Annotated in this window: 97 protein-coding genes and 1 pseudogene; 68 read left to right on the forward strand and 30 right to left on the reverse strand. The window is 68.1% G+C overall.

Annotation, left to right across the window (positions count from 1 at the left end):
• The 30 genes from G582_RS0108960 to G582_RS0109105 form a co-directional block, all read left to right on the forward strand.
• On the forward strand, positions 1-388 hold a 388-nt coding region (locus G582_RS0108960; protein ID WP_028839549.1), incomplete at its 5' end, for an EF-Tu C-terminal domain-related protein.
• 459 nt (positions 389-847) lie between these two features.
• Complete coding sequence (gene rpsJ / locus G582_RS0108965; protein ID WP_024891232.1) at positions 848-1,159, forward strand: 30S ribosomal protein S10; 312 nt, start codon at positions 848-850, stop codon at positions 1,157-1,159.
• An 11-nt stretch (positions 1,160-1,170) separates the two neighbouring features.
• Positions 1,171-1,827, forward strand: coding sequence for a 50S ribosomal protein L3 (rplC, locus tag G582_RS0108970; RefSeq protein WP_028839550.1), 657 nt, complete (start codon positions 1,171-1,173; stop codon positions 1,825-1,827).
• A 2-nt stretch (positions 1,828-1,829) separates the two neighbouring features.
• A complete protein-coding gene (gene rplD / locus G582_RS0108975) occupies positions 1,830-2,432 on the forward strand; it encodes a 50S ribosomal protein L4 (RefSeq protein ID WP_028839551.1) in 603 nt (200 codons plus the stop codon).
• Positions 2,429-2,728 carry a 50S ribosomal protein L23 gene (rplW, locus tag G582_RS0108980; RefSeq protein ID WP_028839552.1) on the forward strand — a complete coding sequence of 100 codons (300 nt, stop codon included), beginning with the start codon at positions 2,429-2,431 and terminating at the stop codon, positions 2,726-2,728. The genes rplD and rplW overlap by 4 nt, the downstream gene beginning before the upstream one ends.
• Positions 2,729-2,739: 11 nt before the next feature.
• Positions 2,740-3,567, forward strand: a complete 828-nt coding sequence (gene rplB, locus G582_RS0108985; RefSeq protein WP_028839553.1) for a 50S ribosomal protein L2 — start codon at positions 2,740-2,742, stop codon at positions 3,565-3,567.
• A gap of 6 nt (positions 3,568-3,573) precedes the next feature.
• A complete protein-coding gene (gene rpsS / locus G582_RS0108990) occupies positions 3,574-3,840 on the forward strand; it encodes a 30S ribosomal protein S19 (RefSeq protein WP_028839554.1) in 267 nt (88 codons plus the stop codon).
• 10 nt (positions 3,841-3,850) lie between these two features.
• Positions 3,851-4,186 (forward strand): 50S ribosomal protein L22, encoded by a 336-nt coding sequence (rplV, locus tag G582_RS0108995; protein WP_028839555.1) that lies wholly within the window; start codon positions 3,851-3,853, stop codon positions 4,184-4,186.
• Between the two features lie 2 nt (positions 4,187-4,188).
• Positions 4,189-4,941 carry a 30S ribosomal protein S3 gene (gene rpsC, locus G582_RS0109000; protein ID WP_028839556.1) on the forward strand — a complete coding sequence of 251 codons (753 nt, stop codon included), beginning with the start codon at positions 4,189-4,191 and terminating at the stop codon, positions 4,939-4,941.
• A gap of 2 nt (positions 4,942-4,943) precedes the next feature.
• Positions 4,944-5,357, forward strand: coding sequence for a 50S ribosomal protein L16 (rplP, locus tag G582_RS0109005; RefSeq protein WP_028839557.1), 414 nt, complete (start codon positions 4,944-4,946; stop codon positions 5,355-5,357).
• Positions 5,357-5,563, forward strand: coding sequence for a 50S ribosomal protein L29 (gene rpmC / locus G582_RS0109010; RefSeq protein WP_028839558.1), 207 nt, complete (start codon positions 5,357-5,359; stop codon positions 5,561-5,563). Before rplP ends, rpmC begins: the two co-directional genes overlap by 1 nt.
• A 12-nt stretch (positions 5,564-5,575) precedes the next feature.
• Complete coding sequence (gene rpsQ, locus G582_RS0109015; protein ID WP_028839559.1) at positions 5,576-5,839, forward strand: 30S ribosomal protein S17; 264 nt, start codon at positions 5,576-5,578, stop codon at positions 5,837-5,839.
• Positions 5,840-5,854: 15 nt separating this feature from the next.
• Positions 5,855-6,223 carry a 50S ribosomal protein L14 gene (gene rplN / locus G582_RS0109020; RefSeq protein WP_028839560.1) on the forward strand — a complete coding sequence of 123 codons (369 nt, stop codon included), beginning with the start codon at positions 5,855-5,857 and terminating at the stop codon, positions 6,221-6,223.
• Between the two features lie 17 nt (positions 6,224-6,240).
• Complete coding sequence (gene rplX, locus G582_RS0109025; RefSeq protein ID WP_028839561.1) at positions 6,241-6,555, forward strand: 50S ribosomal protein L24; 315 nt, start codon at positions 6,241-6,243, stop codon at positions 6,553-6,555.
• A gap of 1 nt (position 6,556) precedes the next feature.
• Positions 6,557-7,099: a 50S ribosomal protein L5 gene (rplE, locus tag G582_RS0109030; RefSeq protein ID WP_028839562.1), complete on the forward strand. Its 543-nt coding sequence runs from the start codon at positions 6,557-6,559 to the stop codon at positions 7,097-7,099.
• A gap of 10 nt (positions 7,100-7,109) precedes the next feature.
• Positions 7,110-7,415, forward strand: a complete 306-nt coding sequence (gene rpsN, locus G582_RS0109035; RefSeq protein WP_028839563.1) for a 30S ribosomal protein S14 — start codon at positions 7,110-7,112, stop codon at positions 7,413-7,415.
• Between the two features lie 178 nt (positions 7,416-7,593).
• Positions 7,594-7,989 carry a 30S ribosomal protein S8 gene (rpsH, locus tag G582_RS0109040; RefSeq protein ID WP_028839564.1) on the forward strand — a complete coding sequence of 132 codons (396 nt, stop codon included), beginning with the start codon at positions 7,594-7,596 and terminating at the stop codon, positions 7,987-7,989.
• Between the two features lie 13 nt (positions 7,990-8,002).
• Entirely contained in the window at positions 8,003-8,530 is a 528-nt protein-coding gene (gene rplF, locus G582_RS0109045; RefSeq protein ID WP_028839565.1) for a 50S ribosomal protein L6, read from the forward strand.
• 84 nt (positions 8,531-8,614) lie between these two features.
• Complete coding sequence (gene rplR, locus G582_RS0109050; protein ID WP_028839566.1) at positions 8,615-8,968, forward strand: 50S ribosomal protein L18; 354 nt, start codon at positions 8,615-8,617, stop codon at positions 8,966-8,968.
• A gap of 163 nt (positions 8,969-9,131) precedes the next feature.
• Entirely contained in the window at positions 9,132-9,671 is a 540-nt protein-coding gene (gene rpsE / locus G582_RS0109055) for a 30S ribosomal protein S5 (RefSeq protein ID WP_038053588.1), read from the forward strand.
• Entirely contained in the window at positions 9,664-9,849 is a 186-nt protein-coding gene (gene rpmD, locus G582_RS0109060) for a 50S ribosomal protein L30 (protein ID WP_028839568.1), read from the forward strand. Before rpsE ends, rpmD begins: the two co-directional genes overlap by 8 nt.
• Positions 9,850-9,853: 4 nt before the next feature.
• Positions 9,854-10,291, forward strand: coding sequence for a 50S ribosomal protein L15 (rplO, locus tag G582_RS0109065; RefSeq protein WP_028839569.1), 438 nt, complete (start codon positions 9,854-9,856; stop codon positions 10,289-10,291).
• 7 nt (positions 10,292-10,298) lie between these two features.
• Positions 10,299-11,648, forward strand: coding sequence for a preprotein translocase subunit SecY (secY, locus tag G582_RS0109070; protein WP_028839570.1), 1,350 nt, complete (start codon positions 10,299-10,301; stop codon positions 11,646-11,648).
• 333 nt (positions 11,649-11,981) lie between these two features.
• On the forward strand, positions 11,982-12,338 hold the full coding sequence (rpsM, locus tag G582_RS0109075; protein ID WP_028839571.1) for a 30S ribosomal protein S13: 357 nt from the start codon (positions 11,982-11,984) through the stop codon (positions 12,336-12,338).
• A gap of 12 nt (positions 12,339-12,350) precedes the next feature.
• Positions 12,351-12,743, forward strand: coding sequence for a 30S ribosomal protein S11 (rpsK, locus tag G582_RS0109080; protein WP_028839572.1), 393 nt, complete (start codon positions 12,351-12,353; stop codon positions 12,741-12,743).
• A gap of 19 nt (positions 12,744-12,762) precedes the next feature.
• Positions 12,763-13,392, forward strand: a complete 630-nt coding sequence (gene rpsD / locus G582_RS0109085) for a 30S ribosomal protein S4 (RefSeq protein ID WP_028839573.1) — start codon at positions 12,763-12,765, stop codon at positions 13,390-13,392.
• Between the two features lie 52 nt (positions 13,393-13,444).
• Positions 13,445-14,443 carry a DNA-directed RNA polymerase subunit alpha gene (locus G582_RS0109090; RefSeq protein WP_028839574.1) on the forward strand — a complete coding sequence of 333 codons (999 nt, stop codon included), beginning with the start codon at positions 13,445-13,447 and terminating at the stop codon, positions 14,441-14,443.
• Positions 14,444-14,714: 271 nt separating this feature from the next.
• Positions 14,715-15,086, forward strand: coding sequence for a 50S ribosomal protein L17 (rplQ, locus tag G582_RS0109095; protein WP_028839575.1), 372 nt, complete (start codon positions 14,715-14,717; stop codon positions 15,084-15,086).
• A 107-nt stretch (positions 15,087-15,193) separates the two neighbouring features.
• The gene (locus G582_RS0109100; RefSeq protein WP_028839576.1) at positions 15,194-15,712 is read left to right on the forward strand and encodes a disulfide bond formation protein B; all 519 of its coding nucleotides are present in this window, start codon (positions 15,194-15,196) and stop codon (positions 15,710-15,712) included.
• A gap of 61 nt (positions 15,713-15,773) precedes the next feature.
• Entirely contained in the window at positions 15,774-17,162 is a 1,389-nt protein-coding gene (locus tag G582_RS0109105) for a class II 3-deoxy-7-phosphoheptulonate synthase (protein WP_028839577.1), read from the forward strand.
• A gap of 56 nt (positions 17,163-17,218) precedes the next feature.
• Here G582_RS0109105 and G582_RS16130 read toward each other — a convergent pair whose 3' ends face one another.
• The 4 genes from G582_RS16130 to typA form a co-directional block, all read right to left on the reverse strand.
• On the reverse strand, positions 17,219-18,826 hold the full coding sequence (locus G582_RS16130; RefSeq protein WP_051247075.1) for an amidase: 1,608 nt from the start codon (positions 18,824-18,826) through the stop codon (positions 17,219-17,221).
• Positions 18,827-18,887: 61 nt separating this feature from the next.
• Positions 18,888-19,352 (reverse strand): DUF2127 domain-containing protein, encoded by a 465-nt coding sequence (locus G582_RS0109115; RefSeq protein ID WP_028839578.1) that lies wholly within the window; start codon positions 19,350-19,352, stop codon positions 18,888-18,890.
• A complete protein-coding gene (locus G582_RS0109120) occupies positions 19,349-19,891 on the reverse strand; it encodes a 2'-5' RNA ligase family protein (RefSeq protein WP_028839579.1) in 543 nt (180 codons plus the stop codon). The genes G582_RS0109115 and G582_RS0109120 overlap by 4 nt, the downstream gene beginning before the upstream one ends.
• 18 nt (positions 19,892-19,909) lie before the next feature.
• The gene (gene typA / locus G582_RS0109125; RefSeq protein WP_028839580.1) at positions 19,910-21,739 is read right to left on the reverse strand and encodes a translational GTPase TypA; all 1,830 of its coding nucleotides are present in this window, start codon (positions 21,737-21,739) and stop codon (positions 19,910-19,912) included.
• 127 nt (positions 21,740-21,866) lie between these two features.
• Here typA and G582_RS0109130 point away from each other — a divergent pair, with 127 nt between their 5' ends.
• The 5 genes from G582_RS0109130 (at position 21,867) to prpC (ending at position 27,058) form a co-directional block, all read left to right on the forward strand.
• Positions 21,867-22,361, forward strand: a complete 495-nt coding sequence (locus G582_RS0109130) for a peptidylprolyl isomerase (RefSeq protein WP_028839581.1) — start codon at positions 21,867-21,869, stop codon at positions 22,359-22,361.
• A gap of 310 nt (positions 22,362-22,671) precedes the next feature.
• A complete protein-coding gene (locus G582_RS0109135) occupies positions 22,672-23,856 on the forward strand; it encodes a pyridoxal phosphate-dependent aminotransferase (protein ID WP_248642749.1) in 1,185 nt (394 codons plus the stop codon).
• A gap of 60 nt (positions 23,857-23,916) precedes the next feature.
• Positions 23,917-24,900 (forward strand): malate dehydrogenase, encoded by a 984-nt coding sequence (locus G582_RS0109140; protein ID WP_028839583.1) that lies wholly within the window; start codon positions 23,917-23,919, stop codon positions 24,898-24,900.
• A gap of 105 nt (positions 24,901-25,005) precedes the next feature.
• Positions 25,006-25,887: a methylisocitrate lyase gene (prpB, locus tag G582_RS0109145; RefSeq protein WP_028839584.1), complete on the forward strand. Its 882-nt coding sequence runs from the start codon at positions 25,006-25,008 to the stop codon at positions 25,885-25,887.
• Positions 25,888-25,903: 16 nt separating this feature from the next.
• Entirely contained in the window at positions 25,904-27,058 is a 1,155-nt protein-coding gene (gene prpC, locus G582_RS0109150) for a bifunctional 2-methylcitrate synthase/citrate synthase (RefSeq protein ID WP_028839585.1), read from the forward strand.
• A gap of 67 nt (positions 27,059-27,125) precedes the next feature.
• Here the strand turns inward: prpC and G582_RS0109155 are convergent, their stop codons facing one another.
• The 3 genes from G582_RS0109155 to G582_RS0109165 form a co-directional block, all read right to left on the reverse strand.
• Positions 27,126-27,737, reverse strand: coding sequence for a glutathione S-transferase family protein (locus tag G582_RS0109155; protein WP_028839586.1), 612 nt, complete (start codon positions 27,735-27,737; stop codon positions 27,126-27,128).
• Between the two features lie 94 nt (positions 27,738-27,831).
• Entirely contained in the window at positions 27,832-28,293 is a 462-nt protein-coding gene (locus G582_RS0109160) for a cell wall hydrolase (protein ID WP_028839587.1), read from the reverse strand.
• A gap of 297 nt (positions 28,294-28,590) precedes the next feature.
• Complete coding sequence (locus G582_RS0109165) at positions 28,591-30,609, reverse strand: NADPH-dependent 2,4-dienoyl-CoA reductase (RefSeq protein WP_028839588.1); 2,019 nt, start codon at positions 30,607-30,609, stop codon at positions 28,591-28,593.
• Positions 30,610-30,824: 215 nt separating this feature from the next.
• Here G582_RS0109165 and G582_RS0109170 point away from each other — a divergent pair, with 215 nt between their 5' ends.
• From G582_RS0109170 to G582_RS0109180, 3 genes are all read left to right on the forward strand, one after another.
• Positions 30,825-31,904 carry an OmpA family protein gene (locus tag G582_RS0109170; RefSeq protein ID WP_028839589.1) on the forward strand — a complete coding sequence of 360 codons (1,080 nt, stop codon included), beginning with the start codon at positions 30,825-30,827 and terminating at the stop codon, positions 31,902-31,904.
• 148 nt (positions 31,905-32,052) lie between these two features.
• Positions 32,053-32,541, forward strand: a complete 489-nt coding sequence (locus tag G582_RS0109175; RefSeq protein ID WP_028839590.1) for a hypothetical protein — start codon at positions 32,053-32,055, stop codon at positions 32,539-32,541.
• Between the two features lie 15 nt (positions 32,542-32,556).
• Entirely contained in the window at positions 32,557-33,276 is a 720-nt protein-coding gene (locus G582_RS0109180) for a pseudouridine synthase (RefSeq protein WP_028839591.1), read from the forward strand.
• 3 nt (positions 33,277-33,279) lie between these two features.
• On the opposite strand, the gene kbl is transcribed toward G582_RS0109180, so the two are convergent.
• Together kbl and tdh are read right to left on the reverse strand one after the other, a co-directional pair.
• Positions 33,280-34,473: a glycine C-acetyltransferase gene (gene kbl / locus G582_RS0109185; protein WP_028839592.1), complete on the reverse strand. Its 1,194-nt coding sequence runs from the start codon at positions 34,471-34,473 to the stop codon at positions 33,280-33,282.
• Between the two features lie 144 nt (positions 34,474-34,617).
• Positions 34,618-35,640, reverse strand: a complete 1,023-nt coding sequence (tdh, locus tag G582_RS0109190) for an L-threonine 3-dehydrogenase (protein ID WP_028839593.1) — start codon at positions 35,638-35,640, stop codon at positions 34,618-34,620.
• Positions 35,641-35,788: 148 nt separating this feature from the next.
• On the opposite strand from tdh, the gene G582_RS0109195 reads away from it, so the two are divergent.
• Together G582_RS0109195 and G582_RS0109200 are read left to right on the forward strand one after the other, a co-directional pair.
• The gene (locus G582_RS0109195) at positions 35,789-37,939 is read left to right on the forward strand and encodes a S46 family peptidase (protein WP_028839594.1); all 2,151 of its coding nucleotides are present in this window, start codon (positions 35,789-35,791) and stop codon (positions 37,937-37,939) included.
• 46 nt (positions 37,940-37,985) lie between these two features.
• A complete protein-coding gene (locus G582_RS0109200) occupies positions 37,986-40,157 on the forward strand; it encodes a S46 family peptidase (protein WP_038053608.1) in 2,172 nt (723 codons plus the stop codon).
• 60 nt (positions 40,158-40,217) lie between these two features.
• Here G582_RS0109200 and G582_RS0109205 read toward each other — a convergent pair whose 3' ends face one another.
• Positions 40,218-40,613 (reverse strand): DUF3224 domain-containing protein, encoded by a 396-nt coding sequence (locus G582_RS0109205; protein WP_028839596.1) that lies wholly within the window; start codon positions 40,611-40,613, stop codon positions 40,218-40,220.
• A 104-nt stretch (positions 40,614-40,717) separates the two neighbouring features.
• Between G582_RS0109205 and G582_RS0109210 the strand changes: the two genes are divergently transcribed.
• The 6 genes from G582_RS0109210 to G582_RS17245 all read left to right on the forward strand — a co-directional run bounded on the left by G582_RS0109210 (position 40,718) and on the right by G582_RS17245 (position 46,679).
• Positions 40,718-41,368, forward strand: coding sequence for a histidine phosphatase family protein (locus tag G582_RS0109210; RefSeq protein ID WP_028839597.1), 651 nt, complete (start codon positions 40,718-40,720; stop codon positions 41,366-41,368).
• A gap of 43 nt (positions 41,369-41,411) precedes the next feature.
• A complete protein-coding gene (gene folC / locus G582_RS0109215; protein ID WP_028839598.1) occupies positions 41,412-42,680 on the forward strand; it encodes a bifunctional tetrahydrofolate synthase/dihydrofolate synthase in 1,269 nt (422 codons plus the stop codon).
• 61 nt (positions 42,681-42,741) lie between these two features.
• Positions 42,742-43,686, forward strand: coding sequence for an SPOR domain-containing protein (locus G582_RS0109220; RefSeq protein ID WP_028839599.1), 945 nt, complete (start codon positions 42,742-42,744; stop codon positions 43,684-43,686).
• A gap of 25 nt (positions 43,687-43,711) precedes the next feature.
• A complete protein-coding gene (gene purF / locus G582_RS0109225; protein WP_028839600.1) occupies positions 43,712-45,181 on the forward strand; it encodes an amidophosphoribosyltransferase in 1,470 nt (489 codons plus the stop codon).
• A 175-nt stretch (positions 45,182-45,356) separates the two neighbouring features.
• Positions 45,357-46,160: a ferritin-like domain-containing protein gene (locus G582_RS0109230; protein WP_028839601.1), complete on the forward strand. Its 804-nt coding sequence runs from the start codon at positions 45,357-45,359 to the stop codon at positions 46,158-46,160.
• 63 nt (positions 46,161-46,223) lie between these two features.
• Entirely contained in the window at positions 46,224-46,679 is a 456-nt protein-coding gene (locus G582_RS17245; protein WP_051247076.1) for a COG3650 family protein, read from the forward strand.
• Positions 46,680-46,683: 4 nt separating this feature from the next.
• On the opposite strand, the gene lpxH is transcribed toward G582_RS17245, so the two are convergent.
• On the reverse strand, positions 46,684-47,406 hold the full coding sequence (gene lpxH, locus G582_RS0109240) for a UDP-2,3-diacylglucosamine diphosphatase (RefSeq protein ID WP_028839602.1): 723 nt from the start codon (positions 47,404-47,406) through the stop codon (positions 46,684-46,686).
• 129 nt (positions 47,407-47,535) lie between these two features.
• Between lpxH and gltX the strand changes: the two genes are divergently transcribed.
• On the forward strand, positions 47,536-48,933 hold the full coding sequence (gene gltX, locus G582_RS0109245; protein ID WP_028839603.1) for a glutamate--tRNA ligase: 1,398 nt from the start codon (positions 47,536-47,538) through the stop codon (positions 48,931-48,933).
• A 91-nt stretch (positions 48,934-49,024) separates the two neighbouring features.
• Positions 49,025-49,522, forward strand: coding sequence for a transcriptional repressor (locus G582_RS0109250; protein WP_028839604.1), 498 nt, complete (start codon positions 49,025-49,027; stop codon positions 49,520-49,522).
• Between the two features lie 39 nt (positions 49,523-49,561).
• Here the strand turns inward: G582_RS0109250 and G582_RS0109255 are convergent, their stop codons facing one another.
• Positions 49,562-51,736: a TonB-dependent receptor gene (locus G582_RS0109255; RefSeq protein ID WP_028839605.1), complete on the reverse strand. Its 2,175-nt coding sequence runs from the start codon at positions 51,734-51,736 to the stop codon at positions 49,562-49,564.
• A gap of 87 nt (positions 51,737-51,823) precedes the next feature.
• Between G582_RS0109255 and G582_RS0109260 the strand changes: the two genes are divergently transcribed.
• Positions 51,824-52,237, forward strand: a complete 414-nt coding sequence (locus G582_RS0109260) for a MerC domain-containing protein (RefSeq protein ID WP_028839606.1) — start codon at positions 51,824-51,826, stop codon at positions 52,235-52,237.
• A gap of 109 nt (positions 52,238-52,346) precedes the next feature.
• Complete coding sequence (locus G582_RS17540) at positions 52,347-52,517, forward strand: 30S ribosomal protein THX (RefSeq protein WP_083961121.1); 171 nt, start codon at positions 52,347-52,349, stop codon at positions 52,515-52,517.
• A gap of 96 nt (positions 52,518-52,613) precedes the next feature.
• Here the strand turns inward: G582_RS17540 and G582_RS0109270 are convergent, their stop codons facing one another.
• Both G582_RS0109270 and hutI read right to left on the reverse strand, forming a co-directional pair.
• Positions 52,614-53,813: a dipeptidase gene (locus tag G582_RS0109270; protein ID WP_038053594.1), complete on the reverse strand. Its 1,200-nt coding sequence runs from the start codon at positions 53,811-53,813 to the stop codon at positions 52,614-52,616.
• A gap of 13 nt (positions 53,814-53,826) precedes the next feature.
• Positions 53,827-55,044 (reverse strand): imidazolonepropionase, encoded by a 1,218-nt coding sequence (gene hutI / locus G582_RS0109275; RefSeq protein WP_028839608.1) that lies wholly within the window; start codon positions 55,042-55,044, stop codon positions 53,827-53,829.
• Positions 55,045-55,207: 163 nt separating this feature from the next.
• Between hutI and hutG the strand changes: the two genes are divergently transcribed.
• The gene (gene hutG, locus G582_RS0109285) at positions 55,208-56,158 is read left to right on the forward strand and encodes a formimidoylglutamase (protein WP_028839609.1); all 951 of its coding nucleotides are present in this window, start codon (positions 55,208-55,210) and stop codon (positions 56,156-56,158) included.
• 39 nt (positions 56,159-56,197) lie between these two features.
• On the opposite strand, the gene G582_RS17925 is transcribed toward hutG, so the two are convergent.
• Genes G582_RS17925 through G582_RS0109300 form a run of 3 tightly spaced genes read right to left on the reverse strand, consistent with a single transcriptional unit; the run spans position 56,198 to position 58,591 of the window.
• Positions 56,198-56,722: a methylated-DNA--[protein]-cysteine S-methyltransferase gene (locus G582_RS17925; RefSeq protein ID WP_028839610.1), complete on the reverse strand. Its 525-nt coding sequence runs from the start codon at positions 56,720-56,722 to the stop codon at positions 56,198-56,200.
• A complete protein-coding gene (locus G582_RS17930; RefSeq protein WP_028839611.1) occupies positions 56,719-57,966 on the reverse strand; it encodes an alkaline phosphatase family protein in 1,248 nt (415 codons plus the stop codon). The genes G582_RS17925 and G582_RS17930 overlap by 4 nt, the downstream gene beginning before the upstream one ends.
• Positions 57,967-58,009: 43 nt before the next feature.
• Positions 58,010-58,591, reverse strand: a complete 582-nt coding sequence (locus tag G582_RS0109300; protein ID WP_028839612.1) for a TetR/AcrR family transcriptional regulator — start codon at positions 58,589-58,591, stop codon at positions 58,010-58,012.
• Between the two features lie 136 nt (positions 58,592-58,727).
• On the opposite strand from G582_RS0109300, the gene hutU reads away from it, so the two are divergent.
• The 4 genes from hutU (at position 58,728) to G582_RS0109320 (ending at position 62,312) form a co-directional block, all read left to right on the forward strand.
• Positions 58,728-60,398, forward strand: a complete 1,671-nt coding sequence (gene hutU, locus G582_RS0109305; RefSeq protein ID WP_028839613.1) for a urocanate hydratase — start codon at positions 58,728-58,730, stop codon at positions 60,396-60,398.
• 75 nt (positions 60,399-60,473) lie between these two features.
• Positions 60,474-60,692, forward strand: coding sequence for a hypothetical protein (locus G582_RS0109310; RefSeq protein WP_028839614.1), 219 nt, complete (start codon positions 60,474-60,476; stop codon positions 60,690-60,692).
• 4 nt (positions 60,693-60,696) lie between these two features.
• Positions 60,697-61,578 (forward strand): ATP-grasp domain-containing protein, encoded by an 882-nt coding sequence (locus G582_RS0109315; RefSeq protein WP_028839615.1) that lies wholly within the window; start codon positions 60,697-60,699, stop codon positions 61,576-61,578.
• Between the two features lie 80 nt (positions 61,579-61,658).
• A complete protein-coding gene (locus G582_RS0109320; RefSeq protein ID WP_028839616.1) occupies positions 61,659-62,312 on the forward strand; it encodes a DsbA family oxidoreductase in 654 nt (217 codons plus the stop codon).
• 60 nt (positions 62,313-62,372) lie between these two features.
• Here the strand turns inward: G582_RS0109320 and G582_RS0109325 are convergent, their stop codons facing one another.
• The gene (locus G582_RS0109325; RefSeq protein WP_211219335.1) at positions 62,373-63,674 is read right to left on the reverse strand and encodes a hypothetical protein; all 1,302 of its coding nucleotides are present in this window, start codon (positions 63,672-63,674) and stop codon (positions 62,373-62,375) included.
• 170 nt (positions 63,675-63,844) lie between these two features.
• Between G582_RS0109325 and G582_RS16140 the strand changes: the two genes are divergently transcribed.
• Genes G582_RS16140 through arsJ form a run of 5 tightly spaced genes read left to right on the forward strand, consistent with a single transcriptional unit; the run spans position 63,845 to position 67,732 of the window.
• Positions 63,845-64,207 carry an ArsR/SmtB family transcription factor gene (locus G582_RS16140; RefSeq protein WP_051247080.1) on the forward strand — a complete coding sequence of 121 codons (363 nt, stop codon included), beginning with the start codon at positions 63,845-63,847 and terminating at the stop codon, positions 64,205-64,207.
• The gene (locus G582_RS0109335) at positions 64,207-65,208 is read left to right on the forward strand and encodes a permease (protein ID WP_028839618.1); all 1,002 of its coding nucleotides are present in this window, start codon (positions 64,207-64,209) and stop codon (positions 65,206-65,208) included. Before G582_RS16140 ends, G582_RS0109335 begins: the two co-directional genes overlap by 1 nt.
• A 14-nt stretch (positions 65,209-65,222) precedes the next feature.
• A complete protein-coding gene (locus G582_RS16145; RefSeq protein ID WP_038053598.1) occupies positions 65,223-65,483 on the forward strand; it encodes a thioredoxin family protein in 261 nt (86 codons plus the stop codon).
• A gap of 10 nt (positions 65,484-65,493) precedes the next feature.
• Positions 65,494-66,498 carry an ArsJ-associated glyceraldehyde-3-phosphate dehydrogenase gene (locus G582_RS0109345; RefSeq protein WP_028839619.1) on the forward strand — a complete coding sequence of 335 codons (1,005 nt, stop codon included), beginning with the start codon at positions 65,494-65,496 and terminating at the stop codon, positions 66,496-66,498.
• A 4-nt stretch (positions 66,499-66,502) separates the two neighbouring features.
• Positions 66,503-67,732 (forward strand): organoarsenical effux MFS transporter ArsJ, encoded by a 1,230-nt coding sequence (gene arsJ / locus G582_RS0109350; protein ID WP_028839620.1) that lies wholly within the window; start codon positions 66,503-66,505, stop codon positions 67,730-67,732.
• A 26-nt stretch (positions 67,733-67,758) separates the two neighbouring features.
• Here the strand turns inward: arsJ and dbpA are convergent, their stop codons facing one another.
• Entirely contained in the window at positions 67,759-69,141 is a 1,383-nt protein-coding gene (gene dbpA / locus G582_RS0109355) for an ATP-dependent RNA helicase DbpA (protein ID WP_028839621.1), read from the reverse strand.
• A gap of 129 nt (positions 69,142-69,270) precedes the next feature.
• Between dbpA and G582_RS0109360 the strand changes: the two genes are divergently transcribed.
• A complete protein-coding gene (locus G582_RS0109360) occupies positions 69,271-70,359 on the forward strand; it encodes a DUF1615 domain-containing protein (RefSeq protein WP_028839622.1) in 1,089 nt (362 codons plus the stop codon).
• 72 nt (positions 70,360-70,431) lie between these two features.
• Here the strand turns inward: G582_RS0109360 and G582_RS0109365 are convergent, their stop codons facing one another.
• Entirely contained in the window at positions 70,432-71,178 is a 747-nt protein-coding gene (locus G582_RS0109365; protein WP_028839623.1) for a hypothetical protein, read from the reverse strand.
• A 23-nt stretch (positions 71,179-71,201) separates the two neighbouring features.
• On the opposite strand from G582_RS0109365, the gene G582_RS16150 reads away from it, so the two are divergent.
• The gene (locus G582_RS16150; RefSeq protein WP_156880393.1) at positions 71,202-72,437 is read left to right on the forward strand and encodes a hypothetical protein; all 1,236 of its coding nucleotides are present in this window, start codon (positions 71,202-71,204) and stop codon (positions 72,435-72,437) included.
• Positions 72,438-72,491: 54 nt separating this feature from the next.
• Here G582_RS16150 and G582_RS0109375 read toward each other — a convergent pair whose 3' ends face one another.
• From G582_RS0109375 to G582_RS0109395, 5 genes are all read right to left on the reverse strand, one after another.
• Positions 72,492-74,222 (reverse strand): DUF2207 domain-containing protein, encoded by a 1,731-nt coding sequence (locus G582_RS0109375; RefSeq protein WP_028839624.1) that lies wholly within the window; start codon positions 74,220-74,222, stop codon positions 72,492-72,494.
• A complete protein-coding gene (locus tag G582_RS0109380) occupies positions 74,219-74,770 on the reverse strand; it encodes a LemA family protein (protein ID WP_038053600.1) in 552 nt (183 codons plus the stop codon). The genes G582_RS0109375 and G582_RS0109380 overlap by 4 nt, the downstream gene beginning before the upstream one ends.
• Before the next feature lie 73 nt (positions 74,771-74,843).
• Positions 74,844-75,074, reverse strand: a complete 231-nt coding sequence (locus G582_RS0109385; protein ID WP_028839626.1) for an RNA-binding S4 domain-containing protein — start codon at positions 75,072-75,074, stop codon at positions 74,844-74,846.
• Positions 75,075-75,110: 36 nt separating this feature from the next.
• The gene (locus G582_RS0109390) at positions 75,111-76,058 is read right to left on the reverse strand and encodes a DMT family transporter (protein WP_028839627.1); all 948 of its coding nucleotides are present in this window, start codon (positions 76,056-76,058) and stop codon (positions 75,111-75,113) included.
• Between the two features lie 33 nt (positions 76,059-76,091).
• Positions 76,092-76,925, reverse strand: coding sequence for a DUF72 domain-containing protein (locus tag G582_RS0109395; RefSeq protein WP_028839628.1), 834 nt, complete (start codon positions 76,923-76,925; stop codon positions 76,092-76,094).
• A gap of 93 nt (positions 76,926-77,018) precedes the next feature.
• On the opposite strand from G582_RS0109395, the gene G582_RS0109400 reads away from it, so the two are divergent.
• Complete coding sequence (locus G582_RS0109400) at positions 77,019-78,677, forward strand: serine hydrolase (protein ID WP_038053602.1); 1,659 nt, start codon at positions 77,019-77,021, stop codon at positions 78,675-78,677.
• A gap of 98 nt (positions 78,678-78,775) precedes the next feature.
• Here G582_RS0109400 and G582_RS0109405 read toward each other — a convergent pair whose 3' ends face one another.
• From G582_RS0109405 to G582_RS0109420, 4 genes are all read right to left on the reverse strand, one after another.
• Positions 78,776-79,447, reverse strand: a complete 672-nt coding sequence (locus tag G582_RS0109405; protein WP_156880395.1) for a hypothetical protein — start codon at positions 79,445-79,447, stop codon at positions 78,776-78,778.
• Positions 79,448-79,456: 9 nt separating this feature from the next.
• Positions 79,457-79,984, reverse strand: coding sequence for an RNA polymerase sigma factor (locus tag G582_RS0109410; RefSeq protein WP_083961127.1), 528 nt, complete (start codon positions 79,982-79,984; stop codon positions 79,457-79,459).
• Positions 79,985-80,098: 114 nt separating this feature from the next.
• Positions 80,099-80,980 carry a PhzF family phenazine biosynthesis protein gene (locus G582_RS0109415; RefSeq protein WP_028839632.1) on the reverse strand — a complete coding sequence of 294 codons (882 nt, stop codon included), beginning with the start codon at positions 80,978-80,980 and terminating at the stop codon, positions 80,099-80,101.
• A gap of 30 nt (positions 80,981-81,010) precedes the next feature.
• Positions 81,011-81,877, reverse strand: a complete 867-nt coding sequence (locus G582_RS0109420; RefSeq protein WP_028839633.1) for a PhzF family phenazine biosynthesis protein — start codon at positions 81,875-81,877, stop codon at positions 81,011-81,013.
• 89 nt (positions 81,878-81,966) lie between these two features.
• Here G582_RS0109420 and G582_RS0109425 point away from each other — a divergent pair, with 89 nt between their 5' ends.
• The 4 genes from G582_RS0109425 to G582_RS0109440 all read left to right on the forward strand — a co-directional run bounded on the left by G582_RS0109425 (position 81,967) and on the right by G582_RS0109440 (position 88,301).
• Positions 81,967-84,585, forward strand: a complete 2,619-nt coding sequence (locus G582_RS0109425; protein ID WP_038053604.1) for a bifunctional aspartate kinase/diaminopimelate decarboxylase — start codon at positions 81,967-81,969, stop codon at positions 84,583-84,585.
• Between the two features lie 26 nt (positions 84,586-84,611).
• On the forward strand, positions 84,612-85,973 hold the full coding sequence (gene murL, locus G582_RS0109430; protein WP_028839635.1) for a UDP-N-acetyl-alpha-D-muramoyl-L-alanyl-L-glutamate epimerase: 1,362 nt from the start codon (positions 84,612-84,614) through the stop codon (positions 85,971-85,973).
• Between the two features lie 4 nt (positions 85,974-85,977).
• On the forward strand, positions 85,978-87,375 hold the full coding sequence (gene murD / locus G582_RS0109435) for a UDP-N-acetylmuramoyl-L-alanine--D-glutamate ligase (protein ID WP_028839636.1): 1,398 nt from the start codon (positions 85,978-85,980) through the stop codon (positions 87,373-87,375).
• Between the two features lie 131 nt (positions 87,376-87,506).
• Positions 87,507-88,301 carry a dienelactone hydrolase family protein gene (locus G582_RS0109440; RefSeq protein WP_028839637.1) on the forward strand — a complete coding sequence of 265 codons (795 nt, stop codon included), beginning with the start codon at positions 87,507-87,509 and terminating at the stop codon, positions 88,299-88,301.
• Positions 88,302-88,340: 39 nt separating this feature from the next.
• Here G582_RS0109440 and G582_RS0109445 read toward each other — a convergent pair whose 3' ends face one another.
• The gene (locus G582_RS0109445; RefSeq protein ID WP_028839638.1) at positions 88,341-89,339 is read right to left on the reverse strand and encodes a polyprenyl synthetase family protein; all 999 of its coding nucleotides are present in this window, start codon (positions 89,337-89,339) and stop codon (positions 88,341-88,343) included.
• 672 nt (positions 89,340-90,011) lie between these two features.
• On the opposite strand from G582_RS0109445, the pseudogene G582_RS0109450 reads away from it, so the two are divergent.
• Positions 90,012-90,296, forward strand: a pseudogene (locus tag G582_RS0109450) (transposase); the annotation flags it as partial.

A 90,296-nucleotide genomic window follows, 5' to 3' on the forward strand; every position in this document is an offset into this window, starting at 1 on the left:
GGACCAGGGTCAGGCGGGCGACAACGCGGGCCTGCTGCTGCGCGGCACCAAGCGTGACGACGTGGAGCGCGGCCAGGTGCTGTGCAAGCCGGGTTCGATCACCCCGCACACCGAGTTCGAGGCCGAGGTGTACGTGCTGTCGAAGGACGAGGGCGGCCGTCACACCCCGTTCTTCAAGGGCTACCGCCCGCAGTTCTACTTCCGCACCACCGACATCACCGGCGCTTGCCAGCTGCCGGAAGGCACCGAGATGGTGATGCCGGGCGACAACGTGAAGATGGTGGTCACGCTGATCAACCCGGTGGCGATGGACGAAGGCCTGCGCTTCGCGATCCGCGAAGGCGGCCGCACCGTCGGCGCCGGCGTGGTGGCGAAGATCATCAAGTGATGCGAGGCCCCGCGCGCTTCGGCGCGCGGTTGGCCAGAACATCACCCCGCGCAGGCGGGGGGTCCGGCTTCGAAGCGTCATTCCCGCCAGGCGGGAATGACGTGCGGAAACAAAAGGGAATCCGGACTTGCAAAGTCCAGCAAACCCCCGTTAGAATGCACGACCCCAGCGGAATTTGAGTTCCGGTCGGGGCGCGAAATGAAGCGCAGGATGCGCTTCGTGTTCGCCAGACAGGGAGATGTCGCGTGGCAAGGCCTCGTCCGTTCCGGAAGTTTCCGGGACACATCGGCGGGGCCTTTCGGCGCGTTCATGGAAACCTGTTCTGGCGGGCCGGGCATCCGGCTCGCCAATTCGCATGCAGGACGCAGCGAAAACCCGCAAGACCCGTTGTATTCACGGGGTGTGGCGCACCCAACGCCGTCGCACCTGTCGCTCTTTAGAACATGAGGCATTCCTCCCATGGCGGACCAGAAGATTCGCATCCGGCTGAAGGCGTTCGATCATCGTCTGATCGACCGTTCGGCCAGCGAGATCGTCGAGACGGCCAAGCGGACCGGCGCGCAAGTGCGCGGCCCGATCCCGCTGCCGACCAAGATCGAGCGTTACACCATCCTGACCTCGCCGCACGTCGACAAGGACGCGCGCGATCAGTATGAGACCCGCACGCACAAGCGCGTGCTCGACATCGTCGACCCCAACGACAAGACCGTGGACGCGCTGATGAAGCTCGAACTCGCGGCTGGCGTTGATGTCCAGATCAAGCTGACCTGAGGAGTACCGAGATGAGCGCGAAGAAGTATTCGCTCGGCATCGTCGGTCGCAAGGCCGGTATGAGCCGCATGTTCACCGAGGACGGCAAGGCCGTGCCGGTGACCCTGATCGAAGCCACGCCGAACCGCATCACCCAGATCAAGACCGTGGAAACCGACGGCTACAGCGCCGTGCAGGTCACCGCGGGCGTCAAGCGCGCCAGCCTGCTGACCAAGCCGGCCACCGGCCACCTGGCCAAGGCCAAGGTGGAAGCGGGTCGTGGCCTGTGGGAGCTGCGCGTCGAAGCGGACCAGATCGGTGGCTTTGAAGTGGGCGGCGAGATCAAGGCCGACATCTTCAGTGAGGGCCAGATCGTCGACGTCCAGGGCGTGACCAAGGGCAAGGGCTTCCAGGGCACGATCAAGCGCTGGAACTTCAAGATGGGTGATGCCACCCACGGTAACTCGCTGTCGCATCGCGCGCCGGGCTCGATCGGTCAGCGCCAGACGCCGGGCCGCGTGTTCCCGGGCAAGAAGATGGCCGGCCACATGGGCCACGTCACCCAGACCACGCAGAACCTGCAGGTCGTGAAGGTCGATGCCGAGCGCGGCTTGATCGCCGTGCGTGGCGCGATCCCGGGTGCGCCGGGCGGCGATGTGATCGTGCGCCCGACGAGCAAGGGAGTCTGATCATGGAACTGAATATCAATGGCGGCGCCAAGCTGGCGGTCTCCGAGGCGGTGTTCGATCGCGCCTTCAGTGAGGACCTGATCCATCAGGTCGTCGTGGCGTACCGCAACGCTGGTCGTGCCGGCACCAAGGCGCAGAAGACGCGTTCGGAAGTCAACGGCACCACCAAGAAGTCGAAGAAGCAGAAGGGCGGCGGCGCGCGTCATGGCGCCCTGACGGCCCCGATCTTCGTCGGCGGTGGCGTGACCTTCGCGGCCAAGCCGCGCAGCTTCGCGCAGAAGGTCAACCGCAAGATGTACCGCGCCGCGATCGCGTCGATCCTGTCCGAGCTGAATCGTCAGGGCCGGATCACCGTGATCGAGTCGTTCGACATCGATGCACCGAAGACCAAGGGTCTGGTGGCCAAGCTCGCCGAGCTGAAGGCCGGCAGGCGCCCGCTGATCGTCACCGAGGAAGCGACCGACAACCTGTACCTGTCCGCGCGCAATCTGCCCTACGTGCAGGTGCGTGACGTGCAGGGCCTGGATCCGGTCGCCCTGGTCGGCGCCGATACCGTGCTGGTGACAACCGACGCGGTGAAGAAGATCGAGGAGTGGCTGGCATGAGCGCCGCAAACCTGTACGAAGTGATCCGTGCGCCGCGTGTGTCCGAAAAGACCGCGCGCCTGCAGGAAGTCTCCAACCAATACGTCTTCGAAATCGCGAAGACCGCCACCAAGGCTGATGTCAAGGCGGCGGTCGAGAAGATCTTCGACGTCAAGGTCGAGGCGGTCAACGTGGTGAACGTGAAGGGCAAGACCAAGTCCTTCAAGTTTCGCCAGGGCCGCCGCGGCGATTGGCGGAAGGCGTACGTCACCCTGGCCGAAGGCCAGGCGATCGACGTGATGACGGCCTCGGCCTGAGGAACAAGTCCATGGCACTGATGACATTCAAGCCCACCTCTGCCGGCCGTCGCTCGATGGTCCGCGTGGTGACGCCGGATCTGCACAAGGGCGCACCCTACGCGCCGCTGGTCGAGAAGCAGAGCAAGACCGGTGGCCGCAACCACCACGGCCGCATCACCACCCGCCACATCGGCGGTGGGCACAAGCAGCATTACCGCATCATCGACTTCAAGCGCGACAAGGAGGGCATCCCGGCCCGCGTTGAGCGCATCGAGTACGATCCCAACCGCACCGCGCACATCGCGCTGCTGTGCTACGCCGACGGCGAGCGCCGCTACATCATCGCGCCGAAGGGCCTCAAGGCCGGCGACCAGGTGATCGCGGGTCGTGATGCCCCGATCAAGGCCGGCAACACCCTGCCGCTGCGCAACATCCCGGTGGGTTCCACGATCCACTGCATCGAGATGAAGCCCGGCAAGGGCGCGCAGCTCGCCCGTGCCGCCGGCGCTGGCGTCCAGCTGGTCGCCCGCGAAGGCGTCTACGCCACCCTGCGTTTGCGCTCCGGCGAAATGCGCAAGGTGCCGGCCGAATGCCGTGCCACCATCGGCGAAGTCAGCAATGACGAGCATGGCCTGCAGAAGCTCGGCAAGGCCGGTGCCGCCCGCTGGCGCGGCGTCAAGCCGACCGTGCGCGGCGCGGCCATGAACCCCGTCGATCACCCGCACGGTGGTGGCGAGGCGAAGGCTGGCCAGGGCAACCCGCATCCGGTCACCCCGTGGGGCGTGCCGACCAAGGGTTACAAGACCCGCAAGAACAAGCGCACCCAGCAGTTCATCGTGCGCGATCGCAGGAGCTAATCGGCAATGGCACGTTCACTCAAGAAGGGCCCGTTCATCGACCACCATCTGCAGAAGAAGGTGGAGACCGCGGGTAGCAGCAAGAAGCCGATCAAGACCTGGTCGCGTCGTTCGACGATCCTGCCGGAAATGATCGGGTTCACCATCGCCGTGCACAACGGCAAGAACCACGTCCCTGTGCTGATCAACGAAAACATGATTGGCCACAAGCTTGGCGAGTTCGCCGTGACCCGTACGTTCAAGGGTCATGGCGGCGACAAGAAGGGGAAGTAAGGAGATGACCATGGAAGCGAAAGCCGTCCTGCGCAGTGCGCGCATCTCCGCCCAGAAGGTTCGCCTGGTGGCAGACCAGGTGCGTGGGCTCCCCGTCGCCCGTGCGCTCGACCTGTTGAAGTTCTCGGACAAGAAGGCCGCGGGCATGATCTACAAGGTCGTGTTCTCGGCTGCCTCGAACGCCGAGAACAACAACGGCGCCGATGCGGACGAACTCAAGGTCAAGACCATCATGGTCGATGAGGGTCCCTCGCTGAAGCGCTTCATGGCGCGTGCGAAGGGCCGTGGCACGCGCATCACCAAGCGCACCAGCCACATCACCGTGATCGTCGGCGAGGGCAAGTAATCATGGGTCATAAAGTCAATCCGATCGGCATCCGCCTGGGCATCGCCAAGGACTGGAATTCCAAGTGGTATGCCGGCAAGAAGCAGTTCGCCGAGTTCCTGACGGCCGACCTCCGCGTCCGCGACATGCTGCGCAAGAAGCTGGCCCAGGCCGGCATCAGCAAGATCCTGATCGAGCGTCCGGCCAACAACGCCCGCGTGACCATCCACACCGCCCGTCCGGGCGTGGTGATCGGCAAGCGCGGCGAGGACATCGAGAAGCTGCGCAAGGAAGTGTCCGATGTGCTCGGCGTGCCGGCGCACATCAACGTCACCGAAGTCCGCAAGCCGGAACTCGACGCGCAGCTGGTGGCCGAGTCCATCGCCCAGCAGCTGGAGCGCCGCATCATGTTCCGTCGCGCCATGAAGCGCGCGGTCGGGAACGCGATCCGTCTCGGCGCGCTGGGCATCAAGGTCAACGTGGCTGGCCGCTTGAACGGTGCTGAAATCGCCCGTTCCGAGTGGTACCGCGAAGGCCGCGTGCCGCTGCACACCCTGCGTGCGGACATCGACTACGGCTTCGCGGAAGCGAAGACCACCTACGGCATCATCGGTATCAAGGTGTGGGTCTACAAGGGCGAGATCTTCGATTTCTCCCAGGTTGGCCAGGAGAAGCAGGACGATTCCCCGGCGCCGCGTGGCGGCGACCGTGAGCGTCCGCGTGGTCCGCGCCGTGACCGTGGCGACCGCGCCGAGCGCGGCGAAGCGAGGGATTAATCATGTTGCAACCCAAGCGAACCAAATACCGCAAGGTCCACAAGGGCCGCAATGAGGGCCTGAGCTGGAGCGCGAACGCGGTCAGCTTCGGTGAGTTCGGCCTGAAGGCGACCGCCACCGGCCAGCTCACCGCCCGCCAGATCGAGGCCGCGCGTCGTTCCATCAGCCGTTACGTCAAGCGTGGCGGCAAGATGTGGATCCGCGTGTTCCCCGACAAGCCGATCACCAAGAAGCCGATCGAAGTCCGCATGGGCTCGGGCAAGGGCAACGTGGAGTACTGGGTCGCCCAGATCCAGCCCGGCCGCATGATCTACGAGATCGAGGGCGTCAGCGAGGAAATCGCGCGCGAGGCGTTCCGCCTGGCGTCGGCAAAGCTCTCGGTCACCACCACTTTCGTGACCCGGACGGTGCGCTGATGGAACTCAAGCAACTGCGTCAGAAGTCGGCGGACGAACTGAAGGCCCACCTGGTCGAACTGCAGAAGGAGCGCTTCGCGCTTCGCATGCAGAAGGCCACCGGCCAGCTGCCCCCGTCCAAGACCAACGAGCCCCGCCGCGTGCGCCGCGAGATCGCTCGCGTCAACACGCTGCTCGGCGCGCTGCAAGCCAGCGTGACGAAGTAAGGAACGGCAGACATGACTGAACAAACCAAGAAGCTGCACACGGTCGAAGGCCGCGTTGTCAGCAACAAGATGGACAAGACCGTGACGGTGCTCGTAGAGCGCCAGGTCAAGCACGCGCTGTACGGCAAGTACATCCGTCGCTCGACCAAGCTGCACGCGCACGATGCCGACAACACCTGCAACGAAGGTGATGTCGTCCGCGTGGCGGAATGCGCACCGATGTCCAAGACCAAGAACTGGCGCGTGGTGGAAGTCATCACGCGTGCCGCCGAGTAAGCAGGAGAGACAGCCATGATCCAGATGCAGAGCTTTCTCGACGTTGCCGACAACTCCGGTGCCAAGGAACTGATGTGCATCAAGGTGCTCGGCGGCTCCAAGCGCCGTTATGCCGGCATCGGTGACATCATCAAGGTGTCGGTGAAGGAAGCGATTCCGCGCGGCAAGGTGAAGAAGGGCGACGTCTACGACGCCGTCGTGGTGCGTACCCGCAAGGGTGTGCGTCGCGCCGACGGTTCGCTGATCCGCTTCGACGGTAACGCCGCCGTGCTGTTGAACAACAAGCAAGAGCCGATCGGCACTCGCATCTTCGGGCCCGTGACCCGTGAGCTGCGCACCGAGAAGTTCATGAAGATCGTCTCGCTCGCGCCTGAAGTGCTCTGAGCGGAGGAAGGAAGAACATGAACCGTATCCGCAAGGGTGACCAGGTGGTCGTGACCACTGGTAACAAGAAGATCAAGGGCCAGACTGGCGAAGTGGTGCGCGTCGATGGAGAGCGCGTCTACGTTGCCAACCTGAACCTGGTCAAGCGCCACACCAAGCCCAATCCGCAGGCCGGCCAGCCCGGCGGCGTGATCGAGCGCGAGGCGTCGATCCACATTTCCAACGTGATGCTGCTGGACCCGGCAACGGGCAAGGGCGGTCGCGTTGCCACCAAGGTGCTCGAGAATGGAAAGCGCATCCGCGTGTTCCGCTCCAGCGGCGAGGCTATCTGACATGAACACCCGTCTTGAAAAGTTCTACAAGGAAGAAGTGGTGCCGAAGCTCATGCAGCAGTTCGGCTACACCAATCCGATGCAGGTCCCGAAGCTCGTCAAGGTCACGCTGAACATGGGCGTGGGCGAAGCGGCCACCAACAAGAAGGTGCTCGAGAACGCCGTCGCCGACATGACCAAGATCTCCGGCCAGAAGCCGGTGGTCACCAAGTCGCGCGTTTCGGTGGCTTCGTTCAAGATCCGCGACGGCTGGCCGATCGGTTGCAAGGTGACCCTGCGCCGCGCCCAGATGTTCGAGTTCCTCGACCGCCTGATCAACATCTCGCTGCCGCGCGTCCGCGACTTCCGCGGCGTGTCGGGGCGTTCGTTCGACGGTCGCGGCAACTACAACATGGGCGTGAAGGAGCAGATCATCTTCCCGGAGATCGACTTCGACGCCGTTGATGCGATGCGCGGCATGGACATCGCCATCACCACCACCGCGAAGACCGACGCCGAGGCCAAGGCCCTGCTCGAAGCCTTCCGCTTCCCGTTCCGCAACTAAAGGACACGTCATGGCCAAGACTTCCATGATCAACCGCGAAGCCAAGCGCGCCAAACTGGCCAAGCAGTACGCCGCCAAGCGCGACGCGCTGAAGAAGGTCATCGCCAGCCAGGACGCGTCCTACGAGGACAAGATGGTGGCCGCGACCAAGCTGCAGAAGCTGCCGCGCGACTCCTCACCGTCCCGCCAGACCACCCGCTGCGCCCTCACCGGTCGCCCGCGTGCGGTCTACAGCAAGTTCGGCCTGGGCCGCAACGCGCTGCGCAAGGCGACGATGAATGGCGACGTGCCTGGCCTGCGCAAGGCGAGCTGGTAAAAAAACTGCTATACTGATCCGCTACCTGTCGCGAAAGCGGCGGTGGCGGCTCCCGAACCCCGCAGCGATGCGGGGTTTGCGCCTGCAACAGCGCCGCGACGTTCCAGTTTCGCGGCGTCCACAATCCGAAAGATTTTCGCGAAAGCGGATATCGGTGCTACTCATCAGGTGAATCCATATGAGCATGACTGATCCTATCGCCGACATGCTGGTCCGCATCAGGAATGCGGCCGCGGTTGGCAAGCCGGCGGTGAAGATGCCGTCCTCCAAGGTCAAGGTCGCGATTGCCAACGTCCTCAAGGACGAAGGCTACATTGCCGACGCCCGCGTGACCCCGAACGGCGCCAAGGCCGAGCTTGAAATCGCCCTGAAGTACTTCGAGGGCAAGCCGGTGATCGAGACCCTGAAGCGCGTGTCGCGCTCGGGTCTGCGCCAGTATCGTGGCAAGGATGCGCTGCCGAAGGTCCTGAACGGCCTCGGCGTGGCGATCGTTTCCACCTCCAAGGGCATCATGACCGACTCGCAGGCGCGCCAGCACGGCGTCGGCGGCGAAGTCCTGTGCATCGTGGCCTAAGGGAGTAACGAACATGTCCCGAGTCGCCAAGAAGCCCGTCGTCCTCGCCAAGGGCGTCGAAGTCAACGTCCAGTCGGACGCGATCAGCGTCAAGGGCCCGAAGGGCACCCTGACCGTCGCCAAGCCGGCCGGCATCGAAGTCAAGATCGAAGACGGCCACGCGCAGCTGTCGGCCAACGATCCGTCGCTGGTGCCGCTCGCCGGCACCCTGCGCGCGATCGTCGCCAACATGGTGCACGGCGTCAGCTCCGGCTTCGAGCGCAAGCTCGAGCTGGTCGGCGTGGGTTACCGCGCCGCCATGCAGGGTCAGGATCTCAACCTGTCGCTGGGCTATTCGCACCCCATCCTGTTTGCGCCGCCGGCGGGCATCACCATCACCACGCCGACCCAGACCGAGATCCTGGTCGCGGGTGCCGACAAGCAGCTGGTGGGTGAAGTTGCCGCCAAGATCCGTGGTTACCGCCCGCCGGAGCCCTACAAGGGCAAGGGCGTGAAGTATTCCGACGAGACCATCATCCGCAAGGAAGCCAAGAAGGCGTAATTGCGCATCCCTGGCAAGAGCCCGCACATCCTCGTGCGGACTCTTCGGGGCAAGCACAGCCTTCAGCTTTCGGAGAAGAAGACCATGGAAAAGAAGATCGCCCGCCTGCGTCGCGCCAAGTCGACCCGTGCACACATCCGCGAACTCGGCGTGCCGCGCCTGTCGGTGCTGCGCACCGGCCAGCACCTGTACGCCCAGCTGTTCACCCACGACGGCGCCAAGGTGCTGGCTTCGGCCGCTACCGTCGAGGCCGACGTGAAAGCCGGCCTGAAGAACGGCAAGAACGCCGAGGCTGCCGCCAAGGTCGGCCAGATGATCGCCGAGCGTGCCAAGGCCGCCGGCATCGAGCGCGTTGCGTTCGACCGTTCGGGCTACCGCTACCACGGGCGCATCAAGGCGCTGGCCGACGCCGCGCGCGAAGGCGGCCTGCAGTTCTAAGGGCCTGAAGGCGAGGGGCTCCGGCTCCTTGCCTTCCGCTGTCTGCTGCCGATGCGGCTCGCATCGGTCGCCACCGCCGGTTGCGGCGATGGCGGAACACCCGCAGCACTCCACAACCATAAGCGGCAAAGCCGCAAATTCCCTCAACAATCGAGACATCGAAATGGCAGAACAACGCGAATCCCGCGGCCGCGATCGCGGTCCCCGCGAGGAAAAAGTCGATGACGGCATGATCGAGAAGCTGATCGCCGTCAATCGCGTCAGCAAGACCGTCAAGGGTGGCCGTCAGTTCACCTTCACCGCGCTGACGGTGGTGGGCGACGGCGCCGGCAGGATCGGTTTCGGCTATGGCAAGGCGCGCGAAGTGCCGGTCGCCATCCAGAAGTCGATGGAGCAGGCTCGCAAGGGCATGAGCTCGGTCGATCTGAACAACGGCACCCTGTTCCATCAGGTCAAGGCTGGACACGGCGCTGCCCGCGTGTTCATGCAGCCCGCCTCCGAAGGTACCGGCGTGATCGCCGGCGGCGCGATGCGCGCCGTGCTGGAAGCGGTTGGCGTGAAGAACGTGCTGGCCAAGGCGGTCGGCTCGCGCAATCCGATCAATCTGGTGCGCGCCACGATCAAGGGCCTGGAGTCGATGCACTCCCCGGCGAAGATCGCGGCCAAGCGCGGCAAGAAGGTGGAGGATCTGATCAATGGCTAACGACAAGACCATCAAGGTCCGCCTGGTCAAGGGCCTGCGCGGCACCCAGTCGCGCCATCGCCTGTCGGTCAAGGCGCTCGGCCTCGGCAAGCTCAACAGCGTCCGCGAACTCAAGGACAGCCCGCAGGTTCGTGGCCTGATCAACAAGGTCCACTACCTGGTGAAGGTGGAGGAGTAATCACATGAAGCTCAATACACTCAAGCCCGCGGACGGCGCCCGCCAGGAACCGCGTCGCGTCGGTCGCGGCATCGGCTCCGGCCTCGGCAAGACCTGTGGCCGCGGTCACAAGGGTTCGTTCGCGCGCTCCGGCAAGGGCAAGATCAAGGCCGGTTTCGAAGGCGGCCAGATCCCCATGCAGCGCCGCCTGCCGAAGATCGGCTTCCGCTCGAAGATGGCCAACGACTGCGCCGAAGTGCTGCTGTACAAGCTGGACATGCTGCCGGCCGGCGAGATCGATTTCGCCGCCCTGCGTGCCGCCAAGCTGGTGCCGAGCACCGCCAAGCGCGCCAAGGTCGTCGCCAAGGGCGAAGTGACCAAGGCTTACGTGCTGAAGGGCATCGCTGCGACCGCCGGCGCCAAGGCCGCGATCGAAGCGGCCGGCGGCAAGCTGGCGGAGTAAGAAAGGCATGTCGCGCAGTGCTGGAGCATTGGCAGGCCTGATGGGCGCGGGCAAGTTCACGGAACTTCGCTCGCGCCTCCTGTTCGTCATCGGTGCGTTGATCGTCTACCGCATCGGCTGCTTCATCCCGGTGCCGGGCGTCAATCCCGAGGCGATGCTCCAGCTGATGGACTCGCAGAAGGGCACCGTGGTGGACATGTTCAACATGTTCTCCGGCGGCGCGCTTGCGCGTTTCAGCCTGTTCGCGCTGAACGTGATGCCCTACATCTCCGCGTCCATCGTGATGCAGCTGATGGTGCAGATCCTGCCAAGCCTGAAGGCGCTGCAAAAGGAAGGCGAGTCGGGCCGTCGCAAGATCACCCAGTACTCGCGCGTGGGTTCGGTGTTCCTGGCGGTGTTCCAGGCCGCCGGCATCGCCATCGCGCTGCAGGGCCAGGGCGCGAGCGGCGGCGTACCGGTGGTCTACAACCCGGGCCTCGGCTTCGTGGTGACCGCGGTGGTCTCGCTGACCGCCGGCACGGTGTTCCTGATGTGGCTGGGCGAGCAGGTGACCGAGCGCGGCATCGGCAACGGTGTGTCGCTGATCATCTTCGCCGGCATCGTCGCCGGTCTGCCCGGCGCGGTGTTGAACACCCTGCAGCAGGCCAACAGCGGCGACATGCAGTGGATCACGGTGTTCTTCATCCTGGCGATCGTGCTGGCGGTGACCTGGTTCGTGGTGTTCATGGAGAGCGGCCAGCGCCGCATCACGGTGAACTACGCGCGTCGCCAGGGCGCCCGCGGCGGCTACCAGAACCAGAGCTCGTTCCTGCCGCTCAAGCTCAATATGTCGGGCGTGATCCCGCCGATCTTCGCATCGTCGATCATCATGTTCCCGGCCACGGCGTCGACGTGGTTCGGCCAGTCCGGCAGCTCCGCCACGGTGTGGCTGCAGAAGGTCAGCCAGATGCTGTCGCCGGGCGAACCGCTGCACATGATCCTGCTGGCTGCGCTGATCGTCGGCTTCGCGTTCTTCTACACGGCGCTGGTGTTCAACTCGCAGGAAACCGCGGACAACCTCAAGAAGTCCGGCGCGCTGATTCCGGGCATCCGTCCGGGCAAGGCCACCGGCGAGTACATCGATGGCGTGCTGACCCGCTTGACCGCGGCCGGTTCGGCCTACCTGGTGCTGGTCTGCCTGCTGCCGGAAGTGATGCGTACCGAAATGGGCGCGTCGTTCTACTTCGGCGGCACCTCGCTGCTGATCGTGGTGGTGGTGGTGATGGACTTCATCGCGCAGATCCAGGCGCACCTGATGTCGCACCAGTACGAGAGCCTGTTGAAGAAGGCCAACCTCAAGGGGCGCGGCGCCCGCTGAGCGGGGCCGCGCATCCGTCCCCGCATCCGCTGCGGGGCAAGTGACAACCGCCGGTTCGACGAACGCGCGAACCGGCAAATGGGCGACCCGCGCGACGATCCCGCGTGCGGGTGGCCCCGGACCGATCCGCGCGCCAGAGTAGCGCGCGGGCAGGCCGGGCCCGCAAGGGCCGGGCGCTGCCAGTCCGGGGCCATCGCCGGAGCATGGGCACACTCCCCATGCCGGGCCAGGGCTTGCCTTGGCTTCCTGACAAGTCGGGATTGGGTTACAATTTCACGTTTCCCACGTCGAATCTCTCGGTTCGGCGTCATTTCGTTTATCGGAGATCGCCTTATGGCGCGTATTGCGGGCGTCAACTTGCCTGCCCAGAAGCACGTCTGGGTCGGGCTGCAAAGCATCTACGGCATTGGCCGTACCCGTTCCAAGCAGGTCTGTGAATCGGCTGGCGTCAACTCGTCGACCAAGATCCGTGACCTGTCCGAGCCGGAAGTCGAGCGCCTGCGCTCCGAAGTCGGCAAGTTCATCGTCGAAGGCGACCTGCGCCGCGAAGTCGGCATGGCCATCAAGCGTCTGATGGACCTGGGCTGCTATCGCGGACTGCGCCACCGCCGCGGCCTGCCGCTGCGTGGCCAGCGCACCCGCACCAATGCGCGCACCCGCAAGGGCCCGCGCAAGGCCATCCGGAAGTAAGGAACAGACATCATGGCCAAGCCGGCAGCAACCAAGACCAAGAAGAAGATCAAGCGCGTCGTCACCGACGGAATTGCGCATGTCCACGCTTCTTTCAACAACACGATCATCACCATCACCGACCGCCAGGGCAATGCCCTGAGCTGGGCGACTTCGGGCGGCGCGGGTTTCCGCGGCTCTCGCAAGTCCACTCCGTTCGCCGCGCAGGTTGCCGCCGAGAAGGCTGGCAAGGCCGCGCTGGACTACGGGGTCAAGGCGCTGGAAGTGCGCATCAAGGGTCCGGGTCCGGGCCGAGAATCCGCCGTTCGTTCGCTGAACAACGTCGGCTACAAGATCCTCAACATCATCGACGTGACGCCTATCCCGCACAACGGGTGCCGTCCGCCGAAGAAGCGTCGCGTCTGACGCGCGGGAGCACTAGAACATGGCTCGTTATATCGGTCCCACCTGTAAGCTCGCCCGTCGCGAAGGCGCCGACCTCTCGCTGAAGTCGCCGGCCCGCGCGCTCGATTCCAAGTGCAAGCTGGAGCAGAAGCCCGGCCAGCACGGCGCCACCGCCCGCAAGGGCAAGCTGTCCGACTACGCCACCCAGCTGCGCGAGAAGCAGAAGGTCAAGCGCATCTACGGTCTGCTGGAGCGCCAGTTCCGCAACTACTACAAGAAGGCTGCGACCAAGAAGGGCAACACCGGCGAGAACCTGCTGCAGCTGCTGGAAACCCGCCTGGACAACGTCGTCTACCGCATGGGTTTTGCGGTCACCCGTCCGGCCGCGCGCCAGCTGGTCAGCCACCGCGGCGTGACCGTCAACGGCAAGCCGGTCAACCTGCCGTCCTACGCGGTCAAGGCCGGCGATGCCATCGCCCTGTCCGAGAAGGCCCAGAAGCAGCTGCGCGTCAAGGAGTCGCTGACCCTGGCCGAGCAGATGAACCTGTCGCCCTCGTGGGTCGAGGTGGATTCGAACAAGTTCGCCGGCGTGTTCAAGGCCGTGCCGGACCGGGCCGACCTGCCCAGCGACATCAACGAAGCGCTGATCGTCGAGCTGTACTCGAAGTAAGCCATTGCCACCGGCCTGCGCCCAGCGCGCAGGCCAGCAGGAGACACCACGAATGACGGTTACCGCCACCCAAGTGCTGCGTCCGCGCGGACCGCAGATCGAGCGCATCACCGACAACCGCGCCAAGGTCGTGATCGAGCCGCTGGAGCGCGGTTACGGCCACACCTTGGGCAATGCGCTGCGTCGCGTGCTGCTGTCCTCGATCCCCGGCTTCGCGATCACCGAAGTCGAGATCGACGGCGTGCTGCACGAGTACACCACGGTCGAAGGCCTGCAGGAGGACGTGCTCGAGGTCCTGCTGAACCTCAAGGACGTCGCCATCCGCATGCACAGCGGCGACACCGACACCCTGGAGCTGAAGAAGCAGGGTCCGGGCGTCGTCACCGCCGGCGACATCAAGACCAGCCACAACGTCGAGGTGCTCAACCCCGACCACGTGATCGCCAACCTGACCAAGGACGTGGCGCTGAACATGCGCCTCACCATCAGCCGCGGTTTCGGCTACCAGCCGGCCTCCGCGCGCCGCCGCCCGGACGAGGAGACCCGCACCATCGGTCGCCTCATGCTGGATGCTTCGTTCTCGCCGGTCCGGCGCGTCGCCTACGCGGTGGAAGCCGCGCGCGTCGAGCAGCGTACCGACCTCGACAAGCTGGTGATGGAGATCGAGACCAACGGCACCATCGATGCGGAAGAGGCGGTGCGTACCGCGGCCGACATCCTCACCGACCAGCTGTCGGTGTTCGGCGATTTCACGCATCGCGACCGCGGCGCCAAGCCGCAGGCCAGCACCGGCGTCGATCCGCTGCTGCTGCGCCCGATCGACGACCTCGAGCTGACGGTGCGTTCGGCCAACTGCCTCAAGGCCGAGAGCATCTACTACATCGGCGACCTGATCCAGAAGACCGAAGTGGAGCTGCTCAAGACCCCGAACCTGGGCAAGAAGTCGCTCACCGAGATCAAGGAAGTGCTGGCCCAGAAGGGCCTGTCGCTCGGCATGAAGCTGGAGAACTGGCCGCCGGCCGGCGTCGCCAGCCACGGCATGATGGGGTGAGTCGCCGCGTTTGCGAACTGCCTTAACGGCAGTTCGCGCGGCGACGAACGCCCGAGCGCCATGCGCGAGGGCCGGGGGTGCAATCGCGGCGCAAGCCGCGGCTCACGTTCTGCTCTAGTTTCTTCTCGAAACAAGTAATACCGCCGACGAACCAAAGTTCGCGGCATGACCGGCAAGGGACGCCGGTTCGGGCCACCCGCAGCCCAAGACTCCAACGTCAGGACGACGACAGCGAACTCCATCGTTTCAACCTTCATCAGGAATCACACCCATGCGCCACCAGAAATCCGGCCGCAAGTTCAACCGCACCAGCGCCCACCGCAGTGCGATGTTCTCGAACATGGCGGCGTCGCTGATCAAGAACGAAATCATCCGCACCACCCTGCCCAAGGCCAAGGAACTGCGCCGCGTGGCCGAGCCGCTGATCACCCTGGCCAAGACCGACGGCGTGGCCAACCGCCGTCTGGCGTTCTCGCGCCTGCGCGACAAGGAAGCGGTGGGCACGCTGTTCACCGTGCTGGGTCCGCGCTACGCGCAGCGTCCGGGCGGCTACCTGCGCATCCTCAAGTGCGGCTTCCGCGCCGGCGACAACGCGCCCATGGCGTACGTCGAGCTGGTGGACCGTCCGCAGGCTTCCGAATAAGCGTCGCGGACGCTTCTGCGGCGCAACGAAAACCCCGGGTCGCCCCGGGGTTTTTCGTTTTGTGGCCGACTGCGCCATAATCCAGTGGATTCCCCGAAGGCGTTCGCATGAATCCGTTCCGCTGGTCGTTCCGCCAACAGTTCCTGTTCGGTTTCGTCATCTGCGCGGCGCTGCTGGGTTACGCGTTCTTCGTGCAGTTCCAGCTGGGCATCCAGCCTTGCCCGTTCTGCATCTTCCAGCGCATCTGTTTCGCCGCGCTGGGGCTGGTGTTCCTGCTGGGGGCGCTGCACGCGCCGCGCGCGCCGGGCGCCCGCAAGGTGTGGGGCGTGCTGGCATTCGTCGCGGCTGCCGCCGGCATGGGCTACGCGGGCCGGCACAGCTGGGTGCAGCTGTATCCGCCGGAGCTGCCCAGCTGCGGGCCTGGCCTGAATTTCATCGTCGAGCAGCACTCCTGGCTGGGCGCGGCACGCAAGGTGCTGCAGGCAACCGGTGACTGCAGCAACATCGACTGGCAGTTCCTCGGCCTGTCGATGCCGATGTGGGCGCTGCTGTGGTTCGTCGTGCTGGGCTTCGGGGCGCTGTATGCCGGATTCCTGCGTCGCCATGCCCATCGGTTCCGCAGGTAACGGTTGCGATCGCGGTTCCGGGGCGTGATGATGCAATGCAGCAGATCCCGGTTCCGTCCCGATGTCGACCCATCCCGCAATCGCCTTTCCTCCCGCTGCAGCACCCTCGGCCGACTGGTCGCCTTCGAGCTGGCGCGCCAAGCCCGCGCTGCAGATGCCGACCTATCCCGACGCCGAGGCGCTGGCGGCCACCCGCGATGAGCTGCGGGCGCTGCCGCCGCTGGTGACGTCACGGGAGATCCTGGCGCTCAAGCAACAGCTGGCCGAGGCACAGGAAGGCAGGCGGTTCCTGCTGCAGGGCGGCGATTGTGCCGAGACCTTCGCCGAGTGCAGTTCCGACGTCATCTCCAACCGGCTGAAGGTGCTGCTGCAGATGAGCCTGGTGCTGGTGCACGGACTGAAGCTGCCGGTGGTGCGGGTGGGGCGGTTCGCCGGCCAGTATGCCAAGCCGCGCTCGGCCGACACCGAGACGCGCGACGGCGTGACCCTGCCGAGCTACCGCGGCGACATCGTCAATGGCCCGGAGTTCGAGCCGCAGTCGCGTATCCCCGATCCGCGGCGGATGGTGAAGGCGCACGCGCGTTCGGCGATGACGATGAACTTCGTGCGTTCGCTGATCGATGGCGGATTCGCCGACCTGCACCACCCGGAATACTGGGGACTGGGCTGGGTCAGCCAGTCGCCCCACGCGGCCGATTACCAGAAGATGGTGGCGGGGATCGGCGATGCGGTGCGCTTCATGGAGACTCTGGCCGGGCGGCGCATGCAGAGCCTCAACCGGGTGGACTTCTACACCTCCCACGAAGCGCTGCTGCTGCACTACGAGGAGTCGCAGACCCGGCAGGTGCCGCGCGCCGACGGCTGGTTCAACCTGAGCACGCATTTCCCGTGGATCGGCATGCGCACCGCCGCGCTGGACGGCGCGCACGTGGAGTACTTCCGCGGCATCCGCAACCCGGTGGCGGTCAAGGTGGGGCCGTCGGTGACCCCCGACCAGCTGCTGCGGGTGATCGATGCGCTGAACCCGGACGACGAGCCCGGCCGGCTGGGCCTGATCCATCGCATGGGCGCTGGGCACATCGCCGACAAGCTGCCGCCGCTGCTGGACGCGGTGCAGCGCGAGGGCCGCCGGGTGCTGTGGATCTGCGATGCCATGCACGGCAATACCGAATCCACCAGCAACGGCTACAAGACCCGCCGCTTCGCCAACATCCGCAGCGAGATCGAGCAGGCGTTCGACCTGCACGCGGCCGCCGGCACCCACCTGGGCGGCGTGCATCTGGAAATGACCGGCGAGAACGTCACCGAATGTCTCGGCGGCGCGCGGCAGTTGACTGAAGTGGACCTGCAGCGGGACTACCGCAGCACCGTGGACCCGCGCCTCAACTACGAGCAGGCGCTGGAGATCGCGATGCTGATCGTGCGCAAGCGCGGCGCGATCGGGGAATAGAAGGCGCCTTGCGGCCACTCCGCGCCCGGCGGAGTGGCGCCGGGACGGGGCACGGCCTACGGCGAAGCGGTGGCGATGGTGGGCAGGAAGCGTGGCGGCTTGCGCGCCTTGCTGGCCTGTTCGAACGCGTAACCCAGTTCGATCAGCTTGGGTTCGCTCCAGGCGGTGCCCATGAACACGATGCCGACCGGCAGGCCGTGCACTTCGCCCATCGGCACGGTCAGGCTGGGATAACGGGCCACTGCGGAGGCGCCGTAGCCGGCGCCGAGGAAATGGTCGCCGTTGACCGGGTCGATCGGCCACGCCGGCGACATCGCCGGCGCCACCAGCGCGTCGAGGCCATGCTTCTTCAGCGCCGCATCGATGCCTTCCGGGCCGGCCAGGCGGCGCGCCTTGTCACGGGCGTCGAGATAGGCCTTGTCGCTCAGCGGCCCCTTGGCATTGGCCTGCTCGAAGATCTCCTGGGCGAAGAACGGCATTTCGCTCGCGGCATTCTGGTTGTTGAAAGCGATCAGCGCCTCCAGCGATTTGTGCGGCGCGCCGCTGCCGGCGAGATAGGCGTTCAGGCCATCCTTGAATTCATACAGCAGCACTTCGTACTCGGCCGCATCCCATTGCCCGAGGGTGGGGATTTCAGCATCGACCACGGTGGCGCCGGCCGCCTTCATCGCGGCGATCGCGCGCTCCATCGTGGCGTCGGTATCGGGGTGGTAGCCCATCAGTTTGCGCACCACACCGATCCGCGCGCCTTTCAGCGCGTCGGCCTTGAGGTGGGCGGTGTAATCGACCGGTGCCGACTGCGGGCGTTCGCTGCTGGCCGCATCACCGGGGTCGGCCGCGGCGATCGCGGTGAGCAGTGCGGCGGCGTCGGCGACGCTGCGGGTCATCGGTCCGGCGGTGTCCTGCGAGGCGGAGATCGGGATGATGCCGCTGCGGCTGACCAGCCCCACCGTGGGCTTGAGACCGACCAGCCCGGCCACCGCCGCCGGGCAGATGATGCTGCCGTCGGTTTCGGTGCCGATGCCGGCGGTGGCGAGGTTGGCGGCGATGGCGGTGCCGCTGCCGGCGCTGGAGCCGCAGGGATTGCGGTCGAGCACGTAGGGGTTGCGGGTCTGGCCGCCGCGGCCGCTCCAGCCGGAGGTGGAGCGGGTCGAGCGGAAGTTGGCCCATTCCGACAGGTTGGTCTTGCCCAGGATCACCGCGCCGGCTTGGCGCAGCTTCGCGACCAGGAAGGCATCGGCCTTCGGCCGGTGTTCCGCGAGCGCCAGCGAGCCCGCGGAATTCACCATCGGGGTGGCGTCGATATTGTCCTTCAGCAGCACCGGGATGCCGTGCAGTGGCCCGCGCAGTCTGCCGGCCTTGCGCTCGGCATCCAGCGCTTCGGCTTCCTTCAATGCAGCCGGGTTGAGTTCGATCACCGAATTGAGCGTGGGGCCGGCCTTGTCGATGGCGGCGATGCGATCGAGATAGGCCTGCGTCAGCGCGTGGCTGGTCACCGCGCCATCGGCCATCCGTCGTTGCAACTCGGTGATGCCGGCCTCCTCGAACGCGAACGCCGACGCGCCTGCGGCGGGCTTGGCCGCGTCCTTCGTGGGGGTTTGCGGGGCAGGCTGGCAGGCGCCGAGCAGGGCGGCGAGGGCGAGGGCAAGCGGCAGGTGGCGCATCGGCGAGACTCCCGGGAGGACGCGCAAGCATGGCCCGGCTGGCCGCCGCGGGCAATCCGCCTCAGTGGCGGCGCTTGAGCAGGTCGCGCGCCAGCACCCAGACCACCAGCAGGTTGATCGCAACCGCCACCACTTCCAGCCAGTGGCGATGCAGGGCGAAGGCATAGATATCGAACGGCAGGTACAGCGCGGCGGACAGGCCCAGCCATGACGCCCAGGCCTTGGCGCGCCAGAGCCCCCACGCCTCGGCAAGGCGCACCGCGCCGTACAGCACGGCAACCGCCGCGGCCAGGTGCACGGCATCGGGATTGAGCGCATGCGCCAGCCAAGCCGGGCTGCCGTGCGCGGGATCCAGATGCAGCAGCGCCAGCAGCGCATCCAGTGCGCGCTGCAGCGGCGCCGGGCCCAGCCACTCCATCCCGGTGGCTGCCAGCAGCGCCAGCACGCCTTTGGCCGCTTCGAACAGCGCCACAGCATGCAGGCCACGATGCGCTTCGGCAGCGCTGGCGCGCGGGCCGGCGCTCATGCGTCGCCCCGGCCGGCCAGCGGCCACGAAGCAAGGGCGTCGTAGCCGCCGGGAACAGTCTGCAGCAGATCGATCCTCCCGACCTGCAACGGGGTGTTGGCGTCGAGGCCGGCCAACGCCGGCGGCGTGGCGCCCCGAGGCAGGTAGGCGAGGGTGATGTGCGCGGTCTGCGCGCGCTCCTTCATGAAGCCGCTGCCTTGCGCATCGGCTTCCAGTTGTTTCAGCAGCGCCTTCAGTGCAGGTGAAGCGTCGATCTTCGCCACCAGCACGCGCGCATGCGGCCAGTACTGGGCGCCGGTGATCGAGGCGTCGGCCGGCGCGATTGCGGCCGCGAATCCGGCCATCGCCGATTCGACGCGTGCGCGCTGCGCTTCGTCGATGCGCTCGCCGAGGTAGCGCAGGGTCATGTGCCACTGCGCCGGCCTGCGCCAGTCGTGGCGCGGCGCGCCGGCCGGCAGCGCCGCCTCCACCCGCAGGCGGAGGTCGGCCAGCGCGGCCTGCGTGGCTGCATCCGGCAGCCAGCCCAGGAAAACGCTCATGCCGGGATCGCCGCGGGCTTACGACGCGCGGCTGGCGCGCTTGCGGTCGCTCTCGGTCAGCTGCTTCTTGCGCAGGCGGATTTCCTTCGGCGTGATCTCGACCAGCTCGTCGTCGTCGATGAAGTCCAGCGCCTGTTCCAGCGAGAACTTGGTGGCCGGGGTCAGCTGGATCGCGTCGTCCTTGCCGGAGGCGCGCATGTTGGTCAGCGGCTTGGTCTTGATGACGTTGACGGTGAGGTCGTTGTCCTTGCTGTGGATGCCGACCAGCTGGCCTTCATAGACCTGGTCGCCTTCGGCGGCGAACAGCTTGCCGCGCTCCTGCAGCGGGCCCAGCGAATAGGCCGGGGTGGGGCCGGCGGCGTTGGCGATCATCACGCCGTTGAGGCGTTTCGCAATTGCACCGGTTTCCTTCGGGCCGTAGTGGTCGAACACGTGGAACAGCAGGCCCGAGCCCTGGGTCAGGGTCTTGAACTCGTTCTGGAAGCCGATCAGGCCGCGCGCCGGGATCATGTAGTCCAGGCGCACGCGGCCCTTGCCGTCGGATTCCATGTTCTTCAGCTGGCCCTTGCGGGTGCCCAGCTTCTCCATCACGCCGCCCTGGTGGATTTCCTCGACATCGACCACCAGCTGCTCGATCGGCTCCATCAGCTGGCCGTCGATTTCCTTGATGATGACCTCGGGGCGCGACACCGCCAGCTCGTAGCCCTCGCGGCGCATGTTCTCGATCAGCACCGACAGGTGCAGCTCGCCGCGGCCGGAGACCAGGAACTTGTCGGCGTCCTCGAGCTGCTCGACCTTCAGCGCCACGTTGTGCACGGTCTCGCGCTCCAGCCGGTCCTTGAGCTGGCGGCTGGTCAGGAACTTGCCGCCGGACAGATCCTTGCTGCCGGCGAACGGCGAGTTGTTGACCTGGAAGGTCATCGAGATGGTGGGCTCGTCCACGGTCAGCGCCGGCAGCGCTTCCGGGGTGTCGATCGAGCACACGGTGTCGGAGATGCTGAGTTCGGAAATGCCCGAGATGGCGACGATGTCGCCGGCCTCGGCGCTGCCCTGTTCGATCCGCTCCAGGCCCATGAAGCCCAGCACCTGCAGCACCTTGCCCTGGCGCTTCTTGCCTTCGCGGTCGATCACGGTGACCGGCATGTTCTTCTTCAGGGTGCCGCGCTGGACGCGGCCGATGCCGATGACGCCGACGAAATTGTTGTAGTCCAGCTGGCTGATGCGCATCTGGAACGGGCCTTCGGCCTCGACCTGCGGCGCCGGCACGTACTTCATGATCGCCTCGTACAGCGGGGTCATGTCGCCTTCGCGCACGGTGTCTTCCATGCCGGCGTAGCCGTTCAGGCCGGAGGCATAGACGATCGGGAAGTCCAGCTGCTCGTTGGTGGCGCCGAGCTTGTCGAACAGGTCGAACACCTGGTCGATCACCCAGTCCGGGCGCGCGCCGGGGCGGTCCACCTTGTTGACCACCACGATCGGCTTGAAGCCCATCGCGAACGCCTTCTGGGTAACGAAGCGGGTCTGCGGCATCGGCCCGTCCATCGCATCCACCAGGATCAGCACCGAGTCGACCATCGACAGCACGCGCTCGACCTCGCCGCCGAAGTCGGCGTGGCCGGGGGTGTCGACGATGTTGATGCGGTTGCCCTGCCAGGTGATGGCGGTGTTCTTGGCCAGGATGGTGATGCCGCGTTCCTTTTCCTGGTCGTTGCTGTCCATCACGCGTTCGGCCAGCACCGTGCGCTCGTTGAGGGTGCCGGACTGCTTCAGCAGGCAATCGACGAGAGTGGTCTTGCCATGGTCGACGTGGGCGACGATGGCGATGTTGCGGAGGCGTTCGACGGACATTCGGGAGGGCTCGTGGAAACCGCACCCGGGTACCGTCTACGAGACGGCAGGGCGCGGCAATGACGGATGGGAAGCCGGCTATTATATAGGGTTCATGTGCCCGTCCGGGCATCCGGAGATGAACAAGATGAGCCTGATCGCCAATTTCGACACCGACCGCGGCCTGATCAAGGTCGAGCTGGCCGCCGACAAAGCCCCGCTGACCGTGGCCAATTTCGTCAACCTGGCCAAGCGCGGCTTCTACGATGGCCTGAATTTCCACCGCGTGATCGCCGATTTCATGATCCAGGGCGGCTGCCCCGAAGGCTCCGGTCGCGGCGGCCCGGGCTACCGCTTCGAGGACGAGGCCAACAACGGCCTTGGCCATGAGCGGGGTGTGCTGTCGATGGCCAATGCCGGCCCCGGCACCAACGGCAGCCAGTTCTTCATCACCCACGTGCCCTGCGGCTGGCTGGACGGCAAGCACACCGTGTTCGGCAAGGTGATCGAAGGGATCGAGGTGGTGGACGCTGTCCAGCAGGGCGACGTCATCAAGTCGTTGAAGATCGAGGGCGATGCCGAAGCCGCGCTGGCCGCCAAGGCCGACCGCGTGGCGGAGTGGAACAAGATCCTGGCCGCCTGACGGTCTGGTTGCCAGCGGCGTGGCGCGGTCGTCGCCACGCCGCCGGGTTGTATTGCGCAGGCAGCTGTGCCGCTGCGCGACGAGGGCCCCGTTTGCCGGATATCGGCCCCGGCCAGCGCAGGCCCCCGGCAGTGTCGCCAGCCGCCGCGGCAGCCGCCACAAGCGCCGGGATGACTGGGTTTCCGGGTAGCGGTGGGGCATGGGCGGGGCGGGGCGCTGTGCTAGCATTGGAGGGCTATTTCCCCACGTCCATTGCCGCGTCCGCGGCCATTTTTCGAGGTTCCCCACGATGCCTCAGCTCGCCCGGCGCATGTCTCGCGCCAAGCCCAGCGTGATCATGCAGGTCGCCGAAAAGGCCAAGCGCCTGAAGGCCGAAGGCCGCGACATCATCAGCTTCTCCATCGGCGTCCCCAATTTCCTGCCCGGCCCGCATGTGTACGAAGCCGCCCGCCAGGCGGTGGACAAGGACAGCGGCCAGTACGGCAGCAACCGCGGCCCGGACGCGTTGCTGGACGCGCTGCTGCAGCACGTGGAGCAGATCGGCCTGACCGGTTACACCCGCGCCAACTGCGCCACCGGCATCGGCGCCAAGCACGTGATCTACAACCTGGCCGAAGCGCTGCTGGACGAGGGCGACACCATCGCCTTCCCGGCGCCGTACTGGACCAGCTACGTGGACATCGCCGAGATCGTCAACGCGAAGATCCAGCTGCTGCCGTGCCCGGCCAGCCAGGACTACAAGCTGACCCCGCAGCAGCTGGACGAAGCGCTGGCCTCGAAGCCCAAGGTGTTCCTGTTCAACAACCCGTCCAACCCGACGGGCATGGTGTACACGAAGGACGAGGTGATCGCGCTGGCCGACGTGCTGGTGAAGCATCCGGATACCTGGATCATTGCCGACGACATCTACAACCGCATGCTGTTCGACGGGCTGGAGTATTACAACTTCGTGCTTGCCCGCCCGGAACTGCGCGACCGCGTGATCTTCCTCGACTCGCTGTCCAAGACCTATGGCATGCCGGGCTGGCGCCTGGGCTTCATGGTCGGGCCGGAAGTGGTGGCCAAGGCGCTGGTGACGCTCAACTCCAACCACATCACCAACGTGCCGGAAGTGGTCAACGCCGCCGGCATCGCCGCGCTGACCGGCCCGCAGGACGTGCCGGACCAGAAGCGCGTCGAGTTCCAGGCCAAGCGCGACCAGGTCATGGACGTGATGAACGCGATCCCGGGCCTGGTGTGCCCGCGTCCGCAGGGCGCGTTCTACGTGTTCCCGGACATCAGCTGCGCGTTCGGCAAGACCCACGGTCCCACCGGCAAGAAGATCGAGAACGACGTCGACTTCTGCGACGCGCTGCTGGAAGCCAAGGGCGTGGCCTGCGTGCCTGGCTCGGCCTTCGGCGAGCCGCGCGCGCTGCGCATCAGCTACACCTGCCCGACCCCGCAGCTGGCCCCGGGCCTGGCGCGGTTCCAGGAATTCTTCGCCGAGCTCAGCTGAGCCCGGATCCATCCCATCCTCCGGCGGGCTTAGCCCCGCCACCCCACAGGAGTCCATGACATGAAAGCCCCCGTTCGAGTTGCCGTCACCGGCGCCGCCGGCCAGATCGGCTACGCCCTGCTGTTCCGCATCGCCTCCGGCGAAATGCTGGGCAAGGACCAGCCGGTGATCCTGCAGATGCTGGAACTGCCTATGGAGAAGGCCCAAGCCGCGTTGCGCGGCGTGATGATGGAACTGGAAGACTGCGCGTTCCCGCTGCTGGCCGGCATGGTCGGTACCGATGACGCCGAAGTCGCGTTCAAGGACGCCGACTACGCCCTGCTGGTCGGCGCGCGTCCGCGCGGCCCGGGCATGGAGCGCAAGGACCTGCTGCTGGAGAACGCCAAGATCTTCACCGCCCAGGGCGCCGCGCTGAACAAGGTCGCCAGCCGCAACGTCAAGGTGCTGGTGGTCGGCAACCCGGCCAACACCAATGCCTATATCGCCATGAAATCCGCGCCGGACCTGCCGGCCAAGAACTTCACCGCGATGCTGCGCCTCGACCACAACCGCGCGCTGTCGCAGCTGGCGAACAAGGCCGGCGTGGCCGTGGCCGACATCGAGAAGCTGGTCGTGTGGGGCAACCACAGCCCGACCATGTACCCGGACTACCGCTTCGCCACCGTCAACGGCGCGTCGCTGAAGGACAAGATCAACGACGCCGAGTGGAACGCGAACACCTTCATCCCGACCGTCGGCAAGCGCGGCGCCGCCATCATCGAGGCGCGCGGCCTGTCCTCGGCGGCTTCGGCCGCCAACGCCGCCATCGACCACATGCGCGACTGGGCGCTGGGCACCAACGGCAAGTGGGTGACCATGGGCGTGCCGTCCGACGGCAGCTACGGCATCCCGGAAACCGTGATGTACGGCGTGCCGGTGACCTGCGCCAACGGCGAATACACCCGCGTCGAAGGCCTGCCGGTGGACGAGTTCAGCCGCGCCGCCATGGACAAGACGCTGGCCGAGCTGGAAGAAGAGCGCGCGGGCGTTGCCCACCTGCTCTGAGCGGTATGCCATCACGAGCCACGAAGCGCCGGGCCCTGCCCGGCGTTTTCGTTTCCGGCAGCCGCCGGTGCCCGCGTTAAAATGCACGATTCGCAAGGAGAGGCCATGAGCATGCAATCCGCCGGTGCGCGCTTTCGCGCGGCGCTGAATGAAGAAACCCCCCTGCAGGTGATGGGCGCCATCACCGCCTACGCCGGCCTGATGGCCAAGCGCACCGGCTACCGCGCGCTGTACCTGTCCGGTGGCGGCGTGGCGGCCAATTCGCTGGGCATGCCCGACCTCGGCATCAGCACGATGGAAGACGTGCTCACCGACGCGCGCCGGATCGTGGATGCCACCGGCATGCCGCTGCTGGTCGACATCGATACCGGCTGGGGCGGGGCGTTCAACATCGGCCGCACCATCCGCAACTTCGAGCGCATCGGCGTGGCCGCCGTGCACATGGAAGACCAGGTCGGGCAGAAGCGCTGCGGCCATCGCCCCGGCAAGGAGGTGGTGACGAAGGACGAGATGGTCGACCGGGTGAAGGCGGCGGTGGATGCGCGCACGGATCGCGAGTTCGTCATCATGGCGCGCACCGATGCGGCCGCGGTGGAGGGCATCGACAGCGCCATTGAACGCGCGGTGGCCTACGTCGAGGCCGGCGCCGACATGATCTTCCCCGAGGCGATGAAGACGCTGGACGACTACCGCAAGTTCAAGGCGGCAGTGAGAGTGCCGATCCTGGCGAACCTCACCGAGTTCGGCAGCACGCCGTTCTTCAGCACCGACGAGCTGCGCGATGCCGGCGTCGACATCGCCCTGTACTGCTGCGGCGCCTACCGCGCAATGAACAAGGCGGCGCTGCATTTCTACGAGACGGTGCGCCGCGAAGGCACCCAGAAGAACATCATCGACACCCTGCAGACCCGCGCCGAGCTGTACGACTTCCTGGGCTACCACGCCTACGAGGACAAGCTCGACACGCTGTTTGCGCAGACGAAATAAGCCGGAGGACACATCGATGAGCGAACAGACCGCAACCCCCGCGTTCAAGCCGAAGAAATCCGTCGCGCTGTCCGGCACCGCCGCCGGCAACACCGCGCTGTGCACCGTCGGCCGCAGCGGCAATGACCTGCACTACCGTGGCTACGACATCCTCGACCTCGCCACCACCAGTGAGTTCGAGGAGATCGCCCACCTGCTGGTGCATGGCAAGCTGCCGAACCGGGCCGAGCTGCGCGCCTACAAGGCCAAGCTGAAGGCGCTGCGCGGCATCCCGGCGGCGGTCAAGGCCGCGCTGGAGGAACTGCCCCCGTCGGTGCACCCGATGGACGTGATGCGCACCGGCGTGTCGGTACTGGGTTGCGTGTCGCCGGAGAAGGACGACCACAACCATCCCGGCGCGCGCGACATCGCTGACAAGCTGATGGCCAGCTTCGGCTCGATGTTGCTGTACTGGTACCACTACAGCCACAACGGCCGGGTCATCGACGTCGAGACCGATGACGATTCCATCGGCGGCCACTTCCTGCACCTGTTGCATGGCGAGCCGCCCTCGGAATCGTGGGTGCGCGCGATGCACACCTCGCTGATCCTGTACGCCGAGCACGAGTTCAATGCCAGCACCTTCACCTGCCGCGTCATCGCCGGCACCGGCAGCGACATGCATTCCTGCATCGCCGGCGGCATCGGTGCGCTGCGCGGGCCCAAGCACGGCGGCGCAAACGAGGTCGCGTTCGAGATCCAGAAGCGTTACGAGACGCCGGACGAGGCCGAGGCCGACATCAAGGCCCGCGTCGAACGCAAGGAAGTGGTGATCGGCTTCGGCCACCCGGTCTACACCGTGTCCGATCCGCGCAACAAGGTGATCAAGCAGGTCGCGAAGGAACTGTCCGAGGAGCAGGGCAACACGAAGATGTACGACATCGCCGAGCGCCTGGAGTCGGTGATGTGGGACATCAAGAAGATGTTCCCCAACCTCGACTGGTTCAGCGCGGTCAGCTATCACATGATGGGCGTGCCCACCGCGATGTTCACCCCGCTGTTCGTGCTGGCGCGCACCTCCGGCTGGAGCGCCCACGTGATCGAGCAGCGCATCGATGGCAAGATCATCCGCCCGTCGGCCAACTACACGGGTCCGGAAGACCGCAAGTTCGTGTCGATCGACCAGCGCTGAGACGGTTGCTGTTCACGAAAAAGGCCGCGTTTACACGCGGCCTTTTTTGTCGCCGGGTGGCGGCGGCTCAGAGCAGGCCTTCGGCCTTCATCGCCGCCTGCACGCCGGGGTCGGCGGCCATGCGTGCGTCGAAGCGGGCGAGGTTGTCCAGGCCGGACAGGTCAACGCCGGTCTTCTTCGCCCACTGCGTCACCACGAACAGGTAGGGATCGGCGATCGAGCGGCCGCCTGCCAGCCAGTCGCGGCCGGCCAGCTGTGCGTTCGCGCGCTCGAACAGGCTGCGTAGCTGGGTTCGCGCTGCGGCGTGGGACTTGTCGATCAGTGCCGGATCTTCGAGATACGCGGTGGCGCCGAACAGCGGCTTGAACGCCGGATGCAGGTCGGCATTGACGAAGGCCAGCCAGCGGTTGACCTCGGCGCGGCTTTCCGGGCTGCCATCGCCGCACAGACCAGCCTCGGGAAAGCGGTCGGTCAGGTAGTGCAGGATGGCCGAATTCTGGGTCAGCACCCAGTCGCCCACCTGCAGCGCGGGCACCGCGCCGGCGGGATTGATGGCGCGGAATTCCGGGGTGTTGCGCTGCTCGCGGGAGACGAGCTGCACTTCGAACGGCGCGCCGATCCACTGCAGGACGATGTGGTCGGTCAGCGAGCACGCGCCTGGCGAACTGTAGAGCTTCATTATGTGGCCTAGTCGGAGAAGGCCCACGACTATCCGCAATCCGAGCCTTCACGTCGATGCCGCTGCGCGCAACGCAGCGTGCCGCGCGTTTCGATCAGCCGCGCTTGGCCGGTCGCAGGCTCTGCACCTTATAGAAAGTGTGGTCGCCAATAGTCGCCACCTGGAAGGCGCTATTCCAGCTCGGGCTGGCGATGGCGTGGGCGGCGAAGTGGCTGGCGCCGGGGACCACCAGCTTGCGCTGGTCGCGCGGCAGCGCCCAGTTGCGTTCGGATTCCAGCGCCACGCCCACTGCCTCCGACCAGGCCTGGATATTGGACAGGCGGGTCTGCGGCGAGACGATGGTGGGGGCGAACTGCTTGCGTGCGGTCACCACCTGGCACAGGTTATGACCCCACAGGCCACTGTCGCGGCGGCGCAGTGCGACTTCCGCCACGGCCTGCTGGCCAAGGACGGACTGGTCGCGCGCTTCCAGGTAGACAGTGGTGGACAGGCACAGCGAATCTGCGGCCGGCTGCGGCAACACGTGCGACAGCCAGAGTATCCACGCCAGTTTCATGTCGGACTCCTTGCTCCGTTGCGGCGCAGGGCGGGCATCTCGCGGATGCTGCAGCCTGCGTCATGGCGTACTGGGGAGGGCGGCTGCTCTGATGGCGGCCTTTGCCCGGGCGCGCCGTCCCGTTATGGGTTCGGCCGGCGTGCCGGTGTACCTGACAATCACGCGAGTGGACGGTGGGTCAGGCCAAAAGTTGGCGCAAGGTAGGCGCCGGTTACACAACACAAGCTGAATGGGCGGGTACCGAAATTTGTTGACTTGTGTCGCAGTTCCAGGGTGGCCAAAGCACTTCGGGTGATCTCAGAGCGCCGCCGCCAGCCGGCTGCCTTCGTCGATCGCGCGCTTGGCATCCAGCTCGGCGGCGAGTTTTGCGCCGCCGATCAGATGGGGTTTGCGCCCGCGCGCCAGCAGTGCATCGAACAGCGTGCGGCGCGGCTCCTGCCCGGCGCAGACCACTACATGGTCGACCGGCAGGATCTGGCTGCTGCCATCCACCCGGATGTGCAGGCCGTGGTCGTCCACGCCCACGTACTCCACGCCACCCAGCATCTTGACCGCCTTGGCCTTGAGGGTGGCGCGATGGATCCAGCCGGTGGTCTTGCCCAGCCGGGCGCCCGGTTTGCCGGACGAGCGCTGCAGCAGCCAGATCTGCCGTGCCGGCGGTTCCGGATGCGGCTGCGCCAGCCCACCCGGCGCATTGAACGTCGGGTCCACGCCCCATTCGGCCATCCAGCGCGCCGGATCCAGCGTCGGCGAACCGCCGGCCTGGGCCAGGAACTCGGCCACATCGAAACCGATGCCGCCGGCGCCGATGATCGCCACCCTGCCGCCGACATCGACCCGGCCTTCCAGCACATCCAGATAGCTGATGACGCTGGCGTGGTCTGCGCCCGGGATATCCAGCCCGCGTGGAGTGACGCCGGTGGCAACCACCACTTCGTCGAACCCTTCCAGCGCATCCGCGTCCACGCGGGTGTTCAGGCGCAGGTCCACGCCGGTCTCTTCGATGCGGTGGCGGAAATAGCGCAGCGGTTCGTGGAATTCCTCCTTGCCCGGAATGCGCTTGGCCAGATTGAACTGGCCGCCGATCTCGCTGCCGCCATCGAACAGGGTCACCCGATGGCCGCGTCCGGCCGCCTCGGTGGCGCAGGCCAGGCCGGCGGGGCCTGCACCGACCACGGCGATGGTTTTCGGCGTGCTCGTCGGGGTGAAGTTCAACTCGGTCTCGGCGCAGGCGCGCGGATTGACCAGGCAGCTCGCGCGCTTGCTTTCGAACACGTGGTCCAGACAGGCCTGGTTGCAGGCGATGCAGGTGTTGATCGCATCGCTGCGGCCGGCGCGCGCCTTGTTCACCCACTGAGGATCGGCCAGCAGCGGGCGGGCCATCGACACCATGTCGGCGCTGCCCGCGGCCAACACCGCTTCGGCCACGTCCGGCATGTTGATGCGGTTGCTGGCAACCAGCGGCAGCGTTACATGAGGCTTCAGCTTGGCGGTCACCCCGGCGAAGGCGGCGCGCGGCACTGAAGTGGCGATGGTGGGGACGCGCGCCTCGTGCCAGCCGATGCCGCTGTTGATGATGGTGGCGCCGGCGGCTTCCACCGCCTTGGCCTGGGCGACGATGGCGTCCCAATCGTTGCCGCCTTCAACCAGGTCAAGCAGCGACAGCCGGTAGATGAGGATGAAGTCCGGCCCGCAGGCTTCGCGCACGCGCCGCACGATTTCGACGGCGAAGCGCATCCGCCTGGCGGCGTCTCCGCCCCAGCCATCGCTGCGGCGATTCACCCGCGGAGTGGTGAATTCGTTCAGCAGATAGCCTTCCGAACCCATGATCTCGACGCCGTCGTAGCCGGCCTCGCGCGCCAGCGCCGCGGCGGTGGCGAAATCGCGGATCTGGCGTTCGACGCCGCGCGCCGACAGCGCCCGCGGAGTGAACGGATTGATCGCCGACTTCAATCGCGATGGCGCCACCGACAACGGGTGATAGGCATAGCGGCCGGCGTGCAGCAGCTGCAGGCAAAGCTTGCCGTCATGGGCATGCACCGCGGAGGTCACCTGGCGGTGCCGGCGCAAGTGCCAGGGCAGGGACAGCCGTCCGGCGAACGGCTTGAGCCAGCCGACGATATTGGGTGCGAATCCGCCGGTCACCATCAGGCCGACGCCGCCCTGTGCGCGCTCGGCGAAATATGTCGCCAGTTTGGGAAAGTCGGCGGCGTGGTCTTCCAGCCCGGTATGCATCGAGCCCATCAGGACGCGGTTGCGCAGGGTGGTGAAGCCCAGGTCGAGCGGGGCCAGCAGATGCGGGTAGGAGGTCGTCATCGCCGCAGCATACCGTCAGGTATGGTCGGTTGCATGCGGGCGGGCAAGGCTGGCGCCGGCACACTCAACTTTGCAGGCATTTATGCGTTATGTTAGTGTTAACACGGCTTTCACGTGCCCGGCTGTAACGTGCGCCAAGCGCCGGAACTGCCGTCTGGAGCAAGCGCTTTAAAAATCTGCGTCACGGTTTCTTTCACTGAATCAAGGAGCTGAACATGAACAAGAAACTTCTCTGCGCCGCCCTTCTGGGTGGTCTGGGTCTGGCGCAGGCTGCGTCTGCCCAGGAGTTCGACGATCGCTGGTACGTTTCCGGTTCGACCGGTGTGAATTTCCAGGACTCGGATCGTGGCACTGAAGACGCGCTCTTCGGCACCATCGGCTTCGGCAAGTTCCTCACCCAGCGCTTCTCGCTGGAAACCGAGCTGAACTACCAGAACCCGGACAAGACCATCAACCCGAACCTGTGGTGGAGCCAGTACGGCGTCTCGCTGGACGGCCGTTACCACTTCCGCAACGCCGACTCCAAGTGGTGGCCCTACCTGCGCGGCGGCCTGGGCTGGCAGCGTCACGAGGAAGAGTTCGTGACCACCCTGCCGACCTCGCCGGCGGATCACAAGGATTCCAACCTGGCGGTCAACCTCGGCGCCGGCCTGCAGTTCGATTTCGGCCGCATGGATCTGCGCACCGAAATCGGCACCCGCGTCGACTTCGACGATCAGCAGGCCCGTCTGGGCGAGCAGCAGGATCAGTTCACCGACCTGCTGGCTTCGGTCGGCCTGACCATCGCGCTCGGCCCGGAGCCGGTTGCCGCGATTGCCCCGGCCCCGGCGCCGCAGCAGACCTGCGCCGACATGGATGACGACGGCGACGGCGTCAACAACTGTAACGACAAGTGCCCGGGTTCGCAGGCTGGCCAGACCATCGGTCCGGACGGCTGCCCGGTGCCGGTCTCGATCGACCTGAAGGGCGTGAACTTCGATTTCGACAAGTCGACCCTGCGCTCCGACGCAGTGGCGATCCTCAACGAGGCCGTCGAGATCCTGAAGCGCTATCCGGAGCTGAAGGTTGAAGTCGCCGGCCACACCGACCAGTGCGGTACCGACGCTTACAACCAGAGCCTGTCCGAGCGTCGCGCCAAGGCGGTCTATGACTACCTGACCAGCAACGGCGTGGACGCCGGCCGCATGACCGGTCCGACCGGCTACGGCGAGAGCCGTCCGCTGGAAGACAAGGGCCAGACCCTGCCGGGCTGCAAGAGCGAGACCAACCGCCGCACCGAGCTGAACAGCCTGTAATTCCGGCTGTCGTTCGCGAAGTATCGAAGCCCGGCCAAGTGCCGGGCTTCGTTTTTTTTGGGGCGCTGCGGTTGCATTCAATTGCGGTGCGGCGCAGCCAGCGCCTACACTGTCGCGGTCCGTCGGGGAGTCTGCTGCCATGTCGTCCATGTTTCGCACCTGTGTGCTTTCCTTGCTTGCGGTTCCAGGGTTGGCGCAGGCAGGCGGCGACGTGTGCGCAACCGGTGTCGTCTCGGCCGTGCCGGTTCGCCCGACCGTGATTTCCGCCGTCGCCACCGAGTTCGCTCCGGCGATCACCCAGCTGGGTGGTGCCAGCGGCGTGCTGGCGCAGTCGTTCGACGAGGCGCTTTCGGTGGACAACGTGCTGGCGCGGATCCGCGTCGATGGTTGCCGCGCAATGGCGAAGTCAGTAGCGCCGGGTGCCGCGGGCATCGACCCTGCCGCCTACAAGCCGCAGACCGCGTTCGACAACACGCCGTGGCGCTTCAACATGACCCAGAACGGCAAGCGCATGACTGCCGACGAGTTCGACGCGTGGATGAAGTCGCGTGGCGTGCGCGTGGTCGGGCGCAAGGACGCTGCGGAAGCCGCCGCGCCCGAGACGGCTCCGGCGGAGGAGAGCAAGGCGGCCAACTGACCGGCGCCGCTTCGCATGGGCGCGCGCCACGGACTGGCACGGGTGCTGTCCAAGCGCGGACTGTGCTCGCGCAGTCAGGCCGAACGGCTCATTCGCGACGGCCGCGTGCGTCTCGATGGGCGCGTCGTGCGCGATCCCGAGCATCCGACCGATGTGACCCAAGCCCGCATCGACATCGACGGCGCCGCGCTGGAACAGGCCGCGCCGCGCTACCTGATGCTCAACAAGCCGCGCGGGCTGGTCACCACGGCCAGCGATGAGCGCGGTCGCGACACGGTATACCGCTGCTTCGACGGCGCAGGCCTCGGCTGGATCGCCCCGGTCGGTCGCCTCGACAAGGCCAGCGAAGGCCTGCTGCTGTTCTCCAGCGATCCGCGCTGGGCGGCCGGCATCACCGATCCGGCGCGCGGCCCAGGCAAGACCTACCACGTGCAGGTGAACCGCATCCCCGATGCGACAACGCTGTCGGCGCTGCAGGCCGGCGCGGCGGTGGAAGGCGAATGGCTGCGCGCCGCGTCCGTCACCCTGCTGCGTGCCGGCGCGAAGCATGCCTGGCTGGAAATCACCCTGGACGAAGGCCGCAACCGCCAGATCCGGCGGCTGCTGGCGGCCTTCGACATCGGCGTGCTGCGGCTGCTGCGGGTGGCGATCGGGCCGCTGGCTCTGGGCGAACTGCCGAAGGGCCAATGGCGGGAGCTGACCGCGCAGGAAGTCGCCGCGCTGGGCGGCGGCTGATCCTCAGGCCTTCAGCACGCCCAATTCGTGACCGATGCGGATGAAGGCGTCGATGGCGCGATCGAGGTGTTCGCGGGTATGCGCCGCCGAGATCTGCGTGCGGATGCGCGCCTGCCCCTTCGGTACCACCGGGAAGAAGAAGCCGATCGCGTAGATGCCTTCCTCCAGCAGCCGCTCGGCGAAGCGCTGCGCCAGCGGCGCGTCGTACAGCATCACCGGCGAGATCGGATGCACGCCCGGCTTGATCTCGAAACCGGCGGCGGTCATGCGTTCGCGGAAATACGCGGTGTTGTCGCGCAGGCGCTCGCGCAGCTCGCCGGCGGAGGAGAGCATTTCGAACGCCTTGATGCCGGCCGCGACCACGTGCGGCGGCAGCGAATTGGAGAACAGGTACGGACGCGAGCGCTGGCGCAGCAGCTCGATCACTTCCTTTTTCGCGGTGGTGAAGCCGCCGAGCGCGCCGCCCATCGCCTTGCCGAGGGTGCCGGTAAAGATGTCGATCCGGTCCAGCACGCCCTTGACCTCGGCGCTGCCGCGGCCGGTCGCACCGAGGAAGCCGGTGGCATGGCATTCGTCGATATGCACCAGCGCGCCATACTGCTTCGCCAGCCGCGTGATCTCGTCCAGCCGCGCGATGAAGCCGTCCATCGAGAACACACCGTCGGTGGTGATCATGATGGTGCGCGCGCCGTCCGCCTTGGCCTGCTGCAGCTGCGTCTCGAGGTCGACCATGTCGCTGTTGGCGTAGCGGTAGCGCTTTGCCTTGCACAGGCGAACGCCGTCGATGATCGATGCGTGGTTGAGCGCGTCGGAGATGATTGCGTCGTTCTCGTCCAGCAGCGGCTCGAACAGCCCGCCGTTGGCGTCGAAGCAGGCGGCGTAGAGGATGGTGTCCTCGGTCCCGAAGAAGTCGGCGATGGTCCGTTCCAGCTGCTTGTGCAGGTCCTGGGTGCCGCAGATGAAGCGCACGCTGGCCATGCCGAAGCCGTGGGTGTCCAGCGCTTCCTTGGCGGCGGCGATCACGTCCGGGTGGTCGGCAAGCCCGAGGTAATTGTTGGCGCAGAAGTTCAGTACCCTGCGGCCGTCCGCCAGCTCGATCTCGGCCGACTGCGGCGAGGTGATGATCCGTTCGGACTTGAACAGCCCGGCGGCGCGGATTTCGTCGAGGGTGATTGCGTAGCGTTGGGTGAGCGACATCGGGGCTCCGGGATTTCGGTGGCAGGCGGATGCTGCCGGTGCGCGACCATCGGCGGCATGGACGCCGCCGATGAGCCTACATGTATGTATTCACGGCGTGTCGCGCACCGGCAGCGTCGGCCTGCCGCGCACGGAGATCAGCCATCAATTCCAGCTCAACACGACCTTGCCGGCCTTGCCCGCTTCCATTAGCTCGAAACCCTTCTGGAAATCCTCCACCGGCAGCTGGTGGGTCAGCACCTTGCCCAGCGGAAAGCCGGACAGCACCAGCTGGGTCATCTTGTACCAGGTCTCGTACATCTTGCGGCCGTAGATGCCCTGCACGGTGAGGCCCTTGAAGATGATCTTGTCCCAGTCGCAGCCTGCGCCCTTGGGCATGATGCCGAGCATCGCGATCTTGCCGCCGTGGTACATGCAGTCGAGCATGTCGTTGAAGGCGCGCGGGTTGCCGCTCATCTCCAGGCCCACGTCGAAGCCTTCCATGTGCAGGTCGGCCATCACGTCCTTCAGCGAGGTGTTGGCGACGTTGACCACGCGGGTGGCGCCCATGTCGGCGGCCAGCTTGAGGCGGTAGTCGTTGACGTCGGTGACCACCACGTTGCGTGCGCCGATGTGCTTGCAGATGCCCGCGGCAATGATGCCGATCGGGCCGGCGCCGGTGATCAGCACGTCTTCGCCGATCACGTCGAACTCCAGCGCGCAGTGCGCGGCGTTGCCGTAGGGGTCGAAGAACGCGGCCAATTCCGAGGGGATCTGGTCGGGGATCGGCCACAGGTTGCTGGCTGGCATGGTCATGTATTCGGCGAAGGCGCCGTTGCGGTTGACGCCAATGCCCACGGTGTTGGGGCACAAGTGTGGGCGGCCGCCACGACAGTTGCGACAGTGGCCGCAGACGATGTGGCCTTCGGCGCTGACGCGCTGGCCGACCTCATAGCCGGTGACCGCCGAGCCCAGCTGGGCGATGCGGCCGACGAATTCGTGGCCGATGGTCAGTCCCGGCTGGATGGTGCGCTGGCTCCAGTCGTCCCACAGGTAGATGTGCAGGTCGGTCCCGCAGATCGCGGTCTTTTCCAGCTTGATCAGGACCTCGTTCGGGCCCGGCACCGGCACCGGCACCTGCTCCATCCAGATGCCCTTGGCAGCGTCGCGCTTGACCAGCGCCCGCATCGTGTTCGCTTGCGTCATGTCCATGACCGGTCGGGATAAGACGGTCATTTTACCGCCGTTCCCGCCGCCGGCCGGGGCCTGACCAAGGTCACGGGTCGGCGCGGGGCGGGGATGGTCTAATACGGGTTTGCCGTTCCGGAGCCCAGACATGCGCAAACGCACCCTGACCGCCGCCTTGGCGATGACCGTCGCCGGCGGCATGGCCCATGCCGATGAAGGCATGTGGATGCCCTCGCAACTGCCCCAGCTGGCCGCCCAGCTGCAGGCCGCCGGCTTCAAGGGCGATCCCGCCGGGCTGGCCGACGTGACCAAACCGCCGCTGGCCGCGGTGGTGTCGCTGGGCGGCTGCACCGCCAGCTTCGTGTCGCCGGAAGGCCTGGTGGTGACCAACCACCATTGCGCCCTGGGCGCGATCCAGCTCAACTCCACGCCCGAGAAGAATCTCATCCAGGACGGCTTCATCGCCGCCACCCGCGCTGATGAAGTGTCGGCCGGCCCCGCCTCGCGGATCTGGGTGACGGTGGGTTTCGACAAGATCAGCGATCGCATCCTTGCGGATGCGAAGGGCAAGACCGGACGCGCCTATTACGATGCCGTCGATGCCGCGAGGAAGAACGCCGTGGCGCAGTGCGAGGCGGATGCCGGCCACCGCTGCAGCGTCGCCGACATGTACTACGGCAGCGACTTCTACCTGATCAAACAGCTGGAACTGAAGGACATCCGCCTGGTCTACGCGCCGCCGCGCGCGATCGGCAACTACGGCGACGAGATCGACAACTTCATGTGGCCGCGCCACACCGGCGACTTCACCTTCTACCGCGCCTATGTCGGCAAGGACGGCAAGCCGGCCGGGTACAGCAAGGACAACGTGCCCTATGCGCCGCCGGCACACCTCACGGTGTCCACCGCGCCGGTGAAGGCGGGGGATTTCGCGATGGTGGCGGGCTATCCGGGTCGCACCTTCCGGCATCGCACCGCATCGGAGTTCGCCGGCCAGATCGACTGGTTGCTGCCGGCCCGGGTGGCGATGTACGACGGCTTGATCGACACCGTGGAGCGCGCCAGTGCCGGCAACAAGGCCAAGCAGGTGCTGTACGCATCCAGCGTGGCCGGCTACAAGAACACCCTCAAGCGCGCGCAGGGCGAGCTGGAAGGCCTGCGCCGCAGCGACGCGGTGCGCGTGCGCCGCGAGGACGAGGCAGCGATGCTGGCCTGGTTGGGCAAGCAGCCCGGGGCGAAGGCGAAGCTGGCCGGCATCCGCGCGATGCAGGCGGAGCTGGATGCCGACGACGCCAACCGCGAACGCGATTTCATCCTCCCGTTCCTGCGTCCCGGCCTGCTGGGCGCGGCCAGCCAGCTGCAGCGCCTGGCGCTGGAGCGCGGTAAGCCGGATGCGCAGCGCGAGAGCGGCTACCAGCAGCGCGACGAGGCGCTGATCGAGGGCGGCCTGAAGCAGCTGCAGCGCCGCTATGACCCGGAGGTGGAAAAGGCGTCCCTGCGTTACGCGCTGAAGCGCTACTTCGCGCTGCCGACCGGGCAGCGCGTGGCCGAGTTCGACGCCGTGTTCGGTGCCAACGAAGCCGAAGCCGCGGAGCGGCTGGATGCGCTGTACGCCGGCACGAAGTTGGGCGACGAGGCCACGCGCCTGGCCGCGCTGAAGCTGGATGCCGCCGCATTGGCGGCATCGGACGACGCACTGCTCAAGGCTGCCGCCACCCTGCAGCCCGCGCTGCTGCGGCTGGAGGCCGAGTCAAAGCAGCGGGCCGGCGAACTGCTGCGCCTGCGTCCGGCCTACATGCAGGCGCTGATCGCCTACCGCAATTCGCAGGGCAGGGCGGTCTATCCGGACGCCAACTCCACCCTGCGCATCAGCTACGGCAAGGTTAGCCCGCTGTCGCCGCGCGACGGCATGGACTACCGCCCGCTGACCACGGTGGCCGGCATCGTCGAGAAGAACACCGGCGTCGAGCCGTTCGATGCGCCCAAGCCGCTGCTGGACGCCATCGCCAAGGGCGATTTCGGCAGCACCGCCGATCCGGAGCTGAAGACCCAGACGGTCGATTTCATGACCAACCTGGACACCACCGGCGGCAATTCGGGTTCGCCGGTGCTGGACGCGCAGGGCAAGCTGATCGGTCTGAACTTCGATTCCAACTGGGAGGCGGTCAGCGCCAGCTGGATGTTCGACCCGCGCTACAAGCGCGCGATCCATGTCGACATGCGCTACCTGCGCTGGCTGCTGGCCAAGGTCTACCCGGCGCCGCAGCTGCTGCAGGAAATGAACCTGCCGGCCGAATGAGCCAGACGATGCACGCTCAACCGATGCAACCACCGAGGACACAATGATGCGCAAGACCCTCCTCGCCGCCGGCATCGCCGCGGCCACTGCCAGCTTCGCCACCGCCGTGCATGCCGACGAAGGCATGTGGGTGCCGCAGCAGCTGCCCGAAATCGCCGGCCCGCTGAAGAAGGCCGGCCTCAAGCTGGACCCGAAGCAGCTGGCCAACCTCACCGGCGACCCGATGGGCGCGGTGGTGTCGCTGGGCGGCTGCACCGCCAGCTTCGTCTCCCCGCAGGGCCTGGTGGCGACCAACCACCACTGCGCCTACGGCGCGATCCAGCTGAACTCCACCGCCGAGAAGAACCTGATCCGCGACGGTTTCAACCCGGCCACCCCGGCCGATGAAGTGTCGGCAGGCCCGAACGCGCGCATCTACGTGCTGGAGGACATCACCGACGTCACCGCCGACGCCAAGGCGGCGATGGCGGCGGCGGGCAGCGACCCGGTCGCGCGCGCCGACGCCCTGGAAGCCTTCGAGAAGAAGACCACCAGCGCCTGCGAAGCCGATGCCGGCTATCGCTGCCGCGTCTACAGTTTCATGGGCGGCAACACCTGGCGCCTGTTCAAGAACCTCGAGATCAAGGACGTGCGCCTGGCCTATGCACCGCCGGCCAGCGTCGGCAAGTTCGGTGGCGACATCGACAACTGGATGTGGCCGCGCCACACCGGCGACTTCGCGTTCTACCGCGCCTACGTGGGCAAGGACGGCAAGCCGGCGGCCTTCGGCAAGGACAACGTGCCGTTCCAGCCCAAGCACTGGCTGAAGATCGCCGACAAGCCGCTGGGCGCGGGCGACTTCGTGATGGTGGCCGGGTATCCGGGCCGCACCGACCGCTACGCGCTGGCCGCCGAGTTCGAGAACACCCAGCAGTGGCGCTATCCGGCCATCTCCAAGGCGTACAAGGACCAGATCGCGCTGGTCGAAGCGGCCGGCAAGAACGATGCCGACATCGCGGTGAAGTACGCCGCCACCATGGCCGGCTGGAACAACACCAGCAAGAACTTCGATGGCCAGCTGGAGGGCTTCGCCCGCAATGGCGTGCTGGGCTTCAAGCGCAGCGAGGAGGCGGCGGTGCTGGGCTGGCTGCAGGCGCAGGGGGAGGCCGGCAAGCCGGCGCTGGCCGCGCATGCCACGCTGGTGAAGCTGGTGGAGGACGCCAAGCTGACCCAGGAGCGCGACCTGGTGCTGGGCAGCTTCAACCGCAGCGGCGTGCTGGGCACGGCGGTCAACCTGTACCGCCTCGCCATCGAGAAGCAGAAGCCCGATGCGGAGCGCGAGTCCGGCTACCAGCAGCGCGACCTGCCGGTGATCGAGGGTGGGCTGAAGCAGATGGAGCGCCGCTACGTGCCGGCGATGGATCGCCAGTTGCAGCAGTACTGGCTGGACCGCTACGTCGCACTGCCGGCGGCGCAGCACGTTGCCGCGGTGGATGGCTGGCTGGGCGGCAGCAACAAGGCCGCCGCCGACAAGGCGCTGGCGCGCCTGGACGGCAGCAAGCTGGCCAGCCTGGACGAGCGGCTGAAGTGGTTGAACGCGGACAAGGCGGCGTTCGAAGCCAGCACCGATCCGGCTATCCAGTATGCGGTGGCGGTGATGCCCACCCTGATGGAGATGGAGAAGAAGTCGAAGGCGGTGTACGGCACCGCGCTGCAGGCGCGCCCGCTGTACCTGCAGGCGATGGCCGACTACAAGAAGAGCAAGGGCGAGGCGGTCTATCCGGACGCCAACTCCTCGCTGCGGATCACCTTCGGCACCGTCAAGGGTTACACCAAGCTGGACGGCAGCGTGCAGCAGCCGTTCACCCTGCTGGAGCAGGTGGCGGCGAAGGAAACCGGGGCCGAGCCGTTCGACAACCCGAAGGCGCTGCTCGATGCGGTCGCCGCCAAGCGTTACGGCGGCCTTGCCGACAAGCGCCTGGGCACGGTGCCGGTGAACTTCCTGTCCGACCTCGACATCACCGGCGGCAACTCCGGTTCGCCGGTGCTGGACGCGCAGGGCAAGCTGGTCGGCCTGGCCTTCGACGGCATCCAGGAAGCCGTGGCCAGCAACTGGGTGTTCGAGCCGGTGATGACCCGCATGATCTCGGTGGACCAGCGCTACATGCGCTGGATCATGCAGGAGGTCATGCCGGCGCCGCAGCTGCTGAAGGAGCTGGGCGTCGCGCCGAAGAAGTAAGCGCCTCCAGTCGGAACTGGAAACGCCGGCCTCGCGCCGGCGTTTTCCTTTGCGCGATCCTCACGCGTCGCGGAAGTCGTAATCGAACGTGTAGTAATGCTTGCCATCGGTGATGTCGATGCCGATGCGCCCGTGCAGGCCTTCCAGCTCGCCGGTGCCGGAGTCGGGGATCACGGTGACGTCCAGCGACGGCTTGCCGCGATCCATGGTGCCGTTGTGCTGGACGAAGAAGCCGCCGCGGCGGCCGTCCAGGGTGCCCTCGATGCGCTCGATCGCCACGTAGGCGCCGGAGCCCTGCACGGGCGACATCAGCGCCAGCATGTGGACCACGCTGGAGGCCTCCAGCCCGCCGCGGAAACGCTTGTCGAAGCGCGAATGGCCGATGGTCGCGCCCTCGCCGATCTCCAGCTCTTCCTGCGGGATGCGCGTGACTTCGAACTCGCCTTTGGCCTGCATGTCCCGGACTCCTGTCTGCGGAAACCCAAGCCTACCGCGCCCGGTGTAAACCGCGCGCAACCTTGCTAGGATTGTGCGCTGCACAATCGCTGAGCGCGCCGCGCATGAAGATCCTGCTTGCCCGCCACGGCGAAACCCCGTGGAACGCCGAAGGCCGCTATCAGGGCCAGGTGGACATTCCCCTTTCCGACCTGGGCATCGCCCAAGCGACGGCCTTGGGCGAACGCCTGATGTCATTGCGCATCGACCGCGCCGTGGCCTCGCCGCTGGCGCGCGCCACCCGCACCGCGCAGCTGGCGCTGGGCGTTGCGCGCGCGTCGCGGCTGGGCTTCGACGATGGCTTCCTTGAAATCGCCCACGGCGAATGGGAAGGCCTGCTGGCCAGCGAGATCGCCGAGCGTGATCCAGAACGCCTGCGCGCCTGGCGCGAGGCGCCGGACACCGTGCTGATGCCGGGCGCCGGCGGCGAATCGCTGCAGATGGTGCTGGATCGCGCCTGGGTTGCACTGGCGCGGGCCTGCGAAGGGTTGGGCGCCGAGGACACCCTGCTGGTGGTCGCCCACGATGCGGTCAACCGGGTACTGCTGGCGCGCATCCTTGGCCTGCCGCTGACCAAGCTGTGGAGCTTCCGCCAGGCGCCGACCACGCTGAACCTGCTCGAAGGCCCGGACGTGGATTCGCTGGAAGTGGTGCGCCTGAACGACTGCGCCCACCACACGCCGTTCTTCGGCGAGGCCAAGCACCGCGCGCTGTAAGCGCAGCCCGGCTGGCGCGTCGGCGCTCTTCTACAATATCGCCATGTCACGCACGCTTCCCGACTGGCTGGCCTTCATCGAGCGCCAGCACCCGCACGCCATCGCCATGGGCCTGGAGCGCGTGCGCGAAGTCGCCGCGCGGATGGGTCTGGGCAAGCCGGCTCCCCATGTCGTCACGGTGGCCGGCACCAACGGCAAGGGCTCGACGGTGGCATTCGTGGAGGCGATCGCACGCGCGCAGGGCTTGCGCGTCGGCGCTTACACCTCCCCGCATCTGCTGCGCTACAACGAGCGCGTGCGCATCGACGGCCACGACGTCGGCGACGCCGCACTGGTCGAGGGCTTCGAGGCGGTCGAGGCCGCGCGCGGCGACACCCCGCTGACCTATTTCGAGTACGGCACGCTGTGCGCGCTGTGGCTGTTCGCGCGCGCCGGGCTGGACCTGGCGGTGCTGGAAGTGGGGCTGGGCGGGCGTCTGGACGCGGTCAACATCGTCGATGCCGACGCCGCCATCGTCACCACGGTGGGTCTGGATCACCAGGACTGGTTGGGCGGCGACATCGAGGCGATCGGCTTCGAGAAGGCCGGCATCGCGCGCGGTTTCAAGCCGCTGGTGCTGGGCGACGACGACCCGCCGGCCAGCGTGCTGCGCCACGCCTACGCCATCGGCGCGCCGGCCTGGCGGATCGCCAACGACTTCTTCGCCGAGCCGGTCGATGCCGGGCACTGGCGCTGGCGCGAGGTCGGTTACGAAATCGTGCTGCCGCTGCCGATGCAGGCGCAGGGCGCGCCGGCGCAGCTGCGCAACGCCGCCTGTGCGATCGCCGCGCTGCGTGCGCTCGACCTGCCGTTGGAGGAGGAGGCCCTGGCGCGCGGCGTGGCCGATGCCGCGGTCGCGGGGCGGCTGCAGCGGTTCGAGCGTGATGGCGTGGAAATCGTCGTCGACGTGGGCCATAACCCGCAGGCTGCCGCCGCGCTGGCCGACTGGCTGCACAGCCAGCCAAAGCGGCGCACCGTGGCCGTCTACGCGGCGCTCGCCGACAAGGACGCCGCCGGCGTGGTGGCCGCATTGGCCGATGAAGTGGATGGCTGGCTGCTGGCCGGCTCGCTGGACGCCGGCCCGCGCGGCAGCGATGCGGCGACGCTGGCGCAGCGACTGGCGGGCACGGCCGCTGCTGCGGGCTGCCACGCCGACGTGGCGGGCGCGCTGACGGCAGCGCTGGCGCGGGCGGCGCCCGACGGCCGGGTGCTGGCGTTCGGCTCGTTCCACGCCGCCGCGGAAGCGCTGCGCTACCTGAACGCCGCGGACTGACCGCCGCCGGCATGCCGGTATAATCCGTCCTCCCACCGCGCCCTGGCCTCACGGAATGCCGATGGATACGTCGCTGAAACAGCGCCTGGTCGGCGCCGCCGTGCTGGTCGCGCTGGCCGTCATCTTCCTGCCGCTGCTGGTCAAGGGGCCCGCGCCTGACAGTGGCGTCTCCGATGTGTCGCTGCGCGTGCCGCCGGAACCGAAGGCGCCCGACGGCACCGTGACCCAGGACCTGCCGCTGGTGGCCCCCGCGGCTGCACCCACGGGAGGTGTTTCCGGCATGCCGGACGCGATGCCCGCCGCTCCCGAGGCGCCTGCGGCGGACGCGGCACCGTTGGCAGCGGTCGCGGCCGGCGATTTTGCGGTCAGCTTCGGCAGCTACGCCAGCTCGACCGATGCGGACAAGGTGATTGCTGCGCTGACTGCTGCCGGCCTGCCGGGCTATCGCGAAGCGGTGGCGCTGGGTGATCGCCAGGCCCAGCGCGTGCGCATCGGGCCGTTCGCCGACCGCACCACCGCCGAATCGGCGCGCCTGCGCGCCGGCCAGGTGCGCAGCGACGTGGATGCCAAGGTGCTGGCGCTGGATGCCGCCGCGACTGCAACTCCCCCCGCGCCCGTCGCGCCGGCGGTGACCAAGCCGGCACCGGCGGAACCGAAGATCGAAACCAAGCCGCTGGCCAAGGCCGAGCCGGTCAAGACCGAACCAGTCAAGGCCGCCACCGCGCCAGCAGCCAAGCCCGAGCCGCCGCCGGCGAAGCCGGCCAACACCGCCGGCACCGGTTTCGTGGTGCAGATCGGCGCGTTCTCCTCGGCACCGGACGCGTTGGCCCAGCGCGACGCCCTGCGCAAGGCCGGTTTCAATGCGTTCACCGATTCCGTGCCCGGTCCGAACGGCACCCTCACCCGGGTGCGGGTGGGCCCGGTGATGACCCGCGCCGAAGCCGATGCGCTGAAGGCCAAACTCAAGGCCGCAGGCAAGGACGGCATGGTCCGTCCGCATCCCTGAGCCAAACCAACAGGAAGTCCCAAGCATGTGCGGCATCGTGGGTATCGTCGGCCACAGCGAAGTGGCCGGGTTGTTGTATGACGGGCTGACCATGCTCCAGCACCGCGGCCAGGACGCGGCCGGCATCGCCACCGTGCACGGCTCGCATCTGCGCGTGCACAAGGGCAACGGCCTGGTGCGCGACGTGTTCGACGCCAAGTCGATGGCGCTGCTGGAAGGCCAGGTCGGCATCGCCCACTGCCGCTACCCGACCGCGGGCAGCGAAGGCAGCGACGAGGCGCAGCCGTTCTACGTCAACTCGCCGTTCGGCATCGCGCTGGCGCACAACGGCAACCTGACCAATGCCGATGCGCTGCGCCGCGAGGTGTTCGAACAGGACCGCCGCAACGTCAACACCGGCTCAGATTCGGAAGTGCTGCTGAATGTGTTCGCGCACGAGCTGGACACCCAGCACGCGCTGACGCCGGACGCGGTGTTCGCCGCGCTGGAAGGCGTGAACCGGCGCGTGAAGGGCGGCTACGCCGTGGTCTGCACGGTGCTGGGTCTGGGTCTGGTGGCATTCCGCGACCCGCACGGCATTCGCCCGCTGGTGCTGGGCAAGCGCAGCGGCGCCGCCGGCGATGAATTCATCGTTGCCTCGGAGTCGGTGGCGCTGGACGTGCTGGGCTTCGAGCGCGTGCGCGACGTCGCCCCGGGCGAGGGCATCATCATCAGCAACGGCGGCGAGCTGTTCGCGCGCCAGTGCGCACCCGCCGCGCCGCACGCCACCTGCATCTTCGAGTACGTGTATTTCGCCCGGCCCGACTCGATGATGGAGGAAATCTCGGTGCACAAGGCGCGCATGCGCATGGGCGTGACGCTGGGCGAGAAGATCCTGCGCGAGCGGCCGGACCACGACATCGACGTGGTCATCCCGATCCCCGACACCAGCCGCGATTCCGCGCTGGAGATCGCCAACACGCTGGGCGTGAAGTACCGCGAAGGCTTCATCAAGAATCGCTACGTCGGCCGCACCTTCATCATGCCGGGGCAGGGCGAACGGGCGAAGTCGGTCAAGCGCAAGCTCAACCCGATCCCGCTGGAATTCCGCAACCGCGTGGTGCTGCTGGTGGACGATTCCATCGTGCGCGGCACCACCAGCCAGCAGATCGTGCAGATGGCGCGCGATGCCGGCGCAAAGAAAGTCTACCTGGCCTCGGCGGCGCCGCCGGTCCGCCACCCCAACGTGTACGGCATCGACATGCCGTCGCGCGAGGAGCTGGTGGCGCACGGCCGCAGCGAGAAGGAAATCGAACAGTTGCTGGGCTGCGACTGGCTGATCTACCAGGACCTGGCCGACCTGGAGACCGCGGTGGCCGGGCCCAAGTTCCCCGGCCGCAAGTTCGACAGCTCCTGCTTCAACGGTGAGTACGTGACCGGCATTGATGCCGATTATTTCGAGCGCATCCAGCAGCAGCGCTCGGACGAGGCGAAGAAGAAGCGGAGAGCCGGCTGACGGCCCACGGGATTTTAGGGGGCATGTGTGTTGCGAGCCCTGACACGCACCGGCCCGAGGAGTGCGGGCTCCAGGCAGGCGCGCGGCGGGCGATGCGTTTCAAGTCGCTCCCCGATACTCGCTTGGTTGAAACGCATCGCCCGCCGCGCGCCATCGCGACTCTCTCGTTGTCGATATGAAAGACCTGATTTCCGCCGCCCGCGCCTGCCTTGATGCCGCCACGCCCGACGACAAGCCGGCGCTGACGCTGGCGATGGCCGCGGCGTTCGCGCGCGGCGAGCTGGTGGTCGATGGCGACGCGCCGCCACCCGAGCCGATCCGCATGCCGGGCCGGCCCGATCGGCCAAGGCTGGTGCATCCGCGCGACCTGCCGCGCCGCGGGTTCGGTACGGACGAAGGGCGCGCTGCCTTCATTCACGCCGTTGCCCACATCGAGTTCAATGCGATGGACCTGGCTTGGGACGCGGTGTACCGCTTCCGCGACATGCCCGCCGCGTTCTACGCCGACTGGGTGGCGGTGGCGAACGACGAGGCGCGCCACTTCAACCTGCTGCGCGCGCGACTGCGCGAGCTGGGCCACGACTACGGCGATTTCGACGCCCACAACGGCCTGTGGGAAATGGCGGAAAAGACGGCACACGATGGGATGGCGCGGATGGCGCTGGTGCCGCGGGTGCTGGAGGCGCGCGGGCTGGACGTTACCCCCGGCATGATCGTGAAGCTGCGCGCGCTGGGCGATGAGGCCACCGCCGGCATCCTCGAGATCATCCTGCGCGAGGAAGTGGGCCACGTTGCCGCCGGCAGCCGCTGGTACCGCTGGCACTGCGAGCGCGCCGGCATCGAGCCGCGCGCGCGCTTCCGCGAACTGTTGCGCGAATACGCCAGCGGCGTGCTGCACAAGCCGTTCAATGCCGAGGCGCGACTGCAGGCGGGGTTCGATCCGGAAGAGCTGGAAAGCCTGCTGGCCGAGGCGGACTGAGCCCCGATGCCGCGCCGTGGCGACGGTTGCGGCACACTGGCTACCCGTCTCCGGAAGCCCGCCATGAAGCTCTCCATTGCCGTCCTGTCGCTGCTGCTGGCGGCATGCAGCGCGCCGCAGTCGTCCGACTCCACGCCTGCATCGGGTACCAGCGCCGCCGGCCCTGTTTCGGCTACCCCGGAGGCGGTGGCGATGGGAAAGCGGGCGCCAGGCGATGTGGCTCCGCCGCTGCAGGTGTTCCGCGTGTTCGGCAACGAGCCGTTCTGGAACGCCAGTATCGAGGGCGACAGGCTGACCTACAGCACCCCGGACGATCCCGCCGGCCTGGTGTTGCAGGGGCGGCGTCGCGCCATCCCGGGTGGGGTGGAAATCGCGGGCAGCCATGACGGCCGCTCATTCTTGCTGACGGTCATCGAGGATGAGTGCAACGACGGCATGTCCGGCAACAACTACGCGCTGGCGGCGAGGTTCCGCTTCGGCGACATCGACTTCGGCGGTTGCGGCGAAGCGGCGAAGTGACGTGCTACAGGCGGGCGAGATCGCATCCGTCCGCACTGACGCGCAACACCGAGCCCTGTTCGTACCAGTCGCCCAGCACGATGCGGCTGCGGCCTTCGCCTTCGTCGTGGAACGCCGGGCGATGGGTGTGGCCATGGATCATGCGCTGCACGCCATGGCGCGCGAACCACTCCTGCACCGTGGTCGGTGCCACGTCGCCGATGGTTTCCGCCATGCCTTTCGCCACCAGCTCGCCGTAGCGCGCCTGGCTGGCCGCGCGCGCCTGCGCGGCGAACGCCAGCCGCCCCGCCAGCGGCTGCGCCAGGAATTGCGCCTGCCACTGCGGGCTGCGCGTCTGCGCGCGGAACTGCTGGTAGGCGGTGTCGTCGGTGCACAGCAGGTCGCCGTGCAGCAACAGGGTGGGGGTGCCGTACAGATCGACCACCGTGGGGTCGTCGAGCAGGGTCATGCCGCAGCGCGCGGCGTAGGCCTCGCCCAGCAGGAAGTCGCGGTTGCCGCGGATGAAGTACGCCGGCACGCCGGCATCGGCGAGTGCGCGCAGCCTGTCCGCCACCAACGCGCCGGCTTCGGATGGATCGTCGTCGCCGACCCAGGCCTCGAACAGGTCGCCGAGGATGTACAGGGCATCGGCGCCACGTGCTTCGCCATCGAGGAAGCTGCCGAACAGCGCGGTGATGTCCGGGCGCGCCGGGTCGAGGTGCAGGTCGGAGACGAAGAGTGTGGTCATGCGGAAATTGTAAGTCCCGGCAGCAGGAGGCGTTTGCGCGGGGGCACAACCCCACCCCAACCCTCCTCTTCAAGGAAGGGGAGGGAGGACAAGCTAAAATGCACGATTCCGCTCTATTGCCCTGTCCCCATGACCGTCCGCACCCGCTTCGCCCCTTCTCCCACCGGCTACCTGCACATCGGCGGCGCGCGCACCGCGCTGTATTGCTGGCTGGAAGCGCGCCGCAAGGGCGGGCAGTTCGTTCTGCGCATCGAGGACACCGACCGCGAGCGCAGCACGCAGGCGGCCATCGACGCCATCCTGCAGGCGATGGAATGGCTGGGCCTGGATTACGACGAAGGCCCGATCTACCAGACCCATCGCCTGGATCGTTACAAGGAAGTCGCCGAACAGCTGGTCGCGTCCGGCCACGCCTACTACGCCTACGAGTCGAAGGAAGAGCTCGAGGCGATGCGCGAAGCGCTGATCGCCGCGAACGAGAAGCCGCGCTACAACGGCGCCTATCGCGATGCCAACGCCGGCTGGCGCGACGATCCCAACCGGGTGATCCGCTTCCGCAATCCGCACGACGGCGTGGTGGCCTGGGACGACAAGGTCAAGGGCCGCATCGAGATCGCCAACAGCGAACTCGACGACCTGGTGATCTTCCGCAGCGATGGCTACGCCACCTACAACTTCGCGGTGGTGGTGGACGACATCGACATGCGCATCACCGACGTGGTGCGCGGCGACGACCACGTCAACAACACGCCGCGCCAGATCAACATCTACAAGGCGCTGGGTGCACCGGTGCCGCACTTCGCGCACCTGCCGATGATCCTCGACGAGCAGGGCGCCAAGCTGTCCAAGCGCACCGGTGCCGCCGATGTCATGCAGTACCGCGACGCCGGCTACCTGCCGCACGCGCTGCTGAACTACCTGGTGCGGCTGGGCTGGTCGCACGGCGACCAGGAAGTGTTTTCCGTTGCGGAAATGCAGTCGCTGTTCGACCTCGCCGACGTCAACGCCAAGGCGGCGCGGTTGGACATGGCCAAGCTGGGCTGGCTCAACCAGCAGTACCTGAAAACCGACGCTCCCGATGCCGTGGCCAAGCACCTCGTCTGGCACCTGGAACAGGCCGGCTACGATCTGGCGAAGGGTCCGAAGCCGGCCGACCTCGTGGTGGCGCTGCGCGAGCGCGCGCAGACCTTGAAGGAAATGGCGGAGAAATCGGCGGTCTGGTTCGGTTCGCTGACCGTCTACGACGAAGCGTCGGTGGCCAAGCATCTCAAGGAAGCCGCGCGTGAACCGCTGGCGCAGATGCGGGCGCGGCTTGCCGAACTGGTCGACTGGTCGCCCGATCCGATTCACGATGTCGTGAAGGCGGTGTCGGAGGCACTTGGCATCGGCATGGGCAAGATCGCGCAGCCGCTGCGGGTGGCCATCACCGGCACCCAGGTCAGCCCGGATATCGGCTGGACGGTCTATCTGTGCGGGCGCGACGAAGCGCTGGCTCGGATCGATGCGGCCATCGCGCGGATTGGCTGAACGGCGCTGACCGCCGCGCTGGCGCGCGCGGTTGAAGCGGGGTCGACGGCCGCGGCTTGAGCTGGGCCATTGCAGCCCGCATCATCGGTGCATGGGTAAATCGCATGCCTGCACCGATCCGCATCACCATGTCGACGACGCCGACGCGTTCGTGGCCGCGGTGGAGCGCGCCTGCGGCGAGCGCGGCCTGCGCCTGACCGCGCAGCGCGCGCGCGTGCTGGGCCTGATCGCGCAGGCCGGGCAGCCGATCAAGGCCTACGACCTGCTGGATCGCTTCCGCGCCGGCGAGGACGGTGCCAACGTGGCGCCGCCCACCGTCTATCGCGCGCTGGATTTCCTGCTGGCCAACGGCTTCATCCACAAGCTGGAGTCGATCAACGCGTTCGTGGCTTGCCACCATCCCAACGCCGCGCAGCATTCGGTGCCGTTCCTGATCTGCAACCGCTGCCATTCGGCCACCGAGCTGGAGGACGCCAGCATCGTGGCGACCCTGGATGCGGCAGCGCGGGCCTTGGGCTTTGCACCGCAGGCGCAGACGCTGGAAGTGCACGGTTTGTGCGCGCGCTGCGCGGGCGGGGAAGCCGGGTGACTTCCGCGCCTGCGCGCAGCTGAGGCGCAGGGGCTGAGGTCAGAAGAACATCCGTACGCCGAACGCGAGGTTGCGGCCCTGCAGCGGCACCACGTCCTTGAGGAACGAGGTATGCGGGCGCGCCTCGCGGTCGGTGAGGTTGGCGGCATCGAGGAACACTTCCCACTCACGACCACCGGCGGTATCCAGATGCCAGGCCAGGTGGGCATCGACCAGGGTGTAGCCGGGCGTGGCGTGCTCGAACGCCGCCACCTTGTCCTGGCGTGCGTGGCGCACCGCGCCGACGCTGGCGCGCCAGGCGTCGCGTTCCCAGCGCAGGCGGACGCCGGTGCGGGACGGGGCGATCCGCGGCAGGTTGCCGCCGGCGGCAACCTGCGCCTGTTCGAGATGGCTGTGGTCGCCGTGCGGCACTTCCACTGGCACCGCCGCGGTGGTGCCGGCCGCCGCCGCCAACCGCCCGCGCACGCTGTCCGCGAACAGGCCCAGCGACCAGCGGCCGCTGCTGTTGTCGACGATGTCCCAGTCCAGCTTGGCCTCGAACCCGGTCAGGCGGGCGTCATCCTGGCGCCACAGGCGCAGCGGGGCGCCGTCCACGCTGATGTCGGCGTTGGCCAGATAGATGAAGTCGTCGTAGCGGGCATGCCAGCCGGACAACTGCAGTTCGAACGGGCCGTGGTGCAGGTGCATGCCCAGCTCGATGCGGTTGGCGGTTTCGATGCCCAGCCCGGCGTCGCCCAGTTCATGGCTGCCGGTGGCCACGTGCAGGCCCGACGAATACAGCTCCTCCGCGGTCGGCGCACGCTGCGCGCGGTCCAGGCCGAGGTTGAAGTGCAGCGCATCATTGATCTTCCAGCCCAGTCCGGCGGACACGCTGGTGGTGCTGAAATCGCGGTCCGGCGCGGCCGACGCAGCGCGGTCGACGTCGACGTGGTTGCGGTCGTGGCGCAGGCCCAGGTCCAGCTGCAGCGGCCCGAACGCACGCTTGCCGATCCAGAACAGGCCGGTGTCGTCGGCCACCGTGCCGGGCACGAAGGCCTCGTCGCCGATCGCGGTGAAATCGCGCTGGCTGGCTTGCAGGCCGAACGCGCCGTTCCAGCCGGCCAGCGGTTGATGCACCAGTTCCACCCGCGCCTCGCGGCTGCGGTTGTTGAACACGGTGCCGACCGCATCGCCCTCGAATTCGGTGTGGGTGTAGCTGGTGTCGGCAACCTTCACCCGCAGCGAGGCGAACGGGCCGAGGTCGTCCAGGCCGCCGCGCAGTTCGTTGCGACGCTGGTCCATTTGCACGTGAACCGGACCCGCCTCTTCAAGGGCGTGGTCGGCGTGGTCATCTTCGCCGGCGCCATGCGCGTGGCCGCCGGGAATGCCGTAGCGGGTGTTGTACAGGCTGTAGCCGGCACCGAGGAAACCACGCTCGCCGATCCAGGAAATGCCCAGTGCAGCGCTGTCGGTGCGCACGGCGCTGTTGGCGAGGATGCCGGCTTCGTCCGGCGACGGGGTTTCGCCCAGTTCGGCGCGGTGTTCGGCGCTCTCGGCGAAGCCGGGAATGCGGTAGTCGCCGGCTTCGCGATGCAGGGCATCGAAATGGAAGGCGATGCTGCCGCTGCCGCCGTCGATGCGGACCGTGCCGGTGTTGCCATCGCTGACGCCGTCGTGGCGGAGTTCGGCGCGTCCGGACAGCGGGGCGTCGGCGCGGACGACCGGGATCCGGCCATCGACCACGTTGACCGCGCCGCCGATCGCGCCGCTGCCGTAGAGCAGGGTCGCCGGGCCCTTGAGCACTTCGATCTGGTCGGCAAGGAAGGGCTCGATGCTCACCGCGTGGTCGACGCTGACCGTGGACACGTCGCCGGAGCCCAGGCCGTCGCTCAGCACCTGCACGCGCGCGCCGTCCAGACCGCGGATGATCGGACGGCCCACGCCGGGGCCGAAGTTGGAGGTTTGCACGCCGGGCAGGCCGGCCACGGTTTCGCCGAGGGTGCCTGCCTTGGCTTCGTCCAGCTTGCTGCCGGCCAGCACTTCCACCGGCGCGGTCAGGTTCTCGGCGGTGTCCGCCAGCGGCGTGGCATGCACTTCGACCGCACTCAGGTTCTTGGGTGCGCTGTCGTGCCTGGCCTGCTGCGGCGCATCGGCAGCGTGGAGGACGGGAGAAAGCGCCAGCGCCAGTGCGGAGGCAAGCAGGGCGGGCCGGAGGGTGGGGGCGGGATATGACATGCGGGTCCGTTGGAAAGAGGAGTGCGCCGATGAGGATAATGTTATAACATAACAAATCGCATCCCCCCTGCCGGACGTCATGCCCCGATGAATTCACGCCTGCACCTGCTGCTGGACCGTCTCGGCGCCACCGGTTCGCTGCTTTGCGCCATCCACTGCGCGCTGATCCCGCTGGCGGTCGCGCTGCTGCCGTCGCTGGGCGTGGCGCTGTGGCTGGACGATGGCTTCGAGACGGCGTTCGTGACCTTTGCCAGCCTGTTCGGCCTGTCGGTGCTGGTCTGGAGCTACCGCCGCCACCGCACGATGCGCGCGCTGGGGCTGCTGCTGCCCGGACTGGGTGCGCTGTGGCTGGCGGTGCTGTACCCGCCGCTGCACCACTCGGTGGTGCTGCATGCCGTGGTGATGACCTTCGGCGGCACCCTGGTGGGGCTGGCGCATCTGGCCAACCTGCGGCTGAACCACGGCCACGTCCACGACGCCACCTGCGCGCATTCGCACTGAACGAGCCCGCGCCTTCCGGCCCACCGCGTGCCCCCGGGCGCCGTGCTAGAATCCCCGGTTCTCGCGCGCGGCGCGATCCACCGACACGTATCGATCCAGGAGCAACACGATGGGCAAGGGCGACCGCAAGACCGCCAAGGGCAAGCGCTACAACGCCAGCTACGGCAATGCGCGACTGAAGACCGTGACCAAGGCCGCCGGCACCGCCGCTGCGCCGGTCGCGAAGAAGGTCGCCAGCAAGAGCGTGGCGAAGAAGGCGGTCAAGAAGACCGCTGCCTGATCCCGGCGCTGCCGTGACGATGAAGACCCCGCCTCGGCGGGGTCTTCGCGTTTCAGGGCCAGGCGCCCGGGGGGCCGGGCGCGCAGGGTCACAGGGTTACTTGCCGGCGCCGGCCTCGATGGCCGCCCAGGCGCGCAGCAGATTGCCGCCGAGGATCTTGCGGATGTCGGCATCGGAATGGCCGCGCGATTGCAGGCCGGCCACCAGATTGGGGAAGTCGGCCACGGTCTTGAGTTCGTTGGCCAGCTCGCCGCCCACGCCGTCGAAATCGGAACCGATGCCGACGTGGTCGACGCCGAGCAGCTTCACCCCGTAGTCGATCTGGTCCAGCACCTGCGCCAGCGTGCTGCTGCGCACCGGATGCGCCTGCTCCCACGCCTTCTCGAACGCGGCACGGTCTTCCTGCGGTTTGCCCTGCGCCTTCAGCTCCAGATTGCGCTGGTCGAACGCCACCCGCGCGCGGAACTGCGCCTGCAGGTCGGCGGCGCTGTCGGGGTTGATGAAGGCGGTGCCGAACGGCACCTGCACCACGCCGCCGCGCGCCGCCACCGCCTTGGCGATCTCGTCGCTGATGTTGCGCTCGAAGCCGGGTGTGAAATGGCGGAAGGCCGAATGGCTGGCGATCACCGGCACCTTGCTGAGGCGGATCGCCTCCAGCGCCGAGGCATCGCCCAGGTGCGAGACGTCCACCATGATGCCGAGCCGGTTCATCTCCGCCACCACCTCGCGGCCGAACGGACTCAGCCCGTTCCACTTCTTCTCGGCGGCGTAGGAGGAATCGGCCAACCGGTTGGCGGCGCTGTGGGCGAGGGTGATGTAGCGCACGCCGCGGTCGAAGAAGAACCGCACGTTCTCCAGCTTGTCCTGCAGCGGCGCGCCGTTCTCCATGCCCAGCGGCAGCAGCACGCGGCCGCCTTCGAGCAGGCGCGTGGCATCGCCCGGCGAGGTGAGGATGGCGAACTTGCCGGGATGCCGCTGCACCAGCGCCTCGACGCCGTCGATCATCGCGTTGGCGGCCTGCCAGGCGCTGCCGTCGGCGTCCTGCCGCGGGGAGGTGTAGATCGACATGAACGCCACGTCCAGCCCGCCGGCGCGCGCCTTCGGGTAATCGAACTCGCGGTCCTTGTGCGCGCCGGCAAGGTCGGCCCACTTGTCGGTCAGCACGCCGGGTGCGTCGATATGGGTGTCGACGATGATCGCGTCCTGCGCCAGCCTGCGCGCGGCGTCGGTGGCCTGGGCGTGGGCGACGATGGGGGCGGACAGCAGGCAGGCAGCGGCAAGCAGGGTGAGGCGCATCGGGATCTCCGGATCAGGAAAGCGGTTGGCCGGCCACGTAGATGCGCGTGGCCAATTGACCGCCAAGCCAATAGCACAGTTCGGCGGGGTGGGCGACTTCCCAGGCCACCAGATCGGCGCGCAGCCCCTTCCGCAGGATGCCGCGGTCCGCCAGGCCCAGTGCGCGCGCGGCGTTGACGGTGGCGCCGCGCAGCGCTTCTTCCGGGGTCAGCCGGAAATGCGTGCAGGCCAGCTGCATCGCCTGCCGCAGCGACAGCAGCGGCGACGTACCCGGGTTGCAGTCGGTGGCCACCGCCATCGCGACGCCGTGTTCGCGCAGCAGCGCTATCGGCGGCAGCTTCGTCTCCCGCAGCACGTGGAAGGCGCCGGGCAGCAGCACCGCCACCGTGCCGCGCTTCGCCATCGCGCGCACGCCGTCTTCGCCGGTGTATTCGACATGGTCTGCGGAGAGGCCGCCGAATTCCGCCGTCAGCGCGGCGCCGCCGAGGTCGCTGAGCTGGTCGGCGTGCAGCTTCACCGGGATGCCGAGCGTGCGCGCGGCTTCGAACAACCGGCGGGTCTGCGCCGGCGAGAAGCCGATGCTTTCGCAGAACGCGTCCACCGCGTCCACCAGCCCTTCCGCATGCAGCTGCGGCAGCCAATCGATCAGCGCATCGACGTAGCCGTCGGCGTCATCGCGGTATTCCGGCGGCAGCGCGTGCGCGGCCAGATAGGTGGTGCGCACGCCGATGCCCAGCAGCTGGCCGATGCGCCGCGCGACGCGCAGCATCTTGCGCTCGTTGTCGAGATCCAGCCCGTAGCCGGACTTGATCTCCAGCGTGGCCACGCCGTCGCCCAGCAGCGCACGCGCGCGCGGCAGCGACTGCCGCAGCAGCTCGTCCTCGTCGGCCTGCCGCACGGCCGCCACGCTGGAGCGGATGCCGCCGCCGGCACGCGCGATCTGCTCGTAGCTGGCACCGTTGAGGCGCATGTCGAACTCGTTGGCGCGGTTGCCGGCGAACACCAGGTGGGTGTGGCAGTCGACCAGCGCCGGGGTGAGCAGGCGACCACCGAGGTCTTCGCTGCGGCCGATGCTGGTGCGCTTCGGCAAGGCATCCATCGGTCCCAGCCAGGCGATGCGGCCATCCGCGATCGCCAGCGCGGCGTTTTCCACCAGCCCGAACGGCGCCTCGCCGTCCAGCGTGGCCAAGGTGGCGTGGGTAAGCAGCAGATCCCAGCGGTGGGCCGGCATGGCGACGACTCCCTGATGCGCGTGCGGTTCGGGATTATCGCAAACGCGGTTGCCTGATCGGTGCGGTGGCGGAAGCCGGCATCGGGCCGCGGCGTTTCCTAGAATGGCGCATCGAAGCCAAGGAGTTCGCCATGCATCCCTTCACCGCCCGCGAGCCGTCGGCATGAGCGCCATCGAAGGCTGGAGCGGCCGCATCGACCTGCCCGAGGATGCATCGACCCGTCGCTGGCATCAGTGGGTGCGGGCGCCGCAGCCGGGCAGTGAGCCGGGCGTGGCGGTGCTGGGCTTCGCCTGCGACGAAGGCGTGCGCCGCAACCACGGCCGCGTGGGCGCGGCGGAAGGACCGGCGGCGCTGCGCAGGATGCTGTCCAACCTGCCGGTACTGGACGACGCCCCGCTGTACGACGCCGGCACCGTCGCCTGCGCCGATGGCGATCTGGAAGCCGCGCAGACGCGCTACGCCGAGGCGATGGCGGCGCTGCTGGACGCCGGTCACCTGGCGGTGGGGCTGGGCGGCGGCCACGAGATCGCCTTCGCCAGCTACCTGGGCCTGGCGCGGCACCTGCGCGCGCGCAGGCCGCGGGTGGCCATCGTCAACATCGACGCTCATTTCGACCTGCGCCGGCAGGACCAGGGCAGTTCCGGCACGCCGTTCCTGCAGGCCATCGAAGATGCGCGCGAACGCGGCCTGCCGCTGGACTATCTGGCCTACGGCATCAGCGCCGCCGCCAACACCCGCGTGCTGTTCGATACCGCCAACGCACTGGGCGTGCACTACGTGCGCGACGACGAACTCGGCCTGCTCGAGTTGCCGCAGCGATTGGCCGAACTGAAGGAGAAGCTGGCCGACGTCGATGCGATCTACCTGACCATCGACATCGACGGCCTGCCGCACGCGATGGCCCCCGGCGTCAGCGCGCCGGCTGCGCGCGGGGTGCCGATGGAGGTGGTGGAGCCGCTGCTCGACGCTGTCGCCGCCACCGGCAAGTTGATGCTGATGGACGTTGCGGAATTGTCGCCGCCGCTGGATCGCGACAACGTCACCGCGCGCGTCGCTGCGCGCCTGATCCACCGGGTGGCGCATGCAGCGATGATGGCCACGCGCGCGTCATAGGCCGTGCTTGCGCCACGGAGCGCCGCCACGCGGGCGACGCTAGAACAGGCTGCCGGTGGCCGGCACGTGACCGAACAGATCGGCAGCCGGCGGCAGTCCACCCTCCAGCCGCAGCAATGCTTCCTTCACCGGCAGGCCGCCACCGAAGCCGGTCAGCGCGCCGTCGGTGCCGATCACCCGGTGGCAGGGGAGCACGATCGGCAGCGGGTTGCGACCGTTGGCCGCGCCCACCGCGCGGGTGCCGTTGGGGTTGTCCAAGCGCTGCGCCAGCTGCGCATAGCTGATGGTGTCGCCGAACGGGATCCGCGCCAGCTCCCACCAGACCCGCAGCTGGAACCCGGTGCCCTGTGGCGCCAGCGGCAGCTCGAAGCGCTGGCGCTTGCCGGCGAAATATTCGCCAAGCTGCGCCTCGGCGGCCTGCAGCACCTCGTTGTCGCCGCCGTGCCAGTCGGCGCGGTTGGCGGGATGGCGGTTGTGGCGGAACTCGATGTGGCGCAGCCCGCTGGCATCCGCCGCCAGCATCAGCGGCCCCACCGGGCTGTCGATCCGGCGGCACAGGATCACCGCGCTGGCTCCAGCGCCGGCAGCAGCGGGGAAATGTCGCCGTCGTTGTCCTCCGGCTGCAGCGCCAGCAGGCGCATCAGCAGCGGATAAACATCGACGTTGTCGAACACCGGCAGGCGGGTGCCGGGGCGGAACGCAGGGCCGGCGGCGATGAAGGTGGCGCGCATCGATGGCAACGACGGGTCGTAGCCATGCGAGCCGCGCGCGTGCGCCTGCTGCAGGCGGGTCGCGCGTGCCTGTGCAAACAAGGCATCCCAGCCGGGTGCCATCTGGCAAACGATGGCGGGAATGCGCGGATGGCTGCCGTAATGCCAGTGCGCGGGCAGCTCGCCCTTGCGCCAGCACCGGTACTGCGGGTGCGCGCCCAGCAGCTGGCGCTCGGCCACGGCGACCTTGCCGGCACGCGGCGCGAAGCCGATCACCTGGCCCACGCTGACCGCCTGCGCCACTCCCGGCGGGGCCATGTCTTCGACGGCGATGCTCTGCCCCGGCGGCACGGTTTCGAAGCCGTGGTCGGAGACAACGACCAGATTGGTGGCGTCCAGTTGGCCGGCGGCACGCAGGCCATCCAGCAGTTGCCCCAGCGCTGCATCCACGCGGGCGCGGGCGGCGCGCGCAGCCGCTGACCCCGGGCCCTGATCGTGGCTGACGTGGTCGACCACATCGAAGTACAGGGTGATGAACCGCGGCCGCTCCGCGGTTGGCAGGCGCAGCCATTCCAGTACCTGGGCGACGCGGTCGGCATCGCTGACCTCCCCGTCATAGCTGCGCCAGCGCCATGGCCGCACGCCGTCGATCTCCGCCTCGCTGCCGGGCCAGAACATGGTGGCCGCGCGCAGGCCGGCGCGCTGCACGCTGATCCACACCGGCGTGCCGCCCTGCCACCAGCCGGCGTTGCCCACCGCCTCGCGGTTGCTCAGGCGGAACTCGCCAAGGCCGGCATCCTCCATCGTGTTGTGGATGATCCCGTGCTGGTTGGGCCGCCGCCCCGTGACCAGCGTGTAGTGGTTCGGAAAGGTGAGGCTGGGGTAGGACGGCCGCATCCCCTGCGCGCGCACGTTGGCGTTGGCCAGCGCATCCAGCACCGGCATCTGCTCACGGGTGACATCGGTGGGGCGCAGGCCATCCACGGAGATCAGCAGCAGCGTGGCAGGCTGCGGGACGGGTGGTGACGGAGGCCGGGTGGCGCAGGCGGACACCAGCAGCACGATCGCCAGCAGTCCGCTTCGGAAGAAGGTTCGCATCCAATGGATGATAGCGAAGCGGGATATCGCTTTGTCGCGCGGATCAGCTGCGCAACCCATCCAGCAGGTGGTGCAGGGAAGTGGTGAAGAAGGCGCGGAACCCCGCTTCGTCGAAGCTGAAGCGGCCGGCGCGTTGCAGCGCGATCAGGCCGTGCGCATGCGCCCATACCGTCATGGTCAGCGCCCAGGCATCGCCCCCGCGCAGCTGGCCCCGCGCCTGCGCCTCCACCACCGCTTCGTGCATCACATTGGCGGTGGGCGATTGTCCTGCGATGAAATCCGCGGGGAAGCGCCGCGCGTTGCGGCGGCGCGCGAGGAAAGCGTGGTCGAACAGGTGCGGGTAGGCCAGCGCGTAGTCGAGGTAGATCTGCTGGGTCGCCAGCAGCCGCGCGAGCGGGTCCTTGCCTTGGCGGTGCGCGTCCCAGTGGCGGGCGATCTCGTCGAAGCTGTCATCGCTGATCTTTCCCAGCAGCGCCTCGCGGCTGCGGAAATGCCGGTAGATCGCGGTCGGGGTGATGCCCACCGCGTCTGCCACCTTGCGCATGCTCACGCTGTCTGCGCCTTCGCGCTCGAACAGCGCGCGCGCGGCGTTGAGGATGCGGGTGGCGGTATCGGGGTGGGCCATGTTTACAGCGTAAACAAAGCGGCGGAAATCGCGCAAATCCGGACCGGAATCCGCCGAATCCGCGGCCTGCGTGCTGGCGGCACATACGGATGCGGCGCAGACTTTTCGCCATCCCATTTCGCCGTTGGAGCGCGCCATGACCGCCAGCAACCGCCATGATCCGTCCCGTTCGATCCGCGCGCCGCGTGGCAACCAGCTGAACTGCAGGAGCTGGCTGACCGAGGCGCCGTTCCGGATGCTGCAGAACAACCTGGATGCGGAAGTGGCGGAAGATCCGGCCTCGCTGGTGGTGTACGGCGGCATCGGCCGCGCCGCACGCGACTGGGACTGCTACGACCGGATCCTCGAGACCCTGAAGACCCTCGGCGACGACGAAACCCTGCTGGTGCAGTCCGGCAAGCCGGTGGGGGTGTTCCCCACCCATGCGGACGCGCCGCGCGTGCTGATCGCCAATTCCAACCTGGTGCCGCACTGGGCCAACTGGGAGCACTTCAACGAGCTCGATAAGAAGGGCCTGATGATGTACGGGCAGATGACCGCCGGCAGCTGGATCTACATCGGCAGCCAGGGCATCGTGCAGGGCACCTACGAAACCTTCGTGGAAATGGGCCGCCAGCACTACGGCGGATCGCTGAAAGGCAAATGGCTGCTGACCGCCGGGCTTGGCGGCATGGGCGGCGCGCAGCCCCTGGCGGCATCGCTGGCCGGCATGAGCAGCCTCAACATCGAATGCCGCCAGAGCAGCATCGACTTCCGCCTGAAGACCCGCTACGTCGACGAGCAGGCCAGCGACATCGACGACGCGCTGGCCCGCATCGCCAGATACACGGCGGCCGGCGAGGCCAAGTCCATCGCCCTGCTGGGCAACGCCGCGGAAATCCTGCCGGAGCTGGCGCGCCGCGGCGTGCGCCCGGACTGTGTGACCGACCAGACCAGCGCGCACGACCCAGTGCACGGCTACCTGCCGATCGGCTGGACGCTGGAACAGTGGCTGGCCGAACAGAAGGCGAACCCGGAGAAGGTGCGCGACGCAGCCAAGCAGTCGATGCGCTTGCACGTGGAGGCGATGCTGGCCTTCCATGCCGCCGGCATCCCGACCGTGGACTACGGCAACAACATCCGCCAGATGGCGTTCGATGTCGGCTGCGAAAACGCCTTCGCCTTCCCCGGCTTCGTGCCGGCCTACGTGCGCCCGTTGTTCTGCCGCGGCGTCGGCCCGTTCCGCTGGGTGGCGCTCAGCGGCGATCCGGAAGACATCTACAGGACCGATGCCAAGGTCAAGGAGCTGATCCCGGACGATGCCCACCTGCACAACTGGCTGGACATGGCGCGCGAGCGGATCAGCTTTCAGGGCCTGCCGGCGCGGATCTGCTGGGTGGGCCTGGGCCTGCGCCACAAGCTGGGCCTGGCGTTCAACGAAATGGTCCGCAACGGCGAACTGAAGGCGCCGGTGGTGATCGGCCGCGACCATCTCGACAGTGGTTCTGTGGCCTCGCCCAATCGCGAAACGGAATCCATGCGCGATGGTTCCGACGCCGTCTCCGACTGGCCGCTGCTCAACGCCATGCTCAACGTTGCTGGCGGCGCGACCTGGGTGAGCCTGCACCACGGCGGCGGCGTCGGCATGGGCTATTCGCAGCATTCCGGCGTGGTCATCGTCTGCGACGGCAGCGAGGCCGCCGACAAGCGCATCGCCCGCGTGCTCTGGAACGACCCCGGCACCGGCGTGATGCGCCATGCCGATGCCGGCTACGAGATCGCCAGGGACTGTGCGCGTGAGCAGGGCCTGAAGCTGCCGATGCTGTGAATCCCGCCACGGCGAACGTGGGTCCCCATCGAGTTGGGCGCACAATGCGGGGTTTCCAGACCCACCGGATGTGCCATGGACGTTGAAGAACTGATCAAGGCTGCCCTGCGCGAGGCCGGCTATGGCGCCGACGCCATCGGTTCGGCCCTGCCGCGCATCATGCGCATCCTGCAGGCGGAGGATGTCCGCCTGGAGGTCGGACGTCCGCTTTCGCGCAAGGAGCGCGAGTACGTACGCGTGCAACTGGAGATCGGCCTGAGCGTGTCGGAAGTGCTGGCAGGCTTGAAGGCTTGAAGGCATGACCCGCGTCGCCATCCTGACCCCGGATCCGGCGGAAGCCGCGTATCCCGAGTTGTGGCCGAAAGTGCTGGCACGCCTGCAGCGCGCGCTGGACACGGCAGGTATCGACGCCACGCCGACGGCGTGGACGGTGCACGTGGACGATGCGTCGGGCCTGCGCGGCTACGCCTGCGTGCTGCCGCTGCTGGCCTGGGGCTACCACCACGACGCCGCCCGCTGGCAGCGGGCCTGCGCCACCTGGCAGCGCGAAGGCCTGCCGCTGGCGAATCCGGCCAAGGTGCTGGCGTGGAACACCGACAAGCGCTACCTGCGCGAGCTGGCCGAGCGTGGCGTCGCGATTGCGCCCACAACCTTCGTGGATGCGCTGTCGCAGGCAGCGGTGGAGTGCGCGTTCGCCGACACCGGCGCGGATGAGCTGATCGCCAAGCCGGCGATTTCCGGCGGCGCGTGGAAAACCCGGCGCCTGCGGCGTGGCGATGTCGTCGATGCGGCGGAGCCCATGCCGATGTTGCTGCAGCCTTACCTGCCGACCATCGAAACGCTGGGCGAAACCTCGCTGCTGTATTTCGGCGACCATCTCAGCCACGCGGTGAACAAGCGGCCGGTGGCGGGCGAGTTCCGCATCCAGGAAGAATTCGGCGGCCAATACACGCTGGTGCCGACGCCGCCGGCCGCGGCGTTGGCGCTTGCGCGGCAGGTGCTGGAGGCCATCGGCGAGCCGCTGCTGTACGCGCGTATCGACGTGCTGCCGGATGCCGACGGCCGCTGGCTGCTGATGGAGGCGGAGTTGATCGAGCCGGATTTCTACCTCGGCCTGGATCCCGCGCAGGGCGCGGGTTTCGCGCAGGCGCTGCGGGAGCGGGTGGGCGCCGGCCGTTGAGCGACGCTGCGTTGCAGCGCCGGGGGTGAAGCAACGCCGGCGTCGTGGCACCCTGCAACGCTTCGTCCGGAGATTTTGCAATGACCAAGCTGCGCATCGATTTCGTGTCCGACGTGGTCTGCCCGTGGTGCGCGGTCGGCCTTGCCTCGCTGGAGCAGGCGCTGCGCCAGCTGCAGGGCGAGGTGGAAGCGGAGATCCATTTCCAGCCGTTCGAGCTGGACCCGAACATGCCGGCCGACGGCATGGACGTTGCCGACAACCTCAAGCGCAAGTACGGCATGAGCGACGCGCAGCTGGCGGAAAACCAGGCGCGAATCCGCGACCGCGGCGCCGAGCTTGGCTTCAGCTTCGACTTCAACGCCCGCAGCCGCACCTGGAACACGTTCGATGCGCACCGCCTGCTGCACTGGGCGGCGGCGGAAGCCCAGGAGCGTCAGCTGCCGCTGAAGCGGGCGCTGCTGGTGGCCAACTTCAGCGAAGGCCGCGATATCAGCGACCACGCGGTGCTCGCGGACGTGGCCGCTGGTGTCGGCCTCGATGCGGAGCGGGCAGGCGCGGTGCTGGCAGGTGGCGAGTTCGCCGATGCCGTGCGCGACGCGGAGAAGTTCTTCCAGGGCCTGGGCATCAGCAGCGTGCCGGCGGTGATCGTGGAGCGGAAGCACCTGATTTCCGGCGGCCAGCCGCCGGAGGTGTTCGAGCGCGCGCTGCGAGAGATCGCAGCGGCAGCGGACTGAGGATCGGCCTGGCAGGCGCGGACAGCCAGCGTCCGCGCGACTGCGTGGGCGGGCGATGCTTCAGCGCAATTCCGCAAGCGTGCAGCCCGCGTCGCAGCAGGCATCCGGCGGCAGCGCGGCTTCGATCGCATCCATGCAGGCATCGGGCGTCTCGTAGACCGGGGCGAAACCGCCGCCGGGGGTGCGGAAGTTGGTGGTCTGGCCCTGGTACAGCCGTGCCGCGGTCCATTGCACCTGCGCCGCATACACGTACTCGCGCAGGTCGAACTTCAGCGCCGGTGCGGCATCGTGGTCAGACAGCATGCGCTCGCCGGGCGCGACCAGCGCCTGCGCGATGTAGCCGCCCGCGATGATCTCCTGCCACACCCGCTGGGTGAGCTTGTCGCCGCGATAGGCGGCGCGGCTTCCGAACCCCGCGAACGGTTTGAAGAACAGCCGCTTGCGTTCGTGCCACAGGCGCTCGGCGTTCGCGGCCGTCACGATCTCGGTGCGCGGGATATGTTCCAGCAGCACCGCCTGGGTGGAGTCGGGCACGCCCAGCCGGCGCAGATGGCCGGGATCGGAGAGCAGGACGAGGTTGCGCTTGTCCGCATGCAGCGCATGCGCGCGCGGATGTGGCGTCACCACCGCGGCGTCGGAAAGGTAAGCCTCGCGCAGGACGGCGCTGGCTTCGGTTTCGAAGTAGAAATCGGTGAGGCGGTTGTAAACCAGGTCGATCGCCTCGGCGCCGCAATACAGCACGCCGTCGCGCAGTTGCAGCGCCTCGGGCGCGGCGATGATCGCGCGCAGGCCGTGGGCTTCGAACAGCTGCTGGAACAGCAGGAATTCCGGATACAGGTATTGCGCCTCGGGGTTCTCGTCCACGATGGCGATGCTGCGCAGCGGGCGGGTTTTCCCGCTCAGCGACCATTCGTTGCGGAACATCCCCACGATGCCCGACTCGAATGCCTCCACCGTGGTGGCGGCCGGCAGCAGGTCCTGCACCGCGGCGCAGCAGGCCCGCTGCGCGCGGGCAAGCAGGGCGTTGAGCATCGCACCGCCGGCGTTGGTGTTGATTTCGATAAGGCCCAGGCCGGTGTTGCTCACATGGAAGTCGTAACCGAAGAACACGCCGCTTGCGCCCGGCTGGTAGCGCGCGATGGCAGGCGCGCGCTTCAGGACTTCATCCTGATAGGCAGGCAGCGCCACCACCGATTCGATCGCGCCGACCAGCGCCGTCATCCTTGCGCTTTGACGCGCCGAAACGAACACCGGATGCGCGGCAAACGCGTACGGACAGCGCTCCTGCAGCAGCGCCAGGAATCCGGGCTGCGGGCTGGCCGCTTCGATCGCAGCGCGCAGGGCGTCGTCGTCCAGACCCACGCAAAAGCACTCCGCGTTCAGGCGCTCGCTGGCTGCAGAAGGCGACGCTGCGGCGCACGCCCGGCGTCCGCCCGGAGCCGGCGCGGCCATGGCTGGCGGTGCAACATCGGGCAGTCGCATTTCTGTCATGGCGGGTTGCTACGATTCGGTAATTCCAATATTCTAGAAACATGGAAATAAAAGATGCAACCCTCGCCTTGTCGGCGCTGGGGCAGGCCACCCGCCTTTCGGTATTCCGTCTGCTGGTCGAGGCGGGCCCGGAGGGCCGCATGGCGGGCGATATCGCCGAGGCGCTGTCGTTGCCCGGGGCCACCCTGTCGTTCCACCTGAAGGAGCTGAGCGCCGCCGGGTTGATCCGCGGCGAGCAGTTGGGCCGGTGCATCCGCTACAGCGCCGACTTCCGGCGGATGGCCGAGCTCATCGCTTTCCTCACCCGCAACTGCTGTGGCGGTGACAGTGCGCAGTGCGCACCGGTTGCGAGCAGGAAAGCAGAGGCAACAGCGCCGTCTGCAAGAGCCCGGAGCATCCGCTGATGGAAATCCTGCGCTGGTTGAATGAGCAACTGTTGCGGATGCAGTGGCTGTCCGACCTGGTGACATGGCTGCTGGGAAAGGCGGGGATGGACACCTCCAGCCGGCTGGGTGGATCGGTGCACTTCTTCATTTACGACACGATCAAGATCTTCCTGCTGCTGGCGGTCCTGATCTTCGTGGTGTCATGGATCCAGAGTCACTTCCCGCCGGAACGCACGCGCCGGATCCTGGGCGGCATGCGCGGGGTGAAGGCGAATACGGTGGGCGCGCTGCTGGGCACGGTGACGCCGTTCTGTTCGTGCTCATCGATCCCGCTGTTCATTGGCTTCACCAGCGCCGGGCTGCCGCTGGGGGTGACGTTCTCGTTCCTGATCTCCTCGCCGCTGGTGGATCTGGCTTCAATGATCCTGCTGGCCAGCATCTTCAACTGGACGGTGGCGATCGCTTACGTCGTCGTTGGCATTGTCCTGGCGGTGGCGGGGGGCACCCTGATCGGTGCGTTGCGGATGGAGGGGCAGATAGAGTCTTTCGTGACCCGCGCGCCGGCGGTGGGCGTGGAGCCGCAAGCAATGAGCAGGCGTGAGCGTGCAGCCTATGCGCGGGACCAGGTCTTCGAGATCGTGCGCCGGGTATGGCTGTACGTCCTGATCGGCGTAGGCATCGGCGCCGCAATCCACAATTGGATCCCGCAAGACGTGATCACCACGCTGCTGGGCCAAGACAAGTGGTGGGCGGTGCCGGTGGCGGTGCTGGTCGGCGTGCCGGTGTATGCGGACATCTTCGGCACCCTGCCGATCGCCGAGGCGCTGGTCGGAAAGGGCGTCGGGCTGGGCACCGTGCTCGCCTTCATGATGGCGGTCACCGCGCTGTCGCTGCCCTCGCTGATCATGCTCAAGCGGGTGATCAAAGCGCGCTTGCTGGCCACCTTCTTCGCCATCGTCGTTGCCGGCATCGTGGTGATCGGCCTGCTGTTCAACGCCACCGCATCTTTTTTCACCTGACCGAGGACGGCGCCATGCGCATCAAGATTCTGGGATCCGGCTGCTCCAAGTGCATCATGCTGGCCGATAACACGCGGCGTGCCCTCGACAACATGGGCCGCGATGCGGAGATCGTGAAAGTCACCGATTTCGCCGAAATCGCGATGCTCGGGGTGATGTCCACCCCCGGCCTTGCAATCGATGATGTCGTCGTCTCGACCGGGCGGGTGCTGGCGCCGAAGTCGATCGAAGACCTGATCCTGGCCCATGACGATGGATCGCATGGCAATGGATGAGAACAGGAGCATGGCTATTCGCGTCGGCATCAACGGCTTCGGCCGCATGGGGCGCCTCACCCTGCGTGCGGCCTGGGGCAATCCCGAGCTGCAGTTCGTCCATATCAATGATCCGGCCGGCGATGCGGCGACGCTGGCGCACCTGCTGAATTTCGATTCCGTGCACGGGCGCTGGGCGCGCGAGGCGACCGCCGATGGCGATGCATTGCTCATCGACGGCATCCGCATTCCGGTCAGCCGCAACAAAGAGTTGGCCGCCACCGACTGGTCCGGCTGCGACGTGGTGATCGAGGCGTCCGGCAAGTTCCGCAAGCCCGATGTGCTGCAGCCGTACCTGGACCAGGGCGTGAAGCGCGTGGTGGTGACCGCGCCGGTCAAGTCGCCCGGTGCGCTGGACGTGGTCATGGGCGTGAACCACGAACGCTTCGACCCCGCGCAGCACCGCATCGTGTCCGCGGCCTCGTGCACGACCAACTGTCTGGCGCCGGTGGTCAAAGTGATCCACGAAGGCCTGGGCATCCGCCACGGCAGCCTGACCACGATCCACAGCCTGACCAACACCCAGGTCATCGTCGATGCCCCGCACAAGGACCTGCGCCGCGCGCGCTCGTGCGGCAGCAGCCTGATCCCGACCTCGACCGGTTCCGCCACCGCCATCGCCGAGATCTTCCCGGAGCTCAAGGGCAGGTTGAATGGCCATGCAGTGCGGGTACCGCTGACCAATGCATCACTCACGGACTGCGTGTTCGAAGTGGAGCGCGCCACCACGGTGGAGGAAGTCAACCAGCTGTTGCGCGACGCGGCCGAAGGTGAACTCAATGGCGTGCTGGGCTATGAAACCCGCCCGCTGGTGTCGATCGATTTCCAGACCGACCCGCGCTCCAGCATCATCGATGCGTTGTCCACGATGGTCATCAACGGCACCCAGGTGAAGCTCTACGCCTGGTACGACAACGAATGGGGTTACGTGAACCGCACCGCCGAGCTGGTGCAGCTGGTCGGAAAGGCGGGCTGAGCCGATGCTTGCGCGACTGTCGCCGGACGTCCGCCAGTACCTGCTGGTCACCGGCAACTACTGGGCATTCACCCTGACCGACGGCGCGCTGCGCATGCTGGTGGTGCTGCATTTCCACCAGCTGGGCTATTCGCCGCTGCAGGTGGCGATGCTGTTCCTGTTCTACGAGATCTTCGGCGTCATCACCAACCTTGTCGGTGGCTGGCTGGGCGCGCAGCTGGGCCTCAACCGCACGATGAACATCGGGCTGGCGATGCAGGTCATCGCCTTGTCGATGCTGCTGGTGCCATCGACGCTGCTGGCGGTGCCGTGGGTGATGGCGGCGCAGGCGCTGTCGGGCATCGCCAAGGACCTCAACAAGATGAGCGCCAAGGGCAGCATCAAGCTGCTGGTGCCGGGCGAGGCGCAGGGCACGCTGTATCGCTGGGTGGCCGCGCTCACCGGCTCCAAGAACGCGCTGAAGGGGATCGGGTTCTTCCTCGGCGGCGCGCTGTTGACCACGGTCGGATTCCGGGCGGCCGTTGCCGCGATGGCTATCGCACTGGCGCTGGTGTGGTTGTCGAGCCTGGCCCTGCTCAAGCGCGACCTGGGCAAGGCGAAGCACAAGCCCAGGTTCCGCGACCTGCTGTCCAAGAGCCGCGCGATCAACCTACTGTCGGCGGCGCGGCTGTTCCTGTTTGGCGCGCGTGACGTCTGGTTCGTGGTCGCCCTGCCGGTGTTCCTGGCGCAATCGCTGGGCTGGGATTTCTGGCAGGTGGGCGGGTTCCTGGCCGCGTGGGTGATCGGCTACGGGCTGGTGCAGTCGCTGGCGCCGTATGTCACCGGCCGACGCGGCGGCGAAGTCCCCGACGGCCGCGCGGCGTTCGGTTGGGCAACGCTGCTGGCGATCATCCCGGCGGTGATGGCGGCGCTGCTGGCACGGGAGTACGCGGCGCAGGCCGTGCTCATCATCGGCCTGATGGTGTTCGGCGTGCTGTTCGCGATCAATTCGTCGCTGCACAGCTACCTGATCGTCAGCTATGCCAGCGAGGACGGCGTGTCGCTGGACGTGGGCTTCTACTACATGGCCAATGCGCTGGGCCGCCTGCTTGGCACGGTGCTGTCCGGCTGGGTGTTCCAGCTGGCGGGACTGGGCGCATGTCTGGCGATATCGGCGCTGTTCATCGCGGTGGCGGCAGCGATTTCACTGGCGCTGCCGCGGCATGCCGCGCCGGAGCCGAGCGTGCCGGCATAACCGGTACGCGCGCCGCGCCGCCTGGCCTACAGCCGGTGGATGCGGAAGCGCCGGCCCTTGATCTTTCCCGCACGCAGGCGCTCCAGCGCGCGGTCGGCCTGGCCGCGGGCGATGGCCACGTAGCTGCGGGTGGCGTACACGTCGATCTTGCCGATCGCTTCCTTCGCCAGCCCGGCATCGCCAGTCAGCGCGCCGACGATGTCGCCGGGGCGCAGCTTGTCGGTGCGGCCGGCGTCGATGCGCAGCGTTGCCATGGTCGCCTGCGGCACGCCGCGCGGCTTGCCCTCCAGCGGGGCGATGGATTCGAACCGGATCGGGTTGCCCTGGCGTTCCTCGATCAGCGCGGCGCGGTTGCGCTCGTTCGGGGCGACCAGGCTCAACGCCAGGCCGTCGCGGCCGGCGCGGCCGGTGCGGCCGATGCGGTGCAGGTACGTGTCCGCATCCGTGGGCAGTTCGTAATTCACCACCGCGCCGATGTCGTCGATGTCCAGCCCACGCGCGGCCACGTCGCTGGCCACCAGCACGTTGCAGCTGCGATTGGAAAAGCGCACCAGCACTTCCTCGCGGTCGCGTTGCTCCATGTCGCCGTGCAGCGCCAGTGCGGTGAAGCCGTAGTGCGCCAGCGAGCCCACCACTTCCTCTGTGTCTTTGCGCATGTTGCAGAACACCACGGTGGATTCCGGGTTGAACTGCAGCAGCAGCGCGGCCAGCTGCGGCGCGCGGCGGGCCGGGTCGGCCTCGAAGAAATGCGCCTCGATGGTCGCAGGCTGGGCGCCGCCGTCGACGCTGACTTCCAGCGGCTCGCGCAGCATCGCGGTGGCCAGCGTGCGGATGGCGTCGGGGAAGGTGGCCGAGAACAGCAGCGCCTGGCGGTCTTTCGGGGTGCGCTTGACCAACGCGCGGATCGGTTCGTCGAAGCCCATGTCCAGCATGCGGTCGGCCTCGTCCAGCACCAGCATGCGCACGCCGCGCAGGTCCAGCGCGCCCTGCTGCACCAGTTCCAGCACGCGACCGGGCGTGCCCACCACTACGTGCGGGGCATGCGTCAGCGAGGCCAGCTGCGGGCCCAGCGGAATGCCGCCGCACAGCACCGACAGCTTGAGGTTGGCGATGCCGGTGGCCAGCTTGCGCAGCTGCTTGCCCACCTGGTCGGCCAGTTCGCGGGTGGGGCAGAGTACCAGCGCCTGCGTGCGCACGGCGCTGGCGTCGATGGCCTGCAGCAGGCCCAGCCCGAACGCGGCGGTCTTGCCGCTGCCGGTGGGCGCCTGCGCGATCAGGTCGCGGCCTTCCAGGATGGCGGGCAGCGCCTGCGCCTGGACGGGGGTGAGGAGGGTGTAGTCAAGCGCGTCCAGGCCGGCGCGCAGCGAAGGCGCAAGGGCGAGGTCGGCGAAAGTGATGGGCGTGGTCATCGCCCATTATCGCTGGTGCAGGCCGCTGGCCCGCATTCGCTGGCTGGCCCGGCTGCCGGGCCAGCGGATGCCGTTCAGCCCGGTTTGCTAGCCTGCGCCGGACTTCCCCGGCCGCGCCGCATGACGCTGATGCTTCGATCTTCCGGATGGCTTGCCGCCACCGTGCTGTGCCTGGCCATCGCCGGCCTATCCGCATGCCAGCCGCAGCGCAGCCCGGAGCAGGTGCACGCCGAGCTGCTGCGCAAGCTGCCGGCCACCCTGCATGATCGCGAAGGCTGGGCGCGCGACATCCAGACCGCGTTTTCGACCCAGCGTATCGAGCCGTCCTCGTCGAACCTGTGCGCGGTGCTGGCGGTGGTGGAACAGGAGTCGGGCTATCGCGCCGATCCGCTGGTGCCGGGGCTGGGCGGCATCGCGATCGCGGAGATCCGGCGGCGGGCGGCGGAAAAGCATGTGCCGGGCTTCGTGGTGGATGCGGCGCTGGCTCTGCGCGGGCCGGATGGCCGCAGCTACGCGCAGCAGCTGCAGGCGCTGCGCAGCGAACGCGAGATGAGCGAGCTGTACGAAGCGATGATCGCGCGCCTGCCGCTGGGCAGCGGCCGCCTGCTGGCCGGGCTGAACCCGGTGCGCACCGGCGGGCCGATGCAGGTGCGGGTGGATTTTGCCGAACGCCACGCACGCGGCTATCCGTACACGCCCGACGGCTCGATCCGGCGCGAGGTGTTCGACCGCCGCGGCGGGCTGTATTTCGGCATCAAGCATCTGCTGGGCTATCCGGCCGATTACCCGCGGCCGCTGTATCGCTTTGCCGATTTCAACGCCGGTTGGTACGCCAGCCGCAACGCCGCCTTCCAGCAGGCGGCGGCGATCGCCAGCGGGGTCAAGCTGGTGAGCGATGGCGACCTGCTGGTGCCGGGCGCGCCGATAGATAGGCCGGGTGCGACCGAGGCGGCTTTGCGCAGCATCGACGCACGGCTGGCGATGGACGCCGCCGGCATCCGCGCAGACCTCGCCAAGGGCCGCACCGCCGGGTTCACCGACACGGTGCTGTATCGCAGTGTGTTCGCGATCGCCGACCACGCTGGCGCAGGCCGGCCGGTGCCGCGCGCGCGGGTGCCGGACATCGCGCTGCGGAGCCCCAAGATCACCCGCGCGCTGACCACGGCCTGGTTCGCCGGGCGGGTGGACGCGCGCTGGAAGTCCTGCATGGCGCGTTGACCGGCAGCGGCTCTGTCCGGCGCGTGCAGCGTTGGCGTCCGGGCAGTCACCGGACATCGCCGCGCCGGTTGCTCAGCGGGATTGCTGGCGCCGCGCGTGCGCCATCGAGCGGTACAGGTGGCGCAGGACCAGCAGGGCGAGCAGCAGCATCAGTGCGCTGAACGCGCGTTCCGACGGAATCCCTAGGCCGAGCTTGCGCAGCAGCGGCGCCAGCAGCGCGGCGCCGAGCTGTTCGATCTGCCGGTAGGCCGGCAGCACGTATTGCTGGGTGAGCTTGCCGGCATCGTCGACCTGCGGCACCGCGCCGGACGGCGCAACCAGGATCCAGATGCCCCAGGCGGCGAGCACGCTCACGAACACCGCCAGCAGCACGCTGCCGATGCGCGAACGGCGCGGCGGCGGGGTGTCGGCCGCGGATCGCGCCGGCAAGGCGTGCGAGGACGGCGGGGCGCCCTGCATCCGCCCGAGCGCGGCCAGCAGTTCCTCGTTGGCGCGTTGCCGCTCGGCGCGCTCGCTCTCGACCAGCTTGGCCAGCGCAGCACCGTCGCGGTCGCTGCCGCGGCGGCGCTCCGCCGGAGCCGCCTGGGTCGGCGCGCTGCGGGCAGCGTGGCTCTCGAACATCCACAGCCCGACCAGCGCCAGCGGGAAGCCCAGCATGATCGCCACCACCACCAGCCGGATCGTCCAGCCCGGGATGTCGAAGACCGGGAACACGGTGCTGGCCACCTGCACGATCACCCAGCCGGCGACCACGTACATCACCCCGCCGCGATAGATCTGGCGGCGCTTGAGTTCATTGAGGAAGGTCGAGGCGCTCATGCCGCGGCTCCGGGGGGTCCCCCGTGGCCAACGGCAAGCGCGGGCCGGGGCGGACAGCGGCGCCGATTCATCGCCGGTTCGGCGGCAGCGCAGCCATCGGCACTAGACTGGACGGCCCCAACCACCACGCGATGCGTTCGATGAGCTTCCGCTGGATCCCGTTCGCGGCCTGCCTGCTGTTGGCCGCCTGCAGTGGCGCCCCCGATGTCCAGACCAGCGCCAGCACCGATGCGCTGGAGGCGCCGGCACCGGCCGTGCAGCGCAAGCCGCAGGCGGAGATCGACTGGTCGCCGGAGCGGCTGGAAGCAGGCGATGCGTGGGTGGACTGCGGCGCCGACTATCCCCAGGGCGACGGCCGGCCGGTGCTGTCGCTGGCCTATGTCGACCTGCGTGCGGCCATGCAGGACTGCCGCGCCACCGGCCTGATGCGATTGCGCTACAAGGGCCGGGTGACCGCCAGTTTCGCCGCGCTGGCCGAGCGCGCCGGCAAGGTGGCGGGCGATCTGGGCATCGGCAAGCGCATCCTCGACATCGATTCCGGTGGCGGCAGCGTGGAGTCGGCCATGCGCGCCGGCGACGCCATCGGCGAGAACGACTGGGCCATCTGGGTGCGCGGCGATTCGGTCTGCCACAGTGCCTGCGTGCTGCTGTTGGCGGCCGGCGACATGCGCGTGATCGTCGGGTCGGTGGGCATCCACCGGATGATCCGGTTGCGTTCCACCGCCACCTCGCGCAAGGAGTTGGGCGAGGAGCTGCGCAGGATCAGCGACGACCTGCGCAACTACCTGGAGCGCAACGGCGCTTCCGCCGAGGTCTACGACCTGATGACCACGGTGCCCAACCGCACCCTGCACATCCTCACCGACCAGGAGCTGGAGGATTTCGGCCTGGCCGGCTCCAACGCGGTGGAGGACGACCTCGACCGCATCCGCCTGGCGCGCCGCTGCGGCACCGAGTTCCTGCGCCGCCGCGACAGCTTCCGCCGCGCCTACGAGGCGCAGTGCGTGCAGCCGGCCGATGCGGCGCACCAGGACGTGGCCGACATCAACGCCTGTGGCCTGGCCCTGCGCACGCGCTACGGCTTCCCCGACCCGCAGTGCCCGATCGAAAGCCCGATGGCGGAACTGGACGGCGCGGTGCTGGCGATGCCTGCGGAGCCGGCGCCCGCGGATGTCGCGGCGGGCGGCGACACCGGCACCGCTGCGCCCGACGCCGCCGAACACGCCGCCGGCGACGACACCAGCGTGGCCCATCCGTAAATCCCGCTGCGGCTGCGACCGATCGTCGCGCGGCCGGTTTGCCGGGCGTCAGCGTCAGCGTCCGCCGCCGCCGCCGCCACCGCCGCCGCCGCCGGAGAAACCACCACCACCACCACCGGACGAGCTGCCGGGTGGCGACGACGCGGAGGCGATCTGCGAACCGAGGCTGCTGCCAAGGCTGCTGGTGAGCTGGTTCAGGCTGGTGAGGTTGCCGCCCCGGTACCAGCCGATGTTGGCGGTTGCCGCTTCCGCTGCCGCGGCGCCGACCGCGGCGGTGAACTTCTCCGTCCACGCTGCTTCCACGTCCAGCGCCAGTGCGTACGGCAGCAGGAACTGGTAGCGCTGCGCGTCCAGCGGTGGCGGTGCGTCCGGCCCCGGCATGCGCGCCAGTTCGTCGCGTTCGGCCACGCCGAGATACAGCTTCAATCCTTCGATTTCATCCAGCAGCTTGCGGCCTTCCGCGGTCGGTGCCGGCACCAGGAAAGCGAAGGCGATCACTGCCGCCAGCATCAGTGCGCCGATGATCGCGATCAGCAGGAGGCCGCCGCCGCCGGATACCGCCGCCGCCATCGCCAGTCCAACCGCGCCAATCGCGAAGGCGACCCCCATGCTGCCGTAGTTGCGCTGGAACATGCGCCCGGCGTAGGCCTTTTCCATGACCTTGGTCTGCGCCGCGATGGCCGCCTGCAGCAGCGCATGGTTGCTGTTCTTGAGTTCCAGCGTGTCGCCTTCGCGGAACAGCCCGGCCAGCAGCGCCCGCGGCGAGTCAGCCAGCGCTGCGACCTCACCACCCGGCAGGTGATGCAGGGTCCAGTCGTCCTTCAGCAGCCCCTTCTCGCGCTCGATGCGCAGGTGGCCGGCCACCGCCAGCGCCAGCAGGTCGGCGGTGATGCAGCGGGTGTCGCTGGCCATCCGGCGGATGAAGCGCAGCGCCGCCGGTGAATAGCCGCCCGGTGGCTGGTAGCGCGCGATGATGATGCCGGGCGCGGGGTCGCGGCCGACCCGCCGCCAGCGGCGCAGCATGTAGGCCAGCATGGCCAGCAGCGCGGCCAGCGCCACCAGCACGCCGCGGTTGTCGCGCAGAAGCCACCATGCGCGCTGTGCGGTGGTGGGCTCCACGACCACGCCCTTGGGAAAGGACAGCACGATGGTCAGCCCTTCCTGCGGTGCCAGCGGGCGGGTCAGCTGCCAGTGCGCCAGCCCTGGTGCAGGCAGCGAAGTGACGAAATCCTGGCCCTGCACGCCCTGCGCACCCGTATAGCCCTCGGCGCGCAGTTCGCTGGTGGTGACGGTACGCGGCAGGCGCACGTCCACGCTGCCGCTTTCGATGGGGAAGGCCCAGCCGGTACCGATCGCGTTCCAGTACAGCTCGTCGTGGTCGGCGAAGAATCCCAGTTGGCGGCTGGTGCGGTAGCGCAGGGTGTAGGTGTATTCCGCCGGCACCGGCAGGAAGTCGTCGTTGCCGGTGTTCAGGCGCACGCCATTGGGTTTCCCTTCGGTGAACCATGGCTCCGGGCGGCCGTCGCGCAGCACTTCTTTCACCGTGAAGTCGACCACCACGCGGTTGCCGTGGCGGTCGCGATAGCGGGTGGGGAAGTCGCGGTAGATGCCGCGGCGGATCGCCTCGCCCTCGGCGCGTACGCGGATGCGCTCCTCCACGTCCATGCTGGCGTCAGCGTTCACCGCCACCGTGCTGTCGTAGGACAGGATGCGTTCCTGTGCCCGCACCTGCAGCGGCAGCGCCGACAGCAGGGCGAATGCGGCCAGCAGCAGCGCGCGGATCACGATGCCAGCTCCAGCTTCGGCGCGGCGCGGCTGTCGCCTTCGGCCTGGAAGAATTCCGCTGCGGCGAAACCGAAGCCACGTGCCACCAGCAGCGCCGGGAAGCGTTGCCCCGCATCGTTGTAGTCGCGCACCGCGCCGTTGTAGAAGCGCCGCGCGAACTGCAGGTGTTCCTCCACATCCACCAGCGCGGACGAGAGCTGGGCGAAGTTCTGGTTCGCCTTGAGATCGGGATAGGCCTCGCGCAGCGCGATCAACCGGCCCAGCGCCTGCTCCAGCGCCGCTTCGGCCTGGCCTTGCCGGGCCGCGCCGTGCGCCGCCTGCGCCTGCGCGCGGAGTTCGGTGACCGCTTCCAGCGTGGCGCGCTCGTGTGCGGCATAGGCCTGCGCCACCGTCACCAGCTGCGGTACCAGGTCGTGCCGGCGTTGCAGCTGCACGTCGATGTCGGCCCAGGCGGTGCGGTGCTGGTTGCGCAGCCGCACCAGCCGGTTGTAGGCCAGCATCGCCCAGGCCGCGAGCGTTGCGAGGATCACCAGTGCCAACAGGGTCATGACCAGTCGTCCGCGATTGCCAGTGGCAAGGGTAAACGAGGCGGCCGTGCCCGGCGTGTTCGTGTTTGCGGGGTCAGCTGATGTCGCGCAGGTGGATCAGCACGTCGCCCAGCTGCACGGTCTGGCCGGCGCGGATCTTGGCGGTCTTGCGCTGTTCCGGCAGGCCGTCCACCCGCACCGCGCCGCTGGCCACCAGCTGCTTGCCGGCGCCGCCGGAATCGCACAGGCCGGCGAGCTTCAGCAGCTGGTTCAGCTCGATGTAGTCGCGGTCCAGTTCGAAATCGATGGCCTGGGTTGCCTGCATGGGAGGAGCTCCGTGGCGATGCGGTGGGATGCGGTGTCAGTCGGCGAGGTGGTGGGATTCGCTCACGCCGACCTGTTCGACATGTGCCGGCTGGCGACGGCCGGCCAGCAGGCCCTGCGCGAACACCACGCCGAGGATGATGGCGACGCCGAGGTAGAAGCGCGGCGACAGCTCCTGCTGTTCATTGAACAGCACCGCCGCCAGCACGATGGCGTAGACCGGCTCCAGGTTCACCGACAGCTGCGCGGTGAACGCCGACAGGTGGCGCAGCGCCACCAGGCAAAGTGCGAATGGCAGCAGCGTGCAGGCCAGCGCCAGCAGCACCAGCCACAGCGCATCGGTGGTGGAGGGCAGCACCAGCAGCGGGCCGGCGAAGGCGGGCACCAGCAGCGGCATCAACGGCGCCAGCAGGGTCAGCATCAGGGTGCCGGCGCCCAGTTCAAGCGCGGTGACGGTGAGCGGATCGCCGCCGTCGACCATGCGCTTGTTGAGGGTGCCGAACAGCGCCACCAGCGCGGCCGAGGCCACGCCGGCCACGATCCCGGCATGCATGCCGGCGGGCACGCCGCCCACCACCAGCCAGATGCCCGGCAGTGAGGCCAACCCCAGCAGCAGGTCGCGCGGCTGGAACTTCTGCCGGGTGAGCAGTGGTTCGATCAGCGCGGTCATCGGGGTGGCGAATGCGATACAGGTGGCGGCCACCGAGGCGTTGGCCAGCTTGATCGCGCCGTAGAAGGTCAGCCAGTGCAGCGCCACCAGTGCGCCGATCCCGGCATAGGCCCAGCGGCTGCGCGCCGGCATCGCGCGCAGTCCGCGCCAGACCTTGGGCAGCAGCGCCAGTGCCACCACCACGATCAGCATCCGCCACCACACCAGTGGCAGCGCCGGCAGCGTGATGAGTTTTCCGAGGATGGCGGTGAAGCCCCACAGCAGCACGCAGAAGTGGATCTGCCAGAGCGCGCGGGTGGTGTCGGGGTTTCTCATTCGCCCATTATCGCGGGCGGCGGCCGCCTGCGTTTATCCGCGCCGGCCGCCAATCCGTCCGATCATCGCCATCGCGGCCGCCGGGTTGCGCTCCTTGGCGGCGCTGATGAACAGGATGAAGACCTCGCGCAGGTTCGCGGAAGGCGGGGGGTCAACGGAAAGCCGCGGCAGGTCGGCCGGTTCGCCGCCCGCGGCCCATTCGCGCGCACGCCGTGCCCATGCCGCCAGTTCATCGGCCGGGTAGCCCGTGGCGATGCCGCTGCGCGAGCGCATCAGCCGCGCATAAACGAAGTCGGCGGTGATGTCGGCGAACGACGGGTGGTCCGGCGAATCGGTGAACACGGTGGCGAAGCCGTGCCGGCGCATCAGCGCGATGAAGCCGGCGTCGAGGGAGCCGGCGTCGCGCATGTCGATCACATGCCGCAGCGGGCGGCCGCCGGCTGCTTGCGGCAGCAGCCCGCAGAAGGCTTCGAAGCTGTCGCGCTCCAGCCGGGTGCCGGCATCGAACTGCCACACCAGCGGGCCCAGCTTGGCGCCAAGTTCGGCGATGCCGGCGACGAAATCCTCGATCTGCGGCCCGGTCTTCTCCAACGCGCGCGCCTGCATGATCCGCTTCGGTGCCTTGGCGGAGAACATGAAGCCAGGCGGCGTTTCATCGCGCCACTTCGCATAGGTCGCGGGCTTCTGGGTGCCGTAGTAGGTGCCGTTGATCTCGATGCAGCTGAGCTGGCGGCTGGCGTACTCCAGCTCGCGCCGCTGCACCAGCCCCTGCGGGTAGAAATTGGCCCGCCACGGCGCGAAGGTCCAGCCGCCGATGCCGACCCGGATGCCGTCGATCGCAGCGATGCCGTCATCGAACATGTCCATCGCCGCAGCATAGCGCGCATGACCGATGGCGCATCGCGCCGCGCCCTTCGGGCCGGCATACTCCGCAGCTTCAATCCCCTGGGAAGCCCCGTCATGCGCATTGCTCCGCTGGCCGTTGCTCTGGCCTTGACCCTTGTCACCGCCGCGCCGGTATCGGCGCAGCAGGCCGAGCGGACCGTATCGCGGCCGTTCCTGATCGACGACACCCGCGCGCCGCTGGCGGCGCCGCTGCCGGACGCGGCGCGGCTGGCGCGCTTCGACGCCTATGTCGAGGCGGTGCAGAAGCAGTTCGACGTGCCCGGCGTGGCGGTGGCCATCGTCAGGGACGGCCAGGTGGTACTGGCGCGCGGCTACGGCGTGCGCGAGCTGGGCAAGCCGGCCAAGGTGGATGAACACACCATGTTCGCCATCGCCTCCAACACCAAGGCGTTCACCGCGGCGGCGCTGAACATGCTGCAGGACGAGGGCAAGCTGAAGACCACCGACCGGGTCATCGACCACCTGCCGTGGTTCCGCATGAGCGATGCCTACGTGACCCGCGAGATGCGCATCCGCGACCTGCTGGCGCACCGCAGCGGCCTCAGCCTGGGTGCGGGCGATCTGCTGTACTGGCCGACCACCACCTACACCACGCGCGAGGTGGCGGAACGGCTGAAGGACGTGCCGCTGACCGGCGGTTTCCGCGAGCAGTACGCCTACGACAACATCCTGTTCGGCGTCGCCGGGCTGGTGGTGGAAGCCGCATCCGGCATGTCGTTCCAGAAGTTCCTGGAAACCCGCATCTTCGACCCGCTGGGCATGAAGGAGACGCGCTTCAACAGCGACGGCCTCAAGCCCGGCGACAACGTGGCGGTGGGTAACGCCAAGTTCGACTTCAAGGACCTGCGCCCGGTCGGCGTGACCAGCTGGCGCAATGTCTCAGGCGCCGGCGGCATCTATTCCAGCGTGCACGACATCGCCAAGTGGATGAACGTGCAGCTGGCCGGCGGCGTGATTTCCGGCGAAGGCGACAAGGCCAGGCGGCTGTTCTCCGAGCAGCGTCAGCGCGAGATGTGGTCGGTGCTGACACCGATCCCGGTCGGCAAGCCGTCCATCCCCGAGCTGGCCGCGGCCACCCCGAACGCGATGGGCTACGCGCAGGGCTGGCAGGTATCCGACTACGCCGGCCACAAGCTGGTCTGGCACACCGGCGGCTGGCCGGGCCAGGTCTCGCGCCTGACCCTGCTGCCGAACGAGAAGATCGGCGTGGTGGTGCTGACCAGTGCGGACGTGGGCGTGGCCTTCAACGCGATCACCTACGAAGCGATGGACTTGATGCTGGGCAGGTCCGGCAATGACTGGCTCAAGGGTTATGCCGCCGCGTTCGCCAGGGCGCAGGGCAACGCCGACGAGGACTGGCAGAAGCACGTCGCAGCGCGCGACGCTGCCAGCAAGTCCTCGCTGCCGCTGGCGAAATACGCCGGCACCTACCGCGACCCGTGGTACGGCGACGTCGTGATCCGGCAGGGGGCGAAGGGACTGGAGATGCAGTTCAGCAAGACCGCGGAGCTGCTGGGCGACATCGAGCACTGGCAGCACGACAGCTTCATCGTGCGCTGGCGCGACCGCGGCCTGAACGCCGATGCCTTCGTCAACTTCGCGCTGGATTCGGACGGCGGCATCCGCGAGCTGCGGATGGAGCCGATCTCGCCGCTGACCGACTTCAGCTTCGACTTCCAGGACCTGCGGCTGGTGCCGGTCAAGGCGCCCTGATTCCGGGGCCGCCGCGGCGGTTGCCGCGTGGATGACGAACGAAACCGGCCGCGATTGCGGCCGGTTTCTTTTTCGGACGATGTTGCGTCAGTGCGGACTCAGTCGCGCTCGAAATTCTCGAGGTCGTCGAGCAGGTGCAGGCTGCGGCGGATGCCGCCGGTGCCGTCGTCGATGCGGGCATGCAGGCTGTCGGGCTTGCCCGCCGCGCGCGCGGCCCACGCCCAGGTCGCCAGCGTGCCGACCACACCAAGGCCGAGGCTGATCCAGATCCATGCTGGCGTCGTCGTGGCGGGGGGCGTCGGCGACAGGCCGGCGAAGCCGATCACCACCACCACCCACATGATCCACCACGGTGCGCCGCACAGGTTGGAGTTCAGCGTCTGCAGCCGCAGCAGCAGGCGCAGGCGCTTCTGGATGGCCAGCACCGGCGCGGCCAGGTCGATGCCCGCGGCCAGCCCGGTGAGGATGCCGGCAAAGGCGATGTTGAGGACGCCGAACGCATGAAGGGCGATGCCCGCCGCCAGCAGGCCGGGGACATCCAGGTTGCGCTTCCAGCAGGCCACGCCCAGCACCACCAGCCCGATGCCGAGCAGCGCCTGGAACAACAGGCCGATATGCAGCGGGCGCAGGTTGCGGCGGGCCTGGTGCAGCCGGTGTTCGCGCAGCAGTTCCAGCTGCAGGCGGTCATGGCGGGCCAGCCGTGCGTCCAGCGCCTGCCAGGCGGTTTTGAAGTCGTCGAGTTCCATCGTGGTGTCCATCGTCGTGTGCATGGTCGTTGCTCAGAAAGCGTCGCGGATGCGCTGTTTCAGCCGCCCGATCTTGGTGGAGACATTGCTTTCGCTGATGCCGAGGATCTCGGCGATCTCGCGCTGCGGGCGGTCGTCGAGGTAGAGCAGCAGCAGGGCGCGGTCCAGCGGCGGCTGGCGGGCGATGAAACCCTGCAGCAGGCGCAGGTGCTGTGCCTGTTCCGGGTCTGGGGCATTCGCATCCGCCACGTCGTGCAGGGCATCGTCCAGCGGCACGGCGTCGTGCCGCCGGCGCAGTTCCTGCTGGCGCAGATGGCCGATCGCCACGTTCAGTGCGATCCGGTACATCCACGTGCTGAAGCTGCGTGCCGGGTCGTATTTCGGCCAGGCGTGCCAGAGCTGCGCGGCGATTTCCTGCGCGAGGTCGGCGCGGTCTTCGGCGCCGCGCGCATAGCTGCCGGCGATCTTGAACACGATCCCGGCGTGCTGCTGCAACAGCGTGCCGAAGGCGGCGCGGGCGTCGGGCGTGGTCATGGCGGCAATGGAGGTGAGTGTAGTCATGGAAACCCCGGCGCGGCCTTCGCGCCTCTCGATTCCATGATTCGCGCCAGCGCGGAAAATCTCACACGCCCCGGCAGGACGACCGCCGCGCCGCAGCGGCCACCGGTCGGAAGATCAGGCTTCCGGCCACTCCAGCACGCCCGTCACCACCGTCGCCGCGCGGCCACCGGACCAGACTTCGCCGTCGGCATCGACGGTGAGTTCGATGATGGCGTCATGGCCAACTTCCCGACCCTGGCTGACACGGTAGAAGCCGTTGCCGCCGGGCAGGGCATTGCGTTCGGCCAGCCATGCCGCAAGGGTTGCGTTGGCGGCGCCGGAGGCGGCGTCCTCGAAGCGCGCCGGTGCGCCGACGAAGGCGCGCACGGCGTAGTAGTAGACCGGATCCGTGCTGCGTGCATAGACAAACAGGCCCATGCTGTCGCTGGCCTCGGCCAGCGCGGCGATGGCATCCCAGTCGGGTTCGGCGCTGCGCAGGTGCGCTTCGCTGGCCAGTTCCACCAGCCACCAGCGGCGACCGCCGTCCATCAGCACCGGCGGCAGCGCGCCGAGCTGCAGGCCGGCCAGCGCGGCGGCCAGACGGGTGTCGTCGGCCGCGGCGATTTCCTGCACGCGGGCGCGCGGCGTGCGCACCGCCACCGTGCGTGCGGCGCCCTCGCCATGCACGCGCAGCGGCAGGTTTCCGGCGATGCCTTGCTGCACCAGCAGTCCGTCGCGCGGCGTCACCAGCCCCGCATCCAGCAGCGCATACGCGGTACCGACGCTGGGATGGCCGGCGAATGGCACCTCGCGGCGCGGGCTGAACATGCGGATGGCGTGGGTCGCTTCCGGCGTGGTGGGCGGGAACACGAACGTGGTTTCCGGCAGTCGCGTCCAGCGCGCGATCGCCTGCATGGTGGCGTCGTCCAGTCCCTGCGCCTCCAGCACCACGGCCAGTGGGTTGCCGTCGCCGGGATGGGAAGCGAACACATCGAGTTGCACGTAGCGACGCGGCATGGCGGTGGGGTGCCTGAGGGGCCGCGCAGGTTACCAGTCCAGCGTGCCGGCGATCACCTGCTGCACCCGGCCGCCGATCCAGACATCGCCCTCGGCATCCACGCGCACCGCCACCCGGCCATCGCGGCCGAGTTCGCGGCCCTGGCTGGCGACGTAGCTGTGGCCATCGCCCGGCAACCGGCCCTGCCGGTGCAGGCAGGCGGCGATCGCGGCATTGGCGCTGCCGGTGACCGGATCTTCCGGCACGTTCACGGCATCGCCGGGGCAGAACGCGCGCACCGCCAGCTGGTGGTCGGCGCCGTCCTCGAAGGCAAACACCGCCACGCCAGTGGACGCGGTGGCGTTGCTCCATGCGGCGATCCCGGCGAAGTCCGGGCGCAGGCTGCGCAACCGGGCGGCCGATGCGGCCTCCACCAGCCACCAGCGCGGGCCGTTGTCCCACAGCGCGGCGGCGATGCCCGGAGCGGCCAGCGCCTCCAGCCCGGCCGGCAGTGGTCCTTCGTGACGCGCCAGCTCGCGCGCACGCGGACTGCGCACGGACGGCAGCAGGCGCGCGCCTTCCGCTTCGATCCGCACCGGGAGCAGCCCGGCGCCGCACTGCTGCACCAGCGCGCCCGCGCGTGGCTGCGCCAAGCCCAGCTGCGCCGCCGCCCACGCCGCGCCCACGCTGGGGTGGCCGGCGAACGGCAGTTCGCTGCCGGGGGTGAAGATGCGGATGCGGTAGTCGGCACCGGCATCCGGCGGCAGGAAGAACACCGTCTCCGACAGGTTCAGCCATGCGGCCAGCGCCTGCATCGACGCGGTGTCGAGGTCCTGCGCGTCCAGCACCACGCCCAGTGGATTGCCCTGGCCGGGACGGGCGGCGAAAACGTCCAGCTGCATATAACGACGTGCCATGTTGCGATGCGTCAATGTGGCGGAAGAGGCCGCTAGAATGCCGCAGGCCCGCGCGTGCGGCATCTTTCCCCATTTCCCGACCTGGACCCATGTCCCCTTCTTCCTCCGCGTCCGACGATCGCTGGCTTGTCCTCAAGTTCGGGGGCACCTCGGTTTCGAAACGCACGCGCTGGGATAACATCGGGAAACTGGCGGCGGGCCGCGCCCGTGACAACGATGCGCGGGTGCTGGTGGTGGTGTCGGCGCTGTCCGGCGTCACCAACGAACTGACCGCGATTGCCGATGGCGCCGCGGACAGCGCGGAACGCATCGCCAAACTCGACGCGCGCCACCGCGAGTTCGTCGCCGGTCTGGACCTCGATGCAGGCGCGGTGCTGGGTGAACGGCTGGCCGCGCTGCACGCCTTGCTGGCCGATCCGCGCGCGCCCGCGCGCACCCTGGACTGGCAGGCCGAGGTGCTGGGGCAGGGCGAGTTGCTCTCGTCCACCATCGGTGCGGCCTACCTGCGTTCGAAAGGGCTGGACATCGGCTGGATGGATGCGCGCGACTGGCTCGATGCGCTGCCGCCGCAGCCCAACCAGAGCGCATGGTCGCAGCGGCTGTCGGTGAACTGCCGCTGGCAGGGCAGCGAAGACTGGCGCGTGCACTTCGCCTCCCAGCCCACGCGGCTGCTGATCACCCAGGGCTTCATCTCCCGCCACCAGGACGGCGGCACCGCGATCCTCGGGCGCGGTGGTTCGGATACCTCGGCCGCCTATTTCGGCGCGCTGCTCGGCGCCCGCCGGGTGGAGATCTGGACCGACGTGCCCGGCATGTTCAGCGCCAACCCGCGCGAGGTACCGGACGCGCGCCTGCTCACGCGACTGGACTATTACGAGGCACAGGAAATCGCCACCACCGGCGCCAAGGTGCTGCATCCGCGCTCGCTGCGGCCGTGCCGCAACGCCGGCGTGCCGATGGCAATCCTCGACACCGAGCGCCCGCACCTGCCCGGCACCAGTATCGATGACGCCGCCGCGCCGGTGCCGGGGGTGAAGGCGATCAGCCGCCGCAACGGCATCGTGCTGGTGTCGATGGAAGGCATCGGCATGTGGCAGCAGGTCGGCTTCCTGGCCGACGTGTTCGCGCTGTTCAAGCAGCATGGGCTGTCGGTGGACCTGATCGGTTCGGCCGAAACCAACGTCACGGTGTCGCTGGACCCGTCGGAGAACCTGATCTCCACCGACGTGCTGGCGCGGCTGTCGGCGGACCTGGCGCAGGTCTGCCGGGTCAAGGTGATCGCGCCCTGCGCGGCCATCACCCTGGTCGGCCGCGGCATGCGCTCGCTGCTGCACAAGCTGCAGGACGTGTGGGCGATGTTCGGGCGCGAGAACGTGCACCTGATCTCGCAGTCGTCCAACGACCTCAACCTGACCTTCGTGGTCGACGAGGCCGCCGCCGACGGCATGCTGCCCAAGCTGCACGAAGCGCTGATCGATTCCGGCGCGATGCCGGTGCACGAAGAGGCCGTGTTCGGCCCGCGCTGGCGCGAGATCGAGGGAACGTTCCGGCCGCGGCCGGCGCCGTGGTGGCAGGCCCCGGCCGAGCGCGAGGCCCTGCTGCGGCTGGCCCAGGCGGGTACGCCGCGCTACGCCTACCACCTGCCCACGGTGCGCGCGCGCGCCGAGCAGCTGAAGGCGATCGCGGCGGTGGACCGGCGCTATTTCGCGATCAAGGCCAACCCGCACCCGGACATCCTGCGCACTCTGGCGGACGAGGGCTTCGGCCTGGAATGCGTGTCGCTGGGCGAGATCGGGCGCGTGTTCGAAGCGCTGCCCGGCCTCGATCCCCAGCGCGTGCTGTTCACCCCCAGCTTCGCCCCGATCAGCGAATACCAAGCGGCGCTTGCGCATGGCGTCACGGTGACGGTGGACAACGTCGAACTGCTGCAGCGCTGGCCGGAAGTGTTCCGCGGCCGCGCGCTGTGGCTGCGGATCGACCTCGGCCACGGCGACGGCCACCACGAGAAGGTCAACACCGGCGGAAAGGAAGCCAAGTTCGGGCTGTCGGCGCAGCGGGTGGACGAATTCGTCGATGCCGCGCGCGCGCTGGACGTGCGCATCACCGGCCTGCACGCGCACCTGGGCAGCGGCATCGAAACCATCGGGCATTGGCAGGAGGTGGTGGACGAGCTGGCCGGCTTCGCCCGCCGCATTGGCAGCGTGGAAGTGCTGGACATCGGCGGCGGCCTGCCGATTCCCTACACCGACGACGACGAGCCGTTCGACCTCGATACCTGGGCGGCAGGGCTTGCCGAAATCAAGGCGGTGCATCCGGCCTTCCAGCTGGCGATCGAGCCCGGCCGCTTCCTCGTCGCCGAGGCCGGCGTGCTGCTGGCGCGCGCCACCCAGGTGGTGGAAAAGGACGAGGTGCTGCGGGTCGGGCTGGACGCCGGCATGAACGCGCTGATCCGCCCGGCGCTGTACGACGCCTGGCACGACATCCACAACCTGTCGCGGCTGGACGATGGCGCGCTGCGCGATTTCGACGTGGTCGGGCCGATCTGCGAGTCCAGCGACGTGTTCGGCCACCGGGTCAAGCTGCCCGCCGCCACCGCGCCGGACGACGTGATGCTGATCGCCGACGCCGGCGCCTACGGTTTCAGCATGGCCAGCGCCTACAATCTGCGGGCGCTGCCGGCGGAAGCCGTCCTTCCGGATGCGGCTTGAGCCGCACAGCGAATCAACGAGCAACCATGACCGACTGGATTTTCAACCGCGACGCCATCCGCACCTTCCGCTTCGTCCGCTGCGCCTTCGACGCGCAGACCGGGGTGGCGCGGCTGGTGTACGCCTTCGACGACGGCCCCGAGCTGACCGAAACCGTCACCGTGCCCGGCGCGCCATTCGTGCTGGACGCGGCCCGCACCGAGGCCGCGCAGCGCGCGCTGCGGCTGCTGCACCTGGTCGCCGGGGTGAGCTACTACAAGGCGGCGGTGGCGGGCGAGATCCGCATCGACGGCTACGCCATCGACGCCGACACCGCGGCGCTGCTGGAAACCGTCTACCGCAACGGGCTGGGCGAATTCGCCTATCGCAACGGGCTGGACCTGCGCGGGAAGATCCGCTTTCGGGCTGACGCTGCACCGTCGCAGCCCGTGCCAGCACTCGGCTTGCGCGCGCACGCGCTGGTCGCCATCGGCGGCGGCAAGGATTCGCTGGTCAGCATCGAGGCGCTGCGCGCCGAGGGCGTCGCACAGACGGTGACGTGGATCGGCGGTTCGCAGCTGATCGCCGCCTGTGCCGCCCACACCGGCCTGCCGACGTTCAACATCGGCCGCCAGCTGGCGCCGCAGCTGTTCGACTACAACCGCCAGGGCGCGTGGAACGGCCATATCCCGGTGACCGCGGTGAACTCGGCGATCATGGCCTTCGCCGCGGTGCTGCTGGGCGTGGACCAGGTGGTGTTCTCCAACGAACGGTCGGCCAGCTACGGCTCGCAGATCCCGGGCACCGGCGAGGTCAACCACCAGTGGTCGAAGGGCTGGGCGTTCGAGTCTGCGTTCGGCGACTACCTGCAGTCGCACGTGGCCGCCGACCTGCACTACTACTCCCTGCTGCGCCCGCTCAGCGAGCTGGCGGTCGCGCGGCAGTTCGCCAGGACCGACCGCTACGACGCGCATTTCTCCAGCTGCAACCGCAACTTCCACATCCTTGGCGAGCGGCCCACCAGCCGCTGGTGCGGGGTCTGCCCGAAGTGCCATTTCGTGTTCCTGGCGCTGGCGCCGTTCCTGCCCAAGCTGCGCCTGGTCGGCATCGTCGGCCGCAACCTGCTGGACGATCCGGCGCAGATTCCGGGCTTCGATGCGCTGCTGGAATACGGCGACCACAAGCCGTTCGAATGCGTGGGCGAAGGCCGCGAATCGCGCGCGGCGATGGCGCTGCTGGCGCAGCGTCCGGACTGGCGCGAGGACGCGGTGATCCAGCGCTTCGCGCGGCAGATCCTGCCGCAGCTGGATGCCGAAGCGCTGGCCATCGAGCCCCTGCTGGCGCTCGACGACGAGCACCGCATTCCCGCCGCGCTGTGGGAGCGCCTGCGTGTCCGTTTCGCTGCCTGAGCGGCTGCGCATCGCTGACCTCGCGGGCCGTAGCGTGGCGCTGTGGGGCTGGGGCCATGAAGGTCGCGCTGCCCGTGCGGCGTTACGCGCGCGCCTGCCGCAGCAAGCCATCACGCTGTTCTGCAGCGAAGCCGAGGCAGCGGAAGTGGCGGTGTTGGGCGATCCGCTGCTGTCCATCGAGCACGCCGCCACCGGCGAGCGCCTCGCCGCATTCGACGTGGTGGTGAAGTCGCCCGGCATCAGCCCGTACAAGCCCGAAGCCGTGTATGCCGCGCAGCAGGGCACCCGCTTCATCGGCGGCACCGCGCTGTGGTTCGCCGAGCGCGCCGATGCCGCGGGCGAAGTGGCCAATGCCATCTGCGTGACCGGCACCAAGGGCAAGAGCACCACGTCCTCGCTGCTGGCGCACCTGCTGCGTGCAGCGGGATTGCGCACGGCGCTGGCCGGCAACATCGGCGTGCCGCTGCTGGAATTGCTGGGCGGCCATGCCGACGCCTGGGCCATCGAGCTGTCCAGCTACCAGACCCGCGACGTTGCCGCTTCCGGCGCACGCCCGCGCATCGCCATCGTCACCAACCTGCACCCCGAGCATCTGGACTGGCACGGCAGCGAGGCGCGCTACATCGCCGACAAGCTGGCGCTGGTGACGACGGCAAAGCCGCGCATCGCCGTGCTCAACGCCGACGATCCACTGCTGGCCAAGCTGCAGCTGCCGGACAGCGAAATCCGTTGGTATGGCGACGGGCGCGGCTGGCATCTGCGCGAGGACGCGCTGTATCGCGGCGATGCCTTCGTGATGGACACCGCCGCACTGCCGCTGCCCGGTCGGCACAACCGCAGCAACCTGTGTGCGGTGCTGACCGCGCTGGAAGCGTTCGGACTCGACGCGGCGGCACTGGCCGCGCGCGCCGCCAGCTTCCAGCCGCTGCCCAACCGGCTGCAGCCGCTGGGCGAGAAGGACGGCTATCTCTACGTCAACGATTCCATCAGCACCACCCCGATGGCTACGCAGGCGGCGCTCGACCTGTATGCCGGGCGCGACGTCGCGGTGCTGGTCGGCGGCCACGACCGCGGCCTGCCGTGGGACGAGTTCAGCGACGCGATGCGCGTGCGTGCGCCGCGCGCCGTCATCACCATGGGCCAGAACGGGCCGCGCATCCACGCGCTGTTGATGCTGGTCGCTGCGCAGGCCGGTTTCGTGCTGGAAGCCGCGTGCGATCTGGCCGATGCGATGGAAAAGGCGCGTGCGGCCCTGCCCGACGGCGGCGTGGTGCTGCTCTCGCCCGGTGCGCCCAGCTTCGGGCCATACCGCAATTACGTCGAACGCGGCCACCACTTCGCGCGGCTGGCCGGCTTCGATCCGGACGCGATTTCCGGCATCCAGGGCATGGGCATCGCCTGAGCCTCGGACATGTCCGCGGCGGCGGGCGTTGGCGTGTGCCGCGCAGATCGAGCCCCAACGGAGGCAAAAATTTCACGGTGGTTGAGCCGGATTCGGGTAGCGTAGGCCGGTCATCCATCGGGAGCCCTGCCATGCGTCGTTCGCTGCTCGCCCTCGCGCTTTCGTTTGCCGCCTTGCCCGCGTTCGCGGCCATGCAGGCCAAGCCGGTCGAATGGACGGTGGGCAAGGACCGTTTCAGCGGCTACGTGGTCTATGACGATGCGTCGACGGCGAAGCGGCCCGGGCTGGTGATGGTGCCGAACTGGATGGGCGTCACCGACGATGCGGTGGCGCGCGCCAAGGCGGTGGCCGGGGCCGACTACGTGGTGCTGGTGGCGGATGTGTACGGCAAGGGCCGTCAGCCCGCCAACGCGGGCGAGGCCGGCAAGCTGGCCGGCGGCCTGCGCGGCGACAATCGCGCCGCGCTGCGAGCGCGCATCGATGCCGCGGTGGCCACGCTGAAAGCGCAGGCCGGCAGTGCGCCGCTGGATGCGGAAAAGATCGGCGCGTTCGGCTTCTGCTTCGGCGGGTCCACCGTGCTGGAGCTTGCGCGCAGCGGCGCCGAGCTGGCCGGTGTGGTCAGCCTGCACGGCGGGCTGGCGCCCGGCGCGAAATCGGCGACCGCCGCGGCGGTGAAGACGCCGTTGCTGGTGCTGAATGGCGCCGACGACAAAGCGGTTCCCGACAGCGACATCGTCGCCTTCGAGCAGGAGATGGACGGCGCCGGCGCGGACTGGCAGTTCGTCGATTTCAGCGGCGCGGTGCACTGCTTCGCCGAGCCGTCGGCCGGCAGCGATCCCGCCAGCAACTGCCGCTACGACGAGCGCGCGGCCAGGCGCGCCTACCGGATGATGGCGGACTTCTTCCGCGAGCGGTTCGCGCTGTAGGGCAGCAGTGAGCCGGCGTGCTCGCTGCCGCGGGCCGGGTCAGTGGTCGCGGTTGACCGAATAACGAGCCAGCCCGCGCAGCGCATCGATATGGGCATTGCCCGGCAGCGCCGCCAGCGCGGCGTCGGCGGCATCGGCGTATTCCATTGCCCGCGCGCGGCTGTAGTCCAGGCTGCCGCAGCGGGCAATCGCCGCCTGCACCGTGGCCAGCCCGTCCAGGTCGCCGTGCTCGACGATCCGCCGCAGCTCGGCGCGCACGTTGTCGTCGCTGTGCGCCATCGCGTGGATCAGCGGCAGGGTCATCTTGCCTTCGGCCAGGTCGTCGCCAAGGTTCTTGCCCAGGGTGGCGGCGTCGGAGGCGTAGTCCAGCACGTCGTCGGCGATCTGGAAGGCGTAGCCCAGCGCCAGCCCGTAATCGTGCAGCGCCTGCTGGCTGGCTGCGTCGGCGCCGGCCAGCAGCGCGCCCAGGCGGGTGGCGGCGGCGAACAGGATCGCGGTCTTGCGCTCGATCACGCGCAGATAGGCGGCTTCGTCGGTGTCCGGGTTGCGCACGTGCAGCAGCTGCAGCACCTCGCCCTCGGCGATCATGTTGGTGGTGTCGGCAAGGATCTTCTGCACGTCCATCCGCTCCAGCTCCACCATCAGCTGGAAGCTGCGCGAATACAGGAAATCGCCGACCAACACCGAGGCGGCGTTGCCCCAGACCGCATTGGCGGTGCTGCGGCCGCGGCGCAGGTCGGATTCGTCGACCACGTCGTCATGCAGCAGGGTGGAGGTGTGGATGAATTCCACCACCGCGGCCAGCTGGTGGGCATCGGCGCTGCGATGGCCCAGCGCGCCGGCCGCCAGCAGCAGCAGCATCGGCCGCAGCCGCTTGCCGCCGGCGCCGACGATGTACTCGGCGATCTGGTTGACCAGCACCACGTCCGAGGCCAGCCGGCGGCGGATCAGCGCGTCCACCGCGGTCATGTCGGGCGCGGCCAGGGCCTGGATCGCCGTAAGGTCGGGCGCGGCATGCGCGAGGTCGGGAGCGGTCATGGGCAGGATCGGCGGGGAATGCCGAAGTATAAGCGGTAGGGTGGTTTTCCGACCCCGCGGCGCGGCGTCGGCTCGCTGGCGCCGGCTATACTTCGATGCCATCGTCCACCCCGGGCGAGATGAAAAAACAGCTGTGGTATGCCAAAAGTTAGTGATAATTGGGGGCGCCAAGAATCAATGACTTACGGACAAGCCGTCACATATTGTTAGTGATAACTAGCTCATGTCCCAGATCAGCGCGTGCCAAAAGTTAGTGATAAATCGCGGCACGTCGCGCCAAGGGCGTAGAGAGCATATGTTAGGTACTTAAGGCGCTAGGATGAAGGCGCTCTAGACCACGAACGCTGCTCGCGCCGACGGCAAAAGCCGAAGCGGCACGAAATTCCTCGGCCTCGCGCTCGTGCTGGTTCGCGTCTGGCCTGGGGCATCATCGACTCATTCATGGATCATTGGTTCACGTGTAGTGTGAAGCTATGGCTAGCTTCTCTTGCTGGCAGTGTGCTAGCTAATTGAGGAGGAAGGTGGTCGCTCAGGCGCCGTATCCGTGGACTTTGATGGTCCAGAGCTAGTCTTCACCCCGTCGCCTGCTCAGGTGGGGGAACTTCGGGTGGGTTCACCCCCGTTTTCACGGACACTTACGAGAAGGCCGATGCAGGGCCATGAGGAGTGTTCATGTCGAAGCGAAGGAAGTTCAGTGCGGAGTTCAAGCGCGGTGCGGTTGAGCAGGCTAGTCAGCCTGGGGTGAGCTGTGCCCAGGTGGCCCGGGAGCTCGGGGTCCGGGACAACTTGCTGACCCGTTGGAAGCGGGAAGCCCAGAGCCAGGGCAAGGTGGCCTTCAGCGGCACCGGGACGCCTCGGGATGAGGAACTTGTGCAACTCAAGCGCGAACTGGCGCGGGTGAAGAAGGAACGCGATTTTTTGCGAGAAGCGGCGACGTTCTTTGCCAAGGGATCATCC

The sequence above is a fragment of the Thermomonas fusca DSM 15424 genome (assembly GCF_000423885.1).
Lineage (GTDB): Bacteria > Pseudomonadota > Gammaproteobacteria > Xanthomonadales > Xanthomonadaceae > Thermomonas > Thermomonas fusca.

What these genes read in the sequence shown, in the direction of transcription:
- G582_RS0109335 (WP_028839618.1), top strand. Translation starts at nt 64,207, where the DNA reads ATGGAAATCCTGCGCTGGTTGAATGAGCAACTGTTGCGGATGCAGTGG.
- G582_RS0109415 (WP_028839632.1), bottom strand. Translation starts at nt 80,980, where the DNA reads ATGCCGCGTCGCTACGTGCAACTCGATGTGTTCGCTTCCCATCCCGGC.
- G582_RS0109345 (WP_028839619.1), top strand. Translation starts at nt 65,494, where the DNA reads ATGGCTATTCGCGTCGGCATCAACGGCTTCGGCCGCATGGGGCGCCTC.
- G582_RS0109175 (WP_028839590.1), top strand. Translation starts at nt 32,053, where the DNA reads ATGTTTCGCACCTGTGTGCTTTCCTTGCTTGCGGTTCCAGGGTTGGCG.
- G582_RS0109315 (WP_028839615.1), top strand. Translation starts at nt 60,697, where the DNA reads ATGACCCGCGTCGCCATCCTGACCCCGGATCCGGCGGAAGCCGCGTAT.
- hutI (WP_028839608.1), bottom strand. Translation starts at nt 55,044, where the DNA reads ATGCCGGCCCACCGCTGGGATCTGCTGCTTACCCACGCCACCTTGGCC.
- rplC (WP_028839550.1), top strand. Translation starts at nt 1,171, where the DNA reads ATGAGCGCGAAGAAGTATTCGCTCGGCATCGTCGGTCGCAAGGCCGGT.
- G582_RS0109090 (WP_028839574.1), top strand. Translation starts at nt 13,445, where the DNA reads ATGACGGTTACCGCCACCCAAGTGCTGCGTCCGCGCGGACCGCAGATC.
- rplX (WP_028839561.1), top strand. Translation starts at nt 6,241, where the DNA reads ATGAACCGTATCCGCAAGGGTGACCAGGTGGTCGTGACCACTGGTAAC.
- rplB (WP_028839553.1), top strand. Translation starts at nt 2,740, where the DNA reads ATGGCACTGATGACATTCAAGCCCACCTCTGCCGGCCGTCGCTCGATG.
- gltX (WP_028839603.1), top strand. Translation starts at nt 47,536, where the DNA reads ATGACCGTCCGCACCCGCTTCGCCCCTTCTCCCACCGGCTACCTGCAC.
- hutU (WP_028839613.1), top strand. Translation starts at nt 58,728, where the DNA reads ATGACCGCCAGCAACCGCCATGATCCGTCCCGTTCGATCCGCGCGCCG.
- arsJ (WP_028839620.1), top strand. Translation starts at nt 66,503, where the DNA reads ATGCTTGCGCGACTGTCGCCGGACGTCCGCCAGTACCTGCTGGTCACC.
- G582_RS17245 (WP_051247076.1), top strand. Translation starts at nt 46,224, where the DNA reads ATGAAGCTCTCCATTGCCGTCCTGTCGCTGCTGCTGGCGGCATGCAGC.
- G582_RS0109155 (WP_028839586.1), bottom strand. Translation starts at nt 27,737, where the DNA reads ATGAAGCTCTACAGTTCGCCAGGCGCGTGCTCGCTGACCGACCACATC.
- typA (WP_028839580.1), bottom strand. Translation starts at nt 21,739, where the DNA reads ATGTCCGTCGAACGCCTCCGCAACATCGCCATCGTCGCCCACGTCGAC.
- G582_RS0109440 (WP_028839637.1), top strand. Translation starts at nt 87,507, where the DNA reads ATGCGTCGTTCGCTGCTCGCCCTCGCGCTTTCGTTTGCCGCCTTGCCC.
- G582_RS0109395 (WP_028839628.1), bottom strand. Translation starts at nt 76,925, where the DNA reads ATGGACATGTTCGATGACGGCATCGCTGCGATCGACGGCATCCGGGTC.
- G582_RS0109300 (WP_028839612.1), bottom strand. Translation starts at nt 58,591, where the DNA reads ATGGCCCACCCCGATACCGCCACCCGCATCCTCAACGCCGCGCGCGCG.
- rpsH (WP_028839564.1), top strand. Translation starts at nt 7,594, where the DNA reads ATGAGCATGACTGATCCTATCGCCGACATGCTGGTCCGCATCAGGAAT.
- G582_RS0109385 (WP_028839626.1), bottom strand. Translation starts at nt 75,074, where the DNA reads ATGCAGGCAACCCAGGCCATCGATTTCGAACTGGACCGCGACTACATC.
- G582_RS0109165 (WP_028839588.1), bottom strand. Translation starts at nt 30,609, where the DNA reads ATGACGACCTCCTACCCGCATCTGCTGGCCCCGCTCGACCTGGGCTTC.
- rplD (WP_028839551.1), top strand. Translation starts at nt 1,830, where the DNA reads ATGGAACTGAATATCAATGGCGGCGCCAAGCTGGCGGTCTCCGAGGCG.
- lpxH (WP_028839602.1), bottom strand. Translation starts at nt 47,406, where the DNA reads ATGACCACACTCTTCGTCTCCGACCTGCACCTCGACCCGGCGCGCCCG.
- G582_RS0109425 (WP_038053604.1), top strand. Translation starts at nt 81,967, where the DNA reads ATGTCCCCTTCTTCCTCCGCGTCCGACGATCGCTGGCTTGTCCTCAAG.
- G582_RS0109195 (WP_028839594.1), top strand. Translation starts at nt 35,789, where the DNA reads ATGCGCAAACGCACCCTGACCGCCGCCTTGGCGATGACCGTCGCCGGC.
- rpsS (WP_028839554.1), top strand. Translation starts at nt 3,574, where the DNA reads ATGGCACGTTCACTCAAGAAGGGCCCGTTCATCGACCACCATCTGCAG.
- G582_RS0109420 (WP_028839633.1), bottom strand. Translation starts at nt 81,877, where the DNA reads ATGGCACGTCGTTATATGCAGCTGGACGTTTTCGCCGCCCGTCCCGGC.
- G582_RS16145 (WP_038053598.1), top strand. Translation starts at nt 65,223, where the DNA reads ATGCGCATCAAGATTCTGGGATCCGGCTGCTCCAAGTGCATCATGCTG.
- G582_RS0109220 (WP_028839599.1), top strand. Translation starts at nt 42,742, where the DNA reads ATGGATACGTCGCTGAAACAGCGCCTGGTCGGCGCCGCCGTGCTGGTC.
- rpsM (WP_028839571.1), top strand. Translation starts at nt 11,982, where the DNA reads ATGGCGCGTATTGCGGGCGTCAACTTGCCTGCCCAGAAGCACGTCTGG.
- G582_RS0109260 (WP_028839606.1), top strand. Translation starts at nt 51,824, where the DNA reads ATGAATTCACGCCTGCACCTGCTGCTGGACCGTCTCGGCGCCACCGGT.
- G582_RS0109120 (WP_028839579.1), bottom strand. Translation starts at nt 19,891, where the DNA reads ATGAGCGTTTTCCTGGGCTGGCTGCCGGATGCAGCCACGCAGGCCGCG.
- G582_RS0109140 (WP_028839583.1), top strand. Translation starts at nt 23,917, where the DNA reads ATGAAAGCCCCCGTTCGAGTTGCCGTCACCGGCGCCGCCGGCCAGATC.
- G582_RS0109230 (WP_028839601.1), top strand. Translation starts at nt 45,357, where the DNA reads ATGAAAGACCTGATTTCCGCCGCCCGCGCCTGCCTTGATGCCGCCACG.
- G582_RS0109180 (WP_028839591.1), top strand. Translation starts at nt 32,557, where the DNA reads ATGGGCGCGCGCCACGGACTGGCACGGGTGCTGTCCAAGCGCGGACTG.
- secY (WP_028839570.1), top strand. Translation starts at nt 10,299, where the DNA reads ATGTCGCGCAGTGCTGGAGCATTGGCAGGCCTGATGGGCGCGGGCAAG.
- rplE (WP_028839562.1), top strand. Translation starts at nt 6,557, where the DNA reads ATGAACACCCGTCTTGAAAAGTTCTACAAGGAAGAAGTGGTGCCGAAG.
- G582_RS0109320 (WP_028839616.1), top strand. Translation starts at nt 61,659, where the DNA reads ATGACCAAGCTGCGCATCGATTTCGTGTCCGACGTGGTCTGCCCGTGG.
- G582_RS0109270 (WP_038053594.1), bottom strand. Translation starts at nt 53,813, where the DNA reads ATGCGCCTCACCCTGCTTGCCGCTGCCTGCCTGCTGTCCGCCCCCATC.
- folC (WP_028839598.1), top strand. Translation starts at nt 41,412, where the DNA reads ATGTCACGCACGCTTCCCGACTGGCTGGCCTTCATCGAGCGCCAGCAC.
- G582_RS0109390 (WP_028839627.1), bottom strand. Translation starts at nt 76,058, where the DNA reads ATGAGAAACCCCGACACCACCCGCGCGCTCTGGCAGATCCACTTCTGC.
- G582_RS0109100 (WP_028839576.1), top strand. Translation starts at nt 15,194, where the DNA reads ATGAATCCGTTCCGCTGGTCGTTCCGCCAACAGTTCCTGTTCGGTTTC.
- G582_RS0109200 (WP_038053608.1), top strand. Translation starts at nt 37,986, where the DNA reads ATGCGCAAGACCCTCCTCGCCGCCGGCATCGCCGCGGCCACTGCCAGC.
- G582_RS0109210 (WP_028839597.1), top strand. Translation starts at nt 40,718, where the DNA reads ATGAAGATCCTGCTTGCCCGCCACGGCGAAACCCCGTGGAACGCCGAA.
- rplV (WP_028839555.1), top strand. Translation starts at nt 3,851, where the DNA reads ATGGAAGCGAAAGCCGTCCTGCGCAGTGCGCGCATCTCCGCCCAGAAG.
- purF (WP_028839600.1), top strand. Translation starts at nt 43,712, where the DNA reads ATGTGCGGCATCGTGGGTATCGTCGGCCACAGCGAAGTGGCCGGGTTG.
- G582_RS0109170 (WP_028839589.1), top strand. Translation starts at nt 30,825, where the DNA reads ATGAACAAGAAACTTCTCTGCGCCGCCCTTCTGGGTGGTCTGGGTCTG.
- murL (WP_028839635.1), top strand. Translation starts at nt 84,612, where the DNA reads ATGACCGACTGGATTTTCAACCGCGACGCCATCCGCACCTTCCGCTTC.
- G582_RS0109115 (WP_028839578.1), bottom strand. Translation starts at nt 19,352, where the DNA reads ATGAGCGCCGGCCCGCGCGCCAGCGCTGCCGAAGCGCATCGTGGCCTG.
- tdh (WP_028839593.1), bottom strand. Translation starts at nt 35,640, where the DNA reads ATGCGGGCGCTGGTCAAGCGCGACGCTGCCAAGGGCATCTGGATGGAG.
- G582_RS0109205 (WP_028839596.1), bottom strand. Translation starts at nt 40,613, where the DNA reads ATGCAGGCCAAAGGCGAGTTCGAAGTCACGCGCATCCCGCAGGAAGAG.
- G582_RS0109410 (WP_083961127.1), bottom strand. Translation starts at nt 79,984, where the DNA reads ATGACTACACTCACCTCCATTGCCGCCATGACCACGCCCGACGCCCGC.
- G582_RS0109255 (WP_028839605.1), bottom strand. Translation starts at nt 51,736, where the DNA reads ATGTCATATCCCGCCCCCACCCTCCGGCCCGCCCTGCTTGCCTCCGCA.
- G582_RS0109365 (WP_028839623.1), bottom strand. Translation starts at nt 71,178, where the DNA reads ATGAGCGCCTCGACCTTCCTCAATGAACTCAAGCGCCGCCAGATCTAT.
- G582_RS17930 (WP_028839611.1), bottom strand. Translation starts at nt 57,966, where the DNA reads ATGCGAACCTTCTTCCGAAGCGGACTGCTGGCGATCGTGCTGCTGGTG.
- prpC (WP_028839585.1), top strand. Translation starts at nt 25,904, where the DNA reads ATGAGCGAACAGACCGCAACCCCCGCGTTCAAGCCGAAGAAATCCGTC.
- rpsQ (WP_028839559.1), top strand. Translation starts at nt 5,576, where the DNA reads ATGACTGAACAAACCAAGAAGCTGCACACGGTCGAAGGCCGCGTTGTC.
- G582_RS0109310 (WP_028839614.1), top strand. Translation starts at nt 60,474, where the DNA reads ATGGACGTTGAAGAACTGATCAAGGCTGCCCTGCGCGAGGCCGGCTAT.
- rpmC (WP_028839558.1), top strand. Translation starts at nt 5,357, where the DNA reads ATGGAACTCAAGCAACTGCGTCAGAAGTCGGCGGACGAACTGAAGGCC.
- prpB (WP_028839584.1), top strand. Translation starts at nt 25,006, where the DNA reads ATGAGCATGCAATCCGCCGGTGCGCGCTTTCGCGCGGCGCTGAATGAA.
- G582_RS0109360 (WP_028839622.1), top strand. Translation starts at nt 69,271, where the DNA reads ATGCTTCGATCTTCCGGATGGCTTGCCGCCACCGTGCTGTGCCTGGCC.
- rpmD (WP_028839568.1), top strand. Translation starts at nt 9,664, where the DNA reads ATGGCTAACGACAAGACCATCAAGGTCCGCCTGGTCAAGGGCCTGCGC.
- rplN (WP_028839560.1), top strand. Translation starts at nt 5,855, where the DNA reads ATGATCCAGATGCAGAGCTTTCTCGACGTTGCCGACAACTCCGGTGCC.
- rpsE (WP_038053588.1), top strand. Translation starts at nt 9,132, where the DNA reads ATGGCAGAACAACGCGAATCCCGCGGCCGCGATCGCGGTCCCCGCGAG.
- G582_RS0109250 (WP_028839604.1), top strand. Translation starts at nt 49,025, where the DNA reads ATGGGTAAATCGCATGCCTGCACCGATCCGCATCACCATGTCGACGAC.
- rplR (WP_028839566.1), top strand. Translation starts at nt 8,615, where the DNA reads ATGGAAAAGAAGATCGCCCGCCTGCGTCGCGCCAAGTCGACCCGTGCA.
- G582_RS0109405 (WP_156880395.1), bottom strand. Translation starts at nt 79,447, where the DNA reads ATGCACACGACGATGGACACCACGATGGAACTCGACGACTTCAAAACC.
- G582_RS0109445 (WP_028839638.1), bottom strand. Translation starts at nt 89,339, where the DNA reads ATGACCGCTCCCGACCTCGCGCATGCCGCGCCCGACCTTACGGCGATC.
- rplF (WP_028839565.1), top strand. Translation starts at nt 8,003, where the DNA reads ATGTCCCGAGTCGCCAAGAAGCCCGTCGTCCTCGCCAAGGGCGTCGAA.
- hutG (WP_028839609.1), top strand. Translation starts at nt 55,208, where the DNA reads ATGAGCGCCATCGAAGGCTGGAGCGGCCGCATCGACCTGCCCGAGGAT.
- kbl (WP_028839592.1), bottom strand. Translation starts at nt 34,473, where the DNA reads ATGTCGCTCACCCAACGCTACGCAATCACCCTCGACGAAATCCGCGCC.
- G582_RS0109105 (WP_028839577.1), top strand. Translation starts at nt 15,774, where the DNA reads ATGTCGACCCATCCCGCAATCGCCTTTCCTCCCGCTGCAGCACCCTCG.
- rplO (WP_028839569.1), top strand. Translation starts at nt 9,854, where the DNA reads ATGAAGCTCAATACACTCAAGCCCGCGGACGGCGCCCGCCAGGAACCG.
- G582_RS0109380 (WP_038053600.1), bottom strand. Translation starts at nt 74,770, where the DNA reads ATGACCCTGTTGGCACTGGTGATCCTCGCAACGCTCGCGGCCTGGGCG.
- G582_RS0109160 (WP_028839587.1), bottom strand. Translation starts at nt 28,293, where the DNA reads ATGAAACTGGCGTGGATACTCTGGCTGTCGCACGTGTTGCCGCAGCCG.
- G582_RS0109400 (WP_038053602.1), top strand. Translation starts at nt 77,019, where the DNA reads ATGCGCATTGCTCCGCTGGCCGTTGCTCTGGCCTTGACCCTTGTCACC.
- rpsN (WP_028839563.1), top strand. Translation starts at nt 7,110, where the DNA reads ATGGCCAAGACTTCCATGATCAACCGCGAAGCCAAGCGCGCCAAACTG.
- dbpA (WP_028839621.1), bottom strand. Translation starts at nt 69,141, where the DNA reads ATGACCACGCCCATCACTTTCGCCGACCTCGCCCTTGCGCCTTCGCTG.
- G582_RS0109130 (WP_028839581.1), top strand. Translation starts at nt 21,867, where the DNA reads ATGAGCCTGATCGCCAATTTCGACACCGACCGCGGCCTGATCAAGGTC.
- G582_RS16140 (WP_051247080.1), top strand. Translation starts at nt 63,845, where the DNA reads ATGGAAATAAAAGATGCAACCCTCGCCTTGTCGGCGCTGGGGCAGGCC.
- rpsK (WP_028839572.1), top strand. Translation starts at nt 12,351, where the DNA reads ATGGCCAAGCCGGCAGCAACCAAGACCAAGAAGAAGATCAAGCGCGTC.
- rplW (WP_028839552.1), top strand. Translation starts at nt 2,429, where the DNA reads ATGAGCGCCGCAAACCTGTACGAAGTGATCCGTGCGCCGCGTGTGTCC.
- G582_RS0109135 (WP_248642749.1), top strand. Translation starts at nt 22,672, where the DNA reads ATGTCTCGCGCCAAGCCCAGCGTGATCATGCAGGTCGCCGAAAAGGCC.
- rpsD (WP_028839573.1), top strand. Translation starts at nt 12,763, where the DNA reads ATGGCTCGTTATATCGGTCCCACCTGTAAGCTCGCCCGTCGCGAAGGC.
- rpsJ (WP_024891232.1), top strand. Translation starts at nt 848, where the DNA reads ATGGCGGACCAGAAGATTCGCATCCGGCTGAAGGCGTTCGATCATCGT.
- G582_RS16130 (WP_051247075.1), bottom strand. Translation starts at nt 18,826, where the DNA reads ATGCGCCACCTGCCGCTTGCCCTCGCCCTCGCCGCCCTGCTCGGCGCC.
- rpsC (WP_028839556.1), top strand. Translation starts at nt 4,189, where the DNA reads ATGGGTCATAAAGTCAATCCGATCGGCATCCGCCTGGGCATCGCCAAG.
- rplQ (WP_028839575.1), top strand. Translation starts at nt 14,715, where the DNA reads ATGCGCCACCAGAAATCCGGCCGCAAGTTCAACCGCACCAGCGCCCAC.
- rplP (WP_028839557.1), top strand. Translation starts at nt 4,944, where the DNA reads ATGTTGCAACCCAAGCGAACCAAATACCGCAAGGTCCACAAGGGCCGC.
- G582_RS17540 (WP_083961121.1), top strand. Translation starts at nt 52,347, where the DNA reads ATGGGCAAGGGCGACCGCAAGACCGCCAAGGGCAAGCGCTACAACGCC.